The sequence below is a fragment of the Sphingorhabdus sp. genome, from assembly GCF_035329025.1.
GTDB lineage: Bacteria > Pseudomonadota > Alphaproteobacteria > Sphingomonadales > Sphingomonadaceae > Sphingorhabdus_B.
On sequence record NZ_DAOLHN010000006.1, the window covers coordinates 1 to 84,043 of the forward strand.

The 84,043-nt window shown below is 57.5% G+C and carries 78 protein-coding genes, 1 tRNA gene and 1 pseudogene; 38 read left to right on the forward strand and 42 right to left on the reverse strand.

Annotated elements, in window-relative coordinates; translation table 11 throughout:
• From PKC81_RS02460 to PKC81_RS02475, 4 genes are all read right to left on the reverse strand, one after another.
• A partial coding sequence (locus PKC81_RS02460; protein ID WP_324333130.1) for a GTP-binding protein occupies positions 1 to 142 on the reverse strand: 142 nt, incomplete at its 3' end.
• 109 nt (positions 143 to 251) lie between these two features.
• A complete protein-coding gene (gene rpsG / locus PKC81_RS02465; protein WP_324333056.1) occupies positions 252 to 722 on the reverse strand; it encodes a 30S ribosomal protein S7 in 471 nt (156 codons plus the stop codon).
• A gap of 17 nt (positions 723 to 739) precedes the next feature.
• A complete protein-coding gene (gene rpsL, locus PKC81_RS02470) occupies positions 740 to 1,111 on the reverse strand; it encodes a 30S ribosomal protein S12 (protein WP_298596740.1) in 372 nt (123 codons plus the stop codon).
• A 220-nt stretch (positions 1,112 to 1,331) separates the two neighbouring features.
• Positions 1,332 to 2,219, reverse strand: a complete 888-nt coding sequence (locus PKC81_RS02475; protein WP_324333057.1) for an alpha/beta hydrolase — start codon at positions 2,217 to 2,219, stop codon at positions 1,332 to 1,334.
• Between the two features lie 118 nt (positions 2,220 to 2,337).
• Here PKC81_RS02475 and PKC81_RS02480 point away from each other — a divergent pair, with 118 nt between their 5' ends.
• Together PKC81_RS02480 and PKC81_RS02485 are read left to right on the forward strand one after the other, a co-directional pair.
• A complete protein-coding gene (locus PKC81_RS02480; RefSeq protein ID WP_324333058.1) occupies positions 2,338 to 3,432 on the forward strand; it encodes a DUF3667 domain-containing protein in 1,095 nt (364 codons plus the stop codon).
• Between the two features lie 4 nt (positions 3,433 to 3,436).
• Positions 3,437 to 5,074, forward strand: coding sequence for an alkaline phosphatase D family protein (locus PKC81_RS02485; protein ID WP_324333059.1), 1,638 nt, complete (start codon positions 3,437 to 3,439; stop codon positions 5,072 to 5,074).
• A 6-nt stretch (positions 5,075 to 5,080) separates the two neighbouring features.
• Here PKC81_RS02485 and PKC81_RS02490 read toward each other — a convergent pair whose 3' ends face one another.
• Positions 5,081 to 6,424 (reverse strand): alkaline phosphatase PhoX, encoded by a 1,344-nt coding sequence (locus PKC81_RS02490; protein WP_324333060.1) that lies wholly within the window; start codon positions 6,422 to 6,424, stop codon positions 5,081 to 5,083.
• An 83-nt stretch (positions 6,425 to 6,507) separates the two neighbouring features.
• Here PKC81_RS02490 and gltX point away from each other — a divergent pair, with 83 nt between their 5' ends.
• A complete protein-coding gene (gene gltX, locus PKC81_RS02495) occupies positions 6,508 to 8,022 on the forward strand; it encodes a glutamate--tRNA ligase (RefSeq protein ID WP_324333061.1) in 1,515 nt (504 codons plus the stop codon).
• Positions 8,019 to 8,705 carry a uracil-DNA glycosylase gene (ung, locus tag PKC81_RS02500; RefSeq protein WP_324333062.1) on the forward strand — a complete coding sequence of 229 codons (687 nt, stop codon included), beginning with the start codon at positions 8,019 to 8,021 and terminating at the stop codon, positions 8,703 to 8,705. Before gltX ends, ung begins: the two co-directional genes overlap by 4 nt.
• 3 nt (positions 8,706 to 8,708) lie before the next feature.
• On the opposite strand, the gene PKC81_RS02505 is transcribed toward ung, so the two are convergent.
• From PKC81_RS02505 to PKC81_RS02515, 3 genes are all read right to left on the reverse strand, one after another.
• Positions 8,709 to 10,466 (reverse strand): AMP-dependent synthetase/ligase, encoded by a 1,758-nt coding sequence (locus PKC81_RS02505; RefSeq protein ID WP_324333131.1) that lies wholly within the window; start codon positions 10,464 to 10,466, stop codon positions 8,709 to 8,711.
• A 131-nt stretch (positions 10,467 to 10,597) separates the two neighbouring features.
• A complete protein-coding gene (ggt, locus tag PKC81_RS02510) occupies positions 10,598 to 12,346 on the reverse strand; it encodes a gamma-glutamyltransferase (RefSeq protein ID WP_324333063.1) in 1,749 nt (582 codons plus the stop codon).
• Positions 12,347 to 12,386: 40 nt separating this feature from the next.
• Positions 12,387 to 13,427 (reverse strand): quinone-dependent dihydroorotate dehydrogenase, encoded by a 1,041-nt coding sequence (locus tag PKC81_RS02515; RefSeq protein WP_324333064.1) that lies wholly within the window; start codon positions 13,425 to 13,427, stop codon positions 12,387 to 12,389.
• Between the two features lie 256 nt (positions 13,428 to 13,683).
• On the opposite strand from PKC81_RS02515, the gene PKC81_RS02520 reads away from it, so the two are divergent.
• Together PKC81_RS02520 and PKC81_RS02525 are read left to right on the forward strand one after the other, a co-directional pair.
• Positions 13,684 to 14,553: a helix-turn-helix domain-containing protein gene (locus PKC81_RS02520; RefSeq protein ID WP_324333065.1), complete on the forward strand. Its 870-nt coding sequence runs from the start codon at positions 13,684 to 13,686 to the stop codon at positions 14,551 to 14,553.
• 199 nt (positions 14,554 to 14,752) lie between these two features.
• A tRNA-Thr gene (locus PKC81_RS02525) sits at positions 14,753 to 14,827 on the forward strand.
• A 168-nt stretch (positions 14,828 to 14,995) separates the two neighbouring features.
• Here PKC81_RS02525 and PKC81_RS02530 read toward each other — a convergent pair.
• On the reverse strand, positions 14,996 to 15,826 hold the full coding sequence (locus tag PKC81_RS02530) for a TauD/TfdA family dioxygenase (protein ID WP_324333066.1): 831 nt from the start codon (positions 15,824 to 15,826) through the stop codon (positions 14,996 to 14,998).
• Between the two features lie 88 nt (positions 15,827 to 15,914).
• On the opposite strand from PKC81_RS02530, the gene PKC81_RS02535 reads away from it, so the two are divergent.
• Positions 15,915 to 16,397 carry a hypothetical protein gene (locus tag PKC81_RS02535; RefSeq protein ID WP_324333067.1) on the forward strand — a complete coding sequence of 161 codons (483 nt, stop codon included), beginning with the start codon at positions 15,915 to 15,917 and terminating at the stop codon, positions 16,395 to 16,397.
• Between the two features lie 114 nt (positions 16,398 to 16,511).
• On the opposite strand, the gene PKC81_RS02540 is transcribed toward PKC81_RS02535, so the two are convergent.
• Positions 16,512 to 17,270, reverse strand: coding sequence for an SDR family oxidoreductase (locus PKC81_RS02540; RefSeq protein ID WP_324333068.1), 759 nt, complete (start codon positions 17,268 to 17,270; stop codon positions 16,512 to 16,514).
• A gap of 84 nt (positions 17,271 to 17,354) precedes the next feature.
• Here PKC81_RS02540 and PKC81_RS02545 point away from each other — a divergent pair, with 84 nt between their 5' ends.
• The 4 genes from PKC81_RS02545 to PKC81_RS02560 all read left to right on the forward strand — a co-directional run bounded on the left by PKC81_RS02545 (position 17,355) and on the right by PKC81_RS02560 (position 22,086).
• Complete coding sequence (locus tag PKC81_RS02545) at positions 17,355 to 18,521, forward strand: acyl-CoA dehydrogenase family protein (protein ID WP_324333069.1); 1,167 nt, start codon at positions 17,355 to 17,357, stop codon at positions 18,519 to 18,521.
• A complete protein-coding gene (locus PKC81_RS02550) occupies positions 18,514 to 19,689 on the forward strand; it encodes an acyl-CoA dehydrogenase family protein (protein ID WP_324333070.1) in 1,176 nt (391 codons plus the stop codon). Before PKC81_RS02545 ends, PKC81_RS02550 begins: the two co-directional genes overlap by 8 nt.
• Positions 19,690 to 19,843: 154 nt before the next feature.
• Entirely contained in the window at positions 19,844 to 21,781 is a 1,938-nt protein-coding gene (locus PKC81_RS02555) for a TIR domain-containing protein (RefSeq protein ID WP_324333071.1), read from the forward strand.
• A gap of 32 nt (positions 21,782 to 21,813) precedes the next feature.
• Positions 21,814 to 22,086, forward strand: a complete 273-nt coding sequence (locus tag PKC81_RS02560; RefSeq protein ID WP_324333072.1) for a hypothetical protein — start codon at positions 21,814 to 21,816, stop codon at positions 22,084 to 22,086.
• Positions 22,087 to 22,103: 17 nt separating this feature from the next.
• Here the strand turns inward: PKC81_RS02560 and PKC81_RS02565 are convergent, their stop codons facing one another.
• The gene (locus PKC81_RS02565) at positions 22,104 to 23,189 is read right to left on the reverse strand and encodes a serine protease (RefSeq protein ID WP_324333073.1); all 1,086 of its coding nucleotides are present in this window, start codon (positions 23,187 to 23,189) and stop codon (positions 22,104 to 22,106) included.
• Positions 23,190 to 23,284: 95 nt separating this feature from the next.
• A complete protein-coding gene (locus PKC81_RS02570; protein ID WP_324333074.1) occupies positions 23,285 to 25,270 on the reverse strand; it encodes a hypothetical protein in 1,986 nt (661 codons plus the stop codon).
• Between the two features lie 246 nt (positions 25,271 to 25,516).
• On the opposite strand from PKC81_RS02570, the gene gltB reads away from it, so the two are divergent.
• The 5 genes from gltB (at position 25,517) to PKC81_RS02595 (ending at position 35,266) form a co-directional block, all read left to right on the forward strand.
• Entirely contained in the window at positions 25,517 to 30,157 is a 4,641-nt protein-coding gene (gene gltB / locus PKC81_RS02575) for a glutamate synthase large subunit (RefSeq protein ID WP_324333075.1), read from the forward strand.
• Between the two features lie 17 nt (positions 30,158 to 30,174).
• A complete protein-coding gene (locus tag PKC81_RS02580) occupies positions 30,175 to 31,611 on the forward strand; it encodes a glutamate synthase subunit beta (protein WP_324333076.1) in 1,437 nt (478 codons plus the stop codon).
• A 96-nt stretch (positions 31,612 to 31,707) separates the two neighbouring features.
• Positions 31,708 to 32,709 carry a beta-eliminating lyase-related protein gene (locus tag PKC81_RS02585; protein WP_324333077.1) on the forward strand — a complete coding sequence of 334 codons (1,002 nt, stop codon included), beginning with the start codon at positions 31,708 to 31,710 and terminating at the stop codon, positions 32,707 to 32,709.
• Positions 32,706 to 33,629 (forward strand): DMT family transporter, encoded by a 924-nt coding sequence (locus PKC81_RS02590; protein ID WP_324333078.1) that lies wholly within the window; start codon positions 32,706 to 32,708, stop codon positions 33,627 to 33,629. Before PKC81_RS02585 ends, PKC81_RS02590 begins: the two co-directional genes overlap by 4 nt.
• 53 nt (positions 33,630 to 33,682) lie before the next feature.
• Positions 33,683 to 35,266, forward strand: coding sequence for a wax ester/triacylglycerol synthase family O-acyltransferase (locus PKC81_RS02595; protein WP_324333079.1), 1,584 nt, complete (start codon positions 33,683 to 33,685; stop codon positions 35,264 to 35,266).
• A 48-nt stretch (positions 35,267 to 35,314) separates the two neighbouring features.
• On the opposite strand, the gene PKC81_RS02600 is transcribed toward PKC81_RS02595, so the two are convergent.
• Both PKC81_RS02600 and PKC81_RS02605 read right to left on the reverse strand, forming a co-directional pair.
• Positions 35,315 to 36,100, reverse strand: coding sequence for an alpha/beta hydrolase (locus PKC81_RS02600; RefSeq protein ID WP_324333080.1), 786 nt, complete (start codon positions 36,098 to 36,100; stop codon positions 35,315 to 35,317).
• A gap of 74 nt (positions 36,101 to 36,174) precedes the next feature.
• Positions 36,175 to 36,999, reverse strand: a complete 825-nt coding sequence (locus tag PKC81_RS02605) for an SDR family oxidoreductase (protein ID WP_324333081.1) — start codon at positions 36,997 to 36,999, stop codon at positions 36,175 to 36,177.
• A gap of 76 nt (positions 37,000 to 37,075) precedes the next feature.
• Here PKC81_RS02605 and pgeF point away from each other — a divergent pair, with 76 nt between their 5' ends.
• The 3 genes from pgeF (at position 37,076) to PKC81_RS02620 (ending at position 40,632) form a co-directional block, all read left to right on the forward strand.
• Entirely contained in the window at positions 37,076 to 37,858 is a 783-nt protein-coding gene (gene pgeF, locus PKC81_RS02610; protein WP_324333082.1) for a peptidoglycan editing factor PgeF, read from the forward strand.
• 1 nt (position 37,859) lies between these two features.
• Positions 37,860 to 39,263 (forward strand): DASS family sodium-coupled anion symporter, encoded by a 1,404-nt coding sequence (locus tag PKC81_RS02615; RefSeq protein WP_324333083.1) that lies wholly within the window; start codon positions 37,860 to 37,862, stop codon positions 39,261 to 39,263.
• Positions 39,264 to 39,327: 64 nt separating this feature from the next.
• On the forward strand, positions 39,328 to 40,632 hold the full coding sequence (locus PKC81_RS02620) for a cystathionine gamma-synthase family protein (protein ID WP_324333084.1): 1,305 nt from the start codon (positions 39,328 to 39,330) through the stop codon (positions 40,630 to 40,632).
• Here the strand turns inward: PKC81_RS02620 and PKC81_RS02625 are convergent.
• On the reverse strand, positions 40,623 to 41,327 hold the full coding sequence (locus tag PKC81_RS02625; RefSeq protein WP_324333085.1) for an HAD-IB family hydrolase: 705 nt from the start codon (positions 41,325 to 41,327) through the stop codon (positions 40,623 to 40,625). The genes PKC81_RS02620 and PKC81_RS02625 overlap by 10 nt on opposite strands.
• Positions 41,328 to 41,408: 81 nt before the next feature.
• Between PKC81_RS02625 and PKC81_RS02630 the strand changes: the two genes are divergently transcribed.
• The 4 genes from PKC81_RS02630 to PKC81_RS02645 are packed head-to-tail and all read left to right on the forward strand — an operon-like array spanning position 41,409 to position 44,947.
• Positions 41,409 to 42,518: an MlaE family lipid ABC transporter permease subunit gene (locus tag PKC81_RS02630; protein WP_324333086.1), complete on the forward strand. Its 1,110-nt coding sequence runs from the start codon at positions 41,409 to 41,411 to the stop codon at positions 42,516 to 42,518.
• Positions 42,518 to 43,309: an ABC transporter ATP-binding protein gene (locus tag PKC81_RS02635; protein ID WP_324333087.1), complete on the forward strand. Its 792-nt coding sequence runs from the start codon at positions 42,518 to 42,520 to the stop codon at positions 43,307 to 43,309. Before PKC81_RS02630 ends, PKC81_RS02635 begins: the two co-directional genes overlap by 1 nt.
• 52 nt (positions 43,310 to 43,361) lie before the next feature.
• A complete protein-coding gene (locus PKC81_RS02640; protein WP_324333088.1) occupies positions 43,362 to 44,336 on the forward strand; it encodes an MlaD family protein in 975 nt (324 codons plus the stop codon).
• Positions 44,336 to 44,947: an ABC-type transport auxiliary lipoprotein family protein gene (locus tag PKC81_RS02645; RefSeq protein WP_324333089.1), complete on the forward strand. Its 612-nt coding sequence runs from the start codon at positions 44,336 to 44,338 to the stop codon at positions 44,945 to 44,947. Before PKC81_RS02640 ends, PKC81_RS02645 begins: the two co-directional genes overlap by 1 nt.
• A 4-nt stretch (positions 44,948 to 44,951) precedes the next feature.
• Here PKC81_RS02645 and PKC81_RS02650 read toward each other — a convergent pair whose 3' ends face one another.
• Positions 44,952 to 45,860: an SAM-dependent methyltransferase gene (locus tag PKC81_RS02650; RefSeq protein WP_324333090.1), complete on the reverse strand. Its 909-nt coding sequence runs from the start codon at positions 45,858 to 45,860 to the stop codon at positions 44,952 to 44,954.
• Positions 45,861 to 46,017: 157 nt separating this feature from the next.
• Positions 46,018 to 46,887 carry a prolipoprotein diacylglyceryl transferase gene (gene lgt, locus PKC81_RS02655; protein WP_324333091.1) on the reverse strand — a complete coding sequence of 290 codons (870 nt, stop codon included), beginning with the start codon at positions 46,885 to 46,887 and terminating at the stop codon, positions 46,018 to 46,020.
• Positions 46,888 to 47,011: 124 nt separating this feature from the next.
• On the opposite strand from lgt, the gene PKC81_RS02660 reads away from it, so the two are divergent.
• Both PKC81_RS02660 and PKC81_RS02665 read left to right on the forward strand, forming a co-directional pair.
• On the forward strand, positions 47,012 to 48,670 hold the full coding sequence (locus PKC81_RS02660; protein ID WP_324333132.1) for a class I adenylate-forming enzyme family protein: 1,659 nt from the start codon (positions 47,012 to 47,014) through the stop codon (positions 48,668 to 48,670).
• Positions 48,671 to 48,709: 39 nt separating this feature from the next.
• Positions 48,710 to 51,466 carry a [protein-PII] uridylyltransferase gene (locus PKC81_RS02665; protein ID WP_324333092.1) on the forward strand — a complete coding sequence of 919 codons (2,757 nt, stop codon included), beginning with the start codon at positions 48,710 to 48,712 and terminating at the stop codon, positions 51,464 to 51,466.
• Positions 51,467 to 51,668: 202 nt separating this feature from the next.
• Here PKC81_RS02665 and PKC81_RS02670 read toward each other — a convergent pair whose 3' ends face one another.
• The 10 genes from PKC81_RS02670 to PKC81_RS02715 form a co-directional block, all read right to left on the reverse strand.
• On the reverse strand, positions 51,669 to 52,790 hold the full coding sequence (locus PKC81_RS02670; protein WP_324333093.1) for an OmpA family protein: 1,122 nt from the start codon (positions 52,788 to 52,790) through the stop codon (positions 51,669 to 51,671).
• 198 nt (positions 52,791 to 52,988) lie between these two features.
• Positions 52,989 to 53,522: a DUF2793 domain-containing protein gene (locus PKC81_RS02675; protein WP_324333094.1), complete on the reverse strand. Its 534-nt coding sequence runs from the start codon at positions 53,520 to 53,522 to the stop codon at positions 52,989 to 52,991.
• Positions 53,479 to 55,140: a phage tail protein gene (locus PKC81_RS02680; protein ID WP_324333095.1), complete on the reverse strand. Its 1,662-nt coding sequence runs from the start codon at positions 55,138 to 55,140 to the stop codon at positions 53,479 to 53,481. The genes PKC81_RS02675 and PKC81_RS02680 overlap by 44 nt, the downstream gene beginning before the upstream one ends.
• A 514-nt stretch (positions 55,141 to 55,654) precedes the next feature.
• On the reverse strand, positions 55,655 to 56,062 hold the full coding sequence (locus tag PKC81_RS02685; protein WP_324333096.1) for a peptidoglycan endopeptidase: 408 nt from the start codon (positions 56,060 to 56,062) through the stop codon (positions 55,655 to 55,657).
• A 3-nt stretch (positions 56,063 to 56,065) separates the two neighbouring features.
• Entirely contained in the window at positions 56,066 to 56,890 is an 825-nt protein-coding gene (locus tag PKC81_RS02690; RefSeq protein ID WP_324333097.1) for a DUF2163 domain-containing protein, read from the reverse strand.
• A complete protein-coding gene (locus tag PKC81_RS02695) occupies positions 56,887 to 59,220 on the reverse strand; it encodes a DUF2460 domain-containing protein (RefSeq protein ID WP_324333098.1) in 2,334 nt (777 codons plus the stop codon). The genes PKC81_RS02690 and PKC81_RS02695 overlap by 4 nt, the downstream gene beginning before the upstream one ends.
• Positions 59,221 to 59,223: 3 nt before the next feature.
• Positions 59,224 to 59,820, reverse strand: a complete 597-nt coding sequence (locus PKC81_RS02700; protein WP_324333099.1) for a tail tape measure protein — start codon at positions 59,818 to 59,820, stop codon at positions 59,224 to 59,226.
• Positions 59,813 to 60,040 carry a phage tail assembly chaperone gene (locus PKC81_RS02705; RefSeq protein WP_324333100.1) on the reverse strand — a complete coding sequence of 76 codons (228 nt, stop codon included), beginning with the start codon at positions 60,038 to 60,040 and terminating at the stop codon, positions 59,813 to 59,815. The genes PKC81_RS02700 and PKC81_RS02705 overlap by 8 nt, the downstream gene beginning before the upstream one ends.
• A complete protein-coding gene (locus PKC81_RS02710) occupies positions 60,037 to 60,351 on the reverse strand; it encodes a gene transfer agent family protein (RefSeq protein ID WP_324333101.1) in 315 nt (104 codons plus the stop codon). Before PKC81_RS02710 ends, PKC81_RS02705 begins: the two co-directional genes overlap by 4 nt.
• A complete protein-coding gene (locus PKC81_RS02715; protein ID WP_324333102.1) occupies positions 60,348 to 60,755 on the reverse strand; it encodes a phage tail protein in 408 nt (135 codons plus the stop codon). The genes PKC81_RS02710 and PKC81_RS02715 overlap by 4 nt, the downstream gene beginning before the upstream one ends.
• Before the next feature lie 50 nt (positions 60,756 to 60,805).
• On the opposite strand from PKC81_RS02715, the gene PKC81_RS02720 reads away from it, so the two are divergent.
• The gene (locus PKC81_RS02720) at positions 60,806 to 61,072 is read left to right on the forward strand and encodes a hypothetical protein (RefSeq protein WP_324333103.1); all 267 of its coding nucleotides are present in this window, start codon (positions 60,806 to 60,808) and stop codon (positions 61,070 to 61,072) included.
• Between the two features lie 3 nt (positions 61,073 to 61,075).
• Here the strand turns inward: PKC81_RS02720 and PKC81_RS02725 are convergent, their stop codons facing one another.
• From PKC81_RS02725 to PKC81_RS02745, 5 genes are read right to left on the reverse strand one after another with little or no spacing between them, the layout of a single operon-like run.
• Entirely contained in the window at positions 61,076 to 61,477 is a 402-nt protein-coding gene (locus PKC81_RS02725; protein WP_324333104.1) for a DUF3168 domain-containing protein, read from the reverse strand.
• Positions 61,474 to 61,668: a hypothetical protein gene (locus PKC81_RS02730; protein WP_324333105.1), complete on the reverse strand. Its 195-nt coding sequence runs from the start codon at positions 61,666 to 61,668 to the stop codon at positions 61,474 to 61,476. Before PKC81_RS02730 ends, PKC81_RS02725 begins: the two co-directional genes overlap by 4 nt.
• On the reverse strand, positions 61,668 to 61,994 hold the full coding sequence (locus tag PKC81_RS02735) for a head-tail adaptor protein (protein ID WP_324333106.1): 327 nt from the start codon (positions 61,992 to 61,994) through the stop codon (positions 61,668 to 61,670). Before PKC81_RS02735 ends, PKC81_RS02730 begins: the two co-directional genes overlap by 1 nt.
• On the reverse strand, positions 61,991 to 62,530 hold the full coding sequence (locus PKC81_RS02740; RefSeq protein ID WP_324333107.1) for a hypothetical protein: 540 nt from the start codon (positions 62,528 to 62,530) through the stop codon (positions 61,991 to 61,993). The genes PKC81_RS02735 and PKC81_RS02740 overlap by 4 nt, the downstream gene beginning before the upstream one ends.
• Positions 62,531 to 62,547: 17 nt before the next feature.
• Positions 62,548 to 63,165 (reverse strand): hypothetical protein, encoded by a 618-nt coding sequence (locus PKC81_RS02745; RefSeq protein WP_324333108.1) that lies wholly within the window; start codon positions 63,163 to 63,165, stop codon positions 62,548 to 62,550.
• 143 nt (positions 63,166 to 63,308) lie between these two features.
• On the opposite strand from PKC81_RS02745, the gene PKC81_RS02750 reads away from it, so the two are divergent.
• Positions 63,309 to 64,262: an IS1595 family transposase gene (locus PKC81_RS02750; protein ID WP_324333109.1), complete on the forward strand. Its 954-nt coding sequence runs from the start codon at positions 63,309 to 63,311 to the stop codon at positions 64,260 to 64,262.
• 195 nt (positions 64,263 to 64,457) lie between these two features.
• Here PKC81_RS02750 and PKC81_RS02755 read toward each other — a convergent pair whose 3' ends face one another.
• Complete coding sequence (locus PKC81_RS02755; protein WP_324333110.1) at positions 64,458 to 65,108, reverse strand: DUF3800 domain-containing protein; 651 nt, start codon at positions 65,106 to 65,108, stop codon at positions 64,458 to 64,460.
• Between the two features lie 3 nt (positions 65,109 to 65,111).
• On the opposite strand from PKC81_RS02755, the gene PKC81_RS02760 reads away from it, so the two are divergent.
• Complete coding sequence (locus PKC81_RS02760; RefSeq protein WP_324333111.1) at positions 65,112 to 65,246, forward strand: hypothetical protein; 135 nt, start codon at positions 65,112 to 65,114, stop codon at positions 65,244 to 65,246.
• Here PKC81_RS02760 and PKC81_RS02765 read toward each other — a convergent pair.
• The 3 genes from PKC81_RS02765 to PKC81_RS02775 form a co-directional block, all read right to left on the reverse strand.
• A complete protein-coding gene (locus PKC81_RS02765; RefSeq protein WP_324333112.1) occupies positions 65,230 to 65,892 on the reverse strand; it encodes a hypothetical protein in 663 nt (220 codons plus the stop codon). The genes PKC81_RS02760 and PKC81_RS02765 overlap by 17 nt on opposite strands.
• Before the next feature lie 69 nt (positions 65,893 to 65,961).
• A complete protein-coding gene (locus PKC81_RS02770; protein ID WP_324333113.1) occupies positions 65,962 to 67,299 on the reverse strand; it encodes a DUF1963 domain-containing protein in 1,338 nt (445 codons plus the stop codon).
• A 147-nt stretch (positions 67,300 to 67,446) separates the two neighbouring features.
• A complete protein-coding gene (locus PKC81_RS02775; RefSeq protein WP_324333114.1) occupies positions 67,447 to 68,094 on the reverse strand; it encodes a glutathione S-transferase family protein in 648 nt (215 codons plus the stop codon).
• Positions 68,095 to 68,222: 128 nt separating this feature from the next.
• On the opposite strand from PKC81_RS02775, the gene PKC81_RS02780 reads away from it, so the two are divergent.
• Together PKC81_RS02780 and PKC81_RS02785 are read left to right on the forward strand one after the other, a co-directional pair.
• Complete coding sequence (locus PKC81_RS02780) at positions 68,223 to 70,847, forward strand: DUF2339 domain-containing protein (RefSeq protein ID WP_324333115.1); 2,625 nt, start codon at positions 68,223 to 68,225, stop codon at positions 70,845 to 70,847.
• A gap of 38 nt (positions 70,848 to 70,885) precedes the next feature.
• Positions 70,886 to 71,536 (forward strand): YqaA family protein, encoded by a 651-nt coding sequence (locus PKC81_RS02785; RefSeq protein ID WP_324333116.1) that lies wholly within the window; start codon positions 70,886 to 70,888, stop codon positions 71,534 to 71,536.
• Positions 71,537 to 71,627: 91 nt separating this feature from the next.
• Here PKC81_RS02785 and PKC81_RS02790 read toward each other — a convergent pair whose 3' ends face one another.
• Positions 71,628 to 72,047 (reverse strand): VOC family protein, encoded by a 420-nt coding sequence (locus tag PKC81_RS02790; protein ID WP_324333117.1) that lies wholly within the window; start codon positions 72,045 to 72,047, stop codon positions 71,628 to 71,630.
• Positions 72,044 to 72,823, reverse strand: coding sequence for a hypothetical protein (locus PKC81_RS02795; RefSeq protein ID WP_324333118.1), 780 nt, complete (start codon positions 72,821 to 72,823; stop codon positions 72,044 to 72,046). The genes PKC81_RS02790 and PKC81_RS02795 overlap by 4 nt, the downstream gene beginning before the upstream one ends.
• 88 nt (positions 72,824 to 72,911) lie before the next feature.
• Between PKC81_RS02795 and lnt the strand changes: the two genes are divergently transcribed.
• Both lnt and metK read left to right on the forward strand, forming a co-directional pair.
• The gene (gene lnt, locus PKC81_RS02800; protein WP_324333119.1) at positions 72,912 to 74,594 is read left to right on the forward strand and encodes an apolipoprotein N-acyltransferase; all 1,683 of its coding nucleotides are present in this window, start codon (positions 72,912 to 72,914) and stop codon (positions 74,592 to 74,594) included.
• A gap of 62 nt (positions 74,595 to 74,656) precedes the next feature.
• Positions 74,657 to 75,862, forward strand: coding sequence for a methionine adenosyltransferase (gene metK, locus PKC81_RS02805; protein ID WP_324333120.1), 1,206 nt, complete (start codon positions 74,657 to 74,659; stop codon positions 75,860 to 75,862).
• On the opposite strand, the gene PKC81_RS02810 is transcribed toward metK, so the two are convergent.
• A complete protein-coding gene (locus PKC81_RS02810) occupies positions 75,859 to 77,055 on the reverse strand; it encodes a GGDEF domain-containing protein (RefSeq protein WP_324333121.1) in 1,197 nt (398 codons plus the stop codon). The two genes, metK and PKC81_RS02810, sit on opposite strands and share 4 nt — an antisense overlap.
• A gap of 103 nt (positions 77,056 to 77,158) precedes the next feature.
• Here PKC81_RS02810 and PKC81_RS02815 point away from each other — a divergent pair, with 103 nt between their 5' ends.
• Positions 77,159 to 77,872 carry a tRNA (guanine(46)-N(7))-methyltransferase TrmB gene (locus PKC81_RS02815; RefSeq protein WP_324333122.1) on the forward strand — a complete coding sequence of 238 codons (714 nt, stop codon included), beginning with the start codon at positions 77,159 to 77,161 and terminating at the stop codon, positions 77,870 to 77,872.
• A gap of 3 nt (positions 77,873 to 77,875) precedes the next feature.
• Here the strand turns inward: PKC81_RS02815 and PKC81_RS02820 are convergent, their stop codons facing one another.
• Positions 77,876 to 78,424: a hypothetical protein gene (locus tag PKC81_RS02820; RefSeq protein ID WP_324333123.1), complete on the reverse strand. Its 549-nt coding sequence runs from the start codon at positions 78,422 to 78,424 to the stop codon at positions 77,876 to 77,878.
• Between the two features lie 219 nt (positions 78,425 to 78,643).
• Here PKC81_RS02820 and PKC81_RS02825 point away from each other — a divergent pair, with 219 nt between their 5' ends.
• On the forward strand, positions 78,644 to 79,726 hold the full coding sequence (locus PKC81_RS02825) for a histidine kinase (protein WP_324333124.1): 1,083 nt from the start codon (positions 78,644 to 78,646) through the stop codon (positions 79,724 to 79,726).
• Complete coding sequence (locus PKC81_RS02830; RefSeq protein ID WP_324333125.1) at positions 79,723 to 80,481, forward strand: LytTR family DNA-binding domain-containing protein; 759 nt, start codon at positions 79,723 to 79,725, stop codon at positions 80,479 to 80,481. The genes PKC81_RS02825 and PKC81_RS02830 overlap by 4 nt, the downstream gene beginning before the upstream one ends.
• 32 nt (positions 80,482 to 80,513) lie before the next feature.
• On the opposite strand, the gene PKC81_RS02835 is transcribed toward PKC81_RS02830, so the two are convergent.
• Together PKC81_RS02835 and thiS are read right to left on the reverse strand one after the other, a co-directional pair.
• Positions 80,514 to 80,831, reverse strand: coding sequence for a UrcA family protein (locus PKC81_RS02835; RefSeq protein WP_324333126.1), 318 nt, complete (start codon positions 80,829 to 80,831; stop codon positions 80,514 to 80,516).
• A gap of 274 nt (positions 80,832 to 81,105) precedes the next feature.
• Positions 81,106 to 82,120, reverse strand: a pseudogene (thiS, locus tag PKC81_RS02840) (sulfur carrier protein ThiS).
• Positions 82,121 to 82,197: 77 nt separating this feature from the next.
• Here thiS and aroQ point away from each other — a divergent pair.
• The 3 genes from aroQ to PKC81_RS02855 all read left to right on the forward strand — a co-directional run.
• Entirely contained in the window at positions 82,198 to 82,638 is a 441-nt protein-coding gene (gene aroQ, locus PKC81_RS02845; protein ID WP_324333127.1) for a type II 3-dehydroquinate dehydratase, read from the forward strand.
• A 37-nt stretch (positions 82,639 to 82,675) separates the two neighbouring features.
• Complete coding sequence (accB, locus tag PKC81_RS02850; RefSeq protein WP_324333128.1) at positions 82,676 to 83,137, forward strand: acetyl-CoA carboxylase biotin carboxyl carrier protein; 462 nt, start codon at positions 82,676 to 82,678, stop codon at positions 83,135 to 83,137.
• Between the two features lie 274 nt (positions 83,138 to 83,411).
• The coding region (locus PKC81_RS02855; protein ID WP_324333129.1) for a biotin carboxylase N-terminal domain-containing protein at positions 83,412 to 84,043 on the forward strand (632 nt) is incomplete at its 3' end.

Genomic DNA, 84,043 nt, shown 5'->3' on the forward strand with positions numbered 1-84,043 from the left:
CGGCGCCGTCATGGACTTCGCCGATCTTGTAGGACTTGCCGGTGTAGTAAAGGATACGCTCGGTAGTCGTAGTCTTACCGGCATCGATGTGCGCCATGATGCCGAAATTGCGATATTTTTCCAACGGATGGCTGCGTGCCATGGTCTTCACTCCAGTGAGAGGGCCCTTATGGCCCTATAGTTGCGGGGGCCGGTCAGCAACCGGCCCCCTAATGTGCGTTTGTGACGCTATCGTGGACTGGCTAGGCCAATTACCAGCGATAGTGTGCGAAGGCGCGGTTGGCTTCTGCCATACGGTGCGTGTCTTCGCGTTTCTTGACGGCATTGCCACGGTTGTTGGCAGCATCCAGAAGCTCACCCGAAAGACGGGCAGCCATGGTGGTTTCGCTGCGGTTGCGTGCAGCCGAGATCAGCCAACGGATGGCGAGGGCCTGCGCACGCTCGGGGCGAACTTCGCAGGGAACCTGATAGGTCGCACCACCAACACGGCGGCTACGGACTTCGATGCCGGGCTTCACATTGTTCAGCGCATCGTGGAAGGTCTGCACCGGATCTTTCTTCGCCTTGGCTTCGACGGTTTCGAGCGCGCCATAGACGATGCGTTCGGCGACGGACTTCTTACCATCGAGCATCAGGTTGTTCATGAATTTCGAAAGCACCAGATCCCCGAACTTCGGATCAGGAAGGATGACGCGCTTTTCGGGACGACGACGACGTGACATTTTCTATTCTCCCGATCTTACTTAGGACGCTTCGCGCCGTATTTCGAACGCGACTGCTTGCGGTCCTTGACGCCCTGTGTGTCGAGCACGCCGCGCAGGACGTGATAACGGACACCGGGAAGGTCGCGAACACGGCCACCGCGGATAAGCACAACGCTGTGCTCCTGCAGGTTGTGGCCTTCGCCCGGGATGTAGGAAATGACTTCGCGCTGGTTGGTCAGACGGATCTTGGCAACCTTACGAAGAGCCGAGTTTGGCTTTTTCGGAGTCGTGGTATAAACACGGGTGCAGACACCGCGCTTTTGCGGGTTCTGATCCATTGCAGGGACCTTTGACTTGGCCTTCTGCGGGACGCGGCCCTTGCGGACCAGCTGGTTAATAGTCGGCATATCTTCACCTTGAAAATAAGTTGGTTACTTTGCGCGACAAGACGTTGTGGCGGCGGAGGCTCCAGCCTTTGTTCCGCCCGGCCTGTCGAACAATGTTCAGCCTATGTGGGTTTTCCTTTCAGGCGCGGAGAATCACTCCTCGCGCTTTCGGGAAGGCGGGCCATTAGCGGCAATGTCTCGGGTGGTCAAGCGTCAAGGAGTGCCGCGACAGCGCACTACCTCACACGCTATTTCGCACTATGAACTCGGCCATCTGCGCCTGTGCAGCCCTGCTTTCGCGCAGGAAGAAGATGGGCCAGTCGTGCATCATCCCGGCTTCCTCGACATAGTCGATTGAGGGCAGCTTGGCTTTCAACGCCCGTGCATCGGGAACCAATATGTCGTCGCCGCCGCCGAACATCAGCATCGGCGGAAGACCTTCCCAATTGCCGAACAGCGGGCTGACCTTTGGATCGCTGAGCGGCAGCTCTCGAGCATAGAGTTTCGCGGCGGCGTGGGTTCCGTTTATGGTCAGCACGCAGTCGCGCGGTTCGATTGCCGGCTGATCGGGATGCGAAACCGAAATGTCGAGCCAGGGGCAGATCAGGATCAGGCCTTTGGGCAGCAGCCGCCCTTCGTCTCGCGCCGCCTGCACAACCGCCGCGCACAGCCCGCCGCCTGCCGAATCCCCGCCCATCACAAAGGGCCCTGCCCTGTCGGGCGTAAACTCGCGGTAGAATTTCATCGCCCATTCGACCGCTTCCTCCGCCGATGCCTCGGGTGCCAGCGGATAGAGCGGCGCGGTGGTGACGATGCCGTGCTTTTCGGCCATATGGGCGAGGAACTTCCAGTGGATATCAACCGCCGGATAGACATAGCCACCGCCATGCCAGTAAAGCATATACCCCGCCACCGGCCGGTCACGCGGCGCGATGCGGAAGATCTTGCGCCCCTCATAAGTGCTTTCGCGCACATCAAGCCGCTTGCGCATCTTGGCATCGGGATATTGCTGTTCCACGCGGCTTTGTTCGATAAATTTCAGGAAATCGGGGCCGTCCGAATAGCGCTTGCGCAATGATCCGGTCATCCGGAACAGTGAAGCAATAAGGCGCGCGGTCAGGCTTGGCATGGTATCCCCTCTTATTTCATCTCGCGCCAAACTGGCGAAATGGTTCCAAAAGGCAAGCCATTACTATGCGCCGACAGTCAGACTTTCCAGCACCCGAATGCGATGATACATCCAGCCTATGTCAGGGGAATTGGACGCAGCCGGAACGGCTATCGAGGGTGCCTTGCTGGGCGCTGCCGTGGAACCATCGCAAGGAAGCGCAGCTGCAACTTCGGAAGGCACTTGCCTCAACTGTGGCGCTGCCCTGAACGGCCCCTTTTGCGCATCGTGCGGGCAAAAGGCGCAGGTGCACCGGACGCTGTCGGCGATCTGGCACGACATATTGCACTCGGTGCTGCATTTCGACGGCAAGCTGTGGCGCACGCTGCCGATGCTGTTGCTCAAACCCGGTGAGCTCACCCGCCGCTATGTCCATGGCGAGCGCGCCAAATTCGTGTCGCCGATGGCGCTGTTCCTGTTTGCCATCTTCCTGATGTTCGCGGTGTTCAGCTTCACCGGCGGCGGCGGCACCAATATCAACAACAACTGGGCAAAGGTCAGCACCGCCCGGCTGGACAAGGAAATTGCCGAAGCCGAAAAGCAGCTGGCAGGCCCGCCGCCCCTCGCTGCGGCCGAACGGCAAAAGGTCGAGAACCAGCTGAAGCAGCTGAAATCCGAACGCAACGGCCTCGCTTATGCGACCACGGGTGCCCCGATCTATGACGATGTCGGCGCGCGCATCAAGACCGGAGAGACAGGCAGCCTGACCTTCAACAAGGCCGAGACTGGATCGGCATGGCTCAATAACCTGCTCAACAAGGGCGGGGCCAAGATGATCTCGAACCCCAGCCTCACGCTCTACAAGCTGCAGTCGAACGGCTATAAATTCGCCTGGCTGCTGATCCCGCTATCGGTGCCCTTTGTCTGGCTGGTCACATTGGGCGTGCGCGGCCACCGCTTTTACGATCACGCCGTTTTCGCGACCTATTCGATCGCTTTCATGTCGCTGTTGTTCATCGTCGTGACATTGCTGGGCCGGACCGCATTCGGCAACGGACTGGCATTCCTGCTCTTCGCGGTCGTTCCGCCTGTCCATATCTACAAGCAGCTGCGCTACAGTTATGATCTGAGCCGCGCAGGCGCAATCGTCCGCACGCTGCTGCTCCTCATCAGCGTTGTCATCATCCTTACACTTTTTGCGATGACTTTGCTGTTTCTTGGCTTTTTAGGATAACCATATGACCGTTCCTTTCGACCGCCGCCTGCTTTTGAAAACCGGTATGTTTGGGCTGGGGGCGCTTGGCCTTCAGGGTGGGGCGCTGGCGGCGATGCAAGCGGCGCTCACCAAAGGCTTTAGCCACGGTGTGGCGAGCGGGGAGCCGTCGCAAAATTCGGTGCTGCTGTGGACGCGCTTCGTCTCCGATCTGACCGACACCAAATTGCGCGCAGAGATCAGCGAAAACCCCGATTTCCGTTCGATCATCGCGGGCGCGGAAACTGTTGCAGCACCGGGCCGCGATTATACCGCAAAGGCTATCCTGCGCGGGCTGGCACCGGGCCGGGCCTATTATTACCGCTTCATCGCCCCCGACGGCAGCATCTCCCCCATCGGCCAGACCCGCACCTTGCCCGAAGGCGGGATCGACAAGTATCGCATGGCAGTTTTTTCCTGTTCGAACATGCCCTTTGGCTGGTTCAACGCCTATGCCCATGCAGCCCAAGTCGGAGATTTCGACATCGCGCTCCACCTCGGCGATTATATCTATGAATATCAGCGCGGCGATTATCCTTCGGCCAAGGACACCGTCGCCGGTCGCCTGATCGAGCCTGCGAACGAGATTGTCAGCCTCGCCGACTATCGCCTGCGCTATGCCAGCTATCGTGCGGACACTGATCTGCAAGCAATCCACGCCCGAGCGCCGATGCTGTGCATGTGGGACGACCATGAATTCGCCAATGATGCCTATGCCGATGGCGCACAGAACCATCAGGTGAATGAGGGCGACTGGCAGACGCGCAAAGCCGCTGCCGAAAAGGCCTATCGCGAATGGATGCCGGTGCGCGATCTGGACGCGGGCGAGCGCTGGACCGGCTATCGCGTCGGCGACCTCGCCCAAATCTTCATGACCGAAAGCCGCATCGGCGCGCGGTCCAAGCCTGCCGAACTGCAAATCCCCAAGGGCGCTGATCAGGCCGCGACGCTGGCGGCGATCAAGGGCTTTACCCAAGGCGATTGGCAAGCGACCGATCGCACGATGCTGGGCCAAGCCCAGGAGGGCTGGCTGAGCAGCGGATTCCAAAACAGCAAGGCGAAGTGGAATATCTGGGCGCAACAGACAATCATGGGAACGATTCTGCAGCCCGACGCCACGGTCGATTGGCTCGCCCCCGATGCGCCCGATTTCGCCAAGGCGCGCGTCCGGCGTGGGGCGATGGCCGCCAAGGCCGGAATCCCCGCCAATCTGGATGCGTGGGATGGTTATCCGGAGGCACGGGCGCGTTCGCTTTCCGCTGCGCAGAAATCCAAGGCCGACCTTGTCGTGCTGACCGGAGACAGCCACAATGCATGGGCCTTTGACCTTCGGCATGATGGCAAGGCGGCAGGCGTCGAACTGGCAGGCCAAAGTGTCAGCTCACCCGGTTTCGAAACCTATTTCACCGGCGCGTCCCCGGCGACCGTGGCGAAAGGCGTGATGGCCAGCAACAAGGGCCTGAAATGGATGGACAGCAGCCGTCGCGGCTACATGCTGATCGAACTCACCCCCGAACGCACCACCAGCGAATGGCGCTTTGTCGAAACAGTGAAGCAACGCATCCCGCGCCTCGGCGGCTTGCACCGGATGACGGCGAAGCATGGGGCGCGGAAATTGGCCTAAGCCAATTTAGCTGGCCTTCACCCGCCCCCACGGCCCCGTAATCGCCAGTGTCATCGTCGGCCACATCAGGTTGACGAAGAAGGTTGAGCCGTCAGGCGAGAAGCAGGCGCCGGCAAATTCGGTCTGCACCCGGCTTTTGGCAAAGACATAAGCCTCTCCAGCAGGCGTGATGCCGCGCAGATGATTATCGACAATGTCGGTATATTGGTCTTCGCAGACCATCAGGTGGCCCGTCGGCATCACGCAGAGATTGTCGCCATAATTATAGGCGGCGGCGTCGGTGGATTCGTAGAACAGGTCGAGCTGGTCTGCCGCGCCGTTGACGCCCGGTTTCAGGCGGTAGATCTGGCCATATTTGGCGGCACCACCATCCGTGCAGGCGAAATAGAGCTCATCCCTGCCCCACCAGACGCCCTCGCCGCGCGCAAACAAAGTTGCGCCTTTGGTCGCACCGCGTTTGCGCAAATCGTCTTCGGGTGCCTCAGGATTGTCGAGTGCGATCCATCGCGGAGTATAGGCCTTTCCGCGTGTAACGGCTGCCTCACTCCAGTTCCGGCTATCACCTATGCCATCCAGCACCAGTGCTTCCAACCGCCCACCCTTGGCGAGCTCACCTTTTGCATCGGGCAGAAAACGATAGAGCAAACTGTCGTCGCGATCTTCGGTCAGATAGACAATGCCGGTGCGTGGATCGACGCAGGCAGCTTCATGGTTGAAACGGCCCATCGCCTTCAGCGGCACCGGCGCGACCAGCCCCATATGGTTTGACGGCACTTCGAAGATATAGCCATGATCCTTACCGACCGTTTCGCCGGCACGTGTCACGTTCTCCTCACAGGTGAGCCAGCTGCCCCAGGGCGTGATCCCGCCCGCGCAATTGCGGATCGTGCCTGAAAGACTGAGCCACTGCTTTTCGACGCGCTGCGATTTGAGGTCATAGATCAGCGTCGTCGTTCCGCCCGGCAAAGGCATGCCATCCTTGCCGCGGTCATAAGCCGCGAAATCCTCTGCCACCTTGCCGGTGAACGGCCCGAAGCGCCCGTCGCGGATATTGAGTTCATGGTTGCGAACGAGCGCAACCTTGCCCTTCCCGGCCGCAAACGCGCCCATGCCGTCGCCTGCGCTGGGGACGAGGAAGCCGTCGTCCATGATGTTGCCGAAGCGCGAAATCACGCGGTAGGAAAAGCCCTTGGGCAAGTCGATCAGATTGTTCGGATCGCGGACCAAAGCACCATAGCCCGGCACTTCGCTACGCGCTGCAGGCGGGATTTGTGCGCAGGCCCGCTCGGCAATTCCTGCGAATGCGAGGCTTCCAAGACCGAAATTGAAACTGCGGCGGCTGATTTGCATCTGATTGTCCTTTGGCTTTTGGCTGCTCTGCCGTTGAACCGCAAAGATGACAAGATGGTTGCAGCTTGGTAGAGGCCCGCCGCATGACAGAAATCACCAAACCCGTCCGCACCCGTGTCGCCCCCTCGCCCACCGGCGATCCGCACGTCGGCACCGCCTATATTGCTCTCATCAACTATTGCTTTGCCAAAAAACATGGCGGGCAATTCCTGCTGCGCATCGAGGATACCGATCAGGTGCGCTCGACCCGTGAATCCGAAGAGAAAATTCTCGATTCGCTGCGTTGGCTGGGTTTGAGCTGGGATGAAGGCCCAGATGTCGGCGGTCCGCACGGTCCCTATCGCCAGTCCGAACGCAGCGCGATCTATACCGAGCATTGCAACCGCCTGCTCAACGATGGCCACGCCTTCAAATGCTATTGCACGCCCGAAGAACTGGCGAGCATGCGCGCGCAGCAGATGGCTGCGAAGCAACCGCCCAAATATGATGGTCGCTGTGCCAAGCTGACGCAGGCGGAATGTGCCGAGCGCGATGCCAAGGGCATGAGCCATGTCGTGCGCATGATGGTCCCTAACGAGGGCGTATGCGTGGTGCAGGATACGCTGCGCGGGCCGATCGAGTTTGAATATTCGGTGGTCGATATGCAGGTGCTGATGAAATCGGATGGCCTGCCGACCTATCACCTCGCCAATGTCGTCGACGATCACCTGATGGGCATCACCCATGTGATGCGCGGCGAGGAGTGGATTAGTTCTGCACCCAAACATTTGTTGCTCTATCAATATTTCGGTTGGGAGCCGCCGGTGCTGACCCACCTGCCGCTTTTGCGCAATGCCGACCGGTCGAAATTGTCGAAGCGCAAGAACCCGACGAGCATCCTTTACTATCAGCGCGCGGGTTACCTCCCCGCCGCCATGCAGAATTTCCTTGGGCTGTTCATCAAGAGCGCAAGTGAAGAGGATGAGAAGACGTCGCTGCAGGAACTGATCGACGGCTTTGATGTCGCGAACATCTCGCTCGGCGGGCCGGTGTTCGACACTTCCAAGCTGGATTGGCTGAACGGCCGCTACATGCGCGAGGAGCTGACCACCGAGCAATTTCTTGGCGAAGTGCGCAAATGGGCGCTCAATGACGAATATCTGCTGCCGATCGCCGAAATGGCGCAAAGCCGGATCGTCAAGCTGGGTGATCTGGGTGCGCTTGTGGCGCCCTTCTTCATGAACCGCATCGAAAGCCTGACGGCCGAAAAACTGCGCGACGGCGTGAAGATCGAAACAGACCAGCAGCGCGCGGCCTATACCCTCGCACTGCAGCAGTTCGACGCGATGATTGAATGGAACAAGGAAGGTGTCGATGCTGCGCTGCGCAAGACCGCAACTGCGCTCGAGATCAAACTGAAAGACATGATCCGCGCCTTCTATCTTGCAGTGCTGGGCGCACCGCAGGGCGTTCCGCTGTTTGACGCGATCACCCATCTCGGCCGCGACATCCTCCGCGAACGCCTGCGCCACGCGATGGAGTTGCTGGGCCCTGCCAGCAAAAAGGAAACCGAAGCCTGGACAGCTGCGCTGGCAAAGGCTGATTCGACCTCCGAATGAGCGACAGCATAGCCCTGCACGCAAGCTGGAAGGCGCCACTTCGGCCCGAGTTCGACGCGGACTATATGGCGCAGTTGCGTTCCTTCCTGGTGGCTGAAAAGGCTGCGGGGAAACGGATTTTTCCGAAGGGCGCCGAATGGTTCCGCGCAATGGACCTGACGCCATTGGACAAGGTTCGCGTGGTGATCTTGGGGCAGGATCCCTATCACGGTCCGGGGCAGGCGCATGGGCTGTGCTTCAGCGTAAAGCCCGGCGTTCCCCCTCCTCCCAGTCTTGTGAATATCTACAAGGAACTGCAATCAGACCTGGGCATTGAACGCCCGCGCCACGGCTTTCTTGAGCATTGGGCACAGCAAGGCGTGTTGTTGCTCAACAGCGTGCTCACCGTTGAAATGGCCAAAGCGGCCTCACACCAAGGCAAGGGCTGGGAACGCTTCACCGATGCGGTTATCCGGCTGGTCAATGCCAAGGAGGAACCGGTCGTATTTCTGCTCTGGGGCGCTTACGCCCAGAAAAAGGCGGCCTTTGTCGATACCTCGAAGCATCTCGTGCTGAAGGCGGCACACCCCTCACCCTTGTCGGCGCATAATGGCTTCCTCGGCTGCCGACACTTCTCGAAGTGCAATGCCTTCCTTGAAAGCAAGGGTATTCCTCCAATCGACTGGAGCCTGCCGGAAGTCTGAGGGCTAACCCTTATACATCCCGTCGACACGATCCTTGTAACGCTCGCGGATCATGTGACGCCGGATCTTCATGCTCGGTGTCATTTCGCCATTTTCGATGGTGAAAGGTTCATCGGCAAATTCGAACTGACGGACTTTTTCGGTTACCGACAGGTCCTTGTTCACCCGGTCTACGGCTGCCCGCACTGCCGCACGGAATTGGGGATTGTCCTGAAGTTCGGCAAAATCATATTTCATCCCCTGCCCCCGGGCCCAGTCGAGCGCCCATTCGGGATCGGGAACGATCAGACCGACAATATAGGGTCGCTTGTCTCCCGAAACCATCGCCTGCAATATTTCGGGCTGCAGCGTCAGCATACCCTCCACCTTTTGCGGCGCAACATTGTCGCCCTTGTCATTGACGATGATATCTTTCTTTCGGTCGGTAATCTTTATCCGGCCTTTTTCATCGAAATGGCCGATGTCGCCGGTGTGCAGCCAACCGTCCTTGATGACGCGGGCCGTTTCGGCCTCATTGTTCCAATAGCCGAGCATCACCAATTCGCCGCGCACGAGGATTTCGCCATCCTCGGCGATCTTCACTTCAACGCCTTTCAGCGGTGCGCCAACGGTGTCCATCTTGATCCCGGTCTTGGGCCGATTGCAGCTCACGACCGGACCGCTCTCGGTCTGCCCATAGCCCTGCAAGAGCGTGATACCCAGCGACTGGAAGAACACGCCGATATCAGGGTTGAGCGGCGCACCGCCCGACACCATCGCCTTCATTCGCCCGCCAAAACGCGCCCGAATCTTTGGTTTTAATGTACGCGAGAGGATCGCGCGCATCGGCGCATCGCGGAAGCGTTTCTTGCCGCTATAGTCACGTTCACCAATGGTGAGCGCCATGTCGAGCAAATAGCTCGGTACCTTGCCTTGTTTTTCGACTTGCTTGATCATGCGCGCACGCAGCACCTCAAACAGGCGGGGGACGACGACCATGATCGTCGGCTGGGTTTCTTCGATGTTACTCGCCAGCTTTTCCAGACCTTCGGCATAATAGATTTCCGCGCCAACGCCGATGGGCAGGAACTGTCCGCCCGAATGTTCATAAGCGTGGCTGAGCGGCAGGAAGGAGAGGAAGCGTTCGTTGTCGAGGCCGAAATCCTCACGCAGCACCTGCGCCGCGCCGTCGACATTGCAGATGATCGAACCATGGTGAAGCATTACCCCACGCGGTGCGCCGCCGGTGCCGCTGGTATAGATGATGCAGGCAAGTTCGCGTCGGCCAACATGCGCCATCTCTTCGGTCAGCGCCGCAACATCGGCATCGGTGCCCTGCACCAGATCGGCCCAATCATGATGCTTTTGCTGGCCACGTTGGGTGACCTTGAGCGGTTCCATGCCGATCACAAATTCACATTCGGACGACCGCACCACGGCAGGCATCAGATGCTGGGCTAGCTTGGCGGTCGAAACAATCACCGCGCGTGACTGGCTGTTGTCGAGGATATGCTGGTGATCGCGTTCGGTATTGGTGATGTAGGTCGGCACCGTGACGCAACCCGCCGCCATGATGCCAAGATCGGCGATGCACCATTCGGGCCGGTTTTCGGACACCAGCATCACCCGGTCGCCCTTTTTCAGACCCATTGCCCTCAGGCTTTTGGCAAGCCCTGCAACGCGGCGCGCTGTTTCTGCCCAGCTGATTGTCCGCCATTCGTCGCCATGCTTATAGCCAAGGAAGGGGCGTTCACCGCGCAACGCTGCGCGCGACAGGAACATGCTCACCAGATTGGGAATGGATTCAAAATCGTTGAAATTGTCAGCCACCAAAACTCTCCCGGGGTGGTCCGTTTACGGACTCATTTGACTTTCAAACGCTAGCGCCGCCTTTCGGGCTAGGCAAGGTTGGTTCAACCGACACTGGCTGCAGGCGCACCGTCTTGCAACTTGCTGCCATCAATGACCGTCTGCCGCCCCTGCTTGTCGACCGAAATCACATTGCCTTCGCTGCGCGGATCTGCAGCACCCGTCCATTTACCGTCGACAAGCTGCAATCCGTTCACCTTGGATCCCAGATCCTCTGGCTTCACTGGCTGTCCAAAATTGGCGAGATTTTGCGCCATTGCGGAAAGCCCGGTCTTTTCTTCGACCAGCAAGGCACCGCCGCCAAAATAGATGTTGGGTAAAGCGATCGCCTCTTTGAGCGGCAGACCGAAATCCAGCACGCCGATCAAGGTCTTGGTGACGTGCATGATTATACGTTTGCCGCCCGCAGACCCGAGCGCAAGCACTGGCTTGCCTTCCCGGTCGAACACGATGGTCGGTGCCATTGATGACAAAGGCCGCTTTCCGCCCTCGACCCGATTGGCGACCGGCGCGCCATCCTTTTCGGGCGCAAATGTGAAGTCGGTCAGTTCATTGTTGAGGAAAAAGCCACCTGCAATCAACTGGCTGCCAAACGGCCCTTCGATGGTTGAGGTCATGTTGGCAATGCTGCCTTTGACGTCGACAGCGGAAAAGTGGGTCGTTCCCGCAACTTCACCCGAAATCGCCGCCGTGCGCGGCATCGCGCCGGGAGGGTTGCCTGCCGGATAGTCGCTACGCGCCCTGGCTGGATCGATGAGAGCGGAACGCTCAGCCAGATAGGCTTTGTCGATCAGGCCGGCGACCGGAACCTGCACGAACGAAGCGTCACCCAAATATTTTTCGCGGTCTGCATAGGCAAGCTGCATCGCCTGCCCGATTAGAAACCAGCTCTTCGGGTCATCCTTGCCCATCGCCTTCATGTCGAAGCGCTCGAGCGAGCCGAGGATCTGCAACACTGTGGTCGCGCCCGACGAGGGGGGAGCCATACCGCAGATGACATAAACGCGATACGGGGCACAGACGGCATTTTGCTCAACTGCCTTATAGGCGGCGAGATCGGCTAGCGTCATGTCACCGGGGGCCACCGGGCTTTTGATGACGCTGTCGACAATGCTGTTCGCGATCGCTCCCGTATAAAAGGCTTCAGGGCCCTTTTTCGCAATCAGCTTCAGCGTTTTGGCCAATTGGGGATTGCGCAGTGTCATACCCGCCTTGGCAGGTTTACCATCAATCCAGTAAATCGACTTTGCCGTCTCGAATTTCGGCCACAAACGCTCGATCATTGCCAGACGCGATTCGAGCGTCTGGTTCACGACAAAGCCTTTATCGGCAAGCCGGATCGCAGGCTTGAATATATCTGCCCATTTGAGCTTACCCCATTTGCGGTGCGCCTCTGCCATCAACCGGATGTTGCCGGGAACGCCCACAGACTTGCCGCCCGGAAAAGCCTGCAAGAAGGGCAGCGGTTTGCCATCGGCATCGGTAAAGCGTTGAGGTGTAGCCGCTGCAGGCGCAGTTTCGCGGCCATTGATTGTGCTGATCGTCGAGGACTTAGCGTCGTAATGGACCAGGAAGCCGCCGCCGCCGATGCCGCTCGATTGCGGCTCTACGACAGTCAGTGCCAACATCATCGCCATCGCAGCATCCGCCGCAGAGCCGCCTTTCGCCAGAATTTCAGCTCCGGCTGCAGTGGCCCGGGGATCAGCCGAACTCGCAATACCCTTCGTTTGAGCGGAAAGCGGTGTGGCAAGGAACGCAACAAATGCGACGAGAAACAGGCTGATTTTTTTCATAAGCCCATTCCGTAACCCTGCTTATCCGTCAGGCAAAGCCTCAATCGACATCAACACCAATTGCCTGCGCAAAATTGTCGAACCCGTCGCGCTTCAACAATGTAGCCAAACCGCTGTTAATACGCCGCGCAAGAAACGGACCTTCATAGACAAGCGCACTATATAGCTGCACGAGCGAGGCGCCTGCGCGTATGCGCGCATAGGCATCCTCCGCCGAGGCGATACCGCCCACGCCAATCAGTGGAACCTTGCCGGCGGTCGCCTTACGGAAGTCGATCAGGCGCTGCTGCGCCAATGCCTTGAGAGGAGCGCCTGACAGCCCTCCCGCTTCACCCGCATGCCGCGATTGGAGCGGTGGGCGCGTGATGGTCGTGTTGCTTACAATCAAGGCATCGATACCGCGTTCGATTGCGACTGCCGAAATATCATCGATATCCGCCGGTTCCAGATCGGGTGCAACTTTCAGGAACAGCGGAGGGCCATCAGGTGCCGCTGCACGAACGCGCAGCAACAAATCATCGAGTGCAGCCTTGTCCTGCAACGCCCGTAAGCCTGGCGTATTGGGCGAACTGATATTGACGGTCACATAGTCCGCAAGTGGCGCCAGCCGCTGCATTGCCGTCACATAATCGGCTGTCCGATCCTCGCTGTCCTTGTTGGCACCGATGTTGATACCCAGGGGCCCAAATCGCCGATCATGTCGAACAGCCGCGATGCGAACAGCGGCGGCTTCCATACCTTCATTGTTGAAACCCATGCGGTTGATGACTGCGCGATCCTCGACCAGCCGGAACAAGCGAGGCCGTGGATTGCCCGATTGTGGACGCGGCGTAACCGTTCCGATTTCGACAAAGCCAAAACCCAAACCATAGGCTTTGGCAAAAATCTCAGCATTTTTATCATAGCCGGGTGCCAGCCCTACAGGGGACGGAAAATGCAATCCGCCGAGGGTTGATGACAGAATTGGGCTACTTGCCGAGGAACCAGCAATGGGCATGGCGCGCAGCGCAGCCACAGACAGGCCATGAGCCGACTCGGCATCTAAGCCGAACAACAAGGGACGGATCAGTCGATAGGTCACCGATTCGCTATGGCAGTGGGCAATGTAAACTTGCAATCGATATAACGTCTTGTTTTGACGCACCCTCATTGAAGTTTGGCCGCAAATGTCAAACGTAACGTGATGTAATGACGATTCCGTGCAAGAAACTGTCACGCAGTTGGTGCATATGTGTGTTGCGACCCGAAGGGCTCTAAGTCGGAAGACTCGAGTTCTTGACCTATTGAGGCCTGCCCTTGCGGCAGGCCTTTTTTTTATCGCGTTTTTGCCTATCATCATGACCAAGGGAGCCTTGGTCGCGAAAATGATAAACTTGCAATATGAAGCGCCGGATGACACGCTGCGCCAACTCGTCTCTTCTTTTTATCGCTTCGATTACACGGGTAATGCATTGCGCGAAGTCGAGCGTGCTGACCGCGCGCAATTCCGGATCACCCTCAGCGGCGAGGGAAGATATCGCTTTTCGGATATCGAAGTTCCTGCCTTTCCGGTCACTGTCATCGGCCCCTCGACAAAGTCTTTCGAAGCGCTATCTGATGGCCCAATCAGCATCTTCGGCTGGGGAATGCTACCGGCAGGATGGGCCGCACTGATGGGTGCCGAAGCTGCGAACTGGATCGATAAGGCATTCGATGCGCGTCAGGTCTTTGGCGATTCCATCATGGAGTTGCGCGATCGATTGATTGCTCTGAATGAGCCAGTGCAACAATTCAAACTGGCCAACGAGGCGGCTGCAGAAATTTACCGCGCGGTCGATGGCGCGCCGTTCGAATTTACTGCAATCGTTGACCGCTGGCTGGTCGATGACAGTGATCCGGACGTTGATTCCTTGATCTCCGAATCCGGCCTGTCACCACGTCAGCTCGAACGGATGACCAAACGCTATTACGGCATGCCGCCGAAGAAACTCGCACGCAAATACCGGGCGCTGCGGGCGGCAAGCCGCATAGCGCATGGCGACAGTCTGGATGACACCGAACTGGGTTTGGCATTTTATGACCAGTCGCATCTGACGCGCGAGATCAAACAGTTTACCGGTCTAACCCCGGGCCAGTTACGCGCAGGCAAATCCGCGCTAACCAAAGCGACCATGGCCGGACGCGGGGCTCTGGGCGGGAAAGTCAGCCCTCTGATTTCGGACAGCTAGATTCCTCACCCTTTTCTCGCCGGACACTGCTGTCCTGCACCTTCCTGCGTCGCAAATTCGCCCGCAGCGCCTCTGCCAATCTCGCTTCGCGCGACTTGTTATCCTGCTTTTCCATATTTTGCCGATGCCAAAGCCGGACGAAGCACGCAAGCGGCTTGACAAGCGCCGCGTCGCTAAGCATAGGGCCGCCTCTTCCGGCGCTGCTGTAGCTCAGTGGTAGAGCACTCCCTTGGTAAGGGAGAGGCCGCGAGTTCAATCCTCGCCAGCAGCACCACCTTTTCCCGCCTTTCTGCGGGTTTCATCGAATTCGGACAAAAGCGAACGCGCATGAAGTCGCGCACAACTCACGTACAAATTGACCGGGAGATGACCCAAAGCTGCGGTGAGTTCCGATCGGCATTGCAGCTAGAGCGGCGCCTTCGATTCATTCGGCCACCAACACTCAATCTTGCGCGAGAACCGGACCGACTACTGAAATGCGTTCGGCATATCGGCTATTCGGGAAGTAATCCCACACAGCGTGGTGCTGGGTCGCGACATTGTCCCAAATCACCAGCGTCCGCTCCTCCCAGCGCACGCGGCATTGGGCGGTGAGAGTCGATTCAATATGCTGGAAGAACAATTCCATCATATGTCGGTTCTCCACATGCGACAGACCATTGATGCGCGTGGTAAAGCCACGATTGACCCACAACAGCTTTTTGCCTGTCAGCGGATGACGGATGACAACCGGATGGATCGTGCGGTTGAAGTGTTGGCCGGGCTCCGGCTCGAGCCCGTATATCTGGCGATAGGGAAAGGCACCATCGTGTACCGCCGTCAGTCCCTCGGCTAACGCCTTTATCGGTTTTGAAAGTCGCTCATAGCACTCGACCATGCTGGAATAGACCGTGTCACCACCCCCGCCCGCGGGCGCTTCGTGCATGTAGAGCAGGCTCGCCGCGATGGGATCAGCATCACAACTGACATCAGTGTGCCAGCCTTCACCGGCCGTCATTTTAGATTCCCCTGTCGTACGCACGGGATAAACCTCTTCGTCGTCACCGCCGCGCGCCTTATTGAGCGCATGACGATGCAACTTTCCGGTGCCAAACAACCGTGCAACCGCTTTGTGCGCATCGCGGTCAAGTTGTTGGTCACGGATAACCAGAACCATGCGCTCGGCCAGACGTTCGCGCAATCGATCTATCAGCGTCGCATCAAGATTGTTGAGGTCGACCCCTGTCACTTCGCTGCCGATAACCGGGCCAAGCTTCTGTTCAGTCCAGGTCATTCGCGTCTCCTCCTGATTGCATTTCGTGCCAAAGGGCATGGCAAACCCGCTCCATACTTGCTAGCCGACACCGACCCATATCGGGTCGATGCAAGGTGTCGCTATGCTCATGATCGATCCAAATGCTGCCGATGCGAAGCTACGGCTTTCCGGGTTTCTGGTAGCGAACCAGTTTCTAGCCACCGCCGCAACGCTGCGCCGCGCGTTCGACTTGGGGCACGATGATGTCTTGATCGTGTTGACTGTCGCGCTGGGCAACGTCCAGCGTATGCTCCGGACGCCGGACGCACAGGGGTTGGCGGCCTCGACCGCGCTGGTGGAACAGGACCGGATAATTCCGGTGTCCCGACGCGCCGTCGCGCGGGCCACTGGTCTGTCTCGTGAGACGGTCAGGCGGCGGATCAATTCTCTGTTGCTGTGCGGTAAGTTGCTGGAATGGGAGGACGGGGTGCGTACCGCACGACGCCTGATACTGTCCCCGCAGATACGCGAATCCATCCACGAAATGCTCGAGCTTACCGCCGGGACCTGTCGTGCACTTCAGCGCGAAGGTATCATAATCGCGGATTAGCTTTTGTTTTGTACTAGCCCTTCGGCCACGAACCGTTGGTTGAGGCAGGCCTACCTACAGCAGCCTGTATAGAGCGCGCGCCTCCGATAGTACTTGCGCGACATCAACATTGCTTCACAGCGAATAGAGCAAATGGCCGCCGTCGACTATGATGTCGCTGCCGGTCATGAACCGCGATGCATCTGATGCCAGCAACAGCAAAGCGCCGTCCAGATCGGGGAATGCACCAAAGCGGCGCATCGCAATCCGCTTACGCATCGCCTCACCTGCTTCGGATGCCAGGAACTCGCGGTTGAGATCGGTCGCAAAATAGCCCGGCGAGATCGAGTTCACCCTGATGTCATAGCGCGCCAGTTCCTGCGCCAATTGCCGTGTCATATGCAGCACCCCCGCCTTGGAAACGCTGTAAGGCGCAGCACCTTTCATCCCCTGATGTCCGGTTATCGAGGCAATGTTGATGATCGAACCGCCGTGCTCCCGCTCACGCATTTGCCGGGCGGCGGCTGTTGCCACCTGCCATACGCCTTTGAGGTTGATGTCCATGACATAATCGTAATCGTCTTCGGTCAGCCCCAGAACCGATCCCGACTTTTCCACCCCGGCATTATTGACGATGATGTCGAGAGGTCCTGCATCTGCAATTGCCTGTTCGACGCTGGCATATTTCGAAACGTCGATTGTAACGGCTGAAGCCATACCTCCGGATTTCCGGATTTCAGCGACCAGCGATTCCAACGGCTCTCTCCGGCGCGCGGCGACCACCACTTCCGCATTGCTCGCAGCCAGAACCCGTGCAAAATGTGCGCCGAAACCCTCGCTTGATGCGCCTGTCACCAATGCCCGTTTGCCTGAAAGATCTGCCTTGAGTTGCATTTTTTCCGTCATCCCTTGATATGTGGTTCAAAGTAGTTATCGAATAGCATTAGATAAAGTTCAAGCCCCTATGGGAGAGGTGCATTGTCCGACAGTCCAGACCAATTGGCCGAATTTCGTGACGAGGTACGCAATTTTTTTGCGACGGACTATCCTCAATCGGTCCGTGAAAAAATAGCGCGTGGGCAACGGCTGGAGAAGGCAGACCAGATCCTCTCGCAGCAGGCACTGAACGCAAAGGGCTGGTTTGGCGTGGGCTGGCCGAAAGAGGATGGCGGCACCGGGTGGTCCGCAGTCGAGCGCTATATCTTCGATCAGGAACTCGACCTTGCGGGTGCGGCGCCGATCATCCCGATGTCGGTAATCTATATCGGGCCCATAGTGTGCGCCTTCGGAACACCTGAGCAAAAGGCGCGCTGGCTATCTGGCATTCTCGAATCGCGGGACTTCTGGGCGCAGGGTTATTCGGAACCGGAATCGGGGTCTGACCTTGCCAGTCTGCGGCTGTCTGCGGTGCGCGACGGCGATGACTATATCATCAACGGCGCCAAAATCTGGACCTCCGGCGCGCATTGGGCAAACTGGATTTTCTGCCTCGCGCGTACATCCAAAGAAGCGCGCAAGCAGGATGGCATTTCGATGATCTGCGTACCGATGGACCAGCCTGGAGTTACGGTGCATCCCATCCCGCTGATTGATGGATCGGCCGAACTCAACCGCGTCGAGTTCGATAATGTCCGCGTGCCTGCCGAATTTCGCATCGGCGATGAAGGCAAAGGTTGGTATTATGCCAATGTCCTGCTGAAGAATGAGCGGCTTTCCTATGCCCATATCGGTGCCAAACGGCGCGATATCGAACGGCTGCGCGCGCGTCTGGCGCAATGGAATGAGTGCGGCGAAAAGGCAGCGCTTGTCCACAAGCTGGCGAGCATCGAGGCCAAGCTCGACGTCATCGAAACCGCAATATTGCGCGTCCTCGACACCGATATGGAGATGTCGACGGCGGCCTTCCTGAAAATCGCCTGCACCGAATGCGCACAGGCGATCACAGCACTTGCAGTCGATATTGCGGGACCCGCCCGGGCCGCAATGCCCGACCGTTCGCTGGCGGATTGGGACAAGATTGCCCCCCTCGTGCCGCCGGCCTGCGCAATCGCGCCACAATCCTACTTTTTCGAACGGGCCCAGACCATCTATGGCGGCTCAACCGAAATCCAGAAAAACATCCTATGGAGGGCCATAAGTGGCTGAAAAATTATCTGACCGCGCATTGGAAATCGGCGCAAATGTTGAACGCTTCGTGCGCGATGTCGTCATCCCTTATGAGAAGGATCCCCGCCGCGACCATCATGGCGCACCGCTGGACGAGCTGGTGTATGAGATGCGCGACAAAGCACGCGCAGCTGGCGTCCTGACGCCGCACATCCTTGCCGACGGTTCGCATCTAACGCAGCTTGAAACAGCCTATGTGCTGCAGAAGTCCGGGCTATCGCCACTCGGGCCACTCGCGGTAAACACGATGGCACCCGACGAGGGCAATATGTACCTGATCGGCCATGTCGGCAGCCCAGAGATGAAGCAACGCTTCCTCAAGCCGCTGGTCGAAGGGCGTGCACGATCGGCCTTTTTCATGACCGAGCCTGCGGGAGAAAATGGCGCTGGCTCAGACCCGTCGATGATGAAAACGACCTGCAAGCTCGATGGCAATCATTGGGTGATCAACGGGCGCAAGGCATTTATCACGGGGGCGGAAGGGGCAAGTGTCGGTATCGTCATGGCGAAGGCCGATGAGGGCGCGTGCATGTTCCTCGTTGACCTTCCCGACCCCGCCATCCGCATCGAACATGTCCCGAACACTATCGACAGCTCGATGCCCGGCGGACATGCCACCGTCACCATCGACAATCTGCGCGTGCCCGCAGACCAGATGCTCGGCGTTGCCGGTGAAGGCTTCAAATATGCGCAGATCCGGCTTTCGCCTGCCCGCCTGTCGCACTGCATGCGCTGGCATGGCTGCTGTGAACGCGCGCATGAGATCGCCAGCGACTATGCCAACCGACGTGAAGCGTTCGGCAAACCGCTGATCGACCATGAAGGCGTCGGCTTCATGTTGGCCGAAAACCTGATCGACCTGAAGCAGGCGCAGTTGATGATTGATTGGTGTGCATCGGTGCTCGACACAGGATCGCTCGGCACGGTCGAAAGTTCGATGACCAAGGTTGCTGTTTCTGAGGCACTCATGCGTATCGCCGATCGCTGCGTGCAAGTTATGGGCGGGACGGGCGTTACCGACGCAACGATCGTCGAACAGATCTTCCGCGAAGTCCGCGCGTTCCGCATCTATGACGGCCCCACCGAGGTGCACAAATGGAGCCTCGCCAAAAAGATCAGGCGCGACTGGAAGGCCGCGCAGAGCTGAACTGCAGGTCCTGCCGATACCTTGTCAGCCGACCAATTGTTGGCTGCTAGCAGCGCAGAAACCGGTTGCAACCATTGGTAAACAATGGGACAAATATCGGCTGACAGGGCTGCATTGGTGGCCAGCCCTTTCGGACGGGAAGGGGCGCTGAAAATTGACCGCTAACGACCCGGAAAATGCCGATCCCGGTGCAAGCCCTGGGTCCGTTTTTTTCAGTTACGCCCGGACGGATCAGGCCAAAGCCCGACAGATCATCAAGCTGATCGAATCGGCGGGCTTTTCGGTCTGGTGGGATGGCCTGATCGAAGGCGGAGACCGCTTTACGCGTACCACTACCGAAGCGCTTGAACGGGCTCGGGCGGTTGTCGTTTTATGGTCACAAAATTCGGTCGAATCGCATTGGGTCCATGATGAAGCCGCGCGAGGACGGGACCGGAGGGTTTTGATACCGCTATCGCTCGACGGATCGCTTCCTCCATTGGGTTTTGGACAATTTCAGGCGATTGATCTTTCACACTCCAAACTGACGGCAAAGGACACCGAGGTGCAGCGCATGCTGCAGGCGATCAGCGCAATGCATGGCGAACGGCCAAAGGCGGCCATGCCCCGTTCGATGCCTCGGCAAAAAATGCTCAATCGTCGAAATGTGATGGTCGGAGCTGGAGTCACCGCAGCATTGGCGGCAGGATTTGCTGCCTATCGATCAGGTATGCTGGGGGGGGATTCCGCCAACGCAAACCGTGTGGCCATCCTGCAGTTCGACAATATCAGCGGCGATCCGGCATTCGGTTATCTGGCCGATGGGTTATCAACAGAGATCCGTTCGACCCTCTCGCAAAATGGCGCATTGCAGGTGGTTGGCCAGGCATCATCGGAAGCCTTTGAACGCGGCAAGGAAGACATTGTCGCATTCGCAAGGAAGTTGCGGGCTGCTTTATTGATCGATGGCGCAGTGCGGGTGACGAAAGGGGTCATTCGCGTGACAATCGATCTCATCGACGGCAAGACCGGTGTAAACAGGCCTTCGCGCACATTCGAACGGCCGCTAGACGATGTCCTGGCTGTTCAGCGTGAAATTGCTGGGGCAATCGCGGCCGAACTTGCGACCGAGTTGCGCGGGCGTGGAGCGACGGTCGGGGGCACATCAAACGTCGTGGCCTTCGACCACTATCTGCGGGGCAAGGACCTTTATTCGCACGCCCGCAACGAAGCGGAGGAACGTGAGGCGGTAACGCAATTTGAGGCGGCCATCGCGGCTGATCCGCGCTTCGCGGCGGCTTATGCCGGACGGGCACGTTCGCTGGCCGCCGTGGCTGGGCAATATGGCAGCGCGACCGAGATAAAGCTGTATTATGATACCGCGATCGCTTCTGCCAGACGTGCAGTCGAACTCGAACCTCGCCTCGCCGATGCACATTCTGCTCTGGCTTTAATCCTGTTTCAGGGCACCTTCGACATCAAGGCAGCGCGCGCCCCATTCGATCGTTCCTACAAGCTTGGCGAAGGCGATGCCCCGGTTCTTGCCCGCTTTGCCGTTTATTGTGCCGCAACGGGTCGTGACGGCGATGCCATGACGGCGATCAGCCGCTCGGTCCTGCTCGATCCGTTGAACGCGCTCATCCATCGAATATTGGGAACCGTGCACTTCGCGGCGCAGCGATATCCTGAAGCGATAGCCGCCGTCAGGGAAACAATCCGTATCAATCCGGAACTCGCAGACACGCGCTCACGGATAGGTATGTCGCTGCTTGCACAAGGTAAGAACCGTGAGGCACTGACCGAGTTCGAGGCAGACACACACAAATGGTCGAGACTCGCAGGTGTCGCTATCGCGCAGCACCGTTTGGGCAATATGGCTGCGTCGGCGGCTGCGATGGAAGAGCTCGTAAGCGACACAGAGACGGTCTCACTCTACCAGCAAGCCCAAGTTCTGGCACAATGGGGCAAATCGGCAGAAGCGGTGCAAGCACTTATAAAAGCCCGCGATTTGCGCGATGGCGGAATGACTGCGCTACGCTATGACCCGATGCTCAACCCATTGCGCCAACTGCCAGATTTTATTCGGTTGCTTAGGGCAATGGGGTTCGGGTAAATTGTAACCCCATTCAACAGGGGAGAGAAACCATGCGTAAATTGATAATTGCCTCGACGATGATTGCGTCGAGCATGATTTTGGCTGCTTGCCAGCCTGCAGCGGAAGAAGAAGCGGCTGCACCCGAAGCAACCGAAGAAGCAGCGGCACCTGCCGATGCTGCCGCTGCACCCGCTGCCGACGCTGCTGCTGCACCCGCAGACGCTGCGAAAGAAGGTGAAGCGGCTGCTGGTGATGCTGCTGCAGCCGCGCCTGCCGCGGCGGGCGAGCAAACCGGTGCCGTAAAGGTTGGTCCGGGCAACTAATAGCGTTCGGGGCGGTGTTAACGCACCGCCCCGCCTGTTTCCTGTCTTATCCATTGCATGAAGCTGGAAACGAAGGTGAAAACGGTTGGTACGCCATCTGGAGAGCAGGATGTGCCGCCGCCGCTTACAATTCCGACCAATTCTCCGGCCTTGTTGATCAACGGCCCGCCGCTATCATTGGTGCAGGTTTTCCGCGCTGGAGACGAGGCGCACACCACGCGTTGATCAATGGTTGCAACGATCCGCTTCATGCAATCGGGCCGCTTTTGAATTGTCAGCGGAACCCGCAACAACAAAGCATTCGTTCGGCCGGCATTGCTGGTTTTGCCCCAGCCAAAGGCGGATACCCCATTCCCAAATGCAACATCTGGTCGGCGATAAATGCCGATGGGCCGAACCTGTGACGGTGGCGGAACATTCCTGGGATCCAGCGCGATTTTGATCAGCGCGATGTCATTCGGTTTGAGACCATTTCCGATCGACGGTCGACTGTGGATCCGGATATCGATTATGTCGTAGGTCCATCCCCCGGGTTTGGAAATATCTTCCTGACCCAGCCTGATCCTGTGTCCTGAGGCCACCATCGATTGGTCGACACAATGCGCAGCAGTTAATACCCACTGGCGATGGATCAGCGCACCTCCGCAGATATGCTGCAGCGCCCACAGCTGTTCACCCCTAGCTAGGTACTTGGCATATACGGGTGCGTTCTTCGGATAGAATATCTGGGCCTGCCATGGTGCTTCCGCGTCGTTGACCGTATGACCACCAAAGGAACCACGCCTCGGTCCGGCCGGTTGATCACCCTCCGACGCATCGAAATATACCGCTTCAACGTCTGGAATGCCCGCGGGTTCGCGGAAGACTTCCTCCCCGCTTTCGCTGCTTTCCCAATCCTCTACCTGTTCGCTGGCCTCTGGCGCATCTTCCTCAAGCCAGGGCGTTTCAGGCGTCTCCGACGAGAGATATTCCACGCCGACATTGTCCGGTAGCGGTTGCTCGATATCCTGCTCGTCGGCCGGAAATGCATCGCTGTCTTGGGCTGATGCAATACCGCCGGTTGCAAGTGCGACAAGCATTAAAAAACCGGACCGCCACGACATAGGCTCTCCCCACATATCTTTGCCGAGCGTCGCCGATTAGGCACCCAAATGGACGATGAGTCAATGTCACCTGAACCTGCCAGAATCCATCAATATTACACGGGAACGGTAATGCGCTTGCCTGCAAAGACCGACTGCCAGTTCTCGATTTCGTCGACAACGATATCGTCTATCGCATGGGCAAGTCCCGAAACCCGGGCATAGGTGATTTCACCGTCGGGTGCCGACTCCAAAATCGCGATGCGGCTCGCAATGTCATCCAGCTTTTCGGCTGTGATTTCAGATATGGCAGCGAAGCGTTCAAAGTCACCAAAATAATGGACGCCCGCAAAGGCGCCACCCATGGTCGGGAATAAAACTCCAAGGAAAGTGAATAGCTTGGCAACATCATGCGGCAAGCCCGGGGGAAGCCATCCAATGGCAGCGCCAAGTTCAATCAACAGATACATTGCCACCGAAACGACAGCAAACAGGAACAATATTTCCGACAAACGATCCAGATTGTGCTGCGCGCGCTTTAGCCGTGCAGCCTTGGCCCGATGATAGTCGCTTTGCGGGCCCACATGATGATCGCGCATCAGTGCCAGCGCACCTTTCAGGAAAGCGGACGTTACTTTGATCTGCGGCAGGCCGATATTGCGCAGCGCGTGACGCGCATACCATTCTGGCCAGTTTCCCCCGGACCCGCGCGGCCATCGACCGATAGGCCGGGCCGCACCGACCAGCAAAAGGATTGGTGCATGGCGGAAATATTCGGCAACCCGCCGAATTTCAAACCAGCGTTCATGCCAGCGCTTGCGTTTGCCGGTGAAGAAGATGCCAATGATGGCGAACAGCAGTACAAATTCGAAAGCCGCGAACCACCATTTCTGTTCGATGCTGGCAAAGGGAAGATAGGCAATCCCTCCGACAATTGCGAAGGCGGATAAAAAGAAACTGGCGACCATGCTGCCGCGATAGGCGTCGGATAGCCAGGTTGAGACGCCATCAGCCCAGGCAAAGGGACGCATCACTTCGTCTGCAATACGTACAGGCATAGCAGGATCGATACCATCAAGTTTGCCCGCCGCAGCCAGAATTGGCGCTCCACTTCCGTCTGCTATGGCGTCTGGCTCCTCATATCGCTGGGTTAGGTTGCGAAGCGGACGGTTGCCGGGATCGCCGAACACAGCCTCAATCCTGCGATAGGCATGCAAAAGCGGATTGCTCTTGTCGCGCCATTTCTCATGGCGGCGGATACTTTTCCAGTCATCACCCGACGGGCAAAGCGCAACGCGTATCAAAGCGTCTATACCCGCTTCATCCCGCACACCGGCTACTTGGCCGATGAGTGCGGCAAGTTCCTCCTTGGCTTGCAGCAAATGCCAGCCATGCGAATCGCGCGCATCGATCCAGATCACCGGCACGCCCTGATCGAGTGCGGCTTCGATGGTGTGTCGGGTCCCGCCAATCGATCCGTGCGTTGTGCCGTCCCATATCCCTATGACGATGTCGGACTGCTCGATCATCACTCTCGCGGCCATCGCTGCGCGATCTGAGCAGAGCGCAAAAAACGCCTGTTGGGCCGCGCTGTCATCCGGATTGGCGAGATGGGCCGAGAATAGCGCCTCGACCACGTCATCCTGTTCAGCCAGCTCGAACAGGCTGACCTCATATTCAGTCGAACGGATTTCCGCAGCGCGCTGGGACGTTAGCTGATCAGCGGGATCCTGCCCATTCAGCAAGGCTCGCATATCATTCAGGCGAGTCGGCTGCGCGTTGACGGCCAGATTGAGTACCCTCCCGAAAGGCAGCGGGGCGATCACTGGCCAGCCGATCGCAGTCGCGGTCTTTACCGCCATCAGGTCGGCACCATAAGCAAGTAACGAATGCAGCCTTACCAGAGGAACTGGACTGTCAGATGCCCCTGTTGCTTGGCGAGCTGTTACATCGAGAAACGCAACCAACTCAACCAGACTTTGCCCTATCGCCGAGCTATTCGCTGAAAAAACAGGATGATGGCTGCGATGGCCGGTAATGCCGATGTCGAGCGAAACTTTGGGCGCCATCAATCCCGAGTTGCCGACATCGTCCGTTTGCATTCGCTGTCCCGCCCCTCTGGCAATTCCTGCGAAAGACTAAAGCGGGACATACAGTAGTTCAAGCTCTCAGAATCAACGCTGGCGGTCCTTGGCGCTTTACGTGGTTGAAAGAGAGTTCGACGGAAACGCAATCTTGACACCCCCGCAAGTTTCCTTGTCGCAACCGTCGCAAGAGGACTTTTAATTACGCAAACATCCCGCTACCGCGAATCAAATTTCACCAGATTCGGATAACAAGGGTACGCCATGGGATTTCCTCCGGCACAGGGACTTTATGACCCACGCAACGAGCATGATGCGTGCGGCGTCGGCTTCATCGCGAACATAAAAGGCGTCAAGACCCACGCAACCATCGAGCGCGGCTTACAGATCCTCGTCAACCTCGATCATCGTGGTGCCGTGGGCGCTGATCCGCTGCTGGGCGATGGCGCGGGCATATTGATCCAGATCCCCGATGCGCTCTATCGTGACTGGGCGAAGGGTGCGGGCGTGAACCTGCCGCAGCCGGGCGATTATGCCGTCGTCATGTGCTTCCTGCCGCAGAACGAAGCGGCACGCGAATTTGGCATCAAGAATTTCGAGAGCTTCATCGTCAAGGAAGGCCAGACGATCCTCGGCTGGCGCGACGTGCCGACCACGCTCGATGGCCTCGGTAAGGCAGTGATCGAACAGATGCCGGTGATCCGCCAACTCTTCATCGGGCGTGGCGAGAATTGTGCCGATCAGGATGCGTTCGAGCGCAAGCTGCTCGCTATCCGCAAACAGGCGCAAAACCCGCTCTTCGCACTGGAGGAAAAGCACGGGCTGCCGGGTCTCGGCAGCTTCTACATCCCCTCAATGTCGACGCGTACGGTGGTCTATAAGGGACTGCTCCTCGCCGGACAGGTTGGCAGTTTCTATGACGATCTGCGCAATCCGCTCTGCCAGTCGGCCCTCGCACTCGTCCACCAGCGCTTTTCGACCAACACCTTCCCGAGCTGGAAGCTGGCGCACCCCTATCGCTTTGTCGCGCATAATGGCGAAATCAACACGGTTCGCGGCAATGTGAACTGGATGAATGCGCGCCGTCGCACGATGGAATCGGACCTGATGGGCCCCGATCTCGACAAGATGTGGCCGATCATTCCGCATGGCCAGTCAGACACAGCGTGCCTCGACAATGCACTCGAACTGCTTCTCGCAGGCGGATACAGCCTTGCCCATGCGGTGATGATGCTGATCCCTGAGGCATGGGCAGGCAATCCGATGATGGATGCCGATCGCCGCGCCTTTTACGAATATCATGCCGCACTAATGGAACCTTGGGATGGCCCCGCTGCCGTGGCCTTCACCGATGGTCGCCAGATCGGCGCGACGCTGGACCGCAACGGCCTGCGCCCAGCCCGATTCTGCGTCACCGATGACGATCATGTCATCATGGCTTCGGAAAGCGGCGTTTTACCGATCAAGGAAGACAATATCATCCGCAAATGGCGGCTCCAACCGGGCAAAATGCTGCTCATCGATATGGAGCAGGGCCGCATCATCGAGGATGAGGAAATCAAGGCGCAGCTTGCGACCAAGGAACCCTATGCCAAGTGGCTTGAATCCGCGCAGTATAAGCTGAAAGATCTCGACGAGGTCGAAGTGGCCGATGGTGCACTCGCCAACGATCACAGCGCACTTCTCGATCGCCAGCAGGCCTTTGGCTATACGCAAGAGGATATCAGCAAATTCCTGGAGCCGATGGCCGCCAATGGCGAAGACCCTCTGGGGTCTATGGGCACCGACACGCCGATTGCCGTTCTGTCGAACAAGCCGCGCCTGCTCTACGATTATTTCAAGCAGAATTTCGCGCAGGTCACCAACCCGCCGATCGATCCGATCCGCGAGGAATTGGTGATGTCGCTGGTGTCAATGATCGGTCCGCGCCCCAACCTGCTTGGCCATGATGCAGGTACGCACAAGCGGCTTGAGGTTGACCAACCGATCCTCACCAACGCCGATCTCGCCAAGATCCGTTCGGTCGAACAGGCACTCGACGCCGCGTTCCGCGCCGAAACCATCGACATCACCTGGGATGCCGCGAGCGGCGCTGCTGGTCTTGAGATGGCGATCAAGGAAATGTGCTGGGCGGCGACCGAGGCAGTGCTGCAGGACAAGAACATCCTGATCCTTTCGGACCGCGCCCAAGGCCCGGACCGGATTGCCATGCCCGCCTTGCTGGCGACCGCAGCCGTGCACCATCATCTTGTCCGGCAGGGCCTGCGCATGCAGACCGGGCTTGTCGTCGAGACCGGCGAAGCGCGCGAAGTGCACCATTTCTGCGTGCTAGCAGGCTATGGCGCCGAAGCGATCAACCCCTATGTTGCCTTTGAAACGCTGGAGGAAATCCGCGTGCGCCAGGGGCTGTCGCTGTCGACTTATGATGTGCAGAAAAACTACATCAAGGCGGTCGGCAAGGGCGTCCTCAAGGTCATGTCCAAGATGGGCATTTCGACTTACCAGTCCTATTGCGGTGCGCAGATTTTCGACGCGGTCGGCCTGTCATCTGAGTTTATCGGCAAATATTTCACCGGCACCGCGACCACCATCGAAGGTGTCGGCCTTGCGCAGGTCGCGGAGGAAACCGTCCGCCGCCATGCAACGGCCTATGGCGACAACCCGATCTATCGCAACATGCTCGATGTCGGCGGCATTTATGGATACCGCATCCGCGGCGAAGACCATGCCTGGACACCGAACAGCGTTTCCAAACTGCAGCATGCCGTGCGCGGGAACAATCCCAAGGAATATGAAGAGTTCGCCCGTTCGATCAACGAACAGAGCGAGCGCCTGCTGACCATTCGCGGATTGATGGACCTGAAACCGGCGGACAAACCGCTGGACATAAGCGAAGTCGAACCCGCGTCCGAAATCGTCAAACGCTTCGCCACCGGCGCGATGAGCTATGGCTCTATCTCTTGGGAAGCGCACACCACGCTGGCTTTGGCGATGAACCGCATCGGCGGCAAATCGAACACCGGCGAAGGTGGCGAAGACCCCAAGCGGTTCAAGCCGTTGCCCGATGGTTCATCGATGCGTTCGGCAATCAAGCAGGTCGCCTCGGGCCGATTTGGCGTGACCGCCGAATATCTGGTCAATGCCGACGATATCCAGATCAAGATGGCGCAAGGTGCAAAACCTGGTGAAGGCGGCCAGTTGCCGGGCGACAAGGTCGACAAGACCATCGGCGCCACCCGCCATTCGACCCCGGGCGTCGGCCTGATTTCGCCGCCGCCGCATCACGACATTTATTCGATCGAGGATCTGGCGCAGCTGATCCACGACCTCAAAAACGTCAACACCGGCGCACGCATTTCGGTGAAGCTGGTTTCCGAAGTCGGCGTCGGCACGGTTGCCGCAGGCGTATCGAAAGCACGCGCCGACCATGTGACGATTTCGGGTTATGAAGGCGGCACAGGCGCGTCGCCGCTCACCTCGCTCACCCATGCCGGTTCACCTTGGGAAATCGGTCTTGCCGAAACCCAGCAGACCTTGCTGCTCAACAATCTGCGTAGCCGCATAGCGGTGCAGGTTGATGGCGGGCTTCGCACCGGTCGCGACGTCGCAATTGGCGCATTGCTTGGCGCGGACGAGTTTGGCTTTGCAACTGCTCCGCTGATTGCCGCAGGCTGCATCATGATGCGCAAATGCCATCTGAACACCTGCCCCGTCGGCGTTGCCACGCAAGACCCTGTGCTGCGCAAGCGCTTCACCGGTCAGCCAGAGCATGTGATCAACTATTTCTTCTTCGTCGCCGAAGAACTGCGCGCGATCATGGCCGAAATGGGCTTCCGCACCATCGACGAGATGGTCGGCCGCGTTGACCGCATCGACATGAAGAAGGCGATCCATCACTGGAAGGCTCAGGGCGTTGACCTGTCCCGCCTGCTGCACGTCGTCGACACAAAGGGTGCCGCGCTCCACCAATCCGAAACGCAGGATCATGGCCTCGACAAAGCGCTCGACCGCGATCTGATCGCTGCCGCCGCACCCGCAATCGAAAAGGGCGAGGCTGTTCGCATCGAACGCGAGGTGAAGAGCCTCAACCGCACCGTCGGCGCGATGCTCTCTGGCGAAGTGGCCAAAAAATATGGCCATGCAGGCCTGCCTGAAAACACCATCCAGATCGCCTTTACTGGTGTTGCAGGGCAGAGCTTTGGCGCCTTCCTTGCGCATGGCATCACGCTCGAATTGACCGGCGACGCCAATGACTATGTCGGCAAAGGCCTGTCGGGCGGGCGTGTGATCGTGAAGCAGCCCAGCCATGTTAACCGCGAGCCGACCGAGAATATCATCGTCGGCAACACCGTTCTTTATGGCGCGATTGCCGGTGAAGCCTATTTCAGCGGTGTAGCTGGCGAACGCTTTGCCGTCCGCAATTCGGGCGCGCTCGCGGTGGTCGAAGGCACTGGCGACCATGGCTGCGAATATATGACCGGCGGGGTGGTTGCCGTGCTTGGCAAGACCGGACGCAACTTCGCGGCGGGCATGTCGGGCGGGGTAGCCTATGTCTATGACGAGGATGGCCGCTTCCGCGAGCGTTGCAACATGGCGATGGTCGATGTCGAAGCGATCGAGGCCGATGGCCCCGAAGCCGAGAACAGCACCGGCGCGCCGACGCAGCGCGCTTCGAACGTGCATGATTTTGGCATGGGCGACATGCTCTATCATTCGGCGGATCGCCTGCGCATCCTGCTCGAACGCCACCATCTCTACACCGGCAGCAAGCGCGCCCGCGCGATCCTTGACGATTGGCCCAATGCCTTGGGCAAGTTCGTCAAGGTGATGCCAAAGGATTACAAGCGCGCGCTGAAGCAGTTGGAGGCTGAACGCCTTGCCGCTGCCCATGTCGCGGCTGAATAAGATTACGGAGCAATATAGTGGGTAAGGCAACAGGCTTTCTCGAAATCGACCGGCAAGACCGGACTTATTCAGACGCCAAGGAGCGGTTGAAGCACTACAAGGAATTTGTCGTGCCGCTGCCCGAGGAAAAGCTGAAGGCGCAGGCATCACGCTGCATGAACTGCGGCATTCCCTATTGTCACAATGGCTGCCCGGTGAACAACATCATCCCCGACTGGAACCATCTGGTTTACGAAGGCGATTGGCAGAATGCGCTGGAAGTGCTGCATTCGACCAATAACTTCCCCGAATTCACCGGCCGTATCTGCCCTGCCCCATGCGAGGCAAGCTGCACGCTCAATATCGATGATTCGCCGGTCACCATCAAGTCGATCGAATGTGCCATCGTCGATCGCGGCTGGCAAGAAGGCTGGATTCAGCCGCAAGTCCCCGCGCGCAAGACGGGCAAGTCCATCGCCGTTGTCGGTTCTGGCCCGGCAGGCATGGCCTGCGCGCAGCAGCTCGCGCGCGCCGGACATAGCGTGACGCTGTTCGAGAAGAATGACCGCATGGGCGGGCTCCTCCGTTATGGCATCCCCGACTTCAAGATGGAGAAGGACCTGATCAACCGCCGCCTGATGCAAATGCAGGCAGAGGGTGTGGTCCTGCGCGAATCGACCGAAATCGGCGTCCATGTTTCAATGGAAAGCCTCCGCGAGAATTTCGATGCAGTGGTAATGTCAGGCGGTGCCGAAGAGGCGCGTCAGCTTAGCATACCCGGCGCTGAAATGGCGGGCGTTCGCCTTGCCATGGAATTCCTGACCCAGCAGAACAAGCGCAATGCAGGCGACGAAGAAACCCGCGCCGCGCCGCGCGGATCTATTGTTGCAACCGGCAAGCATGTGATTGTCATCGGTGGCGGCGATACCGGTTCGGATTGTGTCGGCACCTCCAACCGCCAGGGTGCTGCATCGGTCACCCAGATCGAAATCATGCCCAAGCCTCCTGTTCGTGAGGACAAAGCAATGGTTTGGCCCGACTGGCCACTCAAACTGCGCACCTCATCAAGCCATGAAGAAGGCTGCGAGCGCGACTGGGCGATCAATGCGAAACGCGTGCTTGGCGAAAATGGCCAAGTCACCGGCCTCGAATGCGTCCGCCTCGACTGGTCAAACGGTCGCATGGAAGAAGTCCCCGGCAGCGAATTTGTGATCAAGGCAGACCTGATCTTCCTCGCCATGGGCTTCACTGGCCCGCGCAAGGCCGGAATGCTCGACCAGTCCGAAGTCGAACTGGATGAGCGTGGCAATGTGAAGGCCGATGTGATCGAATATAAGACCAGCCAGGAAGGTGTGTTTGCGTGCGGCGATATGCGTCGCGGCCAGAGCCTTGTCGTTTGGGCGATCCGTGAAGGCCGCCAATGCGCCCGTGCAGTCGACCTTCATCTGATGGGCTCAACCGAACTGCCTTATTGAGCTTTGGCACATTGCAGGCAATTGCGTAGCAATATCCGGTAAGGTGGCTAAATCGCCGTCTTGACGGGCGGAGTATTTTCGCGTTGGGCATCGCATATGCGCTTCTTCTCCGACAATGCTGCCCCGGTTCATCCGAAAATCATGCAGGCGATTGCCGACGCCAATGTCGTCGACACGGCTTATGATGGCGATGCATTGAGCCAGCGTATCGACGCGGCCTTTTCGGAATTGTTCGAACGCGATGTCGCGGTGCTTTGGGTGTCGACCGGTACTGCCGCCAATTGCCTGGCCCTAGCCTCGCTTGCCCAACCGCATCAGGGCATAATCTGCCATCGTGAGGCACATATCGAGGTGGATGAATGCGGCGCACCGGGATTCTACACCGGCGGCGCGAAATTGATGCTGGTTGAAGGCGAAGGCGCGAAGATCGCGCCCGACACAATAGGCGCTCTCCTCGCAACCATCCGGCCCGATGTTCACCAGGTGCAGGCTGCGGCAGTCTCAATAACCAACGCGACCGAATATGGGCTTGTCTATCGGCAGGAAGAAACAGCTGCGATCGGCAGACTATGCCGCGAGAGGCAATTGGGATTGCACATGGACGGCGCGCGTTTTGCCAATGCCATATCGACTGTCGGCTGTTCGCCTGCCGAGGCGACATGGCGCGCTGGAGTCGAAGTCCTCAGCTTCGGTTTTGCCAAGAATGGCGGGATGAATGCGGAAGCCTTGGTCTATTTCGATCCTGCACATGCCGATATAGCGCGTTATCGCCGCAAACGGGCTGGGCATTTGCTCTCCAAAGGCCGTTTCCTGGCTGCGCAGCTTCTGGCATTCCTAGAAAAGGATTTGTGGCTCGACAATGCCGAGGCAGCCAACGCCGCTGCGCAGATCATCGCCGATGCCGCTCCCGAAAGGCTGCTCCATCCGGTTGAGGCCAATGAAATATTCATTCGCCTGTCTGCATCGGATGCTGCAACGCTCCGTTCCCGGGGCTTCGATTTCTACGATTGGGGTGAGGGTGCCGCGCGTCTCGTTACGAGTTGGCATCACCGTGAAGAGGATGTCCAGCCGCTCGCCAAAGCCATTGCTGCGCTGTGACCACTGCCCCATCCACCGCCTCAGCCGCTGAACCCGGCTTGCTCAACCCGCGCATAGCGATCCCCTTTCTGATCGTCTCATTGATCTGGGGATCAACATGGCTGGTGATCCGCGATCAGCTCGGCACCGTGCCCGCAAGTTGGTCGGTCTGTTACCGTTTTGCGGTTGCTGCCGTCGGGATGTTCCTCTTGTCTGCCGTCACCCGGCAATCGCTGCGCCTCGACAGCACCAGTCTGAAATGGACGCTATTGCTGGGCCTGATGCAGTTCGCGCTCAACTTCAACTTTGTCTATGCAGCCGAGCATCACATAACATCAGGGTTGGTCGCAGTCATTTTCGCACTGCTCATTGTCCCCAATGCTTTGCTGGGCAAATGGTGGCTTGGCCGCGAATTCAGCCGAAACTTCGTTGTCGGCTCCATCATTGCCACCACTGGTGTTGCCCTGCTGATGGCACAGGAATATCGCGCAGCACCGGTTGGCGGGCATGAGGTATTGTTGGGAACGGCACTAACGTTGATCGCAGTGCTATGCGCGTCGGTTTCCAATGTCATGCAGGTGGCCCCTTCGATCAGCCGCTATCCCACTACGACGATCCTCGCCTGGTCAATGTTGTGGGGGGCGCTGGCAAATGCCGCATGGTCGTTCATCAACCATGGCCCGCCGGTTATAGAGATGCGGGGGGGCTATCTGGGTGGGGTGCTCTATCTGGGGATCATCGGTTCGGTCGTCACCTTCCCGCTCTATTTCGATCTTATCCGCAAGATCGGACCCGGCAAGGCGGCCTATACCAGCGTGCTCATTCCCGTTGTGGCCATGCTGTTGTCGACGTTGTTCGAAGGCTATGGCTGGTCGGCGCTGGCGGCTGGAGGCGCGGTTTTGGCAACGCTGGGCCTCGTCGTTGCCATGCGTTCGCGTTAGACTCGCCAAGCAACAAAAGCGGCGTTAGTCTCCTCTTCGGAGAGGAGAACATCATGGAGCAGCTAAGCGGGCAGGACGCGAGTTTCGTCTATCTCGATACCCCCAACACGCCGATGCACATCGGGTCGGTTGGGATATATGATCCGTCGACAGCGCCGGGAGGTTTCGTCCGGTTCAAGGACATATTGGCGCATGTCGAGAGCCGTTTGGACAAGGCACGCAGTTTCCGCCAGAAACTGGTTCGCGTTCCCTTCGATCTCGACCATCCTTACTGGATCGACGATCCGAATTTCGACCTCGAATATCATGTCCGCCACATCGCCCTGCCCCAACCCGGCGACTGGCGACAATTATGTATTCAGGTAGCCCGCCTGCATGCGCGCGGCATGGACCTCTCCAAGCCGCTGTGGGAGTTCAACATAGTCGAGGGCCTCGACAATATCGAAGGCCTTCCCAAAGGGTGTTTTGCACTGGTCGCCAAGGTCCACCATGCCGCAATCGACGGGATGTCCGGGGTCGAACTGTCTGCAGCTGTGCATGACATCGAACCTGTTCCAGTAGACCGGTCAGCGAAACCAAAATGGAAAGGCGAAAACGAGCCTGCGGTCACCGAAATGCTGATGCGCACATGGATGAATTCGGTCACCCAGCCGGTGCGCTTTGCCAAAACGCTGGCACAGACGGTGCCAGGCGCGGCAAGGCTGATCCGCGAAGTGGCTGGAGGCGATGTCTCGCTGAAGGGCGCAAAAATGGCGCCGCAGACCATCCTCAACGGGAAGGTAAGCCCACACCGCGTGTGGGACAGCACCGTGTTACCGCTGGCGGGCGTCCGGGCAATCAAGGACCGCATCGAAGGCGCGACTGTCAACGACGTGATCCTGACGATCATCGGTGGCGGGCTGCGCAAATATCTGCAGCAGCGCAAAGCCCTGCCCAAGGCGAGCCTGACTGCCATGGCCCCAATTTCGGTGCGCGCTGACGGTGAAAAGGAAGCATTGGGTAACCTTGTTTCGGCCATGCTCGTGCAACTTGGCACGCATATCGAAGACCCGATGGAAAGGCTGGCCTTCGTCCGCAAGGAAGCCGTGAATTCCAAGGCGATGACCAATGCGGTCGGTGCGCGGACGCTGACCGAATATAGCCAGTTCATCCCTTCAGGCCTCGCTGGGCTGGGCGCTCGGCTATATTCGCGGCTGGGCGTTTCGAACCTGCATTCGCCGGTGTTCAATGTGGTCGCGACCAACGTCCCCGGCCCCCGCGTTCCACTTTATTTTGCGGGTGCGAAAATGGTGCGAATGATGGGCACCGGCCCTATTTTCGACGGCATGGGGATGATCAACGCGATCTACAGCTATGGCCCGGATATCGCGATTTCCTTCACCAGCGACCGCGATATGATCCCTGATCCGGCCAACTATGCTGCGGCCTTGAAGGAGGCATATGAGGAATTGCTCCACGCCAAACCAAAGGCGGAAGCTTCTGCCAAGCCTGAGGTGAAAGCCGAACCCGCACCGGCCAAAAAAGCGGCTGCGAAGCCTGTAAAAGCCAAGGCTGCACCAAAGAAGCCAGCGCTGAAAAAGCCCGCAGTACAAGCTGCAAAACCAGCCGCCAAAGCAAAACCCAAGGCCAAAAAGTGAGAAGGCCCGGGCATCGACCCGGGCCACATTCAACCTATAGTGGAAAAATCAGTGCCCTGACGAAGGGTAGATCAAGCTTTTGAGCCCACCACGCTCGAACGGCTTCCATTCGCCTTCGGGTAGAGCCAACCGGTCGGCAATCGCCCACAATACGGTCGGGTTCACGCCCAATCCGCAATGACTGCCTTTGACTTCGATATTGTCGGTCTGCCGCGCCTTGGGTTCACGGCTGTTTTGCCATGCAACCACACCGTCCTGACGCGAGAAAATCGCTGTTGACGGCACCGGCGGCACTTCATGGCTCTCGGCCAATTGTGCCTGCACATCGGGATCTTCGATATTATGCCCGGTCAGCATTTGATAGGCCCGCCACGCATTGGTCGATTTGGGGCTGCCAACAATGGGGGATCCCAGAGATATAACCTGTCGCACCATGTCGGGCCGACGGCGCGAGAGTTGACGCGAAAGCGTTCCGCCCAATGACCAGCCGACAAGGCTAACCTTGCGTCCCGTTTCCGCATATATCTGCTCGAGCCGTGCAATCAGATGCTCGCCATTGTGTCCAATGGCCTTTGGCCCCAAATTACGGCCGAGTTCCCAATGAAACGCATTATAGCCCAGCTTGTCCAGATAGGTTTGCAACGGCTTCATCGAAAATTCGGTGGCCATGAAACCGGGCAGCAGCAACACCGGATGACCGTCACCTTTGGGTGCTTGCATCAGGATCGGGCTGGCCCAGGGCATTGAACCCAATTCAGCCATTGCGCGAGGCAATTCGGTCAAAGCGAGAAACAGCGAAGGACGCGAAACGTCTTCAATAGCGGCAGTTGCCAATAGCACTCTCCTGCGAACATTTTGCCGGTTCTGCGCCGGATTTCAGGAGAGGCTGACGGAAGCAAGAGTCGCCGTCAATCGACTTTTTGGCCAAAACTGTGGAACAGAGCCGTAAGGCCTTGTTTATAATCTGGATATTGCGGCTTCCACCCTAGCTCTCTTTTGGCCTTTCGGTTCGAAATTCGCCTGTTTTCGGCATAAAAGGCTGCGGCCATGGGCGAAAGCTGTGCCGCTTCTAACGATTGCAGCGACGGTGGTTCCATACCCAAAAGCAGACTGGCAAATTCGATGACGGCGTTCTGGCTGCAAGGAGAGTCATCCGCCAGATTGTAAATGCCGGTCGGGCCTGAAAAGCTAGCAACAACGCCTGATACGATATCATCCACATGGATGCGGCTGAAAACCTGATCGGGCAAATCGATGCGGTGCGCCTTGCCTTCACGCACCCGATCCAAAGCAGATCGGCCCGGGCCGTAGATACCGGGCAGCCGGAAAACGCACGCATCCGCCCGCAGCTGCTGCCATTCCAGATCTGCCGTTGCCCGCGCGCTGCGTCGACCCGATCCAACCGACGCGCTTTCATCGACCCAGGCGCCCTGGGTATCCCCATAGACGCCGGTTGAAGAGAGATAGCCAATCCACCTTGCCGACGATGCAGCAATGGCCTCTCCAAAGCGATCGAGCACCGGATCGCCCCCTTCGCGGAACGGCGGGACCGACGACAGGATGTGGGTCGCCTCGGAAAGTGCATCCAGAACCGCCGAGTCATCTTCAAAAGCAATCGCGGCGGACGATGCTGTCCGGCTTGTGCCAACCACCTGCCAGCCTTCGCCACGCAACCGCGCAGCCAAGCGGCTGGCCGTATAGCCCATCCCGAAAATCAGCATCTTGCCTGTCATGAATGTGTCTGTCTCTTCTTGTGCATCCATCGTCAAGCATGTTGCCAAGGCGAGGCGACGCTGCGAATAGGGCAGAATGGAGAGGGCACCCACAGGCAGCGTCGAAGTTTTGCATAGCAAGCTGCTGGGTGACATTCCGCATGGCTTTTTGGGACGCCGCGGCGGTGTTTCGGAAGGCATCCATGCCGGGTTGAATGTCGGGCTGGGTTCGGATGACGACCGCGAGGCGATATTCGAAAACCGGCGCCGGGCGGTAAATGTCGTTTTACCCAATGCTGAACTGGTTACAGTCCATCAAATTCATTCGCCAGACGTCCAAACGGTGACGGAAGCCGTCGCTTTGGACGCACGACCGCAGGCAGACGCGATGGTCACCAACAAACCGGGGCTATTGCTCGGCATATTGACCGCGGATTGCGTGCCGGTGCTGTTCGCAGACCCGGAAGCCGGTGTCATCGGTGCCGCACATGCCGGTTGGAAAGGCGCGATCTCGGGCGTCACTGACAACACTTTGGCTGCGATGGAGGCATTGGGTGCTGATAGGAGCCGCATCGCCTGCGCCATTGGCCCATGCATCGCGCAGAAAAGCTATGAGGTCGACGATGGCTTCTACCGTCGATTTGTCGAGGAAGCCGACGAGAATGAGCGTTTCTTCGCCAGCGGAAAACCCGGCCATTGGCAATTCGACATCGAAGGCTATGTCGCAGCGCGTCTGGCCAACACAGGCGTAACCAAAGTCGAATGTCTGGGTGAAGACACCTATTCGCAGCCGGATCGCTTCTTCAGCTATCGCCGCAGTTGCCACCGGAATGAACCCGGCTATGGCCGCGAAATTTCACTGATCGGATTGCGGGGCTGATGTGACGACCAAGAGTTGGGGCCTTTGGTGCGGCATCGCCGTTTTTTCGCTGATGCTAATATTGGGGCCTCCAGCTTCAATGGACGCACCTGCGTGGCATGTGGCAGCCCTAACCCTGTTGATGGCCATATGGTGGATGACCGAAGCCTTGCCATTGACGGCAACTGCCTTACTCCCCTTTTTGGCGCTGCCGTTCATGGGTGTGATGACTGCCAAGGACGTCGCCAAGGAATATTATTCCGACATCCTCTTCCTCATTTTGGGCGGCGCTTTTTTCGCATTAGCGATCGAACGGGTGGGGATGCACCGACGCGTTGCTCTAGGCATATTGCGCTTTTCCGGCAAAAGCAGCTTTGGATTGTTACTGGCATTCATGGTGTCGACGGCATTCCTGTCGATGTGGATTTCGAACACCTCAACGTCATTGATCATGATGCCCATCGCCTTGGCCGTCCTTGCAGCGGGAGGTGTAGAGGATGAGGCAACTGGCGGTATGGCCGGAGCCCTCATATTGGGTATAGCTTTTGCAGCTTCACTGGGCGGTGTCGGTACTTTGGTAGGTTCACCAACCAATCCGATAGCGACCGGTTTGATCGAGTCGCAATTGGGGCTGAAAATCAGCTTTCTCGACTGGATGAGTTTCGGCATTCCAATCGTGTTGATCTCTGTACCGCTGACCGCTTTCATTCTGGCACACGTGCAGAAAATCATGGCAACGCCTTTTGATGTCGTCGCTGCCAAAAATGCCATTGGCAAGGCAGGCGATTGGACGACATCTGAAATGCGGCTTCTGCCGCTAGTGTTGCTGGTAATCTCGTTATGGCTGTTGCTACCACAACTTGAATCCGCGCTGCCGAAGGGCTCGATCACCGATGGGACAATCGCGATTGCCTGCTCGCTTCTGCTGTTTCTTGTCCCCGATGGCAGCGGTCGACCGCTGCTCAACTGGAAAGAAGCCGATCGTGCACCTTGGGGTGTAATCATGATGTTTGGCGGCGGCCTTGCGCTGGCAGCGGGCATCAGCGAATCCGGGCTGGCCGACTGGCTTGGCGAGGCACTCAAACCGCTGGCGGGTGTTCACCCGCTTATCATCGCAGCCGCCGTCACCGCCCTTGTCATCCTCATCACCGAATTTGCCAGCAATGTGGCCACTGCAAGCGGCGTTATGCCGGTGATTGCGGGGCTGGTCGCGGCGACGGGTTCGGACCCGTGGCTACTCGCCATGTGCGCCTCGATTGCCGCCAGTTGGGGCTTCATGATGCCATCCGGAACCGGACCTAACGCCATCGCATGGGCGACCGGGCATGTGGCGCTCCCCCACATGTTGCGTGCCGGGGTGCTTATCGATCTATTCGGGGTTCCGCTAATCGTCGGGATCGTTTGGTTCGTCGCAACCTTTCACTGAAGGCGCGCAATTTAGTTTCAATTGAAACAAATATTGCTATGACCCGCGTCAAGGAGATTGACGCATGACCGATGCCACCACGCCCCGTCGCAAGGGCAAATCGCCGATCAAGAAAATCGGCGGACGTACCCTCAAACCCTCGACGCTGATGATGGGCCACGGTTTTGATCCGGTGCTTTCTGAAGGTGCATTGAAGCCGCCAATCTTCCTCACGTCGACATTTGCGTTTGAAAATGCGGCAGCGGGAAAGCGCTTTTTTGAACATATCACTGGAAAGCGCAAAGGCCCCGCCGATGGTCTGGTCTATTCGCGCTTTAATGGGCCCAATCAGGAAATTCTTGAGGACCGTCTGGCGGTCTGGGATGGCGCAGACGATGCGCTGGTTTTTTCCAGCGGAATGTCGGCAATCGCAACCTTACTGCTGGCGCTGGTCAGTCAAAATGACGTGATCGTCCATTCGGGACCGCTTTATGCCGCGACCGAAACGCTGATCGCCCGCATCCTCTCCCGCTTTGGCGTTTCCTTTGTCGATTTTCCCGCCGGCGCAAGCCGCAAGGCAATCGACAAGGTGCTGGCCTCTGCGCAAAAGATGGCGAAGAAAAAGGGCGGCAAGGTTGCTTTGGTTTACCTGGAGAGCCCGGCCAACCCGACCAATGCTCTGGTCGATGTCGAGGCAGTCCGCGCGGCACGCGATGCTGCGTTCACCGGCGAGGAAAAACCGGCCATCGCAATAGACAACACTTTCCTCGGTCCGCTTTGGCAACAACCGATCAAGCAGGGCGCTGAACTCGTCGTCTACAGCCTCACCAAATATGCGGGCGGCCATTCGGATCTCGTCGCAGGCGGGGTGTGCGGCGAGCAAGCGTTGATTGATGCGATCCGACCTATGCGCAACACCATCGGCACAATTTGCGATCCCAACACCGCCTGGATGTTGCTGCGCAGCCTCGAAACGCTCGAACTGCGCATGACCCGCGCCGGCGAAAATGCCGCCAAGGTCTGCGCCTTCCTGAAGACCCATCCCAAAGTCGTTGGCCTCGGCTATCTTGGTATGATCGACGATCCGGCGCAGCAGGATATCTACAACCGTCATTGCAGCGGCGCGGGCTCGACCTTCTCCGTTTTCATCAAGGGTGGAGAGAAAGAGAGCTTCCGCTTCCTCGATGCTCTCAAAATCGCCAAGCTGGCCGTCAGCCTGGGCGGTACCGAAACGCTCGCCAGTCATCCGGCGGCGATGACCCATCTTTCGGTTCCGGAAGAGCGCAAAAAGGCGCTGGGCATCACCAACAATCTGGTGCGCATCTCGATTGGCATCGAAGACCCAGACGACCTGATCGCAGATTTCAAACAGGCACTCGATCAGGTCTGAGGATCACCGTCGCGCCAATCGAGTATCTGCCATCCCTTCTCCCGCGCCAATAGCTCAAGCGGTGGGTGCGGGTTGGTGGCAAAGGCTTCATCCGCAAAGGATAGAAGTGGCGCATCGGAAACATGGTCTGAATAGGCGCGGATATGGCATTGCTCGCGGCTCAGGCCTTCCGCTGCCATCCACGCCTTGACCCTTTCGAGCTTGGCCTCGTCATAACAATTATGGCCGTCAATCCGCGCGAGCACATGGCCGCTGTCGCTGGTTGCCAATTCAGTGGCGATAACGTCGTCGAAACCAAGCCGTGAAGCAATCGCATCGACATATAAGCGGTAGGAAGCGGTGGCGATGACATGCCGATAGCCTTCGGCCTTTTCGGCATCGATCCGCCATTTGGCTTCCTGATAGACATTACGGCCAAGGACCAGGTCAGCGTGGCGCTCAAGGTGACGTGCAAACTGCACCCGCGGGACTTTGCCTCCAATCAAAAGAGTTTGAGCATATTGCTTAAGCTGGCTGCGATCCCACAGCCTAACTGCGTAGAGAAGTAGCCCAAACGGTAGAAGCGGAACGAGGGCCAAACGCCAGGGTGATTTGTGCCACGCCATGTGCATCAAAAAGCCATTATAGGTCGCGCGGCGCGTGACCGTTTTGTCCATGTCATAAATTGCGATGCGTATCGTGGGCGGCATGTTCATCGCCTTAAGCATAATACCGGTTCATTATTTGCAAAGTCTTGAAGCTTGTTATGCGGGGAAGAATGCGCCAATCATAGCGCTATGCCGCAGCCCGCTGACTTTATCGAAGAACAACTGCCTGAGGGAGGTGCGGTTCTTCGCCTTGGTGGAACGCTGGCTATTTCACAAATAGGAGACCTTGACGCACGGCTACGCGCCACTGGCGCAGAAGTGCGCCAAATCGACCTGTCACAGATCGACCATATCGACACCGTCGGTGCCTGGCTGGTTTACCGGACGGCGCGCGATCATGGCGCACAGATTATCGGCGCCGATCCTGATGCGCAGCGTCTGATTGCAGCGGTCAGCGGGTCAGACGATGTCGAAGTCGAGACGCCAAAACTCTCTCCTGCGCTGCGCGTTCTGCACGAAGTCGGCGAAGCAGTGGTCGAGATCACCCGCATGTTCATCGAGTTTGTCGGGTTCATCGGCCAGTGCGTGAAGGGATTCCTGAACCTCATTCTCCACCCACGCCGTTTCCGAGTGCATTCAGTAATCCAGCATTTCGACATGGTTGGCGTTCGCGCGCTGGGCATCATCGGCCTGATGAGTTTTTTGATCGGTATCGTCATTGCACAACAAGGTGCAGTCCAGTTGCGGCAGTTTGGTGCAGAAATATGGACAGTGAACCTGATCGGGCGCCTGACGATGCGCGAGTTGGGCGTGTTGATGACCGCAATCATGGTGGCTGGCCGCTCCGGTTCCGCCTTCGCGGCGCAGATCGGTACAATGAAGATCACCGAAGAGATCGATGCGATGCGGACCATCGGTGTTGTTCCAGTTGAAGCGCTCGTTATTCCGCGAATTCTTGCTACCGTTATCATGATGCCACTGCTCGGCATCTACGCATCGCTGGTCGCAATAATTGGTGGCGGGTTATTCTGCTGGATGACGCTCGATATGCCACCAACGACATTTGTTCAGCGTATCCGTGAGGTCACGCCGCTCACCGACTTCTATGTCGGCATGGTCAAAGCACCTGTTTTTGGCGCAATTATCGCACTCGCCGGTTGCTTCCAGGGCATGCGGGTGCACGGCAATTCCGAGCAGGTAGGCCTGAAAACCACTGCGGCTGTTGTTCAGGCCATCTTTCTCGTGATCGTGCTGGACGCCTTTTTTGCGGTCTTTTTCACCGAAATTGGCTGGGATTGATGGCGGCCCCCTCCCCCTCTCCAATCATATCCGTTCGCGGATTACGCAACGCCTTTGGCGATCAGGTGATCCATGACCAGCTTGATCTGGATGTTCGTCCGGGCGAAATCCTTGGTGTCGTCGGCGGTTCGGGCACGGGGAAATCGGTGCTGATGCGCTCTATCATCGGACTGCAGGAACCTGTCGAAGGCGATGTGGAAGTGTTCGGCACCTCAATGCGCGGCAAGGAAGAAGATGAGGCTTTCGAAGTTCGCAAGCGCTGGGGCGTGATGTTTCAGGGCGGTGCGTTGTTTTCGACGCTGACAGTGGCTGAAAATGTGCAGGTGCCACTTCGCGAGTTCTATCCGCATTTTAACGCGAAGCTGCTCGACGAGATTGCGCGCTACAAAATTCATCTGAGCGGGTTGCCTCCGGAAGCTGCGCATAAATTTCCGTCCGAGCTTTCAGGAGGAATGAGAAAACGCGCTGGCCTCGCCCGATCGCTTGCGATGGATCCGGAGTTACTGTTCCTCGACGAACCGACGGCTGGACTTGATCCGATAGGGGCTTCGAAGTTCGACGAGTTGACCAAAAGCCTGCAGGAAACGCTCGAATTGACCGTGTTCCTGATCACCCACGATCTCGACACGCTTTATGCAATTTGTGACCGTGTGGCGGTTATTGCCGACAAGAAGGTTATCGCCATTGGCAAGATCGACGAACTGCTTGCTACCGACCACCCTTGGATTCACGAATATTTTTCCGGCCCACGCGGTCGCGCAGCGCGGCTTGGACATGAACGGCAAGGATGAAGATGGGAATTAGCATGGACAAGCAATCGCAGGGGAGGCCATAAGGTTCGCAATGGAAACCAAATCCCATTATGTCCTCGTTGGCTCAGTCACGATGATCCTGCTCGCCATTTTGGCCGGCTTCACCGTTTGGCTGTCGCGTTTCGGTGACGGAACCAAAGCCGAATATGATATTTTCTTCCAACAATCGGTGAGCGGCATCGCCAAAGGTTCAGCTGTGACTTTTGCGGGTGTACCTGTGGGGCAAATCAAGGATATAAAATTGTGGCGCCCGGATCCGGACTTTGTGCGAGTGCGTATCGCGATCGATGCGGATACCGCAATTTTGCAGGGCACAACCGCAACCATTAGCGGTGTTGGCTTCACCGGCGTATCCGAAATCCAGCTTGATGGCGCCATCAAGGGCGCACCCCCAATTCGTTGCCCGGAAGCGAACCCCAAAAGCGAGTGCCCGGCAGGACGACCCGTGATCCCCACAAAACCCGGGGCATTGGGCGAAATCCTGAACAGCGCGCCTTTGTTGGTCGAACGGCTTTCGACGTTAACCGAACGTCTGAACACCGTACTTTCCGACAAGAACCAACAGTCAATCCAGCAAATTCTCGACAATGTCGAAAGCCTGTCTGGCTCGCTTGCCGGGCAGGCTCCGGATTTACGCGCCGCCATTCAGGAATCGCGCAACACGCTCGCGAAGGCCGGGGCTGCTGCGGATCAACTCTCAGCTCTCTCGACCAGTGCCAATGCCCTGCTCGACAGCGAGGGCAAACCGATGCTGGCCGAGTTGCGTAAAACCCTGCGTTCAGCCAACGGCAGCCTCTCCGCGCTGGAGACAACGCTCAACAGCGCCAATCCTGCGGTAGAGACCTTTAACAGCCAGACCCTGCCTGAAATCAATCAACTGGCACGAGATCTACGCAAACTATCTTCGTCACTGCAGTCAGTGACCGAAAGGCTTGATCAGCAGGGTGTCGGCGGTCTGGTTTCGGCACCAAAGCTTCCCGATTACGAACCGGGCAGGAGCAAATAATGACCGGACGCATTTCGATCCGCCAAATCAGAACCATGGCTGTGGTGATGGCCGTGACCCTTGCCTTGCCATCCTGTGTCAGTTTTGGCGGAACCGCACCCGCATCGATGTTGACGCTGACGTCAACGGCAAGCGTTACCGCAGGCACAAGCAATAGCGGCCTCGCCAAGGAGGCAATGATCGTTTTAGTCCCGGAAGTGCCGCGAAAGCTGGATACCAACCGCGTTCCTGTCCAAATTGATTCAGGGAATGTGGCTTATCTCAAGGAGAGCGTCTGGACGGATAAACCTGCTGTCTTGATGCAACAATTGTTGATCGAAACACTCGCCGCGAAAAATGGAATGCTCATTCTGAGCGAAGTCGAAGCGGCTGGAAAAGCCGAAAACTACCTGTCAGGGCAACTGATTGAATTCGGCATCGACGAAGGCGGAAGCGAAGCCGTGGCTATTTTCGATGCAGTGCGGATCCGCAAAGGGCAGCCTGTCGAAAAGCGGCGTTTTGATGCGCGCGCTGGTCTGAACAAAATTGCACCGAGAGAGGCGGGCGAAGCCCTGAATATGGTCGCTAACAAGATTGCCGATGATGTCGCTGCGTGGCTGGGTACGCCCTAGCCAGTCAACCAAGGCTTTGGCTGATTTCAAATCCCTCTGGAATCGGCCAATCAGGGTTGGATATCGCAAGAATCTTGAAAAGGCTGCCCATTCCGGTTGCTTCGACCAGCCGATCGCGTGCTGCGGAGAGCTCATCAGTCCGTTCCGGTTGTTTGGCAGCCAAGACCTGCAAACGTGAATCGATTCCAAGCGCTTTTAGCCACACGCCCTGCTCAATTGGCCCACTGACGTGTAACTGTCGCATGCGTGCTAGATTGCCGAGTTCGACAAAATTCACGTGCGCGGTCAAATCATGCTCTCCGGGATTTTCAAACGGATCCGCAAATTCATGTGCCCGGACCGCCTGCAGGGTACTGCCAATTCCCGGGAGCGTATAGCCATAGTCCGCAATCAACATGGCCCCACCTTGCTCAGAGATTCGACCGGCCAATTCGTACATAATGGAACTTGCGGCCGGGCAAGTTTCATAGATGGTTGGGCTAGGCGCGTTGCGGAAATCCGCCGGCACCAATTCATCCATCGCGGTCATTCCTGGCGTAGCCATGAACTTGGTCCCTCGATCGCGTACGACCACGCGTTCGCGCCATCCGGCATGAGTTGCAATGAGTTGCCGGACTGGAAGTGCGTCAAAAAACTCATTGGCGATGATGAACATGGGTACGTCAAAGGGTAGATCACCAACATTCGATAGAAAATTGGCATCGGGCACTGCCCGCGCCTGCATTTCCCTCAACGCCGCGCTTGTTTCCACGAAATAGACTTCAGGCGCAAAATCAAACTGCTTCATCGAACGCAATGCATCTGCAGCCAATGTGCCACGCCCGGGGCCAAGCTCGACATATTTACAATCTTGGGGACGACCTGCTCGTATCCAGAGATCCGTCAGCCAAATTCCGATGAGTTCGCCGAACATCTGGCTGACTTCAGGCGCCGTTATGAAGTCCCCCTTCGCACCTAACGGATCGCCTTTGGCATAATATGCCTCATTGGCCACCTGCATAAATTCCGCGACACTTATAGACCCAGATATCTCGATCTGCTTTGCAATCCTCGCGGCCAGATTAGCGCCGTCAGGCGACACTGCTCGCTCCGCCTACTGGCTCCACACGTTGCCTGCGGCCTTTTGCCGTCAGAACAAGGTAAAGCCCGAGTAAAAGCATCGGTATGGTTAGCCATTGCCCCATGCTCAAACCGGTCTGCTCGACAACATGTTGCAAATGGGCATCGGGCTCGCGCACAAATTCGATGCAGAATCGAGCCGACCCGTAGATCAAGGCGGCCACGCCAAAAAGGAAGCCGGGCTTGTAACGGGCGTCGGTCTTGAAGAAGAGCGGCCACAAAATGGCCGCCATCAAAAGGCCCTCCGCACCGGCCTCATAGAGTTGACTGGGATGGCGCGGCAAATCCCCTCCATTGGGGAATATGATGGCCCATTTGACGTCGGTCACCCTGCCCCACAGTTCGCTATTGGCGAAATTTGCGAGCCGGACCAGAAACAGGCCAAATGGGACACAACAGGCAATATAGTCGCACATACGGAGGAAAGAGAGGCCGTGCTTTCGTGCCATCAGCCAGATCGCGAAGATCGTTCCCAGCGCCCCACCATGAAGCGACATCCCGCCTTCCCAAAGCTTGAAGACTTCCAGCGGCGTTGCCAGCATGCCTGGCTGATAGAACAGAATATAGCCAATACGCCCGCCCAAAATGATCCCAAGCGTTGCATATAAAATCATATCATCGGCATGTTCGCGCGACATCGGAGATCCGGGTTTGCGGATCAGCTTCGTCAGCAGCCAATAGCCCAGCAGAATTCCGAACAGATAGCCTAGCGAATACCAGCGCAGCTCGAAAATTCCGAGGTCCAGTGCCACCGGGCCAATGCCCAGATCGGTAAATTTCAGATAGTCACCTGCAGCTGCGGCGGCTGTTGCAATAAACAAGTCGTATCCCCTCTTGGATTTGCCGACCTATATAGCCAAAAGGGGCACATAAAAAAGAACAAAGGAGAGATTCGCCGTGCCAACAGCGCTTGATCTGGCAATTGACAGTACCGTCACCCGACTGATGGAAAATGACGGACCATTGTCAGTAACACATGTCGAGAAATACGGCGTGCAAATCCCGATGATCGCCAAAGCTCCTGGTAATCTGCGTGATTATTTCGCGATGTTTTGTGCACTCAATGCGGATAAGGAATTTCTGGTCGACGGCGACCTCCGCCTTACATTTGCCGAATGTCATGCGGCGGCGCTGGCACTGGCTGGTGGGTTGCATGAAGGCTACGGGCTTCAGGTTGGCGATCGTGTGGGCATAGCTGCGCGTAACTCGGCAAACTGGATTATCGCCTATATGGCCATATTGATGGCAGGCGGTGTCGCAACTTTACTCAACGGTTGGTGGCAGGGAAGCGAACTGGCCGATGGCATCCGCATGGTCGGATGCAAATATGTCCTTGCGGATGCTCAACGCGCAGCACGACTGCAAGGCGAAGACGTGGGTAGTGCAGAACTGCTCGTTTTCGAACATGACTGCCATCCGCTGGAAGGATTGCATGCCCTTCTCGCAAAGGGTGGAAATGCGTCGACCGCTTTGCCGCCCATCGACCCGCTCGATCCTGCAACGATACTCTATACTTCTGGCTCGACCGGACAGTCGAAAGGTGCTTGGTCGGATCACCGCGCGGTCGTTCAAGGTGCGATGAGCTATGTCGGGCAAACGTTGGTGTTCTTCGAAATACTGGCATCGACTGGCGAAGCGCCGACGATGCAGCCTGCCACTTTGCTCAACGTGCCGCTGTTCCACGTGACTGCAGCCGTTCCGGTTTTACTGCAGAGCTTTGTAATCGGCCGTAAACTGGTAATGATGCCCAAATGGGATGCAGAGCATGCCATGCAGCTGATCGAAAAAGAAAAGATTACCTATTTCGTTGGCGTGCCCTTGATGAGCATCGAGATTGCGACGCACCCTAATCGGCTAAAATACGATCTGACATCGTGCACAGCTTTTGCTGCAGGCGGTGCGCCTCGCCCGGTCGAGCATGTGAAGCGCATCAAACAGGAAATGGAGTGGGGTTTTCCTCTCCTCGGCTATGGCCTCACCGAAACCAATGGCGTCGGGTGCGGAAATTTTACCGACAATTATCTGGCAAAGCCATCAAGTACCGGCCCAGCGACCAAGCCATTAGTCGATTTGGCTATCCTCGACGACGACGGGAAACAAATGCCCCAAGGCGAACGCGGTGAAGTTTGCATTCGCTCAATTGCGAATTTCAACGGCTATTGGGAAAATGAAGAGGCAACCCAGGCTGCCTTCACGTCTGATGGCTATTTCCGTACAGGTGACATCGGCTATCTGGATGAAGATGGCTATCTTTTCATTGTGGATCGAAAGAAGGACATCATCATACGCGGCGGTGAGAACATAAGCTGCCCCGAGGTTGAAGCCGCAGCCTATGAGCATGATGTGGTCGCCGAATTGTCGGTCTTTGGCATTGCCGATGACCGATATGGAGAGGTTCCGGGCTTGGTCTATTTCACCAAAGCCGGAAGCGAGCTTTCACCCGACGAACTGAAGAGTTTCCTTCAGGCCAAGCTCGCGCCATTCAAGGTGCCTGTTCACTTTTGGCGCGTGCATGAACCTCTTCCGCGCCTCGGCACACAGAAGATCGACCGGGTTACGTTGCGCCGAGAATATAATGCAAAGGTCAAGGAACTCGAAGATTAACGCTTTCGCCTCTACCAAGCTTCTTTTAAGCGCTGTCATATGACAAAAAGCGGGCTCGGCCGAAGGCGGCAACGCGACATCATCGATAGGTCAGCCGTGGCGGACGAAATTGCCGCTGCGATCGCGGAATGCTCACCAAGCGAGCAGCGCGGCAAAGCCCTTTCAATCATGCAAACCGCTTTGCGTGTAGGTCGCGAGGAAATTTCCCGGCGTCTCGTTGCTGTGCCTTCATCGGGCCGAAGTTGCGCAACCGATCAGGCGTTTCTGATCGACCAGATTGTCCGCATAGCCTTTGATTTTGTAACAACAACGCTGTTTCCGGTGGCAAATCGATCGGCGGCTGAGAAAATCGCAGTCGTCGCCGTCGGGGGCTATGGTCGGGGTGAAATGGCGCCGCACAGCGATGTCGATATCGCCTTCATCACGCCCTACAAACGAACTGGCTGGACCGAACAGGTCGTTGAGGCGATGCTTTATTTCCTATGGGATCTGGGTCTAAAGGTGGGCCAATCCAGCCGGTCGATTGACGAAACAATCAAGATGGCCCTCGAAGATCTTACGATCCGGACCGCCCTTCTCGAAGGCCGGTTTGTATGGGGGGACCGCAAAGTCTATGAAGAAACTTCGGTCCGCTTTTGGAATGAAGTTGCCGCCCGAACAGGGGCCGACTTTGTAGCGCAAAAGATGGTGGAACGTGACGAGCGTCACAAACGCATGGGTGACAGCCGATATGTGGTAGAACCCAATATCAAAGATGGAAAAGGTGGCCTTCGCGACTTACACACGCTGTACTGGATAGGGAAATATGTCCATCGGGTGCGATCACCTTCAGACCTTGTCGACGTAGGTTTGCTCACCGGCGAAGAGTATCGCAAATTTGAAAAGGCAGAGAATTTTCTCTGGGCGGTCCGATGCCATATGCACGATATCTCTGGGCGCCCCGAGGACCGACTTACGTTCGATCTGCAGCGCGAAGTCGCGGAACGAATGCGTTTTTCGCCCAGACCTGGCCGCTCTGCGGTCGAACGATTCATGCAACTGTATTTTTTGAATGCAAAGACAGTTGGCGACCTGACAGGTCTGTTCCTTGCCCATCTCGATGAAGCACTTGGGAAAAAGGGACGGCGATTCCTGCCGAGCTTTGCACGCAAGCCGCGTAAACTAAATGGATTTGTTCTCGACCGTGGCCGGCTTGCGTTACCATCCGACGACTTCTTTCAAGGCGACCCGGTGCGTCTGATCGAATTGTTCAATTTGGCGGACCTTCACAATCTCGAAATTCATCCGCTGGCGATGCGGGCTGCCCGCCGCGATGCACGCCTGATTGACCAAAAAGTCCGTCAGGATGCCCGAGCGAACCAGTTGTTTCTCGACACGCTGTGTTCACCGCGAAACCCTGAGGCAGTTTTGCGATGGATGAATGAAGCCACTGTTTTTGGTAGATTCATTCCCGACTTTGGACGGGTCGTCGCACAAATGCAGTTCGATATGTACCATCACTATACCGTCGACGAGCATTCGATCCGCGCCATTGGCTTGCTAGCTGAGATTGAAAGGGGAGATCATAAAGAAGATCATCCGCTATCCACCGCGATCGTTCGTCAGATTGTCAGCCGCAGAGTGTTATTTGTCGCTGTATTATTGCACGATATCGCAAAAGGTCGTGGCGGCGATCACAGCATATTGGGCGCTGAAGTTGCACTCAATCTGTGCCCGCGCCTCGGCCTCAACGATGCGGAAACCGAAACGGTCGCTTGGCTCGTGCGTCATCATTTGCTGATGTCGGCAACCGCATTCAAACGCGATCTGTCCGACTTCAAAACAATTTTGGATTTCGCCCAAACGGTCACTTCGGCAGAGCGACTGAGGCTTTTGCTGGTGCTAACCGTTGTCGATATTCGGGCTGTTGGGCCAGGTGTCTGGAACAGTTGGAAGCGCCAATTATTATCCGACTTATTCGAGGCAACCGAGGAAGTTCTCCGGCTTGGGCACAAACAAAAGGGCCGCGAGGAACGCATCGCGAGCAAAAAAGACATATTGCAAGCAAAGCTTGGCATGGCGCCTGACAAGTTCAAACGGTTGGCAAGGCGGATGCCAGATGCCTATTGGATTGCAGAGCCGGATGATATTATCGAACGCAATATCAGATTGTTGCATGCGAATGATAGCGAACCACTAGCCATTGACGCCTGTTATTACCCTGATCGGGGAGCAACGCTGATCACAGTTCTGGCCGCAGACCATCCCGGCTTGTTCTACCGCATAGCGGGCGCAATTCATCTCGCGGGGGGAAGCATAATTGATGCCCGGATTCACACCAGCACCGACGGTTTGGCCGTCGACAACTTCCTAGTACAGGACCCATGGGGTCGTCCCTTCCAGGAACGGGATCAGATCGAACGGCTGAAGCAATCAATCGGCGATGCTCTGGCAAACAAGAGCAAATTGTCGCCCAAGCTTATGGCCAAACCCGTGGCGCTTCGCCGCGCAGAAGCCTTCAAGATTGCGCCATCCGTACTGGTGGACAATAAGGCCTCCAATCGCTTCACTGTGATAGAAGTAAATGCCGCCGACAGGCCTGCTTTACTCAACAATTTGGCGCTGGCGCTTTTCCAGTCGAAGGTCACCCTGCACAGTGCGCACATCGCGACCTATGGCGAACGGGCGGTCGATACTTTTTATGTCACCGATCTGTTCGGCGGGAAGATTGAGAATAAAGCAAGAATTAAGGCCCTCGAATCTCGCTTGTTGGAGGCAGCGACGGGAACTAGTCCCGATCTGAAAGCTGTCGCCTGACCTGAGTTGCGCTCATTGAGTCCGGTGCATCGGTCAAGTTTCGACTATCGAAGGACTGCGTTTAGCTGGATATAAGGCTGCGACGCGCCGTCATATCGCCGAAGACAATCGCTGACTGGCAGCTTAATTATCTATCGAGAAGGCAAAAGAAAAGGGCCAGCGGTTAGGCTGGCCCTTATCCTATTCGCTTAGAGCGAAGTGATTACATGCCCGAACCCGGACCGTAGCTCACTTCAACGCGACGGTTCTGCGCTTCGCGTACGCCGTCTGCGGTCTGAACCAGCGGTGCGGTTTCACCGAATGCTTCGGTTGCGATCACGCCGCCAGGTACGCCCTTGGATTCGAGATACGAACGAACGGTGTCGTTACGACGCTGCGAAAGACCAACGTTGTAGCTTGCTGCACCCGACTTGTCAGCGTGGCCGGCAAGCATGACGCGTGCGTTACCGCAATTTGCATACTGAGCCACAGCGTTGTCGAGGGTCGACGCAGCATCCGGGCGCAGATTCGACTTATCCCAGTCGAAGAACACAATGTACGGACCGCTGTTGCACACCGGCGCGGGCGGCGGCGGGGGCGGCGGGGGCGGCGGGGGCGGTGCCACTACCGGCGGCGGCGGCGGCGGTGCCACTTCCACAGGCTCGGGTTCACCACCAAAGTTGTAAACCAGGCTACCCATCAAGCTGTGCGACTGAAAACCAGTCGAAACATCACGGCCAAGACGATCAACAAGATCGACACCACCTGCCTTGAAGAAACGATACTTCAGGCCGACGTCCCAGCTGTCGCTGAGCGGAGCACGGATCCCAGCAAGTGCCTGCCAAGCCAAGCCAGTGTCGGAATCATCCAACCAAGCCGGGGCAGCAAAAATGTTGTGCACGTCTATGCGAGCAACACCAATACCGGCACCGACAAAGCCTTGCAGGCCATCGTCATCACCGAAGTCAAGCAGACCGTTTACCATGAAGCTGAGCGCATTAGCGTCGCCCGCAGTCGCATAAGCGTTGCCAGCCGACAATGCCGTACCAGCTCCGGCCGGCAACAGAGCCGTGCTGCTGCTGGTTTCGCTGATATCAGCTTCGCGGTAGGATGTTTCAGCTTCAAGGCGGAAACCGCCAAAGTCATAACCAACAACCGCGCCGAAATCATAACCAACATCAGTATCGAGTACGCCTTCAATCGGTGCAGGACCGACCTCGACATCCATGTCTTCGACAATCATGGCACCGCCATCCACTCCGACATACCATTGGCCATCGCGGGCCATTGACGGTGTTGCCAGAGCAGTGGAAGCAAGTGCCAAACCTATGGCCAACTTACGCATCAACTATCCCCTTTTCTATCTTAGGAACGAAAAATCGGTGTCTAGGGTGTATCGAGTCTGCGCCCTTGTTGCAAGCTAACTTTGGCACCAAACTGTTGCCAAAATGTCGCCATTCGAAGAATCTACGGAAAAAATGATGAAGGTTTACAGCATTTAACTTTCCAACAAGCCCAGGACCGCAATTCAACCGTCATTCGATTAGTTGGCAACAAGTCCTATATTCGCAAGATGGCCGAGCAATGCGTTCAATGCGATTCTGGCCTCGGTATCCACAACCGCACCACCGGTCGGAGCAATTATTGTAACGGGTGGGATCCATTGCCCCGCTGAATAGCGAAGTTCACTGCTATCCTGCACGCTCCAAACCGTCATTCCAGGTACTGGATCGAGAAACCGCCAGCCAGATCCTGTCCAGACGGCAACCGCATCCTCTTTACCAGACCAGGTACCGGTCGCTGGTGCGACAACCAGCCAGCATTTCCCCGCATCTTCTTCGACCAAAATGGGTGGTGCGGAGGCGGAGTTCACGATTGCCGCATGCAGCGCGCTATCGATTATAGCGAGCGCCTCGTTATGCGTAATCTCTTTATGTGCTTGAGAAACAACAAGGTTCGGCAATGCAAATCGTGGCGTGTTTGTTCCCATTGGGTGTGTTCCTATCAAATTGTGATTGTATCGGGATGATTGCCTATCGCGCGAGCACGGTCTGTGATGTTGGCCATGACAGGGCATATGTTCCGCGTTGTCGAACGTCGACGGTGATCGGCACGCCCGTCTGCAATCCCCAACTGCCAACTAGAGCAGCTGAAACTTCGATATACTCAACAGACAGCTGAAATTGGGCAAGCAGCACTTGGCTGCTCTTGATCTCAACCTCAAACATAAGTGACGGTTCATCGACTGACAGATCGGCAAAATCACGCCAGCCTGTATCCCATCGGCTCCGCCTAAACCAAGATATGTGGAGATTTTGTTCTTCGTCAAATGCGACATTTAAGTGGCAAGGCGCCAAGGGCCGTATGGCCCGACCGACGGCAGGGATGGATTCGAGCACAGGATTGCTGTCGCCGATTCCAACCGCTTCAAATGATGCAGAATCATCAATTGCCAGACCTAGGCCACCGAACCGCAAAGTAGTGGCTTCACTCACCAGACAAAGTGCAGTTCCAGTTGGATGCTGCGCAATTTCGCTGCCAAAACAGCCTCGAGCCAGCCGGGCAAACCTGAAATCGGTCGGACCAAGCTGTTCGCAATCACCATATTTGATCAATTCGCCTGCGATGTGAATCAGTGGCGCGTTGGGATGCAATGGATCGCCGAAACCGGGTGGAAAATCCATTCCTGAGTGAAGCACTCGAACCATCAAATTGTTGCTGGTGTCGAGCAAATGTCCAGCGTGCGGCGGCAAATCTGCCTGAAGCAGTCCGATAACGCCTGCCGGCGCAGTCCGGCCCAGTTCGATAAGTGCCAAACCATCGCGATAGCCAAGTGCAGCCTTGCGCCATCCCTCGCCCGTTCCGGCCGCAACCACGCCGATTACCGGTTGCGACGGCAGGGGTTCGGAAACCGCTGGCAAGTCAATCAGGTGCAACAGCGTATGACCTACGGCAAGGTCGGGCGACGACACATCCCGCCCCGGATCGCCAAGCGTAAAAGACCCGCGATCAGTTTCGACCCAGCCCTGGCTGGACACTCTGAAATATCCGTTAAAATATTCGATTTCCGTGATTTTTTCTTCAGAATCGAATTGGATTTCAGCAATTCGCGGCGGTATGTCTCCATAGGGGAAAAAACCCGCCGATGTTGATTGTGCCCTGGATTGCTGCAGCCAATTCAATGCAGTCAATCGCTGCGCCTGTGCAGTATCAAGGCATGCAGGAAGTTCATATTGCGTTTCATGATTATCATTCAGATTGGCACCATATCGTTGCAAACCGGCCTGATAATCACGCCCTTTCTCGTAATAACGCAGAGCAATCGAAGCTCCCCCATGTGACCGAGCCGACCTTACCCTGGAAAGACGTTCGATCGATTTTCGGTTGATCATCGCCGCAGTGTTGCCCGGCAATATGGTTTTTGGCAAATCGAACCATCCGTTCAGTTCCAACCCATCCGCTTTCGGTCGCAACGTGACTGGAAATGCCGCGATCAGGGGTTCGATAGACGCTCGAATGTCGCGACCTTGAGCTGCGTAGCCGCCCAATGTTTCGGATGTTGTCCCGGCAATAAGCTGACCAGACACGTCGTTGACAATTACATGCAACGGCACCGCATCCTCGCGTTCGAACACTTCGAACGTGAGTGAAGGTATGCGGTTACCAAACTCAGCCAGTTGCAGCCCCTCGAACACTGCGTAGGCAAGTCCACGATAAGCGGGTGAAAGATCAGGCGCCTCACTCGATGCCAACAGCGGATCGACAGGCTGGTCGCCTTCACCATTGTGAATACGCAGTTCGGTTTCGAATTTCAGGTCGCCTGCCGCCCCGCGAAGTAAATTACCGTCAGCCCAGATTCTACCTATTCGGGTAATTGGCCTGCTGGAGATCGCAACGGCCAGATTGACCGAATAACTGTACGTCGCAGTGCCGGGCTGGCTCTTGCTGCCGCCGGTAACTAACTTTTTCTCGATGAGATCACTCGCCCATATGACCGTTCCAGCAACCCGCATCGCACCAAATATTGCAGGAATAGCAGTGCCATAGCTGGACGTCTGCACCTCCAATTCTTTGAGGCGGGGTCCTTCCCTGCGCGGGCCATTGCCGATCAGCGCCCGATCGATTTGCTGTCCGACAAAGGCACCAATTGCGCTGCCCAGCGGGCCGCCGACTGCAGAGCCGACGGCAGTCAGAACAAGTGTTGCCATCTCAATCTCCGATAAAACGCCAGCGGTGGATGATTGGCCAGCCAGGCCATATGGGCGTAAAGACGACACGGCCCAATCCTGCATGGGCGTGAACCCAACCACTGTTGGCTGCAACCATCAGGTGCAACTGCGATGGGCCGGCAGCAGCGAGTATGATGTCGCCATCACATCCCGTTTCGCCTTCGTGCAAAAGGAGAAACGGCAATTTTCCGAAACAAGACAAAATGACAGACCGAAAATCGCCCCGCAACGAATAGCTTGGGCAATCCACTGTTGTTTCGGCAATCGGGCCCAGAGCGGTTAGCACCAATCCCACACAGTCCAGCGCCACACCCGGTGTACGCCCGCGAAACCGGAACGGTGTATTCAATTGCGCATTCGCACGAAAGGCAATCAAGTCGGCAGTCATGGCTCAGTTTCCACCAGGGTAACGCGTCAATAGATCGTTGCCGGGCAAATAGGGCTCCCCTTTGAAATTGAGTGCATTTCCGAAGCGGCCAGAGCAGGTTGCGATGGTGCGATCGCAACCCTGCAACACAGAAACAGGCGTGGCACCCTCGACCGGGAATGCAGGAGATTCGGCCAGCACAATTTCGGTTGCGGTAGCGAAAACAATTTGCTGACGCTGCCCGCAATTCGGTCCACCTAGCCAGCGCAATTCACCCAAAACGAAATGAGAAGGTTCGGATGCCAATGGCGCAGCCAAAGTGAGGGTTGAGCCCTGCACATTGACAATCTCCGTCTCCAATATGAACCGCTGCGCGCTAAGGTTGCAGCCCGGCCCCGCGAAACGCGCGCGGCAAGTAGGCGATGTCAGGGGCACAACCGAAGCCGAAAGCCTAGCAGCAGGGCCCAGAAATTCGACTTCAAAGGCCGAACCTGACCAACTGATCGCACCCAATGTGCCCATTGCGAGAGTGAATTTACTGGCGGCAGGATTTGACCAATCATAGAGGAAAATAGTCAACGCGGCACCATCCCAGCGGCCTGCCTCAATGTCTTCTGCGCGTATGGCATCACTGGTCAATGCGCCACTGACCTCGAGGCTGCCAATCTCCAGGCCGAGCGTTTCGACTATCGAGCTTGGTGCCATTCCCGGACTCGAACGATAGACCAGACCGTCAATCACCACATCTCGGTCGTGTGAAGTGAAGCCGATTGCAATGCCATCCTTCCGCTCCAGCCGCCATCCATAAGCCGTGCTGGTCAACGTGCCCGCAAGCCACGGATAACTCATGCCGCCTCCTTGATTTCGATAAGCATCACATTGGGCATATCGCCTGCCCCGAATGTTGAACGACTGACGTCGATCCGGTCCTGATTGAAGCGCACCGGAACATCGAAACGGAAACCTGCGGTCACCTGAACACCTGCCGGTGGCGGCATATCGAATTGGATTTCCCCAAAAGGCCCCAAAGACCAGGCTGATGTCTCCAGACCATCGACCGCTACCCGGATCGAACCAATGGTTGGCCGGGTTATCGCCCTTTCCTGCGCAGAATCCCCATCGCCGTATCGCTTGAGAAGCTGGAAACTGGTGCGGATGCCGTCGCCTGTCCCCAGCAGCTGATCAAGGATATTGGGTGCATCATTATTGTCATTGGAACTATTGTCGAACGGGTCGCTGAAGCGAAAGCCGACTGCAGCGCCGCGTCGAGCCCGGAAAAACTGCATCAATTCAATCAGCTCGGCTTCGGATCGCACCCCGGGCGCGACGTTATAGGCCATACGGGCATCGGCCCAGTCGCTGTTCCGCCGCTCATGCCCTGACATCAGCGTCACGACATTGGTTGAAAATTCCGCCGAAACCTCGGCTTCGCGTCCGATACCGAGCGGAAACAGGATATCGTGAAAAGCCTCCACATCAGCCTCGCTTTCATTGCCAATCTGAAAATGCACAAATCCGTCGCGCGCGACCTGGGGCAGTGCCCAGACATAGACCTCGGCCGTTGCGCGGGTTTTAGCGAGCTCAATCGCGCGCTCGATATCGAACCACTGCGCATCACTTCCCTGTTGCAGCACAAAGCCCGAAAAATAATGCTGTTGCGCAACCGGATAGCCGAGCCGCGCATTCATCTCGGCAAAGCCGCGCGCCGTCGCTCCGTGATTGCCGGTCGTCACCCAGTCATAATCTTCGAGCTGGAGCACATCGAAAGCTGGTGATGCCCATTGCACCGGCACATTGGCGCGCTTGGCTTCGGGCGCTGAAGGGTCGATAATGGTGGGTAGATAGACCAAAAGGTGGCTGGTAAATCGCGACGTCCCTGCTTCATCTTTGACCGCCGCTACAAGTGCGGCAGTTGAGGCGGCCAGAAGTTGCCCAGCCTTGTCGAGCATGGCCTTTTGCGCTGCTGTTTTACTTCCCCGAATGTCGGGAATGGCGACTGCCAAAGACCCAAATTCCGTCAGCGCCGCCGCATCATAAAGGCAGATGCGGCCATCGGGCATCGTCCACCACCAAGGTTCACCCACCTGGAATTTGACCGGCAATCCGGCCTGTTTCAAAATATAAGCGAAGGCCCTGCCAACCGCTTGCAGATAGACCATTGCCCCTGCATGCGCTGGTGACAGCAGTGTCGAAGGCGGCGACCAGCCGGTCAGCGCCGGATCGCCATTTTCCGCGCGCTGTTTCCAGTCATTCCAGCAGTTAGCGTTAAACAGTTCGTAGCTGAGCGAGAAGATAAGGTCATAACCCATCGCCTTGGCGCGCTGCGCAAAATCGAGATGCCAGGCGCTGCACGGCGCGTTAAGCGCGCCGCCCGCAAGACTTACATAATGCCCGCCCGACAAAGGCTCGAGCCGGTAATAGTGGCTCATTCCGACATAATGGTTGATCGTACTGCGATAGCCGAGCGCGCGGATTTGCCGCAGCAACCGCTCGGGCGTCTGGTTATAGGCATCGTCATAGCCTGTCGCCATTTTGAGGTCATGTTCGGGGACCATCGCATCGCCAATGTCGAGCATCGCGCCCTTACCATCGCTGCGGATTTCGGACAATTCGACCCAACCTGCTTGCGCCGTCACAAAGTCGCCGCCGGTTTCGTTGTAATTGGGCGGGACAATCGAGATGAACATACGGTCGATATCGCCCGCAAACAGAGGATCGGCATCGGCCGGAAGAGCGAAACCACCCTCGATAGTGCTGAAAGGCAAAGTAATGATCGCGTCGGTCGGCGTTCCGACCGCATAGTTCCAGAGCCGTACGAACCAGCTTCTGGGAGCACCATTTGCATCGCGGCCTTCGATTGTCAGCGTCGGCCCATTAATCGCATCGAGCGGCATGACGCCTTGGCTGCGCCAGCGGAAGCGGAGGATGAGGTGCCGGTAATCCCGGTTGGTCTGATAGGCGAGCAGCGGATGATCCCACTTGTCCTCGCTTTCCCAGATCAGGCCCGCAAGGTCATTTGCCCGATAAAAGGCGGTATCAACGCGCAGCGCTTCCGCACCTTTGGTGACAACAGACGCCATCATCGGCCGCGGGAAATTGAGCGTCCAGAAACGCGGATCGAAGCGCATCACCGGGCTGCATTCCTGCCGCCTGCGCTTTTTGCAGAGCCAATAGGCCATGAATCAAACCTCGATTTCGGCCAGCACCCGGCGCAGCGAACGCACCATCTGGCGGCTTGATCGTTGCAAGGCATCGGGCGCGATGCCCCGGCCATTGTCTGAGACGTTGACCGTCAAGTTTACTTGAACGCCGCCGCGCATATTGCTGGTTGCAGCCTCAACACGACCCGCCGATGTCGGCACAAACAGTTCGGGTCCACGCTCACCCACCCGATAGGCCCGCCCCGGTGTCACCGGGCCGCCCGTGGCCCGTCCGGGAGCTCCGTTCAATGCATTGGCAAGAATCGAGCCCAGTGATGCAAACAAGCCACCCTGCCCTGATCCGCCACCGGCCCCGCCTAAAATGGAATCTATACCGGATCGGATGGCTGCAGAGGCAATTTCCGCAAGCGCCGAAAGCGCGATGCGCCGCAGATCCTCAAAGCCGAATTTGCCGGTCTGGATCGCGCGGGTCAGACTGCTCTCCAGCAAACGGCCCGTCCGTTCTATACCCGCGGCAAATGGGCCTTCCATCTCCGCACGCATGGTAGCGACATCGCGGGCAAAGCCTTGAGTGTCTGCACGCACGGAAACAACCAGCCGTTCGATTTCTTCATCCATTAGTCACCTCCAATGGGGCATCTGGCAATGGGGCATCTGGAAATTGCTCCATCAATGCAGATAGCTTCGCGCCGTCCGCGGCGTCCTCTTCGGGTCGGGGCACGGCGTTCAATATCGCTAGCAGCTCGGCGGGGGTCGCATTCCAATAATCGTCGGGGCGCCAGCCCAGGAGCAATGCGGATTGTCCAGCCAGCATGCGGGCGATTTCAGCAAAGCTCATTGCCCTGACAAAATCTGCCCGAGCAGAATTTTCAGTACGGGCGTATTTGCTGCGATGCCCTGCGCTGCAACAGCCTCGGCAAATCCGTTCCGATCAAGTTGATCCGGAGCTTCGAACCGGCAATGCCAGAATAACGCCACCATTTCCGATAGCTTGAGTTGGCCCGACGCTGCCCGCTCGACCAGGGCAAATAAAGGCCCCAACTCCTCTTCTGCAGCAACCAATGCTGCAAAGGTGGGGCGCAGCAAAATTCCGTCATCGCCGAAGTGCAGCATGGCTTCACCGCGGGCCGGATTTGCAGACCTGCTCACAAAGTCACCACGGGGCCCGAGCTTTCGAGCGCGAGCGTGTAGCTGCGCTCCCCGTTGAAATCCCCGGCATAGTCGAGCCGCGCGACCAAGAATTTGCCGCGCAGCCGTTCGCCACTTTCAAAACTCAATTCATAGTCATCCAGCACACCCGACAGGGCATTGGTCTTGATCCGCGTTTCGGCAACCGATCCTGTAAACACCCCGGCTCCTGAAACCGAAACCGACCGGACGCCCGCACCCGAGAGTAATTCACGCCAGGCGCCCGAGTCCTTATTGGTGATAACAACGGCATCGCCATTGATGCTGAGCTGCGTTGTGCGCAACCCGGCGACTGTCGCATAAACCGGCGGCAAACCGCCATCGCCAACCTTCAGCAAGAAGGCACTTCCCTTTTCTGCAGGCATCGATACTGTCTCCGTTTCAAGACGACTCAATCTGGGGAGAGGAGGTCGCCATGCTGGTTGGAATGCTGCTCGTAAGCAGCTTGATTGCTGCACCTGTTGGGGTGCAGCAAAATGCGAAAGCTGCGGATGCTTGTCCGTCAGCCGAAATCATGATGGGGGCGCACAAAACCGCGCCTTCAGAGCCGCATCGCACGGCACCCGAGGGCCTGTTACCGAAACCGCAACCTGAAAGCCGAGGACCGGCGGTGTTGCTGCCCGAATGCAAGGCAGAGCCGCCCAAACGCCGCAAGCGCAAGAGCGACTATCCAATGGTTTGACCGTCAGGCCGTCGAAAGCATCCTTATCCGATAATCGACGACACCTGCCCAGGCGCCCGCCGCATTGCGCGCCACAAACGAACGCAGAAAAACGATACTCGCAATTCGCCAACCCGGAAGATCGCGAGGCAGTGCTGCGACGGCATCTTCAACATGGCTGATGAGCTGATGCAAGCGCGTGGCACTTTCGCCATCGTCCCATACGGTCAAGCCCATGCGGATCTCCCGTCCCATGGCGGTTTTGGTACTCCAGTCACCACAGATTCCATCATTGATCGAAACATAAGGGAAGGCCGAACGCGGCGGTGGACCATCGAACACGCCGGTCAGTTCATCGGCTAGCACCGGGTGCGTTTCCACCGCGTTCACCAGCGCTGATTGCAATATCTCGACTGCGTCGCTCATCGACCAAAATTCCTCAACCGGGCATCATCAATCATGCGGCGTTTCAGGCCACTCCCGGACAGGCTTACGCCGTCGTCAAGTGGCTCAATATCGACGCCTTTGGGTGTTTCGGCCTTTGCCAGCCGATGGATCACCCGCATCAACAGCCGATCGGCCTGACGGTCGGCAGCCTCTTGCAAACGCTCAAACATCAGCGTGCCTCCTCACAAGTCAGCACCATGCGCGATGGATCGCGCGGATCGCTGACGATGTTGCGCACACCCAAAAAGCGCCCACGCCAGACAAGGCGGGTGCGCAGATCGATGCCTTCGCGCTTGCGCATCGTCACCTGCCATCTGGGCATGGCGGACAAGCTATCGGCGGCGGTCAGGTCGGCAGGTATCAACGGAGAGACTGCAACCCAGGCAGCTCCATCATAGGCATAACGCCCACTCGCGCCGCCCAATGCATCACGGTTACCGAGCCGATGCTCGATAGTAACACGCTCGCGCAGCATTCCCAGAAACTCGCCACTCATGCGATCCGCCTCCGCCGCCAGGGACGAAGCAGCGCCGCGACACCTTCGGGCGGGCCCAAATCATCCGGATTGTCGCGGTGAAGATGCAGGTGCGCCGCCAGCCGCAATACACCCAGCCGGATCGCCTCAGGCAGTTCGGCCCATGTCAGCGCCATTCCGCCTAGACAGGCGATTTCAACGCGTCCCGCCGATTCCGGCTGCATTACGCGCAGCCAGCCTTCGCCATGGGCGTCGATCTCGACCTTATAGGCATCGCTGGAAAGCGCAAAAGGCATGCCCTCTGCGGGGATACCCGTAACCGAGTTGACCATCACAACCGGTAGCACCGACAGGCGTTGCCAATGCATGCTGGCAGGGACCACCTCGCGCACATTTCTGCGCAACAGCATTTGGCCAAGATAGGCTTCGGCGTGGCCAATGGCGCCAAGCAGGACGCTGCCCAACGAGGCGTCTTCCTCCTCGGTTTCAAGGCGCAAATAGGCGCGGGCCTCGTCCAGCATATCGCTGTCGAGCACCACCGCATCGCGGCTGATCATAAATTTCTCCTTGGGAATTAGATCGCGCGGCGACCCATCGTCGTAAGGCCGGCTTTCAGGGTGACCGCAGAACCGGCCACCTCGCTACGAAATTGCAGTTGCACCGTTCCGCCGGTCACGCCGATATCGACGCGGAACCATGCGTGAACAGGCACGTTGGTATTGGCCGCTCGGACGCCGGTGGTCACCCCTGTGGTGGCATTGTCGGCGATCTGCTCGGTTGCTTGTACGGCGGATGCGCTCGAATTGATCTGGGTTTGACCGACCACTGAACCCGACGGAATATCAACCGCCAGAGCCGCCCCCGTAGTTGTGGCCGCAGATTGCAATGCACCGTAAACCTTGACCAGATAGGATGTGTTGGCACTGGCAGCGAACGAAAGGCCGGTGGCGGCAGACAGCGTAGTTGTGCTGTTCGCGACATCGGCCGCAAGCTTCTGCCAGGTCCACGGATCGCTGCCACCGCCGCCCGCCTCGCTTTGCTTGGCGGTAGGTTCATGCGCATTGGTGGCAGTTCCAACCGTCAAACGGGCTTCATCTGTGATCAGGTAGACCTCGCCGGTGCGAAGCTGGCTCGATGCAGCCGCTGCGTCAATTTGCGCGCGCGTACCGCGCTTGTGCGCGAGACTGGGCATCAGAAGGTTCCACAGTCCACATCACCGACCGCGAGCGTGACGAAGGCGTTGCCTGCATCCTTGGTCCATGCCATTGACGCGTTGGCAATTATATACTTTACAAACCACGGTGATTAAGGCATAGCGATTCCAAGGAGTTAGTTATGTCTGTTTTGTCCAAGCCCTATTTCCACGATGAAGCCAAGGCTTTCACCTATTTGGAGAGCATCATCTGGTCGGAGGGCGTTGTTTGCCCGCATTGCGGCGTTGTAGGCGGTCGTGTTTATGATCTGTCGGACGTTCGCGGCAAGGCTTCCAAGAAGTCGCCGGAAGGTGCTGTTCGCCACGGCCTGAAAAAGTGCGGTGAGTGCCGCAAGCAGTTCACCGTGAAGGTTGGCACTGTGTTCGAGCATGGCCGTATGCCGCTCCACAAGATGCTACAAGCCGTTTATTTGATGACCAGCAGCAAGAAGGGCATTTCTGCTCACCAGCTTCATCGCGTTCTGGAAATTACCTACAAGTCCGCTTGGTTTCTCGCTCACCGAATTCGCGAGGCAATGCGCGACGGTCATCTTGCCCCGTTCGGCGGTAAGGGTGGCGACGTGCAGGCCGATGAAACCTACTACGGCAATCTTGAGGGTGTTAAGAAGGCTCCCCGCGCTGGTGGCTTCGGTCACAAGATGCGCATTGTCAGCCTGCTTGATAAGAACACCGGCAAAACCCGTTCGATCTACGCGCCCCGACTGGCAAAGGGTGAAGTCGCTCGCATTGTCCGCGAAAACGTACTTGCTGAAAGCCGTCTCGTTACCGATGAGTCCACCTACTACAAGCAGGTTGGCAAGGAATTTGACGGTCACGTTCGCGTGTTCCACGGTAACAGCCAGTATGTAAAAGACGGTGCTACCACTAACGATCTGGAAGGCTTCTTTTCGATCTTTAAGCGCGGTATGCGCGGCGTCTATCAGCATTGCAGCGAGCGTCACCTTCACCGCTATTTGGCAGAGTTTGATTTCCGTTACAGCAATCGCCAAGCCAACGGCATCGATGACCAATTGCGCTCCATTGAAGCGATGAAAGGCATCAGCGGCAAGCGGTTAATGTATAAGGGGGCTAACTGACTCTAACGGCGCCAAAAAGTCGCAGAAAACCAAGCGGAATCGAACACGGTGGCGGACAAAGCCGCACCGGAAAACTCGCAAATCTTCTTGACATCCAGCCAATATTTTAATAATTAAAGTTGAGCGGTTCTTGCTTGGTGACAAACGCCCCTGGGCGTTCAATTGATAGCCAAGATTGCCAATATGGCGGACCGCTCAATAATAGTGAGTTGAGCCGTGCCGCCACAACTCATATTCATATGTTATTCTCTTTGAGATCAAATCAAATGAACGACTATCGCCGCGTTCCCATTTGCGCTGAATTGCCCACGCGCAATAATCCGCGACTTGAAGCCAAGGATCAGACGCGGCGGGTTTGAAATCGACAAGGTAGTTAGCATTTATCAAGTTCTGCCCAACGACATCATCAATCCCGTTAGTGAACGAAGCCCGTTCCTTGCGGCTTCCAATTGATGCAGCCGTGACAACCAGAGTTTCGGTAGGGTCAACGTGGCTTGAAAGCCCATGCTTTAGATGAAAAAACCAAGGAATCTTATAGAATCTAGCTTTACTACTACGCACCTGCGGTTGAGCTTTTGACTTTTCGCATATCGTGGCTTGAACTCTAAACTCGTGCCCTAAAATGCACTCGTAAACTTTGTCCCGCGTTGCTTGGCTGTCCGTCGTGGCATGGAAGCAATCACCAAGCTTTTCGCCTGCCATCAGCAAATCATGGCGTAAACGCATCAAGTCCACCGCCAAACTCAGGTCTGTTGTCGAGACGGTGCATATGATAAAATATCGGCTCACGTTCGGTTGTTTGTTAAAAGTAAAACAACCGGCCTCATCTGCGTAAAGGTATTGCATACAATGGACGCCAATAAACCACAGTTAGCAAAATTCAAAGAAGCTGCTCGCAAAGCCGAAGCGGATGAAGATGAAGCTGCATGGGAAGCGCGACTAAAGAAGGTTGCTAAGCATAAGCCGGTCAAGCAAGAGGGCTAGTTACAATAATTTCAGCAACTGATTGACGCCCGCCCGGCTCGTTTATGCCAACGCCACCGTTTTGTATGTCAAAAGCGATCCCTGCCGCTTGAAGTGCATTGTAAATTGCTCGTTGCGGGGGAGTTAAGTTGTTTTGATCCTGCACCATCAACCCCACTCCACTTGGAGGGGGGTTGCCCAGACCCATGACCATCGCAGAACTTGTGGTCCATCTGGCTGCGTGAAATACCGCCGCAATACCTTGAGCTAGCGGGCGAGCGTCTGCAATGGCCGCGTCTTGTGCTATTGTTACGTGATTGCCGTGTTCGGCATCAAGTATTGCCACCATTGCTTGCCGCTGTTCGTCCGAAACTCGTCTTGGAGCTAGTGCTCTAAATCCGTCTTCAATCCTCTGCTCAAGAGCATCAAGCCGCGCCTTCGCCTGTTCAGGTGACGCGCCATCTAGCTTGTCTTTGTAGTCCTGAAGCTGTCGGTCTTGCAGATCAATGGTGCTTCTGGCGTTTTCTAATCGTGTTGCGAAAGTGTGTTTAACGGCAAGCCAAATTAGCCAGCCCGCGAACAGAAGCGAAGCGATAAACGGGACGGGGGCATCTGCCACCATCACGAATTGGTCCCGAACGCTTTTAGCGATTTCCCCAAAGTCCATACCCACCTCATATCAGCGACGAACCTCGCTGGAAAGTAGTGGGTTTGTAAAAGATATAAATGCCTATTTTTAATGCCCCATGACCTCGCCCTCGACATTCCGAAAGTCACGTTTTGCGAGGTCCGCAGGCGAAATGAAAAAAGCTGCATTTCCAACATCGCCATACATCGTTCCCAATGCGTCGTCGGTGCATAGGTTGATCAAGCACAGTGTTGGATCGTCGGGGTGCAGCGGCTCCTGCGCCGAAGGTGCGTGTCCCAGCATTTGCGAATATGCTAAATCGCCATAGTTCCATTCGTCAAAGCTTTGCCGCATGGCTTCATAGATCCATGCAGGGATTTTCGCAGCCCATTCCGGGTCGCCTGACCAGCTCCTAATATTGGTCTGCACGGCAAAGTTCACTGCTTTGTCATAACGCAGCGGATCGGGTGCGATGTCGGGGCGCTCCTTGTGCCATTGCATCAGCCATTCCCGAAAAGCAGCGCGATCAGCGTCGTTCGGAACCGCATCGTCCGCCTGCGCCTTGGACCGCGTCAGCCATTCGCGCGCAAGAGGTAGCTGATCTTCGCGTAGATTGTTGCGGTACCCCCCGCTTTCAAAGGTCCAAAGCAAAAGCGACGCTGCATGGCGGATGTTGATCCAGAAAAAAGGAAAGGCTGTTCCTCCGGTTTCGGCATATTCGAATAGCGCCTGTGCCTGCAGGCGATCGCCATTTATCGGCCGCTCCAGCTCAAGGCATTTCCCCGTAGATCGTTCAAAGGCTTCGAACCGTTTTGCCTGCAATACTTCCGAATAAGCAGTGTGTCGGTCGTTTTGCGCTTGCCAATCTTGAACAGGTGGTGCGCTGAAAAGCTTTTCCTTTAGGCGTTGTACCCAGTTGATCCTTACTTCGGTCACCTCTTCGAACAACTCGTCTGGCCAAGTCTCGATCCGTAATAATTGGATCGGCCATTCGACATGAAGTTTGGGCGCGTCTTCGCCTTCAAGCACCAGCCCGCGCCACGCAGGCAGAGGATAATGATTCCCTCCCGGTGTGCCGAGATCATCGGGATGCGCTCGGGGCGGTGTCAACGCAAAGGCATCGAGCGCGTAAATAACCCTCACCGCATCAGCCAGCCAATCGGGGTCGTTCCAGATTTGCTCCTCATCCTCGCGCGCAAAGAAGAACAGTACACCACGTTCAGGCAATGGAGTGCCAAAAGGAATGTCCGCACAATCGATCTGGGCGAGAAAGTGAAGCGCATTACCATGGCCGTCGCGAGGCCACTCATAATGGTCCGGAAGGCGAGGTAACCCGCCAAATTTGGAATTGGTCTTCGGTCCGCTATGCGGAGGATAAGGCCGGTGAAGCAGAACGGCATCACGCCGATGCTTGGCAACATAGTTATCGAAACTTTGGCCGTTCAACTTACCGTCCTTGCACGAAAATCTGTAAAGCTAAGACTTACCGCGATTTCTCGAAGGATCAACTGCTCGCGCCTTTCATCTGCAAAGCTGGTCGAACTCACACCGTCGAAAAAACCAGCGGCATCACATAAACTGTACCAGACTGACTCAGCCCAATCCGAGCATCTTGCGTTCGCGCGGGATCCAGGTCGCGAAGCCCGGGCGCGCGTGGATTGCGGCGAGATAAGCGGTCAGTTTCGGATAAGCGGTGGGATCAGGCACAATCCCGCAATGCGCGACGTTCACAAAGGGGCTGGCAACCGCTATATCGGCGAGCGTCAACCGGTCACCTACCAGAAAGCCGGACGCGGGAATGATGCGTTCCAGATAATCATAGATCGGCACCATATCGGCTTCGCCCTGTTTGGCGGCTTCCTCATCCCCGGGTTTGCCCATGAATTTGGGCGAGACGACACGGTTGAAGAAAATCTTGCCGCCTGCGGTGGTGACAATCGTATCGGCAAATTCATCGAACCATACCGTCCGCGCACGGTCGGCAGGATCCGCCGGGATCATCGCAGGCTCTGGCTGCTTGGCCTCCAGATAGATGACAATCGCCGATGAATCCGAAATCGTGAAATCGCCATCGCGAAAGCCCGGCATTTTGCGGAACGGGCTGCAAGCGGCAAAGTCCGGATTGGGATCCCCCATGCCGACGGGCACCAGTTCGATTTCCATCCCCTTTTCAGCGGCAAAGGCCAAAACCTTGCGGACATAGGGGGAGAGCGGCGCGCCATAGAGAATCATAACCATCATCCTTCGCTGGAATTTCCTGCCGCGTTGTTTGCCATATCAGTTGCGCTTTGCAACCAGTACGTCGAGCGCGCTTGCCAATCGTGACGAAGCAGGTAAGCCTTTGATCCTGAACCGCCATGGGGGATGCGATGGAAGGCCTGTTACTGCTGATTGCGCTGGTCCTCGCAGTCTGGCTGCTCAACCTCAACGGGCGCATCAAATTGCTCGAAGAGCGCATCGGGATATTGATCGACCGGATGAATACCGGATCGGTGGCGCCGGTTGCAGCCCAGCGGAACGTTACAGAGGAAGTGGACGCGCCATCTGCTCCACCGCCGGCGATGACCTATGCCAGCCGCAGACCAGCGACCGTTAAAGGCGAAGTGCCGGATGCAAAACCGCGCGCCACCATCGAAGCCCCGTCTCCCCACCCCGAACCCGAAACGGAACCCCCTTCAAAGAAAAGCTGGAGCTTCGAGGAACTGGTCGGCGGCAAATTGCCGATCTGGGTCGGCGGGATCTCGCTCGTTTTCGCAGGCTTCTTCCTCGTGCGCTACACGATCGACGCCGGACTGCTCGGTCCCGGTACGCGATCGGTGTTGGCGACATTGTTCGCATTGCTGCTGATCGCAGGAAGCCACTGGGGCGGGCGGCTGCCCAAAATCGGCGAATCCTTCACCGCCGATCCGCGCATCGCCCAATCACTGGCCGGGGCAGGCATCGCGATCCTTTACGGTACGCTCTACATGGCCGCAGAGGTCTATGGCCTGATCGGCGTGCCCATCGCCTTCGCATTGCTCATCGCGACCACAATTCTCGCTTTCGCACTCGCGCTCCGCCACGGTCCGCCAACCGCGCTGATGGGGCTCATCGGCGGCTTTGCAGCACCTTGGGTCGCCGGACTGGGGCCGGACAATGTGCCGGTGTTGCTGCTCTATCTCGGCGTTTTCCTCGCAGGCCTGTTCGGCCTCGCCTTGTGGCGGCGCTGGCTTTGGTTGCTCTTGCTTGCCAGCGGAGGCGGCGCGCTGTGGACCATCGGCCTGATCTTCGCGGCGGAGAGCGCCTTGCCGCTGGTCGGGCTGTTTGTGCTGGTGGCAGGCGGTGCGGCCGTGCTGGTTGGCGAACGCTTTGCCGATGCTGATCCGCGCCTCGAAGCCTTGGCCCGCTATGCCCCGATGGCGCTGGCGCTGGTGCAACTCGCTATGCTTTTGCCACGCCTGCAATTTGGCTGGATGGGCTGGGCGTTTTACGGTGCGCTCTCCTCTGCCACCATCGCATTGGCTTGGCGTGACGAGCGGCACATGCCCAGCCTGTTCGGTGCACTGCTGCTCTGCCTGATGCCACTGGCGGCGGGATGGGATAGCCAGACTTCGCGGACGATGATGATTGTCGCCTCATTGGGTACCGGCCTGCTCTTCGCCATTCCGGCGCACCTGCGCGCGCGCAGCGACCGGCCGAGCCGGGCCTATTGGGCGATGCTCGCGCTGATGGCGCAGGCGGTGCCGTTTGCCGCGGCCTTTGGGGTCGCCAAATCCGACTTTCCGGATGGCATATGGGCTGCAGTTTCCGCGCTGCTGATCCTGCCGGCCGCCTTTATTGCATGGCAGTGGAGGCGGGCGGAGAACCGGATCGACCAGATCGTCCAGATCGCCAGCGCAGCTCTTGCAGCGGTGATGGGCTGGTTGGCGCTCACGCACCTCCTGCCAAATGATTATATTGCTAGTGCGACCTTCGCCATCGCTGCTGCACTCGCCGCATGGGCCGTCCGCACCAATGGCAGCGCGATGCAAAAGCTCGCGGCGATTCCGCTGGGCTTTGGCATCTTCGCCTTGGTCGCCGAGTCATGGCGCTTCCTCGACGCGTTGGGAGGGGCATTGGGCGGCGAGATCCTGACTGTATCGGGCCTCCCCGACATCACCGAGGTCGCCAAGCTGACGCTGCTGCCATCGCTGCTGGTCTTGGCGATCGCCGCACTACCCCAATTCGACCTCGGTCGCTGGGCGAGACGCGCAGCGTGGTTTGCGGGCGGCACCGGCCTGCTCGCGATCCTCTGGCTGATCGCCAAGCAGGTCGCGCATATCGACAGCCCGTCGCAGTTCATAACCCTTGGCCTAGCCGAGCGGGTGGTGATGACGCAGTTGCTCTTCCTCGCCGGATGGCTGGCGATGCGCCGCGCTACCGATGGCGCCAGCATCTGGGCCAAGGCAGGTCTGGCCGCAATCGCGCTGGCGCTGTTCCGGCTGTGCTGGTTCGACCTGGGCGTCTTCAATCCGCTATACGAGGCGCAAGCGCTTGGTCCGGCACCCATCGCTAATCTCGGCACGATCCATATTGGCCTTTCCGCCTTCTGGTTGTGGCAATTGGCACGTAGTCCCATTATCGCAAAAGCACATCCACAACTACCGAAACTGGCTGAAATCGGGAGCCTGCTGGCGATGGCGCTCACCGCGCTCGTCACCGTTCGTCAGCTGGTACAAGGCAATCTGATCTCGGGGGCGACCATCGATGTCGGGGAGAATTATCTCTACTCGGCGGCGTTGCTCGCACTATCGATTGCCTGGCTTGCCATAGGGATCAAAACCGGCCTCGCCATCCTCCGCCTTGCCGGGTTGGCGCTGCTGACCGTAGTCACGCTCAAGGTCTTCCTGATTGACGCCGCCGCGCTCGAAGGGGTGCTGCGCATCCTCTCTTTCATGGGGTTGGGCATCGCCTTGATCGGCATCGGCTGGGCCTATGGGCGCGTGATGCGTGCGGGCACGGCTGCGACCGAATAAGTCTTGCCCGGATAGAGAAACCCCCTAGAGCCGCCAATATGCTGCAACGCCTGTACGAATGGATGATGGATAAAGCCGCGCACGCCCATGCGGAGCGCTGGCTGTTCCTTTTCTCCTTCATTGAATCGAGCTTCTTCCCGATCCCGCCGCACCCATTGCTGGGCCTGATGTGCCTCGCGCGGCCCGACCGGGCGATCCGCTATGGCGCGATCTGCACATTGGCGTCGGTGCTGGGCGGGCTGTTCGGCTATGCCATCGGCTATTTTGCCTATGAAACCATCGGCGTGTCGCTGCTCAAGGCCTTGGGCCTGTGGGACACTTTCCCCGCGGCCGCCTGCTACCTGCGTGAATTCGGGGCGGAGATCATCCTCATCAAGGGCGCAACACCGATCCCGTTCAAGCTGCTGACGCTGACCGCCGGTTTCATCCAGATGCCCTTGTTCGATTTCATCTGGTCGAGCGTGCTCAGCCGCGCCTTCCAGTTCATGCTGGTCGGCATATTGTTCTGGAAATTCGGTGCGCCGATCAAGGCTTTCATCGACAAATATCTGGCATGGGTCAGCGCCGGGTTCATCGTCATCGTCGTGGGAGGCTTTGTAGCCGTCACGATGCTTGCAGGCGGTGGTCAGAAGCCGGGCGACAAATGCTCCGGCGTGACCACGATGGAGCAGGTTTTCCAGCGGACTTAACTTTAGTCGCTATCGAAACCGTAGTGCTGAGCCTGTCGAAGCACGCTTCACCGAAAAGCGCCCTTCGACGAGCTCAGGGCTACGGTGCAATTTACGTCGCAAACAACTGCCCGTCATCGGCAAAGGCCTTGAACTCCAGCGCATTGCCGCTGGGGTCGGTGAAAAACATCGTCGCCTGCTCGCCAACCTGTCCTTTGAAACGGACATAGGGTTCGATACCGAACTTCACGCCCGCTGCCTTCAGGCGCGAGGCCAGATCTTCCCATTGCGGCATGGTCAGCACGATCCCGAAATGCGGCACCGGCACGTCGTGGCCGTCGACCGCATTGTGGATCGGGCGCGGTGTCATCCCGGCATCCAGATGCGCGACGATCTGGTGTCCATAAAGATCGAAATCGATCCAGTGGTCCGACGAGCGCCCTTCGCGGCAGCCTAGCAATTCGCCGTAAAACGCCCGCGCCGCCGCGAGATCATGCACCGGAAAGGCAAGGTGGAATGGACGCAGGCTCATTCGGGCGGCATCGCCAGCGCGAGCGATTCCCCAAGGCGCAGGCAGCGGGCCATTTTCTCTTCGCTGCTGGGTTCTTTCTCCAGCTCGGCTTGCAGTTCGTCGGCAGAAATCGGCTTCGGTGTTTCAGCAGCGGGAAGCCCTTGAGCTTTGAAAGCAAAGGCCTGTGCCAGCCGCCCGAACGCCTTGGCGTCGCGGCTGTCGGCGCCCTCACGCCCTGAAATTTCCTTGTACGAAATGTCGACCAGCGTCTTGCAATAGCGGATGCGATGCGGGTTGCCCAAATCTTCGCCCAATTGGGTGCGATAAAGCGCAATCTTGTCGGGTTCGTCTGTCTGCCAATCAGGTTCGGCCGCCAGCATCGACGCGCTGTTGTCAACGGCGGCGGCAGGGATCGAAGCGTCGGTCGCAGCGAGCTGCCTGTGCATGACAGACTGGCATTCGTTGAAGCGGTTGCGGACATAGTCTTTCGATTTCGCGTCATCGTTCATCTCGATGACCTTTGCCTGTTCGGCCTCAACCGCCTGCTTGATAGCAAAGGCAACCACTTCGCGCGGCTGGCCGCTTTCCTCCATCACCCGTTCACCGACGATTCCCGCCCAGCGCTTTCCGCCTTCGCGGACGTCGGCATAGCTGGCCATCGCTTCAGCGCCAGATCTCTGCTCATGCGCGACAATGCCGATTACAGCGACACAGCCAATATCGCGCATCTGCAGGTCACTAATCGGGATGGGCGGATTGGGCGCCAGCATCAGCGCAAAAATCGGGATCATGTTCATCGGCATTTGCTAGCAGCGCGCGTCTGAACGGCAAACAACAAGTTTGAACGATTGCAATTGCAACATTTGCCCGCCATGTCGGCATCCAATGGCGAAGTTGCTGGCAATATTCGATAAACATCACGGTTTGACCCTGTTGATTGCGGGCGGAATTTCCGCCACCGGTTTTGCACCGCTCAATCTGTGGCCTCTGACTTTGCTGAGCCTCGCATTGCTGATGCAGCTGATTGCCAAGGCAGATAGCGGCAAACGCGCCTTTCTGCTCGGCTGGATATTCGGCGTCGGGCATTTTTGCATCGGCAATAACTGGATCGCGACCGCCTTCACCTATCAGGCCGCGATGCCCGCCTGGCTGGGCTGGGTAGCGGTGTTTTTGCTCGCGCTCTATCTGGCGGTGTATCCGGCATTGGCGTGCTGGGGGGCATGGCGGATTGGCAAACTCGTCGCCCCTGCGCAGGCAGGGGCCGCTATAGGCGACACCCAAACAGCGCGGGACAAACCGACAACGGCCCCTGCCTCCGCCGGGGCAACGATTCCATTCATCCTCGCATTCGCGGGATGCTGGATCATCTCCGAATGGCTCCGCAGTTGGGTCTTCACCGGCTTTGCGTGGAACCCGTTGGGTGTCATTGCGGTCGGCGATGCGGCAGCGCCTGCCATCTATATCGGCAGCTATGGGCTGTCAGGTTTAGTCATTGCATCGGCAGGTATCTTGCTGCTGCTGGTAAGCCGCACGTGGCGACCTGCCCTTTTCCTGACCTTACCTCTCACCGTGTTGGCTGTGACTGCCTTGATTGTAATCAACACAGACAGCATTGAAACCGTCATTCGCAACAAAGCGTTCAACAAACGGCACGTCGAACTCACCGTCGTCCAGCCCAATATCAGCCAAATCGACAAATATGCCCCCGGCTATGACGCGGTCAATTTCTCGCGCCTTGCCCAGCACAGCCAGCCGAAAAATGAACGCCCCCGCCTGATCCTTTGGCCCGAGGCCGCGATCCCCTGGCGGTTGGAGGAAGGCTATCCCTTCCGTTATTACCAGTTCCAGCCAGGGGAGAGCGCTCAAGGCGCGCGGCTTACGCTGATGCGGCTGATGAATCCCGGTGACGTCTTGATCACTGGTGTGGACCGTTTGGAATTTGACAAGGACGAGCAACTCGTGGGCGCGCGCAATGGCGTTACCGCGATGGACAGCTCGGGCAAAATCCTCGCAACTTACGACAAGGCGCATCTCGTCCCCTATGGCGAATATCTGGCGCTGCGCTGGCTGCTCGAGCCGCTCGGCGCAACGCGGCTGGTGCCCGGGACGATCGATTTTTGGCCCGGCCCCGGTCCGCGTACGCTCGACCTGCCGTTCAACGGACAGCGCGTAAAAGTCGGCATGCAAATCTGTTATGAAATCATCTTTTCGGGGCAGGTCACTGACCGCGCCAACCGCCCCGATTTCATCTTCAACCCGTCGAATGACGCCTGGTTCGGCAGTTGGGGCCCGCCGCAGCATCTGGCGCAGGCCCGTCTGCGCGCGATTGAGGAAGGGCTGCCCATTGTCCGTGCCACCCCGACCGGGATCAGCGCGGTGGTCGATGCCGACGGACGCGTGGTCAAAAGCCTACCACATGGCAAGGCAGGTCGCATCGACGCGACGCTTCCCTTGGAAAAAGCCCCAACGCTGTTCGCGCTCTACGGCAATATCCTGCCGCTCGCCTTTGCCGCACTGCTTATCGCATGCGCACTGTTGCCGCTTGCCCGACGCCGCGCTTCCCGCTAAGGGGCCGAGCAGCACATAAAGATTTCTTTATACGCAGACACAGCCAACCGACTGGAAAAACCATGCGCACCAATTATCTTTTTACCTCTGAATCCGTATCCGAAGGCCATCCTGACAAGGTTGCCGACCAGATCAGCGACGCCATCGTCGACCTGTTCTTGTCAAAAGACCCCGAAGCCCGCATCGCTTGCGAAACGTTGACTACGACGCAGCTCGTGGTGCTCGCAGGTGAAATCCGTTGCAAGGGCGTCTATGAAAATGGCGCGTGGGCGCCGGGCGCCAAGGAAGAGATTGAAGCCACCGTCCGCCGCACGGTCAAGGAAATCGGATATGAGCAGGAAGGCTTTCATTGGGAAAGCTTCCGCTTTGAAAATAATCTGCACGGCCAGTCAGCGCATATCGCGCAGGGCGTCGATGCCAGCAGCAACAAGGATGAAGGTGCCGGCGATCAAGGCATCATGTTCGGTTATGCGACCGACGAAACGCCGGACCTCATGCCCGCTACGCTCTATTACAGCCACAAGATCCTCGAGCGCATGGCCGCTGACCGCCATTCGGGCGCAGCCCCGTTTCTGGAGCCTGATGCCAAGAGCCAGGTGACCTTGCGCTATGAAGGCAGCCTGCCGGTCGCGGCAACCGCCGTCGTCGTCTCCACCCAGCATGCGCCAGGTTATGACGAAGGCGCGAAGGAAACCGAACTGCACGCTTATGTGAAGAAGGTCGTCGCTGACGTGATCCCGCCCGTATTGCTGCGCGAAACCGAATATCACATCAACCCGACCGGCAGCTTTGAAATCGGTGGCCCTGATGGCGATGCCGGCCTGACCGGCCGCAAGATCATCGTCGACACTTATGGCGGTGCTGCTCCGCATGGCGGCGGCGCCTTTTCGGGCAAAGACCCGACCAAGGTCGACCGTTCAGCCGCCTATATCAGCCGCTATCTTGCGAAGAACATTGTTGCCGCGGGCCTGGCCACGCGCTGTACGATCCAGCTGGCTTATGCCATTGGCGTTTCCAAGCCGCTGTCGCTCTATGTCGACACGCATGAAACTGGAACCGTAGGCGACGACAAGATCGAAGAAGCGATCATGGGTATCGAAAAGCTGGGTGGCCTCACCCCGCGCTCGATCCGCACCCATCTGGGTCTCAACAAGCCGATCTATCGCAACACTGCTGCCTATGGCCATTTCGGGCGCAAGGCGGAGGGCGATTTCTTCCCGTGGGAACGCACCGACTTGGTTGAAGACCTGAAGGCAGCGCTCGCTTAAGCTGAAACAGCCGCAACGGTTCTGAGTGTGTTTTCGTCGACATCGGCGAAAACCACCCTGTTGCGGCCGGTTTCTTTCGCACGATAGAGGGCACGGTCCGCCCGCCGGATAGAATTGTCGATATCCTCGCCCGGCTCGACCAGCGCGACACCGACGCTCGCGGTGCAGGATAATGCGTCATAAGGCGCATCCAGCCGGGTGGCTGCCACGGCAGACCGCAAAAGTTCGGCAAGCTGCAATACGGCCGCCCGCTCGCCCGTGCGCAGAAGGATCACAAATTCTTCCCCGCCAAAGCGCACAACTTCTCCGAGCCCCTTGCAGCATGTAATCAGCGTCTGCGAAACTGCGACAAGAACACCGTCGCCAATGCCGTGCCCATAGGTGTCATTGACCTGCTTAAAATGGTCAAGGTCGACCATCAAAGCAGATTGAAACGGCATGGCACCCCCGGCGCCGTCCAGCATCCGTTCAAAACCTCGACGATTGGCAACCCCGGTCAGTGGATCGATTGTCGCCGCTGCAAAATGCCGCGCCACCATGTCGGTCGTGATCGCCATCACCAGCAGAAATGCCAAACTCAGCGCGAAAATTGCTGAGGTGAAATAGAAAATCATCATATATTGGGACCATTGGCTGGTCCGCGCATATTCACCAGACTGGTCGAGCGTGAAGTAGAAACCAAATCGTACCAGATAGCAAAGCCAGCACATGGCCACGACAAATGCAGTTACCTTATCCAGGCGTTTGGCACGGTGCTTGAAGAAACCGGGTAACGCCAAAGTCAGAATGGCGATGGCGACGATCGATGCATTCGGTACCCTTACTGCCACGCTATCGACGATGAAGGTGGCGTAGAGATTGATCGCAAGGCCAATTGCGAACAGCGTTGCCGCAGGCTTTACCGGTATTTTATCGCCATGACGCGTCAGGAAGGCATCGGCTGTATACCAGATGACGAGCCAATGAAGCGGAACAGCAATCGTGAAGAACCAACTTGGGAAAAGGCTGCGTTGCGTATCGAGCACGATGGCCAGCATGCCAATGCCGAAGGCTGCGGCGCCCTTCTTTGCAGAAGAAGATCCGCCCTCCGAACGCGCGAGCGTCATGAACACGGTAGTAAAGACGCCGTACATGACGGGAAGTACCCAAAAGAAGATCTTGTCGGTAATCACGCTGGTCCGAATACCCCCCAAGTAATAATCATTCTGCACGTAAGTTAGTGTAAATCCGGTAAAGACCGGCGGCGCACGACAGACTCGCTTGCGCCGACAGCATTTTCCGCTAATCGCCGCCGCCATGACTGCGCACAAAGCCGGAGATCCGACAACGCTCAACCGCCTTTATGGCCGGTCGAAGGGCAAGAAACTGCGCTCCGCCCAGCAGGACCTGATCGACAATCTGCTTCCCCAAATTGCGGTACCGGAAGATGGCCCGGTCACGGCAGAACGCCTTTTTGGCATTGATCGGCCGCTGCATTTTGAAATCGGTTTTGGTGGTGGGGAGCATATGGCCTACCGCGCCGACATGCTGCCCGATCATGGCTTTATCGGCTGCGAACCCTTTGAAAATGGTGTCGCGCAGGCGCTTACCCATGTCGACAATTACAATGGCATGGGTCCGCTGGCGAACGTCCGCATCCACATGGGCGATGCACTTGAGGTTCTGGCGCGCATCCCGGATGGCAGCCTCAGCTTTGTGTACCTGCTGCATCCGGACCCCTGGCCGAAAGCGCGGCATGCAAAGCGACGGATGATGAATGATGGCCCGGTCAACATGATCGCGGCCAAGTTAAAGCCCGGTGGCGAATTCCGGTTCGGCACCGATCACGCGATTTACCTGCGTCATGCGCTGATGGTGATGCAAACGCACCGCCACCAGTTCGAATGGCTATGCAATGGTCCCAAAGATTTTCAGGTGCGCCCCGGCGGCTGGCCCGAAACGCGCTATGAAGCCAAGGCCCGCAATGTATACGGTCACGAAGTCTGGTATTTCCGCTATCGCCGGAAATAGCGCCTAACGGGCAACTGTTGCGTCAACCTTTTCAACCCATTCGGGAAAAAAGCGCGGTGCCCGCTTTGACCAGCCCGGAGCAGTAGCAACGGCTTCGCTGATAGACTGCAGCAACAATTTGCGCCGCTCAGGCTGGAGGTGCGGCATCGAAGCCGCAGCGCAGAACGCCGCCGGAAACCATGGACGCGCCTCTGCGCCGACCAGCCGTTCATACAAAAAGCGAAAGGCTGCAAATCCGTCGATGCGTCCCTGACCAAGGTCAAACGCCGATACGGTCGTCAGCGCCGCCATAAAAGGCTCTGCATCCTCGATCGAACTGCTGTCCGGAATCATCGCCCGAATATCCGGCAGCCGATCATAAAAACGATATTGGGCCTGAATGCTAGCGGCCTCGACGACATCGCGCGACCAAAGCTCGATCGCATCCTTACGGTCAAAGGCCACATCAAGCGAACGGCGAATATAGCGCTGGCTTGCCGCGCTGAAACTCGCAAACTCCTTGATCTCGGCGAAAGTCAGCAATCCCGGTGCCGAAGCGTTAGCATTGGTCATCGTCAGGCCCCCATTTCATTTTGCCCGTCTGATTCATCGCATAAATATGGTTACCGGGGCGTTAACGCTTTTGCTCATCCCGCCTTCTGTGCTGCTTCGATCAATCCGGATGTAAATTCGACAAGCGGCGCGCTATGGGGGAGGCAACAGGCCATAAAAGACATATGTGGGGGTATGACCGTTTCCGTTCCAAACAAGCGCCCGCTGATGGGCCATCAGATGGCATTTTTGACCATCGTCGGCTTTTGGGTGTTCCATGCCCTCATCGTGTCACTGCGCGCTGCTGTCCTTGAATTCCCCGAACAGGGTGAAATGGCAACACGGCGCGTTGCTGTGACAGTTGTGGGCATGGCGCTTACCTGGTTGCTTTATCTCATCCTGCGACATTTCGAACGACGCCCGTTGGGCGTGCGCGTGGCCACAGCCTTTATCGCTGCTGCGCCGTGCGCTTTCGCAATCGCATGGGCCAATTATTATGTATTCAATGTCTATGATCCGGTCAGCGTCTTTTCAGACCAGGAACTGGGCCGGAAGTTCATGGATATCCAGGCCGAGCTGGGATTGACCGCATGGCAGGAGGTGGCGGAAATCGCGATCAGCCGTTATTTCTTCCTGATTGCCTGGGCATCACTCTACTTAGCCTTGGGCTATGCCCGCGAAGTGCGCGAGGCGGAACGGACGGCATCGCGTTATGCCCAGGCGGCACAGGATGCCGAGTTGCGATCGCTGCGTTATCAGGTCAATCCGCATTTCCTGTTCAACACACTCAACTCGCTTTCCAGCCTTGTGATCAAAGGCGACAAAGACCGAGCCGAAGAGATGATCCAGAATCTGTCCACTTTCTACCGCACCAGCCTTTCAAGCGATCCGCTTGAAGAGGTGACACTGGCGGAAGAGGTTGAGTTGCAAAAACAATATCTCGGCATCGAGGCTGTGCGCTTTCCGGAGCGCCTGCGCACCCGGATCGAAATTGTGCCATCGCTGCTCAACGAAAAGGTACCGGCGCTCATTCTGCAGCCTCTGGTTGAGAATGCCATCAAATATGGCGTATCGCGCAGCACAAGGCCGGTCACCGTCAGCATCTCGGCAGAGGCCAGCGATGGCTGGATGACGATCGCAGTCGACGATGATGGTGAGGATTCGCCGGCTAAGGATCATGGCAATGGCATAGGCCTGGCCAATGTTCGCGACCGGCTGGAAGCCCGTTATGGCGACAGCGCAAAATTGACCAATGGACGCCGACCTGATGGCGGCTTCCGCGCCAGTATCACCATTCCCATCTCGCCAGAGGATCCCGCATGACAGGGCTGCGCACGATCATCGTCGATGACGAGCCATTGGCGGTTGAGCGCCTGCAAATATTATGTGCTTCCGAACCGGCCATCAACCTGGTGGGGACGGCCGGTGATGGGGCAGCAGCGCTCCGTCTCGCGCAAACATTGACGCCAGATCTTATGCTGCTCGATATCGGCATGCCCAAAATGGATGGTATCAGCGTTGCTCGCGCAATCGCGTTAATGGAGAAGAAGCCGGCAATCATCTTTGTTACGGCTTATGACAATTTTGCCGTCGAGGCCTTCGACCTTGATGTCGTCGATTATATGCTCAAACCGGTTTCAGCTGACCGGTTGGGCCGCGCGATTGCCCGTGCGCAACAGCAATTGGACGGCACGGAGAACGGCAGCGGCGTTGAGGATGGCGCGTCTCAGCAAGAGTCTGCAAGCGAATATGCAAGCGAGTTCTGGGTATCGCATCGATCAGAACTGATCCGCGTTGCGGCATTGGACATTGAGCGGATTGAGGCGGAGCGCGATTATATGCGGTTGCACACGGGCGGGCGCAGCTATTTGCTCCACCAAACCATATCGACGCTGGAGCAGCGCCTTGATCCCGCAAAATTCCAGCGAATCCATCGCAGCCACATCGTTCGCCGCGATCTGATTTCCGGATTGCGCCACGAAGGCGGTGGCGTATGGCACGCGATTTTCCAGGATGGAGAATCGATGCGGATTGGCAGAAAATACCTCGCCGACGTGAAGAAGCTGGCTGGAAAATAACCTCCTCTACGCCGACGAGGTCGACATGCTGTTCAGTCGAGCGCGACCTTCACCTGCACGCCGTTACGGGCAATTTTTTCACCTGCCTGACGCATTGCACTGGTCTTTGCGCGCGCCTCGCAACGATCACGATCGAGGCGTTCATAGGCAGTTTTGACCGATGGGAAGGCGCAGACGTTGCGCACCGCGCGGGTGATGCGCGATTTGAACTTGGCCTGACCTGCTGAAGTCGAAAGATCAAGGTCGCCATGCTCGACGCGAATCTGACGTTCGGCGGCAATGGTGGGGGTTGCGGCCATGCTGGCAAGTGCAGCGGCGGCAACAAGTGAAACAAATCGGGTTTTCGCCATATCAAGGCTCCTATTCTAAAATGGGCCTCTCTGATCTGGGCCCTTCGGGAGAGAGTGCAGACCGACGGGTTAAAGCGCTGGGGAGCAACATTTCATCGGTCTGCCCAATCGATATGGGGCATCCGGAAAAGCGTTTCATCAACGCTTCGACAGACGTGATGGACGGATTTACAAGTCGACAAATGACACGACGAACGCGCAGCATCGCCCGACCAACTGCACATTTGCGCAATTGGCCTTCGACTAGCGACTACATCTGTAATTTATATCTGCTTCAAATGAGCCCGGCTAATGGACTCGACGGGTCCGCATACATGCGACGACCCATCCGACCAGCCAGATAGGCCTCACGCCCCGCCTCGACGGCCAGTTTCATCGCACGCGCCATGCGGATCGGATCCTTGGCCTCGGCAATGGCAGTATTCATCAATATGCCATCGCAACCCAGTTCCATACCGACCGCCGCGTCCGAGGCCGTGCCGACACCTGCATCCACCAGCACAGGAACTTTCGCTCCCTCGACAATCAGGCGAATCGTGACGCGGTTCTGGATACCCAGCCCCGACCCTATCGGTGCGCCCAACGGCATCACCGCAACCGCACCTGCATCCTCCAATTGCTTCGCCGCTATCGGATCATCGACACAATAGACCATCGGCAGAAAGCCTTCCTTGGCCAATATCTCGGTAGCGCGCAGCGTCTCGCGCATGTCGGGGTAAAGCGTCCTCGCTTCACCCAGCACTTCAAGCTTCACCAGATCCCAGCCGCCAGCCTCGCGCGCCAACCGCAAAGTACGGATTGCTTCATCGGCCGTAAAGCAACCGGCGGTGTTGGGCAGATAGGTGTATTTCTTTGGATCGATATAGTCGGTCAGCATCGGCGCATCCGGGTTGGCGACATTGACCCGGCGCACCGCAACGGTGATGATTTCGGCACCCGAAGCGACCAGCGCCGCAGCATTCTGTTCGAAATCCTTATATTTGCCGGTTCCGACAATCAGGCGCGAGGTAAAGGTGCGACCGGCAACGGTCCAGCTATCGTTGGTGCTCATGGGCAGGCCCTTAGCCGCCGCCGACAAAGTGGACAATCTCCAACTGGTCACCGTCGGCGATCATCACATCGCCATGCATCGAGCGCGGGACAATCTCCAGATTGCGTTCGACCGCGACCTTTTTGGGATTGAGCCCAAGTTCAGCCACCAGCCCTGCAACCGACAACCCCGCCGATACACGGCGCGGTTCACCGTTGATGGTGATAGCGATCATTGAAAGGGTGGCAGTATCGGTCATTTTGTCTCGCATTTTCCTGTCATCCACATATAGGGGCCGACAGCATCTTTAGGCAAGACTATCGACGGGAAAACGCCTTGGCTGACACTAATCTCATCTACGTCCTCAATGGCCCCAATCTCAACCTGCTCGGCACAAGAGAGCCGGAGATTTACGGCACCGATACGCTCGACGATATCGCAGGTCGACTTGACGATCAGGCGCATGAGTTGGGGCTGGAGATCGATTTTCGCCAATCCAACCATGAAGGCCATCTGGTCGACTGGCTGCACGAGGCGCAGGCCGAGGGTGCGAAAGCTGTGCTGCTCAATGCAGGCGCCTATACCCACACCTCAATCGCGCTCCACGACGCGATTAAATCGATCAAGGTGCCGGTGATCGAGGTGCATCTTTCTGACCCCATGAAGCGCGAACCATTCCGCCATATCAGCTATGTTGGCATGGCTGCACACAGTTGTTTTGCAGGGCATGGCGCAAAAAGCTATGAACTGGCGCTGGACGCGGCGGCGCGTCTCTGATTAAAGCGGCCCCAACAGGGTCAAACGGAGAATTTACATGAACGGCAAAACCGGCGGGATGCAGGTCGATACCAAATTGGTGCGCGAACTGGCCGAGTTGCTCAACGACACCGGCCTCAGCGAAATCGAGGTCGAAGATGGCGATCGTAAGATCAAGGTGGCGCGCACGATCAACCCGGTTGCGGCTGCCCCTGTCGCTGTTGCTGCCCCGGCTGCTGCTGCCGCACCCGCCGCCCCGGCTGAGGCTGCTGCTCCAGTGGTTCCAGCCAATGCAGTCAAATCGCCGATGGTCGGCACCGCATATCTCACGCCAGAGCCGGGGGCTCCTGCCTTTGTCAGCGTCGGTGATAAGGTTTCGGCTGGCGACACCTTGCTCATCGTCGAAGCGATGAAGGTGATGAACCCGATCACTGCGCCCAATGGCGGCACCGTCAAATCGATCCTCGTCGAGAGCGGCCAGCCGGTCGAGTTCGACCAGCCTTTGATGGTTATCGAGTAAGCTGAGGGTCTTTCCGGGCTAGATTGAGACAACATGATCGTTTGTAGGAAGCCAGTGGATAGGAGCGGCGCGAAGTGCGGGCCGGTAGCCCGTGCGAGCGCGGCGACGACGCCAATGGCTTCCTACAAACGACCCCTCCGGGGCGGGCCGATTTTGGCTCAGGGCAGCGTTGCTCGTCAGTCACGATGGAATGCCATTGCTCCTTCCTCGCGCCTAACCCTGAGCCAAAATCGGCTCCGTCATGTGCCTCAATCTAGCCCGGAAAGACCCTAACATGGGTATCGAGAAAATCCTGATCGCCAATCGCGGCGAAATCGCTTTGCGTATCCACCGCGCTGCGCATGAAATGGGTATCAAGACCGTAGCGGTGCACTCCACGGCAGATGCCGAGGCAATGCATGTCCGCCTTGCCGATGAGGCGATCTGCATCGGCCCGCCTGCGGCGAAAGACAGCTATCTCAACATCCCGGCGATCATCTCGGCGGCCGAAATCAGCCATGCCGATGCGATCCACCCCGGTTATGGCTTTCTTTCGGAAAACGCGCAGTTCGCCGAAATCGTGGAAAGCCATGGGATCGCCTTTATCGGACCCAAGCCGGAGCATATCCGGACGATGGGCGACAAGGTGATGGCGAAGAAGACGGCGGGCGATCTTGGCCTCCCGCTCGTTCCCGGCTCCGACGGCGCGGTTTCGGAAATCACCGAAGCCAAGAGGATTGCCGAAGAAGTCGGCTATCCTGTCATCATCAAGGCCGCATCCGGCGGCGGCGGGCGCGGCATGAAGGTCTGCAACAGCCCCGATGAATTGGAAACGCTGATCCAGCAGGCAGGCAGCGAGGCAAAGGCCGCCTTTGGCGATGCGACCGTCTATATCGAAAAATATCTCGGCAACCCGCGCCACATCGA

Bases quoted from the DNA above. Each gene is read 5' to 3' on its own strand.
- rpsG (WP_324333056.1), bottom strand. From the start codon at position 722: ATGTCACGTCGTCGTCGTCCCGAAAAGCGCGTCATCCTTCCTGATCCG.
- rpsL (WP_298596740.1), bottom strand. From the start codon at position 1,111: ATGCCGACTATTAACCAGCTGGTCCGCAAGGGCCGCGTCCCGCAGAAG.
- PKC81_RS02475 (WP_324333057.1), bottom strand. From the start codon at position 2,219: ATGCCAAGCCTGACCGCGCGCCTTATTGCTTCACTGTTCCGGATGACC.
- PKC81_RS02480 (WP_324333058.1), top strand. From the start codon at position 2,338: ATGTCAGGGGAATTGGACGCAGCCGGAACGGCTATCGAGGGTGCCTTG.
- PKC81_RS02485 (WP_324333059.1), top strand. From the start codon at position 3,437: ATGACCGTTCCTTTCGACCGCCGCCTGCTTTTGAAAACCGGTATGTTT.
- PKC81_RS02490 (WP_324333060.1), bottom strand. From the start codon at position 6,424: ATGCAAATCAGCCGCCGCAGTTTCAATTTCGGTCTTGGAAGCCTCGCA.
- gltX (WP_324333061.1), top strand. From the start codon at position 6,508: ATGACAGAAATCACCAAACCCGTCCGCACCCGTGTCGCCCCCTCGCCC.
- ung (WP_324333062.1), top strand. From the start codon at position 8,019: ATGAGCGACAGCATAGCCCTGCACGCAAGCTGGAAGGCGCCACTTCGG.
- PKC81_RS02505 (WP_324333131.1), bottom strand. From the start codon at position 10,466: ATGTTCCTGTCGCGCGCAGCGTTGCGCGGTGAACGCCCCTTCCTTGGC.
- ggt (WP_324333063.1), bottom strand. From the start codon at position 12,346: ATGAAAAAAATCAGCCTGTTTCTCGTCGCATTTGTTGCGTTCCTTGCC.
- PKC81_RS02520 (WP_324333065.1), top strand. From the start codon at position 13,684: ATGACCAAGGGAGCCTTGGTCGCGAAAATGATAAACTTGCAATATGAA.
- PKC81_RS02530 (WP_324333066.1), bottom strand. From the start codon at position 15,826: ATGACCTGGACTGAACAGAAGCTTGGCCCGGTTATCGGCAGCGAAGTG.
- PKC81_RS02535 (WP_324333067.1), top strand. From the start codon at position 15,915: ATGCAAGGTGTCGCTATGCTCATGATCGATCCAAATGCTGCCGATGCG.
- PKC81_RS02540 (WP_324333068.1), bottom strand. From the start codon at position 17,270: ATGCAACTCAAGGCAGATCTTTCAGGCAAACGGGCATTGGTGACAGGC.
- PKC81_RS02560 (WP_324333072.1), top strand. From the start codon at position 21,814: ATGCGTAAATTGATAATTGCCTCGACGATGATTGCGTCGAGCATGATT.
- PKC81_RS02565 (WP_324333073.1), bottom strand. From the start codon at position 23,189: ATGTCGTGGCGGTCCGGTTTTTTAATGCTTGTCGCACTTGCAACCGGC.
- PKC81_RS02570 (WP_324333074.1), bottom strand. From the start codon at position 25,270: ATGCAAACGGACGATGTCGGCAACTCGGGATTGATGGCGCCCAAAGTT.
- gltB (WP_324333075.1), top strand. From the start codon at position 25,517: ATGGGATTTCCTCCGGCACAGGGACTTTATGACCCACGCAACGAGCAT.
- PKC81_RS02585 (WP_324333077.1), top strand. From the start codon at position 31,708: ATGCGCTTCTTCTCCGACAATGCTGCCCCGGTTCATCCGAAAATCATG.
- PKC81_RS02595 (WP_324333079.1), top strand. From the start codon at position 33,683: ATGGAGCAGCTAAGCGGGCAGGACGCGAGTTTCGTCTATCTCGATACC.
- PKC81_RS02605 (WP_324333081.1), bottom strand. From the start codon at position 36,999: ATGACAGGCAAGATGCTGATTTTCGGGATGGGCTATACGGCCAGCCGC.
- pgeF (WP_324333082.1), top strand. From the start codon at position 37,076: ATGGAGAGGGCACCCACAGGCAGCGTCGAAGTTTTGCATAGCAAGCTG.
- PKC81_RS02620 (WP_324333084.1), top strand. From the start codon at position 39,328: ATGACCGATGCCACCACGCCCCGTCGCAAGGGCAAATCGCCGATCAAG.
- PKC81_RS02625 (WP_324333085.1), bottom strand. From the start codon at position 41,327: ATGAACATGCCGCCCACGATACGCATCGCAATTTATGACATGGACAAA.
- PKC81_RS02630 (WP_324333086.1), top strand. From the start codon at position 41,409: ATGCCGCAGCCCGCTGACTTTATCGAAGAACAACTGCCTGAGGGAGGT.
- PKC81_RS02635 (WP_324333087.1), top strand. From the start codon at position 42,518: ATGGCGGCCCCCTCCCCCTCTCCAATCATATCCGTTCGCGGATTACGC.
- PKC81_RS02640 (WP_324333088.1), top strand. From the start codon at position 43,362: ATGGAAACCAAATCCCATTATGTCCTCGTTGGCTCAGTCACGATGATC.
- PKC81_RS02645 (WP_324333089.1), top strand. From the start codon at position 44,336: ATGACCGGACGCATTTCGATCCGCCAAATCAGAACCATGGCTGTGGTG.
- PKC81_RS02650 (WP_324333090.1), bottom strand. From the start codon at position 45,860: ATGTTCGGCGAACTCATCGGAATTTGGCTGACGGATCTCTGGATACGA.
- PKC81_RS02660 (WP_324333132.1), top strand. From the start codon at position 47,012: ATGGAAAATGACGGACCATTGTCAGTAACACATGTCGAGAAATACGGC.
- PKC81_RS02665 (WP_324333092.1), top strand. From the start codon at position 48,710: ATGACAAAAAGCGGGCTCGGCCGAAGGCGGCAACGCGACATCATCGAT.
- PKC81_RS02670 (WP_324333093.1), bottom strand. From the start codon at position 52,790: ATGCGTAAGTTGGCCATAGGTTTGGCACTTGCTTCCACTGCTCTGGCA.
- PKC81_RS02675 (WP_324333094.1), bottom strand. From the start codon at position 53,522: ATGCCCTGTCATGGCCAACATCACAGACCGTGCTCGCGCGATAGGCAA.
- PKC81_RS02685 (WP_324333096.1), bottom strand. From the start codon at position 56,062: ATGACTGCCGACTTGATTGCCTTTCGTGCGAATGCGCAATTGAATACA.
- PKC81_RS02690 (WP_324333097.1), bottom strand. From the start codon at position 56,890: ATGAGTTATCCGTGGCTTGCGGGCACGTTGACCAGCACGGCTTATGGA.
- PKC81_RS02695 (WP_324333098.1), bottom strand. From the start codon at position 59,220: ATGGCCTATTGGCTCTGCAAAAAGCGCAGGCGGCAGGAATGCAGCCCG.
- PKC81_RS02700 (WP_324333099.1), bottom strand. From the start codon at position 59,820: ATGGATGAAGAAATCGAACGGCTGGTTGTTTCCGTGCGTGCAGACACT.
- PKC81_RS02705 (WP_324333100.1), bottom strand. From the start codon at position 60,040: ATGAGCTTTGCTGAAATCGCCCGCATGCTGGCTGGACAATCCGCATTG.
- PKC81_RS02715 (WP_324333102.1), bottom strand. From the start codon at position 60,755: ATGCCTGCAGAAAAGGGAAGTGCCTTCTTGCTGAAGGTTGGCGATGGC.
- PKC81_RS02720 (WP_324333103.1), top strand. From the start codon at position 60,806: ATGCTGGTTGGAATGCTGCTCGTAAGCAGCTTGATTGCTGCACCTGTT.
- PKC81_RS02725 (WP_324333104.1), bottom strand. From the start codon at position 61,477: ATGAGCGACGCAGTCGAGATATTGCAATCAGCGCTGGTGAACGCGGTG.
- PKC81_RS02730 (WP_324333105.1), bottom strand. From the start codon at position 61,668: ATGTTTGAGCGTTTGCAAGAGGCTGCCGACCGTCAGGCCGATCGGCTG.
- PKC81_RS02735 (WP_324333106.1), bottom strand. From the start codon at position 61,994: ATGAGTGGCGAGTTTCTGGGAATGCTGCGCGAGCGTGTTACTATCGAG.
- PKC81_RS02740 (WP_324333107.1), bottom strand. From the start codon at position 62,530: ATGATCAGCCGCGATGCGGTGGTGCTCGACAGCGATATGCTGGACGAG.
- PKC81_RS02745 (WP_324333108.1), bottom strand. From the start codon at position 63,165: ATGCCCAGTCTCGCGCACAAGCGCGGTACGCGCGCGCAAATTGACGCA.
- PKC81_RS02750 (WP_324333109.1), top strand. From the start codon at position 63,309: ATGTCTGTTTTGTCCAAGCCCTATTTCCACGATGAAGCCAAGGCTTTC.
- PKC81_RS02755 (WP_324333110.1), bottom strand. From the start codon at position 65,108: ATGCAATACCTTTACGCAGATGAGGCCGGTTGTTTTACTTTTAACAAA.
- PKC81_RS02760 (WP_324333111.1), top strand. From the start codon at position 65,112: ATGGACGCCAATAAACCACAGTTAGCAAAATTCAAAGAAGCTGCTCGC.
- PKC81_RS02765 (WP_324333112.1), bottom strand. From the start codon at position 65,892: ATGGACTTTGGGGAAATCGCTAAAAGCGTTCGGGACCAATTCGTGATG.
- PKC81_RS02775 (WP_324333114.1), bottom strand. From the start codon at position 68,094: ATGATGGTTATGATTCTCTATGGCGCGCCGCTCTCCCCCTATGTCCGC.
- PKC81_RS02780 (WP_324333115.1), top strand. From the start codon at position 68,223: ATGGAAGGCCTGTTACTGCTGATTGCGCTGGTCCTCGCAGTCTGGCTG.
- PKC81_RS02785 (WP_324333116.1), top strand. From the start codon at position 70,886: ATGCTGCAACGCCTGTACGAATGGATGATGGATAAAGCCGCGCACGCC.
- PKC81_RS02790 (WP_324333117.1), bottom strand. From the start codon at position 72,047: ATGAGCCTGCGTCCATTCCACCTTGCCTTTCCGGTGCATGATCTCGCG.
- PKC81_RS02795 (WP_324333118.1), bottom strand. From the start codon at position 72,823: ATGAACATGATCCCGATTTTTGCGCTGATGCTGGCGCCCAATCCGCCC.
- lnt (WP_324333119.1), top strand. From the start codon at position 72,912: ATGGCGAAGTTGCTGGCAATATTCGATAAACATCACGGTTTGACCCTG.
- metK (WP_324333120.1), top strand. From the start codon at position 74,657: ATGCGCACCAATTATCTTTTTACCTCTGAATCCGTATCCGAAGGCCAT.
- PKC81_RS02815 (WP_324333122.1), top strand. From the start codon at position 77,159: ATGACTGCGCACAAAGCCGGAGATCCGACAACGCTCAACCGCCTTTAT.
- PKC81_RS02820 (WP_324333123.1), bottom strand. From the start codon at position 78,424: ATGACCAATGCTAACGCTTCGGCACCGGGATTGCTGACTTTCGCCGAG.
- PKC81_RS02825 (WP_324333124.1), top strand. From the start codon at position 78,644: ATGGCATTTTTGACCATCGTCGGCTTTTGGGTGTTCCATGCCCTCATC.
- PKC81_RS02830 (WP_324333125.1), top strand. From the start codon at position 79,723: ATGACAGGGCTGCGCACGATCATCGTCGATGACGAGCCATTGGCGGTT.
- PKC81_RS02835 (WP_324333126.1), bottom strand. From the start codon at position 80,831: ATGGCGAAAACCCGATTTGTTTCACTTGTTGCCGCCGCTGCACTTGCC.
- accB (WP_324333128.1), top strand. From the start codon at position 82,676: ATGAACGGCAAAACCGGCGGGATGCAGGTCGATACCAAATTGGTGCGC.